The organism is Kitasatospora fiedleri, from assembly GCF_948472415.1.
GTDB lineage: Bacteria > Actinomycetota > Actinomycetes > Streptomycetales > Streptomycetaceae > Kitasatospora > Kitasatospora fiedleri.
The window spans coordinates 4890727-5004013 of the sequence record NZ_OX419519.1; the positions used below are offsets into that span (position 1 = coordinate 4890727).

At 72.8% G+C, this 113287-nt stretch carries 98 protein-coding genes, 1 tRNA gene, 2 pseudogenes and 1 riboswitch (2 of these 102 running past the window's edge); of the genes and pseudogenes, 55 read left to right on the forward strand and 46 right to left on the reverse strand.

Features of this window, described 5'->3' with window-relative positions:
- On the forward strand, window positions 1-701 hold the 3' portion of the coding sequence (locus QMQ26_RS22595; RefSeq protein ID WP_100836420.1) for a tetratricopeptide repeat protein. Its footprint begins 283 nt before the window's first position; 701 of the gene's 984 nt are visible here — the last part of the coding sequence; the start codon falls outside the window, past its left edge; it ends in the stop codon at window positions 699-701.
- A gap of 103 nt (window positions 702-804) precedes the next feature.
- Window positions 805-1443: a peptide deformylase gene (def, locus tag QMQ26_RS22600; protein ID WP_100836419.1), complete on the forward strand. Its 639-nt coding sequence runs from the start codon at window positions 805-807 to the stop codon at window positions 1441-1443.
- Window positions 1444-1514: 71 nt separating this feature from the next.
- On the opposite strand, the gene QMQ26_RS22605 is transcribed toward def, so the two are convergent.
- From QMQ26_RS22605 to QMQ26_RS22615, 3 genes are all read right to left on the reverse strand, one after another.
- Complete coding sequence (locus tag QMQ26_RS22605) at window positions 1515-2510, reverse strand: ribonucleotide-diphosphate reductase subunit beta (RefSeq protein WP_100838506.1); 996 nt, start codon at window positions 2508-2510, stop codon at window positions 1515-1517.
- A gap of 20 nt (window positions 2511-2530) precedes the next feature.
- Entirely contained in the window at window positions 2531-4945 is a 2415-nt protein-coding gene (locus QMQ26_RS22610) for a ribonucleoside-diphosphate reductase subunit alpha (protein WP_282202508.1), read from the reverse strand.
- A gap of 170 nt (window positions 4946-5115) precedes the next feature.
- Window positions 5116-5242: riboswitch (cobalamin riboswitch) on the reverse strand.
- Window positions 5243-5470: 228 nt separating this feature from the next.
- Complete coding sequence (locus QMQ26_RS22615; RefSeq protein WP_282202509.1) at window positions 5471-5965, reverse strand: GNAT family N-acetyltransferase; 495 nt, start codon at window positions 5963-5965, stop codon at window positions 5471-5473.
- 269 nt (window positions 5966-6234) lie between these two features.
- On the opposite strand from QMQ26_RS22615, the gene QMQ26_RS22620 reads away from it, so the two are divergent.
- The gene (locus tag QMQ26_RS22620) at window positions 6235-7221 is read left to right on the forward strand and encodes a helix-turn-helix domain-containing protein (RefSeq protein ID WP_282202510.1); all 987 of its coding nucleotides are present in this window, start codon (window positions 6235-6237) and stop codon (window positions 7219-7221) included.
- A gap of 624 nt (window positions 7222-7845) precedes the next feature.
- On the opposite strand, the gene QMQ26_RS22625 is transcribed toward QMQ26_RS22620, so the two are convergent.
- From QMQ26_RS22625 to QMQ26_RS22660, 8 genes are all read right to left on the reverse strand, one after another.
- Window positions 7846-8604, reverse strand: a complete 759-nt coding sequence (locus QMQ26_RS22625; RefSeq protein WP_282202511.1) for a histidine phosphatase family protein — start codon at window positions 8602-8604, stop codon at window positions 7846-7848.
- 166 nt (window positions 8605-8770) lie between these two features.
- Window positions 8771-10366, reverse strand: a complete 1596-nt coding sequence (mctP, locus tag QMQ26_RS22630; RefSeq protein WP_282206594.1) for a monocarboxylate uptake permease MctP — start codon at window positions 10364-10366, stop codon at window positions 8771-8773.
- Window positions 10367-10386: 20 nt separating this feature from the next.
- Window positions 10387-10692: a DUF3311 domain-containing protein gene (locus QMQ26_RS22635; protein WP_318552012.1), complete on the reverse strand. Its 306-nt coding sequence runs from the start codon at window positions 10690-10692 to the stop codon at window positions 10387-10389.
- 177 nt (window positions 10693-10869) lie between these two features.
- Entirely contained in the window at window positions 10870-11655 is a 786-nt protein-coding gene (locus QMQ26_RS22640) for a GntR family transcriptional regulator (RefSeq protein ID WP_100836414.1), read from the reverse strand.
- Window positions 11656-11896: 241 nt separating this feature from the next.
- Window positions 11897-13471: a glycoside hydrolase family 3 protein gene (locus QMQ26_RS22645; RefSeq protein ID WP_100836413.1), complete on the reverse strand. Its 1575-nt coding sequence runs from the start codon at window positions 13469-13471 to the stop codon at window positions 11897-11899.
- 62 nt (window positions 13472-13533) lie between these two features.
- A complete protein-coding gene (locus tag QMQ26_RS22650) occupies window positions 13534-14454 on the reverse strand; it encodes a carbohydrate ABC transporter permease (protein WP_100836412.1) in 921 nt (306 codons plus the stop codon).
- Complete coding sequence (locus QMQ26_RS22655) at window positions 14451-15440, reverse strand: carbohydrate ABC transporter permease (protein WP_282202512.1); 990 nt, start codon at window positions 15438-15440, stop codon at window positions 14451-14453. Before QMQ26_RS22655 ends, QMQ26_RS22650 begins: the two co-directional genes overlap by 4 nt.
- A 164-nt stretch (window positions 15441-15604) precedes the next feature.
- Window positions 15605-16900 (reverse strand): extracellular solute-binding protein, encoded by a 1296-nt coding sequence (locus QMQ26_RS22660; RefSeq protein ID WP_282202513.1) that lies wholly within the window; start codon window positions 16898-16900, stop codon window positions 15605-15607.
- 1296 nt (window positions 16901-18196) lie between these two features.
- Here QMQ26_RS22660 and QMQ26_RS22665 point away from each other — a divergent pair.
- From QMQ26_RS22665 to QMQ26_RS22675, 3 genes are all read left to right on the forward strand, one after another.
- Window positions 18197-19501 (forward strand): extracellular solute-binding protein, encoded by a 1305-nt coding sequence (locus QMQ26_RS22665; RefSeq protein WP_282202514.1) that lies wholly within the window; start codon window positions 18197-18199, stop codon window positions 19499-19501.
- Between the two features lie 234 nt (window positions 19502-19735).
- The gene (locus QMQ26_RS22670) at window positions 19736-20794 is read left to right on the forward strand and encodes an SIS domain-containing protein (RefSeq protein ID WP_100836409.1); all 1059 of its coding nucleotides are present in this window, start codon (window positions 19736-19738) and stop codon (window positions 20792-20794) included.
- 377 nt (window positions 20795-21171) lie between these two features.
- Entirely contained in the window at window positions 21172-22692 is a 1521-nt protein-coding gene (locus QMQ26_RS22675; RefSeq protein ID WP_100836408.1) for a sensor histidine kinase, read from the forward strand.
- 367 nt (window positions 22693-23059) lie between these two features.
- Here QMQ26_RS22675 and QMQ26_RS22680 read toward each other — a convergent pair whose 3' ends face one another.
- Both QMQ26_RS22680 and QMQ26_RS22685 read right to left on the reverse strand, forming a co-directional pair.
- Window positions 23060-23311, reverse strand: coding sequence for a WhiB family transcriptional regulator (locus QMQ26_RS22680; RefSeq protein WP_014138019.1), 252 nt, complete (start codon window positions 23309-23311; stop codon window positions 23060-23062).
- Window positions 23312-23654: 343 nt separating this feature from the next.
- Window positions 23655-24626 carry a diacylglycerol/lipid kinase family protein gene (locus QMQ26_RS22685; protein WP_100836407.1) on the reverse strand — a complete coding sequence of 324 codons (972 nt, stop codon included), beginning with the start codon at window positions 24624-24626 and terminating at the stop codon, window positions 23655-23657.
- Between the two features lie 51 nt (window positions 24627-24677).
- Here QMQ26_RS22685 and QMQ26_RS22690 point away from each other — a divergent pair, with 51 nt between their 5' ends.
- The gene (locus tag QMQ26_RS22690; RefSeq protein WP_282202515.1) at window positions 24678-25103 is read left to right on the forward strand and encodes a hypothetical protein; all 426 of its coding nucleotides are present in this window, start codon (window positions 24678-24680) and stop codon (window positions 25101-25103) included.
- Window positions 25104-25268: 165 nt separating this feature from the next.
- Here QMQ26_RS22690 and QMQ26_RS22695 read toward each other — a convergent pair whose 3' ends face one another.
- From QMQ26_RS22695 to sodN, 6 genes are all read right to left on the reverse strand, one after another.
- Window positions 25269-26159, reverse strand: a complete 891-nt coding sequence (locus QMQ26_RS22695) for an RNA polymerase sigma factor SigF (protein ID WP_282202516.1) — start codon at window positions 26157-26159, stop codon at window positions 25269-25271.
- A gap of 139 nt (window positions 26160-26298) precedes the next feature.
- Window positions 26299-26712 carry an ATP-binding protein gene (locus tag QMQ26_RS22700; protein ID WP_100836405.1) on the reverse strand — a complete coding sequence of 138 codons (414 nt, stop codon included), beginning with the start codon at window positions 26710-26712 and terminating at the stop codon, window positions 26299-26301.
- A 168-nt stretch (window positions 26713-26880) separates the two neighbouring features.
- Window positions 26881-27372 carry a GNAT family N-acetyltransferase gene (locus QMQ26_RS22705; RefSeq protein WP_100836404.1) on the reverse strand — a complete coding sequence of 164 codons (492 nt, stop codon included), beginning with the start codon at window positions 27370-27372 and terminating at the stop codon, window positions 26881-26883.
- A gap of 152 nt (window positions 27373-27524) precedes the next feature.
- Window positions 27525-28547, reverse strand: coding sequence for a DUF1648 domain-containing protein (locus QMQ26_RS22710; RefSeq protein ID WP_282202517.1), 1023 nt, complete (start codon window positions 28545-28547; stop codon window positions 27525-27527).
- Complete coding sequence (locus QMQ26_RS22715; protein WP_100836403.1) at window positions 28544-28891, reverse strand: GntR family transcriptional regulator; 348 nt, start codon at window positions 28889-28891, stop codon at window positions 28544-28546. Before QMQ26_RS22715 ends, QMQ26_RS22710 begins: the two co-directional genes overlap by 4 nt.
- Before the next feature lie 125 nt (window positions 28892-29016).
- On the reverse strand, window positions 29017-29412 hold the full coding sequence (gene sodN / locus QMQ26_RS22720) for a superoxide dismutase, Ni (protein WP_030457790.1): 396 nt from the start codon (window positions 29410-29412) through the stop codon (window positions 29017-29019).
- A gap of 104 nt (window positions 29413-29516) precedes the next feature.
- Here sodN and sodX point away from each other — a divergent pair, with 104 nt between their 5' ends.
- Entirely contained in the window at window positions 29517-29939 is a 423-nt protein-coding gene (sodX, locus tag QMQ26_RS22725; RefSeq protein WP_404813939.1) for a nickel-type superoxide dismutase maturation protease, read from the forward strand.
- Between the two features lie 7 nt (window positions 29940-29946).
- Here the strand turns inward: sodX and QMQ26_RS22730 are convergent, their stop codons facing one another.
- From QMQ26_RS22730 to QMQ26_RS22750, 5 genes are all read right to left on the reverse strand, one after another.
- Window positions 29947-30534, reverse strand: a complete 588-nt coding sequence (locus tag QMQ26_RS22730) for a CGNR zinc finger domain-containing protein (RefSeq protein ID WP_282202518.1) — start codon at window positions 30532-30534, stop codon at window positions 29947-29949.
- Window positions 30535-30655: 121 nt separating this feature from the next.
- Window positions 30656-31444: an amino acid ABC transporter ATP-binding protein gene (locus tag QMQ26_RS22735; protein ID WP_100836401.1), complete on the reverse strand. Its 789-nt coding sequence runs from the start codon at window positions 31442-31444 to the stop codon at window positions 30656-30658.
- Window positions 31441-32337 (reverse strand): amino acid ABC transporter permease, encoded by an 897-nt coding sequence (locus tag QMQ26_RS22740; protein ID WP_100836400.1) that lies wholly within the window; start codon window positions 32335-32337, stop codon window positions 31441-31443. Before QMQ26_RS22740 ends, QMQ26_RS22735 begins: the two co-directional genes overlap by 4 nt.
- Window positions 32338-32416: 79 nt before the next feature.
- Entirely contained in the window at window positions 32417-33319 is a 903-nt protein-coding gene (locus tag QMQ26_RS22745; RefSeq protein WP_282202519.1) for an ABC transporter substrate-binding protein, read from the reverse strand.
- A gap of 279 nt (window positions 33320-33598) precedes the next feature.
- Entirely contained in the window at window positions 33599-34564 is a 966-nt protein-coding gene (locus QMQ26_RS22750) for an ABC transporter substrate-binding protein (protein WP_282202520.1), read from the reverse strand.
- A gap of 557 nt (window positions 34565-35121) precedes the next feature.
- Between QMQ26_RS22750 and QMQ26_RS22755 the strand changes: the two genes are divergently transcribed.
- Both QMQ26_RS22755 and QMQ26_RS22760 read left to right on the forward strand, forming a co-directional pair.
- The gene (locus tag QMQ26_RS22755; RefSeq protein WP_282202521.1) at window positions 35122-36315 is read left to right on the forward strand and encodes an NAD(P)-dependent malic enzyme; all 1194 of its coding nucleotides are present in this window, start codon (window positions 35122-35124) and stop codon (window positions 36313-36315) included.
- A 156-nt stretch (window positions 36316-36471) separates the two neighbouring features.
- Window positions 36472-37434, forward strand: coding sequence for a zinc-binding dehydrogenase (locus QMQ26_RS22760; protein WP_100836396.1), 963 nt, complete (start codon window positions 36472-36474; stop codon window positions 37432-37434).
- Between the two features lie 70 nt (window positions 37435-37504).
- Here QMQ26_RS22760 and QMQ26_RS22765 read toward each other — a convergent pair whose 3' ends face one another.
- The 7 genes from QMQ26_RS22765 to QMQ26_RS22795 all read right to left on the reverse strand — a co-directional run bounded on the left by QMQ26_RS22765 (window position 37505) and on the right by QMQ26_RS22795 (window position 48016).
- The gene (locus tag QMQ26_RS22765) at window positions 37505-38527 is read right to left on the reverse strand and encodes a PadR family transcriptional regulator (RefSeq protein WP_100836395.1); all 1023 of its coding nucleotides are present in this window, start codon (window positions 38525-38527) and stop codon (window positions 37505-37507) included.
- Window positions 38527-39420, reverse strand: a complete 894-nt coding sequence (locus tag QMQ26_RS22770) for a DUF4097 family beta strand repeat-containing protein (protein WP_100836394.1) — start codon at window positions 39418-39420, stop codon at window positions 38527-38529. Before QMQ26_RS22770 ends, QMQ26_RS22765 begins: the two co-directional genes overlap by 1 nt.
- A gap of 229 nt (window positions 39421-39649) precedes the next feature.
- Window positions 39650-39832 (reverse strand): DUF6104 family protein, encoded by a 183-nt coding sequence (locus QMQ26_RS22775; protein WP_100836393.1) that lies wholly within the window; start codon window positions 39830-39832, stop codon window positions 39650-39652.
- A 63-nt stretch (window positions 39833-39895) separates the two neighbouring features.
- Window positions 39896-41740 carry a serine/threonine-protein kinase gene (locus QMQ26_RS22780; protein WP_282202522.1) on the reverse strand — a complete coding sequence of 615 codons (1845 nt, stop codon included), beginning with the start codon at window positions 41738-41740 and terminating at the stop codon, window positions 39896-39898.
- Between the two features lie 266 nt (window positions 41741-42006).
- The gene (locus QMQ26_RS22785; protein ID WP_282202523.1) at window positions 42007-45753 is read right to left on the reverse strand and encodes a multifunctional oxoglutarate decarboxylase/oxoglutarate dehydrogenase thiamine pyrophosphate-binding subunit/dihydrolipoyllysine-residue succinyltransferase subunit; all 3747 of its coding nucleotides are present in this window, start codon (window positions 45751-45753) and stop codon (window positions 42007-42009) included.
- Between the two features lie 301 nt (window positions 45754-46054).
- Window positions 46055-47203, reverse strand: coding sequence for a HAMP domain-containing sensor histidine kinase (locus QMQ26_RS22790; protein ID WP_100836390.1), 1149 nt, complete (start codon window positions 47201-47203; stop codon window positions 46055-46057).
- Window positions 47204-47281: 78 nt separating this feature from the next.
- Window positions 47282-48016 (reverse strand): response regulator transcription factor, encoded by a 735-nt coding sequence (locus tag QMQ26_RS22795; RefSeq protein ID WP_014138042.1) that lies wholly within the window; start codon window positions 48014-48016, stop codon window positions 47282-47284.
- 316 nt (window positions 48017-48332) lie between these two features.
- On the opposite strand from QMQ26_RS22795, the gene QMQ26_RS22800 reads away from it, so the two are divergent.
- The 3 genes from QMQ26_RS22800 (at window position 48333) to QMQ26_RS22810 (ending at window position 52207) form a co-directional block, all read left to right on the forward strand.
- A complete protein-coding gene (locus QMQ26_RS22800) occupies window positions 48333-49046 on the forward strand; it encodes a rhomboid-like protein (protein ID WP_282202524.1) in 714 nt (237 codons plus the stop codon).
- Window positions 49047-49195: 149 nt separating this feature from the next.
- The gene (gene lon, locus QMQ26_RS22805) at window positions 49196-51589 is read left to right on the forward strand and encodes an endopeptidase La (protein WP_282202525.1); all 2394 of its coding nucleotides are present in this window, start codon (window positions 49196-49198) and stop codon (window positions 51587-51589) included.
- A gap of 87 nt (window positions 51590-51676) precedes the next feature.
- Complete coding sequence (locus QMQ26_RS22810; protein WP_282202526.1) at window positions 51677-52207, forward strand: GtrA family protein; 531 nt, start codon at window positions 51677-51679, stop codon at window positions 52205-52207.
- Window positions 52208-52225: 18 nt separating this feature from the next.
- Here QMQ26_RS22810 and QMQ26_RS22815 read toward each other — a convergent pair whose 3' ends face one another.
- Window positions 52226-53269, reverse strand: a complete 1044-nt coding sequence (locus QMQ26_RS22815) for an ABC-2 transporter permease (RefSeq protein WP_100836386.1) — start codon at window positions 53267-53269, stop codon at window positions 52226-52228.
- A 118-nt stretch (window positions 53270-53387) separates the two neighbouring features.
- Here QMQ26_RS22815 and QMQ26_RS22820 point away from each other — a divergent pair, with 118 nt between their 5' ends.
- The gene (locus QMQ26_RS22820) at window positions 53388-53852 is read left to right on the forward strand and encodes a MarR family winged helix-turn-helix transcriptional regulator (RefSeq protein WP_100836385.1); all 465 of its coding nucleotides are present in this window, start codon (window positions 53388-53390) and stop codon (window positions 53850-53852) included.
- Window positions 53853-53960: 108 nt separating this feature from the next.
- The gene (locus QMQ26_RS22825; RefSeq protein ID WP_404813940.1) at window positions 53961-55541 is read left to right on the forward strand and encodes an MDR family MFS transporter; all 1581 of its coding nucleotides are present in this window, start codon (window positions 53961-53963) and stop codon (window positions 55539-55541) included.
- A gap of 177 nt (window positions 55542-55718) precedes the next feature.
- Here the strand turns inward: QMQ26_RS22825 and QMQ26_RS22830 are convergent, their stop codons facing one another.
- Together QMQ26_RS22830 and QMQ26_RS22835 are read right to left on the reverse strand one after the other, a co-directional pair.
- Window positions 55719-55946 (reverse strand): hypothetical protein, encoded by a 228-nt coding sequence (locus tag QMQ26_RS22830; protein WP_100836383.1) that lies wholly within the window; start codon window positions 55944-55946, stop codon window positions 55719-55721.
- A 14-nt stretch (window positions 55947-55960) separates the two neighbouring features.
- Window positions 55961-57127 carry an inorganic phosphate transporter gene (locus QMQ26_RS22835; RefSeq protein WP_282202527.1) on the reverse strand — a complete coding sequence of 389 codons (1167 nt, stop codon included), beginning with the start codon at window positions 57125-57127 and terminating at the stop codon, window positions 55961-55963.
- A gap of 289 nt (window positions 57128-57416) precedes the next feature.
- Here QMQ26_RS22835 and QMQ26_RS22840 point away from each other — a divergent pair, with 289 nt between their 5' ends.
- Window positions 57417-58922, forward strand: coding sequence for a C40 family peptidase (locus tag QMQ26_RS22840; RefSeq protein ID WP_282202528.1), 1506 nt, complete (start codon window positions 57417-57419; stop codon window positions 58920-58922).
- A 74-nt stretch (window positions 58923-58996) separates the two neighbouring features.
- On the opposite strand, the gene QMQ26_RS22845 is transcribed toward QMQ26_RS22840, so the two are convergent.
- The 3 genes and pseudogenes from QMQ26_RS22845 to QMQ26_RS22855 all read right to left on the reverse strand — a co-directional run bounded on the left by QMQ26_RS22845 (window position 58997) and on the right by QMQ26_RS22855 (window position 64300).
- Window positions 58997-61270, reverse strand: coding sequence for an FdhF/YdeP family oxidoreductase (locus QMQ26_RS22845; protein ID WP_282202529.1), 2274 nt, complete (start codon window positions 61268-61270; stop codon window positions 58997-58999).
- Between the two features lie 167 nt (window positions 61271-61437).
- Window positions 61438-63329: pseudogene (locus QMQ26_RS22850) on the reverse strand (FAD/NAD(P)-binding protein).
- Window positions 63326-64300: an amino acid ABC transporter permease gene (locus QMQ26_RS22855; RefSeq protein WP_100836379.1), complete on the reverse strand. Its 975-nt coding sequence runs from the start codon at window positions 64298-64300 to the stop codon at window positions 63326-63328. Before QMQ26_RS22855 ends, QMQ26_RS22850 begins: the two are co-directional and overlap by 4 nt.
- 582 nt (window positions 64301-64882) lie before the next feature.
- Between QMQ26_RS22855 and QMQ26_RS22860 the strand changes: the two genes are divergently transcribed.
- The 6 genes and pseudogenes from QMQ26_RS22860 (at window position 64883) to QMQ26_RS22885 (ending at window position 70220) form a co-directional block, all read left to right on the forward strand.
- Window positions 64883-66001 carry an LLM class flavin-dependent oxidoreductase gene (locus tag QMQ26_RS22860; RefSeq protein WP_282202530.1) on the forward strand — a complete coding sequence of 373 codons (1119 nt, stop codon included), beginning with the start codon at window positions 64883-64885 and terminating at the stop codon, window positions 65999-66001.
- Window positions 65998-66543, forward strand: a complete 546-nt coding sequence (locus QMQ26_RS22865) for a GNAT family N-acetyltransferase (RefSeq protein ID WP_282202531.1) — start codon at window positions 65998-66000, stop codon at window positions 66541-66543. The genes QMQ26_RS22860 and QMQ26_RS22865 overlap by 4 nt, the downstream gene beginning before the upstream one ends.
- Window positions 66540-67465, forward strand: a pseudogene (locus QMQ26_RS22870) (ABC transporter substrate-binding protein). The gene QMQ26_RS22865 and the pseudogene QMQ26_RS22870 overlap by 4 nt, the downstream one beginning before the upstream one ends.
- Before the next feature lie 14 nt (window positions 67466-67479).
- Window positions 67480-68427: an amino acid ABC transporter permease gene (locus QMQ26_RS22875; RefSeq protein ID WP_100836375.1), complete on the forward strand. Its 948-nt coding sequence runs from the start codon at window positions 67480-67482 to the stop codon at window positions 68425-68427.
- Window positions 68424-69200, forward strand: coding sequence for an amino acid ABC transporter ATP-binding protein (locus QMQ26_RS22880; RefSeq protein WP_100836374.1), 777 nt, complete (start codon window positions 68424-68426; stop codon window positions 69198-69200). The genes QMQ26_RS22875 and QMQ26_RS22880 overlap by 4 nt, the downstream gene beginning before the upstream one ends.
- A 30-nt stretch (window positions 69201-69230) precedes the next feature.
- Window positions 69231-70220 (forward strand): ABC transporter substrate-binding protein, encoded by a 990-nt coding sequence (locus tag QMQ26_RS22885; RefSeq protein WP_100836373.1) that lies wholly within the window; start codon window positions 69231-69233, stop codon window positions 70218-70220.
- Between the two features lie 31 nt (window positions 70221-70251).
- On the opposite strand, the gene QMQ26_RS22890 is transcribed toward QMQ26_RS22885, so the two are convergent.
- The 5 genes from QMQ26_RS22890 to QMQ26_RS22910 are packed head-to-tail and all read right to left on the reverse strand — an operon-like array spanning window position 70252 to window position 75413.
- Entirely contained in the window at window positions 70252-71112 is an 861-nt protein-coding gene (locus QMQ26_RS22890; RefSeq protein WP_282202532.1) for an STM4011 family radical SAM protein, read from the reverse strand.
- Window positions 71109-72482: an STM4012 family radical SAM protein gene (locus QMQ26_RS22895; protein WP_282202533.1), complete on the reverse strand. Its 1374-nt coding sequence runs from the start codon at window positions 72480-72482 to the stop codon at window positions 71109-71111. The genes QMQ26_RS22890 and QMQ26_RS22895 overlap by 4 nt, the downstream gene beginning before the upstream one ends.
- A complete protein-coding gene (locus QMQ26_RS22900; RefSeq protein ID WP_100838498.1) occupies window positions 72479-73300 on the reverse strand; it encodes an STM4013/SEN3800 family hydrolase in 822 nt (273 codons plus the stop codon). Before QMQ26_RS22900 ends, QMQ26_RS22895 begins: the two co-directional genes overlap by 4 nt.
- Before the next feature lie 8 nt (window positions 73301-73308).
- Complete coding sequence (locus QMQ26_RS22905) at window positions 73309-74448, reverse strand: STM4014 family protein (protein WP_282202534.1); 1140 nt, start codon at window positions 74446-74448, stop codon at window positions 73309-73311.
- Window positions 74449-74462: 14 nt separating this feature from the next.
- On the reverse strand, window positions 74463-75413 hold the full coding sequence (locus tag QMQ26_RS22910) for an STM4015 family protein (protein WP_282202535.1): 951 nt from the start codon (window positions 75411-75413) through the stop codon (window positions 74463-74465).
- A 215-nt stretch (window positions 75414-75628) separates the two neighbouring features.
- Between QMQ26_RS22910 and QMQ26_RS22915 the strand changes: the two genes are divergently transcribed.
- From QMQ26_RS22915 to QMQ26_RS22925, 3 genes are all read left to right on the forward strand, one after another.
- Window positions 75629-75955, forward strand: a complete 327-nt coding sequence (locus QMQ26_RS22915; RefSeq protein ID WP_282202536.1) for a hypothetical protein — start codon at window positions 75629-75631, stop codon at window positions 75953-75955.
- Between the two features lie 84 nt (window positions 75956-76039).
- Window positions 76040-77149 carry a DUF6745 domain-containing protein gene (locus tag QMQ26_RS22920; protein ID WP_282202537.1) on the forward strand — a complete coding sequence of 370 codons (1110 nt, stop codon included), beginning with the start codon at window positions 76040-76042 and terminating at the stop codon, window positions 77147-77149.
- Window positions 77150-77352: 203 nt separating this feature from the next.
- A complete protein-coding gene (locus QMQ26_RS22925; protein WP_282202538.1) occupies window positions 77353-78192 on the forward strand; it encodes a fumarylacetoacetate hydrolase family protein in 840 nt (279 codons plus the stop codon).
- A gap of 22 nt (window positions 78193-78214) precedes the next feature.
- Here QMQ26_RS22925 and QMQ26_RS22930 read toward each other — a convergent pair whose 3' ends face one another.
- Window positions 78215-78973 (reverse strand): TetR/AcrR family transcriptional regulator, encoded by a 759-nt coding sequence (locus QMQ26_RS22930; protein ID WP_100836365.1) that lies wholly within the window; start codon window positions 78971-78973, stop codon window positions 78215-78217.
- 107 nt (window positions 78974-79080) lie between these two features.
- Between QMQ26_RS22930 and QMQ26_RS22935 the strand changes: the two genes are divergently transcribed.
- From QMQ26_RS22935 to QMQ26_RS22955, 5 genes are all read left to right on the forward strand, one after another.
- A complete protein-coding gene (locus tag QMQ26_RS22935; protein ID WP_282202539.1) occupies window positions 79081-79761 on the forward strand; it encodes a rhomboid-like protein in 681 nt (226 codons plus the stop codon).
- A 56-nt stretch (window positions 79762-79817) separates the two neighbouring features.
- Window positions 79818-81530: a DUF885 domain-containing protein gene (locus QMQ26_RS22940; RefSeq protein WP_282202540.1), complete on the forward strand. Its 1713-nt coding sequence runs from the start codon at window positions 79818-79820 to the stop codon at window positions 81528-81530.
- Window positions 81531-81816: 286 nt separating this feature from the next.
- Window positions 81817-83229, forward strand: coding sequence for an MFS transporter (locus QMQ26_RS22945; RefSeq protein ID WP_404813941.1), 1413 nt, complete (start codon window positions 81817-81819; stop codon window positions 83227-83229).
- A 181-nt stretch (window positions 83230-83410) separates the two neighbouring features.
- Window positions 83411-84391 (forward strand): trypsin-like serine peptidase, encoded by a 981-nt coding sequence (locus QMQ26_RS22950; RefSeq protein ID WP_282202541.1) that lies wholly within the window; start codon window positions 83411-83413, stop codon window positions 84389-84391.
- A gap of 127 nt (window positions 84392-84518) precedes the next feature.
- On the forward strand, window positions 84519-85277 hold the full coding sequence (locus tag QMQ26_RS22955; RefSeq protein WP_282202542.1) for a hypothetical protein: 759 nt from the start codon (window positions 84519-84521) through the stop codon (window positions 85275-85277).
- A gap of 7 nt (window positions 85278-85284) precedes the next feature.
- On the opposite strand, the gene QMQ26_RS22960 is transcribed toward QMQ26_RS22955, so the two are convergent.
- The 3 genes from QMQ26_RS22960 to QMQ26_RS22970 all read right to left on the reverse strand — a co-directional run bounded on the left by QMQ26_RS22960 (window position 85285) and on the right by QMQ26_RS22970 (window position 86149).
- Entirely contained in the window at window positions 85285-85665 is a 381-nt protein-coding gene (locus tag QMQ26_RS22960) for a hypothetical protein (RefSeq protein ID WP_282202543.1), read from the reverse strand.
- Between the two features lie 67 nt (window positions 85666-85732).
- The gene (locus QMQ26_RS22965) at window positions 85733-85924 is read right to left on the reverse strand and encodes a hypothetical protein (RefSeq protein ID WP_282202544.1); all 192 of its coding nucleotides are present in this window, start codon (window positions 85922-85924) and stop codon (window positions 85733-85735) included.
- 153 nt (window positions 85925-86077) lie between these two features.
- Window positions 86078-86149 (reverse strand) — tRNA-Arg (locus QMQ26_RS22970).
- 180 nt (window positions 86150-86329) lie between these two features.
- On the opposite strand from QMQ26_RS22970, the gene QMQ26_RS22975 reads away from it, so the two are divergent.
- From QMQ26_RS22975 to QMQ26_RS23095, 25 genes are all read left to right on the forward strand, one after another.
- Entirely contained in the window at window positions 86330-86827 is a 498-nt protein-coding gene (locus tag QMQ26_RS22975; protein WP_100836360.1) for a response regulator, read from the forward strand.
- 117 nt (window positions 86828-86944) lie between these two features.
- The gene (gene argS, locus QMQ26_RS22980) at window positions 86945-88600 is read left to right on the forward strand and encodes an arginine--tRNA ligase (RefSeq protein WP_100836359.1); all 1656 of its coding nucleotides are present in this window, start codon (window positions 86945-86947) and stop codon (window positions 88598-88600) included.
- A gap of 97 nt (window positions 88601-88697) precedes the next feature.
- A complete protein-coding gene (lysA, locus tag QMQ26_RS22985; RefSeq protein WP_282202545.1) occupies window positions 88698-90089 on the forward strand; it encodes a diaminopimelate decarboxylase in 1392 nt (463 codons plus the stop codon).
- 133 nt (window positions 90090-90222) lie between these two features.
- Window positions 90223-91515: a homoserine dehydrogenase gene (locus QMQ26_RS22990; protein WP_282202546.1), complete on the forward strand. Its 1293-nt coding sequence runs from the start codon at window positions 90223-90225 to the stop codon at window positions 91513-91515.
- A gap of 10 nt (window positions 91516-91525) precedes the next feature.
- Complete coding sequence (gene thrC, locus QMQ26_RS22995) at window positions 91526-92623, forward strand: threonine synthase (protein ID WP_100836356.1); 1098 nt, start codon at window positions 91526-91528, stop codon at window positions 92621-92623.
- 280 nt (window positions 92624-92903) lie between these two features.
- Entirely contained in the window at window positions 92904-93845 is a 942-nt protein-coding gene (gene thrB / locus QMQ26_RS23000; protein WP_100836355.1) for a homoserine kinase, read from the forward strand.
- A 515-nt stretch (window positions 93846-94360) separates the two neighbouring features.
- Window positions 94361-96514 carry a transcription termination factor Rho gene (gene rho / locus QMQ26_RS23005; RefSeq protein ID WP_282202547.1) on the forward strand — a complete coding sequence of 718 codons (2154 nt, stop codon included), beginning with the start codon at window positions 94361-94363 and terminating at the stop codon, window positions 96512-96514.
- Window positions 96515-96656: 142 nt separating this feature from the next.
- On the forward strand, window positions 96657-97820 hold the full coding sequence (locus QMQ26_RS23010; protein ID WP_282202548.1) for an LCP family protein: 1164 nt from the start codon (window positions 96657-96659) through the stop codon (window positions 97818-97820).
- A 124-nt stretch (window positions 97821-97944) separates the two neighbouring features.
- Complete coding sequence (gene rpmE, locus QMQ26_RS23015) at window positions 97945-98169, forward strand: 50S ribosomal protein L31 (RefSeq protein WP_033214688.1); 225 nt, start codon at window positions 97945-97947, stop codon at window positions 98167-98169.
- 133 nt (window positions 98170-98302) lie between these two features.
- A complete protein-coding gene (prfA, locus tag QMQ26_RS23020; protein WP_282202549.1) occupies window positions 98303-99379 on the forward strand; it encodes a peptide chain release factor 1 in 1077 nt (358 codons plus the stop codon).
- 24 nt (window positions 99380-99403) lie between these two features.
- Window positions 99404-100270 (forward strand): peptide chain release factor N(5)-glutamine methyltransferase, encoded by an 867-nt coding sequence (prmC, locus tag QMQ26_RS23025; RefSeq protein ID WP_100836351.1) that lies wholly within the window; start codon window positions 99404-99406, stop codon window positions 100268-100270.
- A gap of 157 nt (window positions 100271-100427) precedes the next feature.
- Window positions 100428-101075, forward strand: coding sequence for an L-threonylcarbamoyladenylate synthase (locus tag QMQ26_RS23030; protein WP_100836350.1), 648 nt, complete (start codon window positions 100428-100430; stop codon window positions 101073-101075).
- 14 nt (window positions 101076-101089) lie between these two features.
- Complete coding sequence (locus tag QMQ26_RS23035; protein WP_100838495.1) at window positions 101090-101746, forward strand: arsenate reductase/protein-tyrosine-phosphatase family protein; 657 nt, start codon at window positions 101090-101092, stop codon at window positions 101744-101746.
- Window positions 101747-101911: 165 nt separating this feature from the next.
- Entirely contained in the window at window positions 101912-103174 is a 1263-nt protein-coding gene (locus QMQ26_RS23040) for a serine hydroxymethyltransferase (protein WP_282202550.1), read from the forward strand.
- 162 nt (window positions 103175-103336) lie between these two features.
- Window positions 103337-104695, forward strand: coding sequence for an MraY family glycosyltransferase (locus QMQ26_RS23045; protein ID WP_282202551.1), 1359 nt, complete (start codon window positions 103337-103339; stop codon window positions 104693-104695).
- 355 nt (window positions 104696-105050) lie between these two features.
- Window positions 105051-105404 carry a hypothetical protein gene (locus QMQ26_RS23050; RefSeq protein WP_282202552.1) on the forward strand — a complete coding sequence of 118 codons (354 nt, stop codon included), beginning with the start codon at window positions 105051-105053 and terminating at the stop codon, window positions 105402-105404.
- Window positions 105405-105683: 279 nt separating this feature from the next.
- The gene (gene atpB, locus QMQ26_RS23055; RefSeq protein ID WP_370447609.1) at window positions 105684-106496 is read left to right on the forward strand and encodes a F0F1 ATP synthase subunit A; all 813 of its coding nucleotides are present in this window, start codon (window positions 105684-105686) and stop codon (window positions 106494-106496) included.
- A gap of 80 nt (window positions 106497-106576) precedes the next feature.
- On the forward strand, window positions 106577-106804 hold the full coding sequence (gene atpE / locus QMQ26_RS23060; protein ID WP_100836345.1) for an ATP synthase F0 subunit C: 228 nt from the start codon (window positions 106577-106579) through the stop codon (window positions 106802-106804).
- Between the two features lie 41 nt (window positions 106805-106845).
- Window positions 106846-107403 (forward strand): F0F1 ATP synthase subunit B, encoded by a 558-nt coding sequence (locus tag QMQ26_RS23065; protein WP_100836344.1) that lies wholly within the window; start codon window positions 106846-106848, stop codon window positions 107401-107403.
- Window positions 107400-108215: a F0F1 ATP synthase subunit delta gene (locus QMQ26_RS23070; protein WP_100836343.1), complete on the forward strand. Its 816-nt coding sequence runs from the start codon at window positions 107400-107402 to the stop codon at window positions 108213-108215. Before QMQ26_RS23065 ends, QMQ26_RS23070 begins: the two co-directional genes overlap by 4 nt.
- Before the next feature lie 154 nt (window positions 108216-108369).
- Window positions 108370-109944: a F0F1 ATP synthase subunit alpha gene (atpA, locus tag QMQ26_RS23075; protein ID WP_282202553.1), complete on the forward strand. Its 1575-nt coding sequence runs from the start codon at window positions 108370-108372 to the stop codon at window positions 109942-109944.
- A 33-nt stretch (window positions 109945-109977) separates the two neighbouring features.
- Window positions 109978-110892, forward strand: a complete 915-nt coding sequence (locus QMQ26_RS23080; RefSeq protein ID WP_100836341.1) for a F0F1 ATP synthase subunit gamma — start codon at window positions 109978-109980, stop codon at window positions 110890-110892.
- 2 nt (window positions 110893-110894) lie between these two features.
- On the forward strand, window positions 110895-112349 hold the full coding sequence (gene atpD / locus QMQ26_RS23085) for a F0F1 ATP synthase subunit beta (RefSeq protein ID WP_111554259.1): 1455 nt from the start codon (window positions 110895-110897) through the stop codon (window positions 112347-112349).
- A gap of 216 nt (window positions 112350-112565) precedes the next feature.
- Window positions 112566-112949, forward strand: coding sequence for a F0F1 ATP synthase subunit epsilon (locus QMQ26_RS23090; RefSeq protein WP_282202554.1), 384 nt, complete (start codon window positions 112566-112568; stop codon window positions 112947-112949).
- 123 nt (window positions 112950-113072) lie between these two features.
- On the forward strand, window positions 113073-113287 hold the beginning of the coding sequence (locus QMQ26_RS23095; RefSeq protein WP_282202555.1) for a DUF2550 domain-containing protein. It continues 286 nt past the right edge of the window; 215 of the gene's 501 nt are visible here — the first part of the coding sequence; the start codon lies at window positions 113073-113075; its stop codon lies off the right edge, out of view.

Genomic DNA, 113287 nt, shown 5'->3' on the forward strand with positions numbered 1-113287 from the left:
CCACCGCCCTGCAGGACTGGCCGCTGGCCCGCCGGGCCTGGCAGGCGTACGGGCTGCGGCTGCCCGGCGGGCCCGCCCTGGACGGGCCGATCGAGCTGGACCTGGGCACCACCCCGGTGCGGCTGTCCCCGGACGGCGAGTCCGAGGTGGTGTGGGGCCGGCGGCTGGACCCGGCCCGGATCGAGGTGCTGTCCATCCCGCTGCCGTCCTCCGGCCGCCGCTGGGGCGAGGTGGTGCTGCACGACGGCGCCCCGCACGGCGAGCGGGTCGCCGACGGCGTCGCCTACCCGGTCTTCGACGAGATCGAGCTGTGGGCGCCGTCCCCGGTGCCGACCTGGGTGGTGCTGCTCCAGGCCGCCACCGCCGCCGACCGGGACGCGCTGGAGAAGACGGTGGCCGACGCCGGGTACGCCGCCGAGGACTGGACCTCCTCGGTGCGGCTGCTGTGCCGCACCTGCTCGGAGTCCCGGATGGCCATCGACGACGGCCACACCGCCCACCACGACCCGCACGACGACGGCGACCCGCTGCACCCCGGCCACCTCAGCCACCTCAGCCAGGGCGCGGCCGGCGGCCCCTGGCAGGTCGAGCGCGAGTGCGGGATCGCCGCGCCCGCCGGCCTGGTCCGCTCCCTGCTGGAGCGCTGGGCCGCCGCCTCCCCCGTCACCCGCGCCTACCGGGACCTCGAAGAGGTCTGCTGACCCCGCCGCGTCCCGAGGGGCCGGGAGGTGACCCCGCCCCGGACCGCGCCCCGTACCCTGGACCGGTACACCAGGCGGATGCGGACGAAAGCGGAACCGAGCGATGGCCGAGCACCACGACCACGAGCACGAGCACGGACACGACCACGCGCACGAGGACACCGAGCCCCAGCGGGTGGTGGGCGAGGAGCCCGACCTGACGAAGGGCACCGCCCGTCCGATCACCGTGGTCGGCAACCCGGTGCTGCACCGCGAGGTCAGGACCGTCACCGCCTTCGACGGCGAACTCTCCGCGCTGATCGACGACATGTTCCAGTCCATGTACGCGGCGGAGGGCGTCGGCCTGGCCGCCAACCAGATCGGCGTCGACCTGAAGGTCTTCGTCTACGACTGCCCCGACGACGAGGGCGTCCGGCACGTCGGCCACGTGGTCAACCCGGTCCTGGAGGAGCTGCCGGCCGGCCGCCGGGTGCTGGACGACGGCCAGGAGGGCTGCCTGTCCGTCCCCACCGCCTACCAGGAGCTGGCCCGCCCCGACCACGCGGCCGTCACCGGCCAGGACAAGGACGGCAACCCGGTCCGGGTCGAGGGCACCGGCTTCTTCGCCCGCTGCCTCCAGCACGAGACCGACCACCTGTACGGCTACCTGTACATCGACCGCCTCTCCAAGCGCGACCGCAAGGACGCGCTGCGGCAGATGGCCGAGGGCACCCCCAAGTACGCCACCGTCCCGAACGACTGACGCCGCGGCGGGCACGCGCGGAGGGCCGCACCCCGCCGGGGTGCGGCCCTCGTCGTCGGTGGCGGGGCGGCCTAGAAGTCGTCGTCGAAGGAGACCGAGCCCTCGACGGCCACCTGGTAGGCGGAGACCCGGCGTTCGAAGAAGTTGGTGAGCTCCTGGACGTTCTGGAGCTCCATGAAGCCGAACGGGTTGGTGGAGCCGTAGCGGATCGGCAGGCCGAGGCGGGCCAGGCGCTGGTCGGCGACGGCCTGGAGGTACTCGCGCATCGACTCGGTGTTCATGCCGGGCAGGCCCTCGCCGCACAGGTCGCGGGCGAACTGGAGCTCGGCCTCGACGGCCTCCTCCAGCATCTCGGTGACCTGCTGCGCCATCTTGTCGTCGAAGAGGTCGGGCTCCTCCTCGCGCACGGTGTCGACCACCGAGAACGCGAAGTCCATGTGCATCGACTCGTCGCGGAAGACCCAGTTGGTGCCGGTGGCCAGGCCGTGCAGCAGGCCGCGGCTGCGGAACCAGTACACGTAGGCGAACGCGCCGTAGAAGAACAGGCCCTCGACGCAGGCCGCGAAGCAGATCAGGTTGAGCAGGAAGGCCCGGCGGTCCTCCTTGCTCTGCAGCGAGTCGAGGTGGTCGACCGCGTTCATGTACGTGAAGCAGAACTGGGCCTTCTGCGCGATGGAGGGGATGTTCTCCACCGCGGCGAAGGCGGCGTTGCGGTCCTCCGGGTCGGGCAGGTAGGTGTCGAGCAGCGTCAGGTAGAACTGGACGTGCACGGCCTCCTCGAACAGCTGCCGCGACAGGTAGAGCCGGGCCTCGGGGGAGTTGATGTGCTTGTAGAGGCTCAGCACCACGTTGTTGGCGACGATCGAGTCGCCGGTGGCGAAGAACGCGACCAGCCGGCCGATCATGTGCCGCTCGCCCTCGGAGAGCTTGGCGAGGTCGGCGACGTCGGAGTGCAGGTCCACCTCCTCCACGGTCCAGGTGTTCTTGATCGCGTCCCGGTACCGGTCGTAGAACGACGGGTAGCGCATCGGACGCAGCGTCAGCTCGAAGCCCGGGTCGAGCAGCATCTTCTTCTGGTCTTCGGTGCTCACTGGCAGGCCTCGCAGGACTCGGGGTTCTCCAGCGAGCAGGCGATGGCGTCCTGCTCGGCCTGGGAGAGGGTGGGGGTCTGCACCGGCACGGGGGCGGCGGTGCGGGTGGCGCCGGACGCGGCCTGGGCGATCCGGGTCGCCGGGCGCGAGCGCAGGTAGTAGGTGGTCTTCAGACCGACCTTCCAGGCGTAGGAGTACATCGAGGAGAGCTTGCCGATGGTCGGCGCGGCCATGAACAGGTTCAGCGACTGGCTCTGGTCGATGTACGGCTGGCGGGCGGCGGCCAGGTCGATCAGCGCGCGCTGCGGCAGCTCCCACGCCGTGCGGTACAGCGAACGGACCTCCTGCGGCAGCCAGTTGAACTCCTGGATGGAGCCGTTGGCGTCGCGCAGCGCGTCCCGGGTCTGCTGGTCCCAGACGCCCAGCTCCTTGAGCTCGCGCACCAGGTACGGGTTGACCTGGAGGAACTCGCCGGACAGCGTCTCGCGCTTGAACAGGTTGGAGACCTGCGGCTCGATGCACTCGTACACGCCGGCGATGGACGCGATGGTCGCGGTCGGGGCGATCGCCAGCAGCAGCGAGTTGCGCAGGCCGACCTCGGCGATCCGGGCGCGCAGCGCCTCCCAGCGCTCGGTCCACCGCGGGTTCGCCGAGCCGAAGTGGTCGACGTGCAGCTGGCCGCGGGCGGCCCGGGTCTCGCCGTACGCCTCGTGGCGGCCGAACTTCTCGGCCAGGTCGGCGGAGCGCTCGTACGCGGTGAGCATGATGCGCTCGGAGATCAGGGTGGAGAGGGTCTTCGCCTCGGCGGAGTCGAAGTCGATCCGCAGCTGGAAGAAGACGTCCTGCAGGCCCATCACGCCCAGGCCGACCGGCCGCCAGCGGGAGTTGGAGGTGCCGGCCTCGGTGGTCGGGTAGAAGTTGATGTCGATCACGCGGTCGAGGAAGGTCACCGCGGTGCGGACGGTGGCGTCCAGCCGGTCCCAGTCCATCGCGTTCAGCAGGTCGGCGGCGGTGGCGCCGGGGGCGACGTGCGCGCCCAGGTTGACCGAGCCGAGGTTGCAGACCGCGGTCTCGGAGTCGTCGGTGACCTCCAGGATCTCGGTGCACAGGTTCGAGGAGTGCACCGTGCGGCCGGGCAGCGCGGTCTGGTTGGCGGCCCGGTTGGAGGCGTCCTTGAAGGTCATCCAGCCGTTGCCGGTCTGCGCCAGGGTGCGCATCATCCGGGCGTACAGGGTCTGCGCGGGGATGGTGCGCACGGCCTTGCCGGCCAGCTCGGCCTTGACGTACGCCTCGTCGAACTCGGCGCCCCACAGGTCGACCAGCTCCGGTACGTCGGCCGGGGAGAACAGCGACCAGTGGGCGTTGGCGTTGACCCGGCGCATGAACTCGTCCGGAATCCAGTGCGCCAGGTTCAGGTTGTGGGTGCGCCGGGCCTCCTCGCCGGTGTTGTCGCGGAGTTCCAGGAACTCCTCGATGTCGGCGTGCCAGGTCTCCAGGTACACGCAGGCCGCGCCCTTGCGCCGGCCGCCCTGGTTGACCGCCGCCACGGAGGAGTCCAGGGTGCGCAGGAACGGCACGATGCCGTTCGACTGGCCGTTGGTGCCGCGGATCAGCGAGCCGCGGGAGCGGATGCGCGAGTAGGACAGGCCGATGCCGCCGGCGTGCTTGGAGAGCCGGGCGATCTGCGCGTACCGGTTGTAGATCGAGTCCAGGTTGTCCAGCGGCGAGTCCAGCAGGTAGCAGGAGGACATCTGCGGGTGCCGGGTGCCGGAGTTGAACAGCGTCGGCGAGCTGGTCAGGTACTCCAGCCGGCTCATCAGGGTGTACAGCTCGGCGACCTCGCGCACCGACTCCTCGGTGGTGCCGACCGCCAGGCCCGCCGCCACCCGCAGCAGGAAGTGCTGCGGGGTCTCGACCACCTTGCGGGTGATCGGGTGGCGCAGCAGGTAGCGGGACTGCACGGTGCGCAGGCCGAAGTACTCGAAGCGGTCGTCGCCCGCCTCGTCGATCAGCGAGTCGAACAGGCCGGCGTGCTCGGCCACGAACGCGGCGGTGGCATCGCCGATCAGGCCCTCGGCGTGGCCCGCGGCCACCGAGGAGGAGAACGAGGTGACGCCCTGGGTGGCGGCCTCGTCGCGGATCTCCAGCGCCAGCAGGCGGGCGGCCAGCTTCGAGTACTGCGGGTCCTCGGCGATCATCGACGCGGCGGCCTCCACGGCCAGCCCGCGCAGCTCGGCGAAGTCCGAGCCGGCGTGGCGGCCGCGCAGCGCGGCGGCGGCGACGTGGCCGGGGTCCACCTGGGGGAGGTCGGTGCTGCGGTCGGTGAGCAGCCGGAGCAGCGCCGCACCGGGATCGGTGAAGGCGTCGGCGGATACCTGGGACGGCAGGGTGACTGAGGCGGCGACGGTCAAGGCGCACTCTCTCCTGTGGCGGCGGACGTGGCTCGGGTCGTCCGGCACCGCACGCGGCCAGGGGAGGGCGGCACGAAGGAACGAGAACGCGTTCCGGCGCGCGAAGACCACCCCCGGTCCGCCCGCGAGACCGGACGGAAAAGCTGTGCTGCATGGCGTCTGCGGGGATGCCGTGTCGCACACCGTCGGCAGGTCCTCGGACTGCGCGGGCGTCGCAGCAACCCGCTCACCGTTGCGGGGCAGTCCCGGATTCGCACCGGATTCCCCTGCGTCGACAGCGAGAGTGAGCATACATGTTGTGGTGGCTGGAACTGGAAGCACCAGATGTAGTAGCGCGTGTCGCGTCGGCGGTGCCGCGCGTAGACAACGAAACCGTCCGCGAACCGTCCGCCGGCCGCCCACGAACCGTCCGCCGACCGCCCACGAACCGTCCGCGAACCGCCCACTGACTGCCCGTGGGCCCGCTCGTGAACCCGCCCGCGGACGGCCTGCGGACGGCTTCGGGGCCCGGCTCGGGGCCCGCCCTCAGAACCGCGTCGTGTAGACCCACAGGTCCGTGCCGGGCGCCGCCGACCAGTCCCGCGCGGGGCTGCGGACGAAGCCCAGGGCGTCGTAGATCCGGTGCGCGGCGGTCATCGTCGGCCGGGTGGAGAACGCCATCCCGGCCAGTCGCAGTTCCCGGCTGCGCGCGATCGAGGCCCGCACCAGGGCCCGGCCGACGCCGCGCCCGCGGGCCGCCGCGCCGACCGCGAGCATCCGGATCTCGCCCTCGTCGGGGTGCGCGACGTCCGCCCACGCGGTGCCGCCGGGCGCGAAGGTCACGCAGCCGAGCACCGCCCCGCCGTCGTCGACGGCGACCAGGAGCTCGGCCTCCCGGTTGCGGCGGGCGGCGTCGCGGAGGAGTTCGGCGTACGGGGAGTCGGGGCGGGTGTGGCCGTCGCCGACGAAGGCTTCGACGCTGACCTCCCCGGCTCCGGCGAGGTCGCGGTCGAGGGCGCGGCGGACGGTCGGGGAGCGCATCCGGACAGTGTGCCGGACGGCCGCCGGCGCGGGTCGGCCAGGTCCGGGTCGAACGGGTAGCCGCCCGGCCGGTGCACGTCGTCGCGGCCGTGCCGGCCGTTGCGGTCCAGGTCGCGGCCGACCAGGACGCCGAGGAGTCCGAAACTGCCGAGGAGGCCCAGCAGGGCGAGTGCGGTGGTCATGCCTCCACTGTCCGCGCCCGGCCGGGGCCGGACGAGTGGCAGGAACGCACCATTGCCACGAAATCCTGCCACTGCCATGCTGGCCGGATGCGGAAGCTGGAGAACGTCGCCGTCGTGGTGCTGGAGGAGGTCCACCCCTTCGAACTGGGGGTGGCCTGCGAGGTGTTCGGCCTGGACCGGAGCGAGAGCGGCCTGCCGGTCTACGACTTCGCCCTGGTCGGCGACCGCCCCGGCCCGATGCGCACCCACTCCGGCTTCACCGTCGACGTCCCGCACGGCCCCGAGCGGATCGCCGGGGCCGACCTGGTGATCGCCACCGCCACCGGCATCCGCGCGCACTACCCCGAGGAGGTCTGCGCGGCGCTGCGGGCCGCCCACGACCGCGGCGCCCACCTGCTGTCGATCTGCTCCGGCAGCTTCCTGCTCGGCGCGGCCGGCCTGCTCGACGGCCGCCGCTGCACCACCCACTGGCGCTACGCCGACCTGATGGCCGAGCGCTTCCCGCTGACCACCGTCGAACCCGGCGTGCTGTACGTGGACGACCACCCGGTGATCACCTCGGCCGGCACCGCCGCGGGCATCGACGCCTGCCTGCACCTGGTCCGCAAGGTGCAGGGCGCCGAGGTGGCCCGGGCGATCGCCCGCCGGATGGTGGTCGCCCCGCACCGGGACGGCGGCCAGGCCCAGTTCATCAACCGGCCGGTGCCCGAGGGCGGCGGCGAGTCGCTGGCCGGGGTGCTGGAGTGGATGCGCCGCCACCTCGACCGGGAGACCGGCGTCGACCAGCTCGCCCGGCTCGCCCACATGTCGCCGCGCACCTTCGCCCGCCGCTTCCGGGAGGAGACCGGCACCACCCCGCACCGCTGGCTGACCGGCCAGCGGGTGCTGCTCGCGCAGCACCTGCTGGAGTCCACCGGCGAGAGCGTGGACGCCATCGCCACCCGCTGCGGCTTCGGCAACGCCGCCACCCTGCGACACCACTTCGGCCGCCGCCTCGACACCACCCCGCAGGCCTACCGCCGAGCCTTCGGCGGCCCGCGCCGCGCCGCCGGGCCGCAGTACCAGGACGCCTGACCGGGGCACGGCGGGGGAGCGGGGACGAGGGCTGGAACCAAGGGCTGGAACCAAGGGCTGGAACGAGGGCCGGAACGAGGGCTGGAACGAGGGCTGGAACGAAGGGCTGGAACGAGGGCCGGAACGAGGGCTGGAACGAAGGGCTGGAACGAAGGGCTGGAACGAAGGGCTGGAACGAGGGACCGGGCCGCGGACGCCGGGCTGCGGCAGCAGGGCGTCCGGGCCCGGGGTGCCCCTGCCGGGAGTCGCCCGTCCGGGACGAGCCGCAGGCGCTCGCGGCCCCGTGGCGGGGGCCAGGTCGGGGGTCGGGTTTCCGTGCCGCCGGGCTGCGGCAGCAGGGCGTCCGGGCCCGGGGTGCCCCTGCCGGGAGTCGCCCGTCCGGGACGAGCCGCAGGCGCTCGCGGCCCCGTGGCGGGGGCCAGGTCGGGGGTCGGGTTTCCGTGCCGCCGGGCTGCGGCAGCAGGGCGTCCGGGCCCGGGGTGCCCCTGCCGGGAGTCGCCCGTCCGGGACGAGCCGCAGGCGCTCGCGGCCCCGTGGCGGGGGCCGGGCCGGGGGTCGGGTTTCCGTGCCGCCGGGCTGCGGCAGCAGGGCGTCCGGGCCCGGGGTGCCGGCGTGGGGCTGCGGTCAGGTCGAGAGGTGGTCGGTGCGGTTCCAGCCGGTCGGGCGCAGCCGTCCCTCGTGGGACCGCCACGTGCTGGTCGAGCAGTTCGCCACCGGGGGCAGGGCCAGCAGCTCCCGCTCGGTCGGCCGGTCCAGGACGTGGCGCAGCATCAGGACCGTGCAGTCGTGCGCCACCACCAGCACCGGCCGGCCGGCCTCCTCCGCGCACAGGTCGCGCAGCAGGTCGCGGACCCGCAGGGCCACGTCCAGCCAGGACTCGCCGCCCGGCGGGCGGTAGTACAGCTCGCCCATCCGCCGCCGCCGGGCCGCCTCCGCGGGGTGGTCGCGTTCGATCGCGGCCTTGGTGAGCATCTCCAGCACGCCAAGCTCGCGGTCCCGCAGCCGCTCGTCGTGGCGCACCGCCAGCCCCACCTGGACGGCTCCCAGCCCGGACGCCTGGGCCAGCGCGATCCGGGCGGTCTCGGCGGTGCGCACGTACGGGGAGCACCACACCGAGCGCGGCCGGTCGGCGGGCGGCAGTTCGGCCCACCAGCGGCCCAGGTCGCGGGCCTGGTCCTGGCCGTGCAGGGAGAGCGGGATGTCGGCGTCCCGGCAGGTGATCGGGACGGCGAGCGCGCCGCTGGCGTCCGCGTGCCGGAACTCCACGTTGGCGGTGGACTCGCCGTGCCGGGTGGCGATCAGGAGCGAGGGCAGTCTCGGTCCGGGGTCCGGCTGCTGCGCCTCCGGACGGTGCCCGTTGCGTACCGTGGTGAGGTCGGTCATGGCGGTGGCTCCCCGTGGTCGGTGGCGCGGGCGAGTGGACCCGTCTCCCCCGGTCTCTCCAGGGAGCGGGCGGTCATAACAGATGGTCGCGCCGTCACCCCAGTGTCGATCGGGGCAACGGCGCGACCACAGGGCGCATGGCGCGGCTATGCGCGCCCCCGGTGCGTCAGTGCGCCACCGCGGGCTGTGGAGCACGCTCCACGGCCTCGTCGCCGGACTCCGCGGAATAGTCCGCCTTCGAGGTCTCGTCGGCCCCCTCCGGGGCCTTCAGGGCCCGCAGCACCAGCGTCAGGACCACGGCCACCGCCAGGTTCAGCACGAACGCGGTCAGACCGATGTAGCCGGTCTGCCCGATCCCCGGGATGTTCGAGCTGCTGCCGCCGAAGTGCTTGGTGGCCGGGGAGGAGATCCCCCAGGCCAGCCAGGTGCCGTACACCATGCCGACCGCCCAGCCCGCCAGCAGCGCCCAGCGGTGGAACCACCGGGTGAACAGGCCCGCCACCAGCGCCACCGCGGTCTGCAGGATCCACAGGCCGCCCAGCAGCTGGAAGTTGATCGCCACCTGCTTGTCCATCAGCAGCACGAACACCAGCGCGCCGACCTTCACCAGCAGCGAGGCGATCTTCGCCACCCGGGTCTCCTCGGCCGGCGTCGCGTCCGGCTTCAGGAACTCCTTGTAGACGTTCCGGGTGAACAGGTTCGCCGCCGCGATCGACATGATCGCCGCCGGCACCAGCGCGCCGATCCCGATCGCCGCGAACGCCACCCCGGTGAACCAGGACGGGAACATGTCCGCGAACAGCTGCGGCACCGCCAGCTGGCTGTTGTAGCCCTTCACACCCTTGCCCACCCCGGCCGCGATCGCCAGGAAGCCCAGCAGCGCCAGCAGGCCCAGCATCAGCGAGTACGCCGGCATGATCGCCATGTTCCGGCGCACCGTGTTGCGCGACTTCGAGGCCAGCACGCCGGTCACCGAGTGCGGGTACATGAACAGCGCCAGCGCCGAACCGAACGCCAGCGTCGCGTACGCCCACTGCCCCGACGGGCCGACCACCAGCGCCCCGCTCGGCTTCCCGTTCGCCCCGAGCGTGGCGAACTTGTGCTGCGCCGCGTCGAACACGTGCCCGTAGCCGCCCAGCCGCATCGGGATGTAGACCACCGCCACGATGATCACGATGTAGACCAGCGCGTCCTTGACGAACGCGATCAGCGCCGGCGCCCGCAGGCCCGAGGAGTACGTGTACGCGGCCAGCACGCCGAACGCGATGAACAGCGGCAGGTCCTTCAGGAACCAGTTGCCGCTGCCGCCCACGCCCAGCACGTCCAGTACCGCCTGGATGCCGACCAGCTGCAGCGCCACGTACGGCATGGTCGCCAGGATGCCGGTCAGCGCCACCGCCACCGACAGCCCGCGCGAGCCGTACCGGCCGCGCACGAAGTCCGCCGGCGTCACGTACCCGTGCACCCGCGACACCGACCACAGCCGGGGCAGGAACAGGAACACCAGAGGGTACGCGATGATCGTGTACGGCACCGCGAAGAAGCCCGCGGCGCCGGCCGCGTAGATCGCCGCCGGCACCGCGATGAACGTGTACGCGGTGTACAGGTCGCCGCCCAGCAGGAACCAGGTGATCCAGGTGCCGAAGCTCCGGCCGCCCAGCCCCCACTCGTGCAGGTGCGCGGCGTCCGCGGCGCGCCGCCAGCGGGAGGCCAGGAAGCCCATCACCGTCACCGCGGCGAAGAACAGCAGGAAGACCGTCATCGCGGTCCAGTCGACGTGCTTCACGACCGGCCCCCGTCCGACGGCTGGGCGGGCAGGACCGGGACGGCGGCGGGGACGGCCTTGCGGGCCGCCTCGTCCCGCCGGATCAGCAGGTACGCGGCGCCGGTGAACAGCGCCGACACCGGCACCCACAGCAGCTGGTACCAGTAGAAGAACGGCATTCCGCCGAGTTCGGGAGAGGTCTTGCTGTAGGACGGCACCCACAGCACCACCACGATCGGCACCAGCAGGCACAGGCCGGCCAGCACCCGGGCGGGGGAGACCACGGGCGGTGCGCCCGCGGCAGGGACTTGGGACGACGACACGAGCGGCTCCTGGCTGACGAGGAGTCACCTCAGTGGCACCGCAACGCACATGGCTGTGCGCCCGCCGAGCAGCACCCTCGGTGATCGAAAGGTCCCCGAGAGGCTAGGGCAGCGGAGCGACCCGTGTCACTACCCGGTCAACCCGGATCGCCCGTTCACACGCCCGTTCACACGGACTCACACCGGCCGGTTCAACCGCGTGATGAACTTGTACCGGTCGCCGCGGTAGATCGAGCGCACCCACTCGACCGGCGCGCCGTCCGCGTCGAAGGAGTGCCGGGACAGCTGCAGCATCGGCAGGCCCAGGTCGGAGCCGAGCAGGCCGGCCTCGCGCGGGTTGGCCAGGGTGGTCTCGATGGTCTCCTCGGCCTCCGCGACCGTCACCCCGTAGACCTCGCGCAGCGCGGTGTACAGCGAGTTGTGCTTGGCCAGGTTGCGCCGGAGCGCGGGGAAGCGCTTGGCGGACAGGTGCGCCACCTCGATGGCCATCGGGTCGCCGTTGGCCAGCCGCAGGCGCTCGATCCGCAGCACCCGGCCGCCGGGCTTGATGTCCAGCAGCGGGGCGAGCCGCTCGTCGGCGGAGATGTAGGCGACCTCGACCAGCCGGGAGGTCGGCTCCAGGCCCTGGGCGCGCATGTCCTCGGTGTACGAGGTGAGCTGGAGGGCCTGGGCGACCTTCGGCTTGGCGACGAAGGTGCCCTTGCCCTGGATGCGCTCCAGCCGGCCCTCGACGACCAGCTCCTGCAGGGCCTGCCGGACGGTGGTGCGCGAGGTGTCGAACTGGGCGGCCAGCGCGCGCTCCGGCGGGACCGGCGTCCCGGCCGGCTGGGTCTCGGTCAGCTGCAGCAGGTGCCGCTTGAGGCCGTAGTACTTGGGGACCCGGGCCGTGGCGGTGGCAGGGCCGGTCTGGGTCGGCACGGTGGAGCCCTCGGCGAGCGCCGCCGTGTCCCTGTCGCCACTCATGGCAGCTCTCACTCCTCGTTGGAGGCGGTCCCTTAACGGACCCCTAAGTCCTATGTAACAGCACATGTTTGCACGCACGGGAGAGCAAACGTGAGCCCTCGGCCGCATTCGCGGCCGGTGGCGGGCCCGTGGCGGCCCGGTGGCGGCCCCGCGGGCCTTCCGGGGGCTCCGGACGGCCCCGGTCAACGCGACGGGCCCGGAACGGGCGCCAGGCGCCCGCCCCGGGCCCGTCCCGAGTGTCTCAGCCGGCCTGGACGGCCGTCACCGCGAGCCCCGCCAGCGCCTCCGCCGCGGCGATCGCGCAGACCCGCGAGCCGCCGTAGGTGGCCAGCGTGGTCACCCCGCGCGGGGCGAACAGCTCGGCCACGCCGTGGGCGGTGCCGATCTCCACCACCACCGCGTCCGGCCGGTGCTCGACCAGGGCCAGCGCGGCCCGGCGCATCCAGCCGTGCCGGTGCACGTCGCGCACCACCAGCACCAGCGGGCGGCCGACCGCGGCGCCCAGCAGCGGGGCGGTGTCGATCTCGGCGTCGTCGGCGGCCACCGCGACGTGCAGCAGGCCGGAGCCCTCGGTCACCGTCGCGGGCGGGGAGACCCGGCTGGAGGTGGTGCCGGGCACCAGCTCGGCCAGCGGCCCGGCCACGCCCCACGGGGTCTCGTCGCCGGCCGCGATGTTCGCGCCGGGGGAGAACTCCACCACGTGCGGGACGCCGCCCAGCGGGCGCAGCCCGCCGGTGATCCGCAGCGCCCGGCGGGCGGCGGTCAGACCGACGCCGACCTCGGCCTGCTGGCCGACCAGCGAGGCCCGCAGCTCGGCCGACCAGCGGGCGACGGCCCGGTTGCGCTCGGCGGCCTCGTGCAGCCGTTCGGCGGACAGCCGGCCCTCGCGGACCGCCCAGACCAGGGCGTCGCGCAGGTAGACGAAGGCGTCCTCGTCCTGGAGGCCGCCGCCGACGCAGATGGTGTCGGCACCGGCCGCGACGGCCCGCACCGAGCCGGCCGCGACGCCGTGGGTGCCGGAGATGGCGCCCATCTCGATGCCGTCGGTGACGATCAGCCCGTCGAAGCCGAGCTCCTCGCGGAGCAGGCCGGTCAGGATGCGCTGCGACATGGTCGCGGGCAGCTGGGCGTCGTAGGCGTCGAACAGGATGTGCGCGGTCATGATGCTCTTCGCGCCGGCCGCGATGGCGGCGCGGAAGGGCAGCAGGTGCGCGGCGAACTGGTCGGCGGCCAGGTCGATCCGGGGCAGCCCGAGGTGCGAGTCGCCGGCGGTGTCGCCGTGGCCCGGGAAGTGCTTGGCGCAGGCCGCGACGCCGGCCGACTGCAGGCCGCGGACGTAGGCGGCGGTGTGCCGGGCGGCCAGCTCGCCGTCGCCGCCGAAGGACCGGACGCCGATCACCGGGTTGTCCGGGTTGGAGTTGACGTCCGCGTCGGGCGCGTAGTTGAGGTTCACGCCGACGCCGGCCAGGTCGAACCCGATGGAGCGGGCGACCCGCTCGGTGAGGTCGGTGTCGTCGACCTCACCGAGCGCCAGGTTGCCGGGGTAGGAGGAACCGCTGACCACTTCGAGGCGGGTGACGTCGCCGCCCTCCTCGTCGGTGGCGACCAGCAGCTCGCCGTTGAGGGCGTACAGCTCCGAGGTGAGCGCGGCGACCTGCTGCGGGGTGCGGATGTTGCGGCCGAACAGGGCGACGCCGCCGAGTTCGCCGTCGCCCAGTCTGCGGCGCAGCCACTCGGGCGCGGTCAGACCGGCGAAGCCGGGCTGCAGGACCGCTCCGGCGTCGCGGAGGAGATCGGCGCTTTCCGTACCGGGCATCGCCTTGGTTCCTTCCCTGGAGGTGGAGGTGTGACAGGTGCAGTGGGGTGGGGAAAGGGGGCTCAGCCCTTGACCGCACCGGCGGTGAGACCCGCCGACACCTTCTTCTGGAAGAACACGAACAGGATGATCACGGGCAGCGAGACCAGCAGACCGCCGGCCATCTGCGCGCCGTAGTCCGCGCCGCGGGTGGGAGTGGTCGAGTAGAACGTCAGCCAGGTCATCGAGGTGTTCATGCCGCTGGTGCCCAGCAGGGTCTTGGCGACGATGAACTCGTTCCAGGCCTGGATCCAGCTGTACACCGAGGTGGTGATCAGACCGGGCAGGGTGAGCGGCAGGATGACGCGGAAGAACGCGCCCCACTGGGTGCAGCCGTCGACCATCGCGGCCTCGTCCAGCTCCGCCGGGATGTTCACGATGAACGAGCGCAGCGTCCAGATCACGTACGGGACGGTGAAGACCAGGTAGGCGAGGATGACGCCGAACAGGCCGCCGGTCATGTTGAGGCTGTTCATCACCACGAACAGCGGGATGATGATCGCCAGCAGCGGCACCATCTGGACCACCAGCATGGTGACGATGAAGAAGTTGCGGCCGCGGAAGTTGAACCGGGCCACGCCGACCGCGGCCAGGAAGCCGACCGCGACGCCCAGCACGACCGCGCCCAGGGTCAGCACCAGGGTGTGCCCGAGGCTGGGCAGGAACTGGTCGTCGTCGAAGATCGTCCGGTAGCTGTCGAGCGAGAACGAGGAGGGCCAGAAGGTCGGGTCCTTGGAGATCAGGTCCTTGTTCGTCTTGAACGTGGTGATGATCATCCAGTAGATCGGGAAGGCCATCACGACCGCCACGAGCAGGGCGAGGGTGTTCCAGACCCAGGTCATGGCGCCGCTGCGGCCGACCTCGGTCTCCTTGACCTTCTTCCGCTTGACCGGCGGGAGCGGCTGCTGGGTCTTCGGAGCGGTGGTGGAGACGTCCGTGGTCATCGCTCGTTGGCTCCGATCTTGAGCATCTGGCGGATGTAGTACACGAGAACCGCCAGCATCATGACGATCATGGCGATCGAGATCACCGAGGCTTCGCTGTACCGGGAGGCGACGATGCCCTGCATGTACAGGTAGGTGCCGATGGTCCGGTAGCCGGGTTCGGGCGAGGTGTTGCGCAGCGCGAAGATCTGCGCGAAGACCTGGAAGTCCCAGATGAAGCTCAGCGCGGTGGAGATCATCAGGAACGGCCGGATGACCGGCAGGGTGACGTTGCGGAACGCCTGGAACGCGTTGGCGCCGTCCAGCTTGGCGGCCTCCATCAGCTCCTTGGGCACCTGGGTCAGCGCGGCGTACAGGCCCAGCACCAGGAAGGGCAGCGCGCCCCAGATGACCACCGCGGCGCCGACCACGTAGAGGCCGACGTGCGCGTCGGCGAACCAGTCGTAGTTCTTCCAGGTCTCGTCGCCGGTGACCAGGTAGGCGATGTAGTCGACGACGCCGCCCTGCGGGGAGAACAGCCAGCGGAACACCTGGCCGTTGACCAGCGCCGGGATCGACCAGACGAACATCATCACGGTGATGACGGTGACCCGGACCCAGTTGGAGACCCGGTTGAGCAGCAGCGCCAGTGCCATCGACAGCACCATGGAGAGGATGACCAGCTCCGCGGTGAAGTAGACCGAGCGGAGCACGACCTCCCAGAACTCGCTGTCGCCGAAGACCCGCGAGAAGCCGTCGAAGCCGATGTACTTCGCCCGCTCCGGGTGGACCAGCAGCGCGTACTTGTTGACGTTCTGGAAGGCCAGGTCGATCAGCCGGTACAGCGGGTACGCCAGAACGCCCGCCAGTACGACGACCGCGGGCAGCAGCAGGGTGTAGGGGATGTAATGGCCGGCCGCGAAGAACCCGCGCCGCTGCGGCTTCCCCGTCGGGGCAGGCCCCTGGTTCTCGGACCGGGTCACGGTCTCGTTGGTGGTCACACTCATCAGGGTCCTTCCCGGGCCCGCGGATCTGGTCGGTCCTGGCGCACGGGTGGGCAGCCCGCGGTATCGCGGACTGCCCACCCCCTATCCGGCGCTCAGTGCGGTGGTCCGTCCGGGGAGCACCGTTGGAACTCCCCGGGCCGACCTGCGGTTCAGCTGGAGCTGGATCAGCCGTTCAGGGTCTTCAGAAGGTCGTCGTTCGCCTTCTTCAGCTCGGTGGCCGGGTCGCCACCGGCGGCGATCGCACCGAAGGCGGTCTTCAGCGCGGTCTCGTTGGTGCCGGACCACAGCGGGGTGTTCGGGATGAACCAGGTCTCGCCCTGGGCCGCGTCACCGGTGGCCTTGTTCGCCGGGTCGGCCGCCTTGTAGGCGTCCACCAGGTTCTTGGCGTTCGGGATGGCGTGCTTGGCGAGCAGGGTCTGCTGCGCGGTGTTGGTGTAGATCTGCAGGAAGGTCGCGCCCAGGCCGGCGTTCTTGGCGTTGGTCGGGACGGCCAGGTCGGAGCCGCCCAGGAAGGCCGGGGTGGTGCTGCCGGCCGCGGCGCCCGGGAGGGCGAAGGTGCCGAGCTTGTCCTTCAGGGACGGGTCGCCGGTCTTCGGGTCGGCCACGGAGGAGACCTCCCAGCCGTTGCCGATGATGGCGGCGATGTTGCCCTTGGCCATCAGGGCGTCCTGGGTGGCCTCGTCGGAGGTGGTGCCACCGGTGGAGAAGTTCTTCTGCAGGTCGTTCCAGGTGGAGACGCCCTCAACGAACTTCGGGTCGGCCAGGGTGCTGGTCCACTTGTCGCCGTCCTTCTTGGCGATGACGTTCTTCACGCCGTAGGTGCCGGCGCCGAAGGAGACGGCGGTGTACCAGTTCTGACCCGGCAGGTACATCGCGGAGAAGCCCGGGGTGCTGGCGTTGGCGGCCTTGACCTTGGTCAGGGCGTCCTTCAGCTCGGCCAGGGTGGTCGGGGCCTGGGTGACACCGGCGGCCTCGAAGAGGTCCTTGCGGTAGATCACGACGCGGGCACCGGCGTAGTACGGGACGGCGTAGGTCTTGGAGCCGTCGGGCGACTGGCCGGAGGCGGCCAGCGAGTCCAGCCACTTGTCCGAGTTGTCGAACTTGCTCTTCACCGAGGTGAGGTCGACGAAGGACTCGGCGTCGATGTACTTGGCGGCCTGGGTGTTGCCGACCTCGATCGCGTCGGGGGCGTTGCCCGAGAGCAGGGCGGTGTCGAGCTTGGTGGTGTAGTTGGTCCAGGTCTGCCACTGGATGTCGACGTCGGCGCCGGTCTTCTGCTTGAACTCGGCCTTCGCCGCCTCGACGACCTCGTTCCAGCCCTTCTGGGCGTCGTCCATCAGCCAGACGGTGATCTTCTTGCCCTTGCCGTCCGTGCTCAGGACGTCACCGCTCGACTTGCTGTCGGACGAAGAAGACGACGAGCAGGCCGAGGCGACGAGCACGGTGGCGATAGCGGCCACGGCTGCGATCTTGCGGTTCAAACCATCCTCCAGAGGGATGAGCAAGGTAGGGCACCGGGCTGCTGGGCCGACTGGCCTGGAGCTGCGTTGTGCCGTATGGGGGAACGTCACCGGGTGACACGGATACGAACTGCCGGGGCCGGCGGGCCGATCCGTGAGGTGGAGTAGACCATTGGTTTAGACCAACGCCTGGAGGTTGGCATGGACCAATGGCGAGCGTCAAGGGCTCGAAGAGCCGCTGCACAAGCCGTTATCAACGCTTGACTCGCCTGTGTTGGACTGGACCAAGTCGGGGAGGAAACGGGACCTATCGGGACACCTCGACGGCCCGACCGGCGGGCGGGTGGTACGGGTGGCGCATATCTGTGAGGTCATGTCAAGACCGCCCCCGGGTACGGGCATCGGCGCGGCGCCCATGCGGCACCCGCGTGCCCCGCGGACCGTTCCCGCCCGTCCCGCCGTGCGTGCCGTCCGCGCGGCGCGCCCGCGCGCCCGTCCCCGCGCGGGCCCGGGCCCGCGCCCGCGAGGGGCGGTCCCGAAAGCGCCGGAGTTTCCCGGCCGAATGGCGCGGGGCGAATAGCGGAGCCGGTCGTCCCCGTTCTTTCCCGCCGCCGCGGCCGATAACGGGCCGGGAATCACCGCCGGGAGTTCCGTGGATTTCCCCGGGAAGCCGGCCCGCCCGCCACCGCGCCGACCCTCCGGGCGGCGGGTCCCCGGTGTTTTCGCCGGGCCGCCCGCGCCCCGCCCCGGCCGCGGGGGCCCGCCGCCGCGCCGCCCACCGCCGCGCCCGCGGGCGGACGCCGGGCCGCCGGGGTCGCGCCGCCGCAGGTCCGGCCTCCGGCGGCGGGCCGCCGGACGGCGCCGAGCCCGCGCCCCGGTGAAGTCGTGCGTATTCGACGGACGGTCCGCCGCCTCCCGCCGTCCCCCGCCGCCCCGCCTCCCGCCCGGAGGCCGCGCCACCTCCGTCCGCCCGTCGGCCGGACCGGGGCCCCGCCCGCGCGGCGGCCGGCGGGGCGGGGCCGGGGCGCCGGGCCGGATAAACCGGGGGAGCGGAATTCCCGGGATTCCGCTTGATCCATTCCTCTCACCCTGGGTCACCTTAAGTGAGCCTAAAGTCATGCCCGGGTCGGCCCCCGCCGGTCGTTGACGTGGCCGGGCCAAGGAAGACAACGGATTGACAACGAGCAGGGTGCGAAACCGCACCTGCGTTGACGCCCCAAAATGGTCTAGGCCAAGATCCGGAAGGCTGGTCTGTACCACTGCGCAGACCTCCCCGTACCCCATCCGGAGGATCGCGTGAAGCGTCAGGTACTGGCCATGCTCAGCACCGCTGCCCTGCTGGCCACCGCCGCGGGCTGCTCGTCCGGCGGCCCGTCGCCCGCGCAGACCGGCGTCGACGCGAAGAACGTGACCGGCACCGTGACCGTGTGGCTGATGAACGACGCCCAGAAGAGCTGGCCCGAGCTGGTGCAGCAGGTGAACGACGAGTTCGCCCAGAAGTACCCGAAGGTCCAGATCAAGCTGAGCTACCACGAGTGGCAGAACAAGGTCTCCGAGCTGGACGCCGCGATCGCCGCCGGCCAGGCCCCGGACGTGGTCGAGCTGGGCAACACCGAGACGCTGAAGTACATCGTCAACGGCTCGCTGATGTCCCTGGAGCGCGGCAGCTTCGACAACTCCGACAACTGGATCAAGGGCCTCTCCGACACCTGCACCTACCACCAGACGCTCTACTGCGTGCCCTACTACGCGGGCGCCCGGATCGGCCTCTACAACTCGAAGATGTTCCAGGACGCCACCGGCTCCGCCGACCTGCCGCAGAACGAGGACGACCTGCTCACCGCCCTCGACAAGGTGCAGGCCAAGTACAAGGGCAGCGCCGGCTACTCCTCGCTCTACCTGCCCGGCCCCTACTGGTACGCCGCGATGTCCTACGTCACCGCGTACGGCGGCTCGATCGCCAAGTTCGACTCGGCCGGCAACTGGCACGGCACCCTGCACGACGCCAAGTCCCAGCAGGGCCTCCAGCACTTCGTCGACCTGGTGAAGAAGTACAACAAGAGCGGCGACTACAAGGTCAACGAGGCCGACCAGGCCAAGGTGCTCGGCCACGAGAAGGCCGGGCTGATCTACGCCAACGGCTGGGAGCAGAGCGTCGCCACCGCGCCGATCACCGGCACCCCGGCGCTCCAGGACTCGCTCAGGATCGCCGCGATGCCCGGCCCGAACGGCAAGCCGCTGCCCTCCTTCATCGGCGGCTCCGACCTGGCGGTCACCGCCAAGTCGCAGAACGCCGAGGCCGCCGCGGACTGGGTGCGGATGTTCACCAGCAGCAAGTCCGAGCAGGTGCTGGCCGACAAGGACACCCTGCCGAACAACCTGGTCCAGCTCGCCCCGCTGAAGAACAAGCCGGCCACCTCCGCGGCCGCCAACGCCGTGCAGGACGCCTGGTTCACCCCGCTCGCCCCCGGCTGGGGCGCGATCGAGAAGCAGAACATCCTGGTCAACATGCTCAACGCGGTCTTCGCGGGCAAGAGCGTGGAGGAGGCCACCAAGGAGGCCGACGCCCAGATCGACCAGCTGATCAACAACCCGGGCTGACCGGGACGCCGGACCGCCGGACCGCCGGACCGCCCGACCGCCGGTCCGGCGTCCCGGTCCCCGGGACCGGGCCCCGGCGCACCGTCACGGAGTGTGCCGCGGGGCCCGGTCACACGTAGGATCGGCACAGAACAGTTCCACGCAGCGAGGGTGCGGACTCGCCGCCGTTCAGAGGTCCCCGTCGGGCGTCCCGCCCCACGGGGTAGAACCATCTCTCCACGGAGGCACACCCCGATGTCCGACCCGCAGACTGTTTCCGTACCCGGCAGGATCATGTCGGCGGAGATGGCCGAGCAGCCGGCCGTCCTGCAGCGCATCCTCGACGAGGGTGCGCCGGCGATCCGTGAGATCGCCGCGCAGATCGCCGCCCGCAACCCGCGCTTCGTCCTGCTGACCGCCCGCGGCACCTCCGACAACGCGGCGCTGTACGCCAAGTACCTGATCGAGGTCCTGCTCGGCAAGCCGGCCGGCCTCACCTCGATGTCCACCACCACCGCGTACGGCGCCAAGCCGGACCTCACCGACTGCCTGGTCATCACGGTCAGCCAGTCCGGCGGCTCGCCCGACCTGGTGGCCTCCACCAAGGCGGCCCGCGAGGCCGGCGCGATCACCCTGGCGGTCACCAACAACGCCGCCTCGCCGCTCGCCGAGGTCTCCGAGTTCCACATCGACGTGCTGGCCGGGCCGGAGAAGGCGCTGCCCGCCACCAAGACCTACACCGCCGAGCTGCTGGCGCTGTACCTGTTCGTCGAGGGCCTGCGCGGCGGCGACGGCTCCGCGGCGAAGGCGCTGCCGGAGCTGGCGGCCGGCATCCTGGCCCGCCAGGGCGAGGTCAAGGACCTGGCCGAGCGCTACCGCTTCGCCCAGCGCCTGGTCATCACCTCGCGCGGCTACGGCTACCCGACCGCCCGCGAGGCGGCGCTCAAGCTGATGGAGACCACCTACATCCCGGCCTCCCCGTTCTCCGGCGCCGACCTGCTGCACGGCCCGCTGGCCATGGTCGACAACGTCTCGCCGGTCATCGCCATCGTCCCGGACGGCAAGGGCGGGGAGGCCCTGCAGCCCGTCCTGGACCGCCTGCGCGGCCGTGGCGCGGACCTGGTCGTGATCGGCCAGCAGGCGCAGGTCGACGCCGCCAGCGCGGGCTTCGCGCTGCCGGCCGGCGTGCCCCAGGAGGTCCAGCCGATCCTGGAGATCCTGCCGCTCCAGCTGCTGGCCTACGAGGTCACCATCGCCCGCGGCCAGGACCCGGACGCCCCGCGCGCCCTGGCCAAGGTCACCGAGACCCACTGAGGCGGGACCCGCCGAGACACGGCGAAGCCGCCCCCGCGAGGTGCTGCGGGGGCGGCTTCGCCGTGTCCGGGGCCGGGGAGCGGGGCTCGTCCGGGGCCGGGAAACACTACGGGCCACGGCGCCGACACAGGACCCTCAACCTGTGCGGCACCGCAGCCCGGAGCTGTATGCCGGAGGCGGGGACCGTCCGAGAGTTGTGCGGGACCCTCGAACGACGCCTCCGACCGAGGAGGGGCCTCGCGCGGTCAGGGCAGTTGCGCGGAGGGCCTCTCCTTGGTGCGTGTTCATTGTGGACTAGACCAATTGTGGTTGTCCAGGGGGTCCCCGCAATTGGTCTGGACAACGTGCGGCAGGGCGGTCGGCGATACGCTCACGGTGTGCCCTCGCTGAACGAACTCGTCCGCCGCCACACCACCCTCACCGGTGCCGACGTGGAGTGGCTGCACCTCCTGGTCTCGGAGTGGCAGCTGCTCTCCGACCTGTCCTTCGCCGACCTGGTGCTGTGGATTCCCACCTGGGACGGCATCCGCTACGTCTCGGTGGCCCAGATGCGGCCCAACACCGGCCCCACCTCGTACCAGGACGACATGGTCGGCCACCTGGTGCCGCGCGGCCGCCGCCCGCTGCTGGACGCCGCCTACGACGAGGGGCGGATCGTCCGCGAGGGCGACCCGGAGTGGCGGGAGGAGGTGCCGGTGCGGGTGGAGTCCATCCCGGTGCGACGGGACGGCAAGGTGCTCGGCGTGATCGCCCGCAACACCAACCTGCTGACCGTCCGCACCCCCAGCCGACTGGAGCTCACCTACCTGCAGAGCGCCTCCGACCTGGCCCAGATGATCGCGGCCGGCACCTTCCCCTACCCGGGCGTCGAACAGGCCGACATGGACGCCGCGCCCCGGGTCGGCGACGGGCTGATCCGGCTCGACGTGGAGGGCGTGGTCACCTACGCCAGCCCCAACGCGCTCTCCGCCTACCACCGGCTCGGGCTGACCACCGACCTGGTGGGCAGTCACCTGGGCCGCAGCACCGCCGAACTGGTGCCGCCCAGCCGCGGCGCGGTGCACGAGGCGCTGGTGAAGATGGCCAGCGGCTGGGCCCCCCGGCAGACCGAGATCGAGGCCCAGGGCGGCGTGGTGACGCTGCGCACCATCCCGCTCAAGCCCAAGGGCACCCCCACCGGCTCCCTGGTGCTCTGCCGGGACGTCACCGAACTTCGCCGCCGCGACCGCGAGTTGATGACCAAGGACGCCACCATCCGGGAGATCCACCACCGGGTGAAGAACAACCTGCAGACCGTCGCCGCGCTGCTGCGGCTGCAGTCCCGCCGGATGGACTCGGCGGCCGGCCGGGCCGCCCTCGACGAGGCGGTCCGCCGGGTCGGCTCGATCGCCATCGTGCACGAGACGCTCTCGCAGGCGCTGGACGAGTCGGTGGCGTTCGACGAGATCGCCGACCGGGTGCTGGCGATGGTGATGGAACTCTCCCAGGACGGCCGGGTGGTGGCCCGCCGCAGCGGCTCCTTCGGCATCCTGTCCGCCGAGGTCGCCACCCCGTTGGCGATGATCCTCACCGAGCTGACCCAGAACGCCCTGGAGCACGCCTTCGGCCCCAGCGCCTCCGGCAACCTGGAGGTCAGCGCGCTGCGCGGCCGCGCCCCGGCCGGCGGCAAGGGCTGGTCGGACACCTGGAACAACGGCGTGAAGCCCGAGGAGTACCTGCTGATCACCGTGCAGGACGACGGCCGCGGCATGCCCGAGGGCTTCGACCCGCAGCAGGCCGGCAACCTCGGCCTGCAGATCGTCCGCACCCTGGCCACCGGCGAACTCGGCGGCAGCTTCGACATGGTGGCCGCGCCGGACGGCGGCACCAAGGTGGTGCTGGAGATCCCCGTCCCCTGACGGGGGCGGGGCGTCCCCCTCCCGGGGGCGGAGACAGAAACGAGGCCCTGCCGACCGGGGGGGTGGGTCGGCAGGGCCTCTCGACCCGGTCCGGCCGTCGGGGGGAGTCGGCCGGAACGGGGGCTTCTGGTGGTGGCGCGACGCCCGCCCCGTGCGTTGCACACGGTGAGCGCCACAGGCCAACGATATTGCTCTCCGTGAACAGTATCAAGTGCCTGGGCGGCTCGCGTCGTCGGCCCCGCGGATCGAGCGGGCCCGTTCGGGAAGGCTCGGCCGGCCAATCGCGGCCGAACCCTTGATCATGGGTTGATCCGTACTGCTGCCGACTGCTCCTGACGACGCGTCAGTCGGCGGGTGGTCGGGTGTATCAGGCGGTGCGGGCGCGGTTGCGGGCAGCGCGGCGCTTCATCGCGCGACGCTCGTCCTCGCTCATGCCGCCCCAGACGCCGGCGTCCTGGCCGGTTTCGAGCGCCCACTGCAGGCACTGCTCCATCACGGGACAACGGCGGCACACGGCCTTGGCTTCCTCGATCTGCAGCAGAGCAGGGCCGGTGTTCCCGATCGGGAAGAACAGCTCCGGGTCCTCTTCGCGGCAGACAGCGCGGTGGCGCCAGTCCATGGTCGTCCAACTCCTCCGGTCGACGGGCCGTGGCCCGCGACTCACTCGAATGGCTTGTGAATGTGAACGCTTTCACGAATCCCGCAACAGCAAAAGGGACCTAAGGCCCATCGGGCCCGGGCGGTCTGTGCTGAGGGGGGTTCGGCGATTCGAGGGGCTCTCCCGCGGTGTCCCGCTGCGGTGTGTCCCGATCGCCATGTAGAGGTTCGCAAACCTCGAAGCCGGATACAACCCCCTTCGGCAAGAAATTTTTGATTCTTCGGTGTCGCCTACCTCACAGGCAGTACTTCTATGGGGTGAAGGGGCTCGAACGTTCGAGAGCAAGGTGACGACCCCCTTCTGGTCACACAATCACACGCAGTGCCCGCCGTACGCCTGTGAAACTGACGCGACTCCTGTCTCCAAGGTGGTCCCCATCGACCTGAAACGGGGCCGGTTCCTCTGAAACCAAGGTGAAGTGCCGGACGTCGTGATAGGAGACGAGGTGCTTCCCGGAGGGGCCGGCCGGGCGTTCACCGCCCTCCGCCGAGGGCAGCGGACGGAGGATCTGACGGACCGTCCGAGCGGTCCGGAACGCCGTCATTCGAGTGATGCCGAAGATGTCCAGGTCGGTTTCGAATGAAGCCGAGGGAGACGGGAAGACGGGACGGGAACCCAGAAAGGTCCACGGTGAAGTGTTCGAGACTATGGCCATCACCATGCCCGGCACCGGGTCCCGGCCGTTGATCTCCAGGGAGATCGGCCCGGAACGCCGGTGTTCACGCTCGGTGACGTAGTGCCGGAGCGCCTCGACCACGTAGAGCGCGTGCGTGGATCTGCGCCCCGCCCGGCGCTGACGCTCCACCCGGCCGACCACGCCCGCGTCGAAGCCGAACCCCGCGGTGAAGGTGAACCAGCGGTCCGGCACCCCGTCGGTCAGCGCCTTGCCCAGGCCGATCGCCCGCTCCCGGCGCTCCGCCAGCGCGTCCAGCAGCGCGCCGGTCGCCTCCACCGGGTCGTTCGGCAGGCCCAGCGCGCGGGCGAACACGTTGGTCGAACCGCCCGGCACCACCGCCAGCCGCGGCACCCGCTCGCCCGGGCCGTGCGCCAGCAGGCCGTTCACCACCTCGTTGACCGTGCCGTCGCCGCCCAGGGCCACCACCAGGTCCACCGCGCCGTCCTCGACCGCCCGCTGCGCCAGGTCCCGGGCGTGGCCGCGGTACTGGGTCTGGGCGACGTCCAGCTTCAGGTCGCTGCGCAGGGCGTGGATCAGCACGTCCCGGGTCCGGCCACTGGTGGTGGTCGCCTTCGGGTTCACGACCAGGAGAGCGCGCATGGTGATCAGCCTACGACCCGCCCGACCCGGGACGACCGTTACCCTGGCCCGGTGACCGCTGAACCCGCCTCCGCCACCACCCCCGCCGCCCGGCCCGTCCCGCTGATCGTCGGCGCGGTGACCACCGCGCTGGAGGGCGCGGCCATGGCCGGCTGGGGCGTCTACAACCTGCTGTCCGGCTTCACCGGCGCGGACGCCGACTTCGGCCGCGCCGAGCTGGGCGGCGCCGTCCTGCTGCTGATGGGCCTGCTGCCGCTGCTGGCCGCCCGCGCGCTGCTGCGCGGGCAGCGCTGGGGCCGCAGCCCCGCGGTGCTCACCAACTCCATCTGCCTGCCGGTCGCGTACTACATGTGGCAGTCCGGCGGCGCGATGGCCGCCGTCGGCGCCGCGGTCGCCCTGCTCGGGCTGGCCGGCATCGTCGCCCTGCTCAACCCCCGGGTCACCGCCGTGCTCTACGGCACGCCCGGCGAGCGCTAGGCACACGCCCGGCGAGCGCTGGCCGCACGCCCCGGCCCGTCACGACCGGCAGGGCCCGTCCCCGGGTGGGGGCGGGCCCTGCGGCGTCGTACGGGGGCGTGCGGAGGCTCGGGCGGGCGCGCGGGGCCTCCGTCGGGCGCGCGGGCGCGGCGGGGCGCCCGCTGCCTACTCCTCGACCAGCAGCTTCTCGCGCAGCTGCGCCAGGGTGCGGGCCAGCAGCCGGGAGACGTGCATCTGGGAGATGCCGACCTCGGCCGCGATCTGCGACTGGGTCATGTTCCGGAAGAACCGCAGCACCAGGATCTTCTGCTCCCGGGGCGGGAGTTGGGCCAGCAGCGGCTTCAGCGACTCGCGGTACTCGACGCCCTCCAGCGCCTCGTCGGTGGCCCCCAGGGTGTCCGCGACGGCCGGCGACTCGTCGTCGCTGTCCGGCACGTCCAGCGAGAGCGTGGAGTACGCGTTGGCGGACTCCAGGCCCTCCAGCACGTCCTCCTCGGAGATGCCCAGGTGCTCGGCCAGCTCGTGCACCGTCGGCGACCGGCCGTGCCGCTGGGACAGCTCGCTGGTCGCCGTGGTCAGCGACAGCCGCAGCTCCTGGAGGCGGCGCGGCACCCGCACCGCCCAGCCCTTGTCGCGGAAGTGCCGCTTGATCTCGCCGACGATGGTGGGCGTCGCGTACGTGGAGAACTCCACCCCGCGCTCGTGGTCGAACCGGTCCACCGACTTGATCAGGCCGATGGTGGCGACCTGGGTCAGGTCGTCCAGCGGCTCGCCGCGGTTGCGGAAGCGGCGGGCCAGGTGCTCCACCAGCGGGATGTGCATCCGGACCAGCTGGTTGCGGATCTCCACCCGCTCCGCCGACCCCTCCGGCAGCTCGGACAGCCGGACGAACAGCGCCCGGGCCGCCTCGCGGTCCGGGGCGCCGCTGCGGTGCCCCTGCGCCGGGACGGTCGAGCGGACGGCCTCGGCGGCCGCCGCCGGACCACCGCCCGCCGCGGGCTCGACCGCGGGCACCGCCTCGGGCCGCTCGGGCTTCGGATCGGTCGGCTGGCTCATCCGGTGGGAGTCCTTCGGGAGGGCTTCTTCGTCAGGGGTGGCGGTGCGGGCGACGCTCGCCTGCGGCGGTACGACGGCAACTGTGCGGTCCAGATCACTCACGGCGATCACCCGTTCCGTTCCGAGAACACGTCACTACCTACGGCTGGCCCGGCGACCCGCCGCGCTTCTTGTGCAGGCTGATGGAGACCGTGTTGTCCGAGCCGACCGTCGAGTCGACCTCGCCGGCCAGCGCGGAGAGCACCGTCCAGGCGAAGGTGTCCCGCTCCGGGGCCCGGCCGTCGGTGGTCGGGGCGGACACGGTGACCCGCAGCGCGTCTCCCACCAGGCGGAACTCGCAGCTCAGGATCGAGCCGGGGACGGCCTGTTGGAGCAGGATGGCGCAGGCCTCGTCCACCGCGATCCGGAGATCCTCGATCTCGTCCAGGGTGAAGTCCAGCCGTGCCGCGAGGCCGGCCGTCGCCGTCCGCAGCACCGAGAGGTAGGCGCCCGCCGCGGGCAGCCGGACCTCAACGAAGTCCTTCACTCCGGGCTCGCCGTCGATCTGGGACACCCTCACCTCCTGGGTGACGCACGGTGCTTGCGGCCGGGGAGCTGCCAACACCACTGGCTCGGTTCAACTGCCTTGTGCCCCGAGACGTTACCGCGCCCGGGGGTGGTCTGTCGTGATCTCGCCGTACCGTCACGGGAACGGGGGACCACGGTTCGAACGGGCTCGCGCTCAGCGCGGGCCGGAGCCGAGCGCGGCGAGCGCGCCGTCGGTGAGCCGGAAGACCGTCCACTCGTCCATCGGCACCGCGCCGAGCGACTTGTAGAAACCGATCGAGGGCTCGTTCCAGTCCAGCACCGACCACTCCAGGCGCTGGTAGCCGCGCTCCACGCAGATCCGGGCCAGCTCGGTCAGCAGCGCCTTGCCGTGGCCGCCGCCACGCTTGTGCGGGCGGACGTACAGGTCTTCCAGGTAGATGCCGTGGGTGCCGCGCCAGGTCGAGAAGTTGCGGAACCAGAGGGCGAAGCCGACCGGCTCGCCCGCGTCCTCCGGGTCGTCGGACTCGGCGATCAGGCCGAACACCGCCGGGTGCTCGCCGAACAGCGCGTCGTGCAGTTGCTCCTCGGTGGCCTTCGCCTCGGGCAGCGCCCGCTCGTACTCGGCGAGCTCGCGGATCATGGCGTGGACGAAGGGGATGTCGGCGGGGGTCGCGGTGCGGATCATACGGTCGAGCGTACTCATCTCACCCCTCCCTCCGGAAAGGGCTTTATGCCCTGGACGGCACCGCCGGAAACGGTGCCCGGACGGTGCCGCCGCGGCGGAGGGGCAGGGAGAGGGCCAAGCGGAGGGGCAGGGGAGAGGGACGGGGCGGGGGCTCAGGCGGACTGCCGGGCGCGCAGCGCGTTCAGCAGGGCGGCGCCGCGCTCGGCGTCGTCGACGCTGACCGCGAAGTCGTGGCCGGTGGCCCGGACCCGGACCACCAGGCACTCGCCGGCCCGCAGCATCACCGTGGTGCCGCGGCCGCTCAGCCGGTAGCCCCAGCCGCCGACCTGCGCCGCGCCCCGGCGCTCGACCCGGGCCGACTCCAGCTCGGCCAGCGGCCAGCGGCGGGTGGGCAGGCCGAGCGGGCCCAGCGCCACCTCCAGGCCGGCCGTCGAGACCCGCACCCGCACCGAGGAGCAGGCCCCGACGGTCAGCGCGGTCAGGGCGAGCACCCCGAACACCGTCCAGCCCGGCCGCGCCGCGAGCAGGCCGGTCCCGGCGCCCAGCAGGACCGCCGCCGCGGCCAGGCCGCAGAGCGCCGCCAGCGCCCGCAGCCACGGGTTGGCGGTCCGGGAGAGCCACACCAGGCGCTCGCCGTCCGGGAGTTCGAGCACCGGCCCGGCCGGGGCCGGGGGCACCCGCCGGGCGGACAGCCGGTGGCGGCCCAGCAACCACGCCGCCGCGCCGGTCAGCAGCGCCGCCGCCAGGGTGCCGAGGAACCAGCCGAGCGGCAGCCCGGCCCCGTGCCAGTCGGCGCGGTCGAGGTTGGCCCGGACCAGGGTGGCCTGCACGCCCGGGAACAGCACGCCGCCCGCCGCCAGGCAGACCAGCAGCCAGAGCCGGGCGAGCGGGTCGCCCCGGTGCCGGTCCAGCAGGGACAGGCCCAGCAGGCCCAGCGCGCCCAGCACCGCCCAGATCAGCGCCGGGACCAGGCAGGCCGCCCAGAACGGCAGCGAGCCGTCCGCGGTGCTGCTCCTCCAGTGGGTGGCCATCCGCTCCGGCAGCCGCCCGGCCGCGCCCAGCGGGAGGACGGCGGTCAGCACCGCGGTGCCCGCCGTCCAGACCGCCGGCCGGACCGCAGGCCGGACCGCGGGCCACCGCAGGCCGTCCCGGTGTGCGCTCCGCTGCTCGCTCACGGTATCCCCCTGATCATCTCGACGAGTTCGGCCCTGCTGTACCCAGCCCGGGCGGCCTCCGCGACCAGCGCGCGGGCCTGCTCCAGCAGCCCGGAGCGCTGCTCCGCGCCGCTCGCGACGGTCACGCCCCGGCCCCGGCGGAACTCCAGCAGGCCGTCGTCGCGCAGGTCGCGCAGGGCGCGCAGCACGGTGTTGACGTTCAGGTCGAGCGCCTGCGCGAGGTCGCGCGCGGAGGGCAGCCGGTCGCCCGGGCGGCACTCGCCCTCGGCCACGGCACGGCGGACGGCGGCGGCGACCTGCTCGTGCAGGGGCCGGGTGTCCTTGGTGTCCAGTCTCAGCAGCATGGTGCTAATGAAGATAGCACCATTGGCTCGAATCGGGGCCCGCCGGGCCCTCTCGGTCCCGGAAACGCGAAGCACCCGGCCGCCCCTGGTGGGGCGGCCGGGTGCCGGCGAGGGCTGACCCGGGGTCAGGCCTTCTTGGTCTCCCAGAAGATCGCGTCGATCTCGGCGATCAGGTCCAGCAGGGCCTGGCCGGTGGCCGGGTCGGTGGACGCCTTGGCGGCCGAGGCGGCCTTGCCGGCACGGTTGAACAGGTCGTGCAGGCCCGGGTAGGCCTCGAAGTGCGGGGCCTTGAAGTAGTCGGTGTGCAGCACCGAGAGGTGGTGCTTGACCAGCTCGGCGCGCTCCTCCTTGATGACGATGGCGCGAGCCCGGAACTCGGCGTCCTCGTTGGCCTGGTACTTCTCCTGAGTGGCCTTCACCGACTCGGCCTCGATGCGGGCCTGGGCCGGGTCGTACACGCCGCACGGCAGGTCGCAGTGGGCGTGGGCGGTGACTCGCGGAGCAAACAGACGAGAGAACATGGGGGTCCTTCCTTAGATCGTCTTCCCGCGCCCGACATTACCCTCACGGCAGGCCGAAATCGCGGTCGCCCCGGGGGCCTAGGGCAAAAGAAGGAGTGCGAATCGTGCGATATGGGACACCGTTCGGCCTCGTCGACGTCGCCGGCCCGTCGATGCGCCGGCTGCTCTCCGACGGCGACCGGGTGCTGGTGCGCTACGGCGCGCCGCTGCGGCCCGGGGCGATCGCGCTGTTCCGGCACCCGCTCCAGCACGACCTGCTGGTGGTCAAGCGGGCGGCGGAGCGCCGTCCGGGCGGGTGGTGGATGCTCTCCGACAACCCGCTGGTGCGCACCGACAGCCGCGAATACGGCGCGGTGCCGGACGAGTTGGTGCTCGGCCGGGTGCTGCTGCGGCTGGCCCCGCGGCCGGCCTGGCTGGCGCCGGGGCGGCGGCTGGAGCGGGCGCTGCGTGGGCGGGCGCTGCGCGGGCGGGTGCCGCGGCTGGCGGAACGGCTGGGCGTCGGCGTCCCGTTCGAGGACCGGCTCTGACGGCGGCTCAGCCCTGGGCGGCCGGCGCGCGCTGGGCCTCCTGGCGCTTGCGGGCCCGGTAGGCGGCCACGTTGGCCCGGGTGGCGCACCGGTCGGAGCAGTAGCGGCGGGAGCGGTTGGTCGAGGTGTCCAGGTAGGCGTTGCGGCAGGGCGTGGCCTGGCAGATGCCGAGCCGGTCGACGCCCAGGCCGGTGAGGTGGATGGCCAGGCCCATGCAGGCGACGGCGGCGTAGTTGGCGGCGGCGGTGGGCGCGTTGTCGGCCAGGTGCAGGTGCCAGTGGGGGCGGCCGGTGTCGTCCAGGTCGTCGTGGCCGGAGACCAGCGGGCTGACGGGGTACTCCACCATCAGGCTGTTCAGCAGGTCGACCGCCCGGACGTCCTCGCCGTCCGCGGCGGCCTCGAACACCCCGCGCAGCCGGGTGCGCACGGCGCGCAGCCGGGGCAGGTCGGACTCGTCGGCCAGCGCGGCGGCCCGGGACGGCGCGCCGAACAGGGCCCGGACGGCGTCCACCGAGGTGAGGTCGTCGGTGCCGCGGCCGGGTTCCTCGCTGTTGACCAGCCGGACGGCGAAGTCGGCGTAGGAGGCGAGCTCCACGGGGGTCCTTCCGGTGCAGGTGTAACGGGCATGCTGCCTTCAGGGTATTACACCCCCGGACGCGGCGAGGTCCCGCTCCGGAACTACGGAGCGGGACCTCGCCGGGTGTGTCCGCCGTGTCTCAGAGAACCCTCGACAGGAAGGCCTTCGTGCGGTCGTGCTGCGGGTTCGTGAGCACGTCGCGGGGGTGGCCGGACTCCACGACCACGCCGCCGTCCATGAAGACCAGAGCGTCACCGACCTCGCGGGCGAACGCCATCTCGTGCGTGACCACGATCATGGTCATTCCGTCCTGTGCGAGCTGCCGCATGACGTCCAGCACGTCGCCCACCAACTCCGGGTCGAGCGCGGAGGTCGGCTCGTCGAAGAGCATGAGCTTGGGTTCCATCGCGAGGGCGCGGGCGATGGCGACGCGCTGCTGCTGGCCGCCCGAGAGCTGCGCGGGGTAGTTGTCGGCCTTGTCGGCCAGTCCGACCCGGGCCAGCAGTTCGCGGGCCTGCTCCTTCGCCGCCGCCTTCCCCGCGCCCTTGACCTGGACGGGGGCCTCGATGATGTTCTCCAGCACCGTCATGTGCGGGAAGAGGTTGAAGCGCTGGAAGACCATGCCGATGTCGCGGCGCTGGAGCGCGACCTCGCTGTCCTTCAGCTCGTAGAGCCGGCCGCCCTTCTCGCGGTACCCGACCAGGTGGCCGTCGACCGACAGCCGGCCGGCGTTGATCTTCTCCAGGTGGTTGATGCACCGGAGGAACGTCGACTTGCCGGAGCCGGACGGGCCGACGAGGCAGAACACCTCACCGGTGCGGACCTCCAGGTCGATGCCCTTGAGGACTTCGAGCGCGCCGTAGGACTTGCGGACCCCTTCGGCCTTGACCAGGACCTGGCCGGAAGCGGGCTTCTGGAAATCGGTCATCGCGCACGCCCAAGGGAGAGCAGGTTCGTCTTGATCTTCTGCAGCGGAGTCGGTGGCAGCGTCCGGGTGGAGCCCTTCGCGTAGTAGCGCTCCAGGTAGTACTGGCCGACGCTGAAGACCGTGGTGAGCACCAGGTACCAGAAGCAGGTGACGAAGAGCAGCTCCATGACCGCCAGGTTGTTCGTGTAGACGTCCTTGGCCTTGGTCATGAGCTCGCCGTAGGTGACCACGTACGCGAGCGACGAGGTCTTCAGCATGTTGATGAACTCGTTGCCCGTGGGAGGAACGATGACGCGCATGGCCTGGGGGAGGACGACGCGCCGCATGGTCTTGGCCCGGGAGAGGCCGAGCGCGTGCGCCGCTTCGGTCTGGCCCTCGTCCACGGACTGGATGCCGGCCCGGACGATCTCGGCCATGTACGCGCCCTCGTTGATGCCGAGGCCGAGGAGCGCGGCGACGAAGGGCGTGACCAGGGTGTTCGTCGAGACGCCGAACACGGTCGGGAAGACCAGCGCGAGGTTCCACCAGATCAGCAGCTGGACCAGGACCGGGGTGCCGCGGAAGAGCCAGATGTACCCCCACGCCACCGACGAGGTGACGGGGTTCTGCGACAGCCGCATCACTGCGGCGACCACGCCGAGCAGCAGGCCCAGGGCCATCGCGCAGACACTGATCAGCAGGGTGTGCCACGCCCCCGAGACCGATGCCGAGGTGAAGAGGTTGTCGCCGGTGATGGACCACTGGATGTCGGCCCCGGCGAACGCCGCGATCAGCGCGGCCAGGAGGAGGAGCACGACGACGGCCGACACCCACCGGCCGTAGTGACGCACCGGGATCGCCTTGATCGTGTGCTCGGCAGGGATCTCGTCGGCATCGGTTGTGACAGACGTCATGGGAAAGAGCCTCTCGGGCGGACGGCGGTTTGCGGGGGCCCGCCGGGTGGGCACCGTCGGGTGCCCACCCGGGCGCGGGTCAGGAACCGCCGTTGACGGTCACGGAACTGACCGCACCGAGCTTCACGTTGTACTTGTCGAGGATCTTGGCGTACTCGCCGTTGGCGATGAGGGCTTCCAGGCCGGCCTTGATCGCGTCGCGGAGCTGGGTGTTGTCCTTGGCCACGCCTATGCCGTAGAGGCCCGGGTCGATCTGCTCGCCGACGACCTCGAAGTCCTTGCCGCCGCCCGACGTCTGCGCGTTGTAGGCGGCCACCGGGTAGTCGTTGAGGTCGGCGACGGCGGCACCGGACTTCAGCTTGAGCAGGGCCTCGCCGTCGTGCTCGTACCCCTGGATGGTGATCGCGCTCTTGCCCGCCGCGGTGCACTTGTCGGACTGGGCCTTCGCGGCGTCCTCGTTGACGGTCGCCTTCTGCAGGGCGACCGTCTGGCCGCACAGGTCGTCGAGCGAGTGGATGCCCTTCGGGTTGCCCTTCTGGGTCAGGATCGAGGTGCCGGCCCGGAAGTAGTCGACGAACTCGACGCCCTTGCCCTGACGCTCCTGGTTGTCCGTCATCGCGGACATGATCAGGTCGATCCGCTTGGTGCTGAGGGAGGTGATCAGGGTGTCGAACCCGGCGTCCTGGATCTGGAACTTGACGCCCAGCTGCTTGCCGAGCGCGTCCGCCAGGTCGGGGTCGATGCCGACGGTCTTCTCGCCCTGCTTGTACTCCACGGGGGCGTAGGCGACCTCCGAGCCGACCTTGATGACACCGGCCTTCTGGATCTCGGCGGGAAGCTTGCCGTAGAGAGGTGCCGAGGTGCCGGCGCCGCCGGCGGAACCGCTTCCGCCGCTCCCGCACGCGGTGAGGAGCAGGGAGCCGGCCGCGAGGACGGCGGCCGCGGTGAGCGGCCGGAGGCGCGGGTTACGGGCAGCGGGCATGGGGGGATCTCCTCTTGGGGACCGGACGGGGTGCCGCGCTGCGGGTGGGACGGCGCGGTACGGCGTGGGACGGTGCTCGTCACCCTCCGCCGAGGTGACAGGTGGTTCCGATGTGGGGGGAATCCTGCCACTGTGGGCGGGAAATAAGTGCCTGCGGCAGGTCAAAATCGGATAACAGGACTGCCGACTGTCCGGTATCCGGATATTTCTCCCGTTCATGTCACCCGGTGCATAGTCATGCACCGGGTGACCGAGCGGTCGGGCGGCCGGCCCGGCGGTCTAGAAGCTGCCGTTCACCACGGCGCTCTGCACCGCGCCCTCGGACAGGCCCCACTTCGCCAGCACCTTGTCGTACACCCCGTTCCGGATCAGCTGGTTCAGCGCCTCCGCCACGGCGTCCCGCAGCGCGGTGTCCTCCTTGGCGAACGCGATCCCGTACGGCGCCATCTGCAGCTGCTCGCCCGCCACCTGGAACTGCGCGCCGGCCCGCCCGTTCTTCACCGCGTGCGCCGCCACCGGGGAGTCGTTCAGGTCCGCGGTCGCCCGGCCCTGGGCCACCAGCGCCAGGGCCTGGTCGTCCGTCTCGGTCTCGGTCACCGTCAGCTTCTTGCCGGTCTTCTCGCAGGCCCCGGCCTGGCGCTCCATCATCACCGACTGGACGGTCTCGCGCTGCAGCGCGACCGTCCGCCCGCACAGGTCGTCCAGCGAGGAGACCTTCTGCGGGTTGCCCTTGGCCACCACGATCGAGGTGCCGGTGACGAAGTAGTCCACGAAGTCCAGGCCGTCGTTGATCTTGCGGGCCTGGTCGTCGGTGCCGTCCCGGCGCTGGGTGTTGTCGGTCATGCCCGACATCACCAGGTCGTACTCGTGGGCCTGCAGCCCCAGCCGCAGCCGGTCGAACGGCACGTCGCTGAACTGCACCTGCACGCCCAGCACGTCCCCCAGCGCGTGGGCCAGGTCCACGTCCAGGCCGTCCGGCCTGTTGCCGTCCGCCTTGAAGCCGATCGGCGCGTACGTCAGGTCCGCGCCGATCCGCAGCACCCCCGCGGAGCGGACCGGGGCGGGCAGCCGGCCGTGCAGGTCGGACGGCGCGGCGGTGGCGCCCGACGAGGAGCCGGAGCCGCAGCCGGTCAGCAGCAGTGAACCGGTCACCGCGGCGGCGGTGAGGGCGCCGGCCCGGTGCGCGGTGGTGGTCCGGCTTCCGGCGCCGGTGCCGGATCTGACGGGGCGAGTGGCCGTCGACATCTTGGTCCTCCTGTGGGAGAGGGAGCGGGCCCCCGCCGCCGCGCGCTGGTGTGCGCGACCGGGTGCGACGGGGCAGGACGCGGCCCGACGTGCGCGGGAACGTCCGGACAACGGTGGTCGAACACCGGATACTGCCATCCCGACCTGATGGAGCAGGTAGCGGGTGTGTCAGAATCTGGTATCGGGTGACCCCCGACGCAGAACTCAGACCGCCGGTTCGCCACAGGGCCGGGGTGCCCAGGAACGGAAGCCGTCACCGGCTCCGTATCCGAAGGCGCCAGCTCCCCTCCGTGTCTGCGTTCACTCCTGCGAGTGCCCTGCGGACCCCTCGCTTCGGGGGCCACGCGGACAAGAAGGACCCGGCACAGGTGCGGTACCGGGCCCGGACCACAAGCGCAGAACACCTAACACCCTCACCCCGAGGGCGCCGCCGACGGCAGCGCCCCGACCCGGACACGGGTACGCCACAGGCGGCGTACCCGGATTCGCGCATTGCCGCGCGGCCGGGCCGAAGTCCGTCGGACGCGCGCCTTCGCTGATATGACGAAGAGGTCATTGTGGCAGCGGAGATCATCACCGACACCCAGAGCACTGACGACCCGGTCGACGCCGTCTTCGCGCTCCACCGCGGCGGCAAGATGGAGATCCGGGCGACCGTCCCGGTCCGCGACGCGGAGGACCTGTCGCTCGCCTACACCCCGGGCGTGGCCCGGGTCTGCACCGCCATCGCCCAACAGCCCGCCCTGGTCAACGACTACACCTGGAAGTCCAACACCGTCGCCGTCGTCACCGACGGCACCGCGGTGCTCGGCCTCGGCGACATCGGCCCCGCGGCCTCGCTGCCCGTGATGGAGGGCAAGGCCATCCTGTTCAAGCAGTTCGGCGGCGTCGACGCGGTGCCGATCGCGCTGGACTGCACCGGCGTCGACGAGATCGTCGAGACCGTGGTCCGGCTCGCGCCGTCCTTCGGCGGCGTCAACCTGGAGGACATCTCCGCCCCGCGCTGCTTCGAGATCGAGCGGCGGCTCCAGGAGCGGCTGGACATCCCGGTCTTCCACGACGACCAGCACGGCACCGCGATCGTCACCACCGCCGCGCTGTGGAACGCCGCCAAGGTGACCGGCCGTCAGGTCGGCGACCTGCGCGCGGTCATCTCCGGCGCGGGCGCGGCCGGCATCGCGATCGCCAAGATGCTGCTCGCCGCCGGCATCGGCGACGTCGCGGTCTGCGACCGCCGGGGCGTGGTCCACCAGGGCCGCGAGGACCTCACCGACGTCAAGGCCGAGATCGCGGCGCTCACCAACCGCACCGGCCGCACGGGCAGCCTGGCCGACGCGCTGGCGGGCGCGGACGTGTTCATCGGCGTCTCCGGCGGCACCGTCCCCGAGGACGTCGTCGCCACCATGGCGCCCGGCTGCTTCGTCTTCGCGATGGCCAACCCCACCCCGGAGATCCACCCCGAGGTGGCCCACCGGTACGCGGCGGTGGTCGCCACCGGGCGCTCCGACTTCCCGAACCAGATCAACAACGTGCTGGCCTTCCCGGGCATCTTCGCCGGCGCGCTCTCGGTCCGGGCCAGCCGGATCTCCGAGGGCATGAAGCTCGCCGCGGCGCAGGCCCTGGCGGGCGTCGTCGCCGACGAGCTGACGCCGCAGAAGGTCATCCCGTCGCCCTTCGACGAGCGGGTCGCCCCCGCGGTCACCCGCGCGGTCGCCGAGGCGGCGCGGGCGGAGGGGCTCGCCCGGCTCTGACCGCGGATCGCACGGCACCGGGGCCCGCCCGAGGACTCGTCCGGGGGCGGGCCCCGGTGCCGTGCGCGGACAACGGCCGCCCCGGAAAAGCAATATGGGGACGTTCACAGTGAGTCGTGGTTAACGCGCGGGGCGCCGCCCGGCTAGGGTCCGGGCATGTTCGCTGCCTACGCCGCCCGCATCAGTCCCGACGACCCGCTGAGCGCACTGGAACTGGGCGAGGTGCCCGAACCGGAGGCCCGCCCCGGCTGGAGCGTGGTGACGGTCCGGGCCGCCACGCTGAACCACCACGACCTGTGGTCGCTGCGCGGGGTGGGCCTGCCCGCCGAGCGGCTGCCGATGGTGCTGGGGTGCGACGCGGCGGGCGTCGACGAGGACGGCAACGAGGTGGTGATCCACTCGGTGGTCGGCCAGAGCGGCCACGGGGTGGGCCCGCACGAGCCGCGCTCGATCCTGACCGAGCGCTACCAGGGCACCTTCGCCCAGCGCGTCGCGGTGCCGACCTGGAACCTGCTGCCCAAGCCGGCGGAACTCAGCTTCGAACAGGCGGCCTGCCTGCCGACCGCCTGGCTGACCGCCTACCGGATGCTGTTCACCAACGCGGGCGTGAAGCCCGGCGACACGGTGCTGGTGCAGGGCGCCGGCGGCGGGGTGTCCACGGCGCTGGTGGTGCTGGCCAAGGCGGCCGGGCTGCGGGTGTGGGTCACCGGACGGGACGAGGCCAAGCGGGCCCGGGCGGTGGAGCTCGGCGCGGACGCGGCGTTCGAGAGCGGCGCCCGGCTGCCGGAGCGGGTGGACGCGGTGATGGAGACGGTCGGCGCGGCGACCTGGTCGCACTCGGTGAAGTCGCTGCGCCCGGGCGGCACCGTCGTGATCTCCGGGGCGACCAGCGGACCGAACCCGAAGGCCGCCGAACTGAACCGGATCTTCTTCCTGGAACTGAAGGTGGTCGGCTCGACCATGGGCACCAAGGAGGAACTGGCCGGCCTGCTGGCGCTGTGCGCCCACACCGGGGTGCGGCCGGTGATCGACTCGGTGCTGCCGCTGGCCGGGGCCCGGGAGGCGTTCGCCCGGCTGGAGCGCGGGGACGTGTTCGGCAAGCTGGTGCTCACCCCCTGACCCGGGGACGGACGCGGCGGAGCGCCCCCCGACCCGTCCTCGGGGGGCGCTCCGGGTCTCCGGTGCGGGACTAACGCCCGTACAGGGCGCGGGCGGCGGCGGCCAGCGCCTGCTGGGCGCGGGCCAGCCGGGCGGCGTCGACGCCCCGGTCGCGGGCGGTGTCCCGGACGTGGTCGCGGAACCGGTCGAGCAGGCGCTCCAGCTCGCGGGCCGGGTCGCCGTCCGGGTCGGTGCGGGCCCAGTCGGGCAGCTCGGCGGCGGCAGCGGTGCCGGCGGCGTCGGCCGGGCCGGTCGCGTCCGCCGGGGCGTCCTTGTCCAGGTCGATCCGGACGGACGGCTCCTCGGGGCTGCCCCAGCGCGCGGCGTCCGCCAACGAGCCGAGGCCGCGGGTGAGTTCGGCCAGGCCCTCGGCCAGGCCGGCCGACCAGTCGCCGCCCGCGGCGGTGCGGGCGGCCCGGACCTGCTCCTCGATCCGGCGCTTGAGCCGCAGCGCCTCCTGCTGGGCGGCGGTGCGGGCGGCCCTGGACTGCTCGCGCAGCCGCCGGGACTCGGCCTCGGCGGCCTTGGCCTGCTGCCGGGCGGCCTTCTCCTGCTCCTTGGCCCGCCGGGCCTGCTCCTTGGTCTCGGCCTTGAGCCGGGCGAACTCCTCCTTGGCCCGCTGCCAGGACTCCTGGTCGCGCCAGGGGGTGCCGGTCGAGGAGGCGCCGGGTTCGGCGGCGGCCTGGTTCCACAGCTCGGCGCGCAGGTCCTTGGCGTTGTCCCGGACGTCCTGCCGGATGGCTCCGGCGAGCTGGCCGACCGAGTCGTGGATCTCGGCCTCCAGGTCGGTCAACTCGGCCGCGCGGGAGGCGAGCTCGGCCCGGCCCTGGTCGGTGAGCCGGTAGACCTTGCGGCCGCCCTCGGTGGTGTGGCTGACCAGGCCCTCCGCCTCCAGCTTGGCCAGCCGGGGGTAGACGGTGCCCGCGGAGGGCGCGTACAGGCCGTGGAAGCGCTCCTCCAGCAGGCGGATCACCTCGTAGCCGTGCCGGGGGCTCTCGTCGAGCAGCTTCAACAGGTAGAGGCGCAGCCGCCCGTGGCCGAACACCGGTGTCATCAGGACTCCTTGGTCAGGTCGAGCGGGGCCGCCGACAGTTCCTTGGCCGGGTGCTCCTCCTCGGCCTCGGGGCGGCGCTGGACGGTGACCGCGCCGGTGACGGTGGTCACCGCGAGGCGGCCGCGGCCGGTGCCGAGCTGGCCGGAGAGCTTCTTGGAGCCCCAGCCGCCGCCGACGCTCAGCTCGGCGAAGGCGCTGGAGAGCGTCCCGCTGGTGGTGCCGGCCTCGACCTTGGCGTCGGCGAGGGCGGGCAGCCGGACGCCGACCGCGCCGGAGACGGTGTTCACGCCGATGTCGGTGGGGGTGGCGGCGTCCAGGTCCAGGGTGACGGCGCCGGAGACCGAGTGGGCGCGGATCTTCGTCGCGGAGCCGGCCACCAGGGTGACCGCGCCGGAGACCGTGTTGACCTTCAGCTGGCCGGACAGGCCCTCGGCGTCCACGTCCCCCGAGACGGTGTTGGCGCTGACCAGGCCGGTCAGCCCGGCCAGCGTGGTGGCGCCGCTGGCGCCGTGCACGCCGACCTCGCCCGCGATGCCGGAGATGGTGGCGTCGGCGGAGACGGTGCCGACCCGGACCACGGCGGCGGCCGGGACCGCGACCGTCAGGTCGGCGCTGCGCTTGCGGCGCAGCCCGGAGAAGAAGGACTTGACCGTCTGCACCGACTTCACGGCCTCGCCGAACTCGCCCCAGCTGAGGTCCTTGTAGGTGACGGTGAGCACGCCGTCCTCCAGGACGACCTGGAGCGGCTCACCCTCCAGCCGGGCCACCTCCAGCCGGGCGGGCCCCTCGGTGGGGACCACGTTCACGGTGCCGTCGACGACCCGCACGTGCAGGGTGTGCACGCTCTCGTCGAAGGCGATCTGCTGAGTGCTGTCTACCGTCCACTGCGTCATGTCCGACTCCCCGTCCTCCCATACGCGATGTATCGCGTCGTCCTGTTATTCACGATATATCGCGTGGCGCGGAAGTCAAGGCGCTCCGGCCCCCACCCCGACCCGGAGCGCACCCCGAGCCGACCCCGAGCCGGACTCCGGGGCGGCCCCGTCCCGGGCTCCGGGAACGCGAACGGCCCGGGGGGCGAACTCGCCTCCCGGGCCGTGCTGCTGACGTCCCGTCAGCCGTTCACTCCTCGTCGTCCTCGTCGTCCAGCCGGGCCAGCCAGGTGGCCAGCCGCTCCACCGGCACCTCGAAGTCCGGGTTCAGGTCCACGAACTCCCGCAGGCGCTCGGCCAGCCACTCGAAGGTGACCTCCTCCTCGCCTCGCCGGCTCTCCAACTCCTCGATGCCGCGGTCGGTGAAGTACACGGTGGTTCGCTCCGGGGGTGGGTGGTTCCAGGTCCGTCGGAACCCAGGATAGTGGCGCGCCGATCAGCCGTTGTACCGGTAGTAGCTGAGCGCGAGGGAGACCGCGCCGTCGTTGGTGACGTTGGTGATCTTCATGATCGCCACGCTCCAGCTCTGCCGGTTGCGCACGCAGATCATCCGGCCCGGCGGCAGGTCCCCGTACGGGAACGCGGCGCTGGGGTTCTTGTCGATGGCGTCCGAGCACTCCTGCGGGGTGAGCGAGTCCGCCTTGCTGAGGTAGCGGTCGAAGTCGTCCGGCACGGACAGCTTGTCGTAGCCCGGCCGCACCAGGTCGTCGTTGACCGAGGTCGGCACCACCTTGCCGTTGACCAGGTCGAAGCCGTAGTCGCTGCTGGGCGCGGACAGCTCGCGGTCGGTGTAGACCGCGGTGAACCCGGCGGGCGCCCCGCTCGGGCGGGCCGACCCGGAGGGCGAGGACTTCGGGCTGCCGGAGGCGGACGGCGACGCCGACACCTGGTCCCGGCTCACGCTGTCGCCCCCGGCACCGCCGCCGGTGGGGCTCGGACCGACCGTGACGGTCTCGGTGGCGACCGGGGTGCCCCCGGTGTCGCCGCCCAGCTGCTTCATCAGCACCAGCCCGCCCGCCGTCCCGGCCAGCAGGGTCACCAGCGCGACGATCAGCAGGGTCTTCCAGGACACCCCGCGGTGACGCTCCGCCGGTCCGGCCGGGGCCGGACCGGCGGCGAGCGGGACGGCCGGGCCGGGCGGCGGGGTGTGCTGCTCGGCCGGCCGCACCGTCGGGTCGGCCGGGGCCACCGGGCCGGTGACCGCCTCGGAGACCGGGGTGGGCGGCCCGAACACGCCCGCCGGCGGCGCCACCGGGGCGTGCTGCTGCCGCACCGGCGGCGCGAGCGGCTGCGGGGGAGTGGCCGGCAGGGTCGGCGGCGCGGCCGGCAGCGGGGTCGGCGGGGTCCGCGGCAGGTCGGAGCGCCGGGTGATCTCGGTGTTCACCTGCCCCGGCAGCCAGTCCTCGCCGAACCGCAGCTGCCCGCCCACCACCGGGTGCTCGCGGGCCGCCAGGATGATCTCGGCGGGCGTCGGCCGGTCCGCCGGGTCCTTCGCCAGGCAGCGCCCGATCAGCTCGCGCAGCGGTGCGGGCACGCCGTTCAGCTCCGGCTGCTCGTGCACCACCCGGTACAGCACCGCGGTGTCCGGGCCGTCGCCGAACGGCGGCGCGCCGCCCGCCACGTACGCGGCCAGCGCGCCCAGCGCGAACACGTCGGTGGCCGCGGTGACCGGCCGGCCCTGGGCCTGCTCCGGCGACATGAACGCCGGCGAGCCGATCCGGTAGCCGGTGCCGGTCAGCGCCGTCGCGTCGGCGGCCCGGGCGATGCCGAAGTCGATCACCCGCGGCCCGTCCGCGGCCACCAGCACGTTGGCCGGCTTGAGGTCCCGGTGCACCACCCGCACGCTGTGGATCGCCTGCAGCGCCTCCGCGATGCCGCCCACCAGCAGCAGCACCGTCCGCACCGGCAGCGCCCCGTGCTCGCGCACCACCTGCTGGAGCGACGGACCCGGCACGTACGAGGTGACCAGCCAGGGCGCGCCCGACTCCAGGCCGCCGGAGTCGATCACCTGCGCCGTGTACAGCCCGTGGATGCGCTGGGCGCTGCTCACCTCCTGCGCGAAGCGGCGGCGGAACTCCCCGTCCTCGGCGAACTCCGGCCGCACCACCTTGAGCGCCACCGGGCGGCCGCCCGGCGTGTACGACAGGTAGACCCGGCCCATGCCGCCGGCGCCGAGCCGGGCGAACAGCCGGTAGCCGCCGACCTCGCGGGGGTCGTCCGGCAGCAGCGGCTGGAAGACCGGTGGGAGCGGAGCGGCGTGCTGCGGAGTGTCGGCTGCCATGAGGCGGGTCCCCCTCGGATGAGCGTGTCGAAAGACGGCCGTCCGGCGCGCGGCGCCCGGAACGGCGAACCACAACCTATCGACCCGTCAGAACCCGTGCAGCCCACCGGCTCCCGCAGCGCGTCACGGTCCGGAAACGGAACCGGAAGCGGAAGCGGAAGCAGAACCGGAAGCGGAAGCGGAAACGCCCCCGCCCCCGGAGAACCGGGGACGGGGGCGATCCGTTCCGTGCCGTACGGCGTCGTGCCGTGCCGCGCCTCAGCGCGTCAGAGCGAGAACACCTCTTCGATCAGCGCCTGCTGCTCGGCGGCGTGCCGCTTGGCGGAGCCGACCGCGGGGGCCGAGGAGGCCGTGCGGGCGACCCGGCGCAGCCGGGCGTTGCCACCGGAGCGGCCGACCACGACCTGCAGGTGGTCGACCAGGTTCATCGCGATGAACGGCCAGGCACCCTGGTTGGCCGGCTCCTCCTGCGCCCAGACGAACTGGACGTCCTCGCCGTAGCGGCTCAGCTCCTCCTGGAGCTCGGCCACCGGCAGCGGGTACAGGCGCTCGACCCGGACGATCGCGGTGTCGGTGGTGCCGCGCGCGGTCCGGGCCGCCTCCAGGTCGTAGTAGAACTTGCCGGAGGTGATGACCACCTTGCGGACCTGCGCCGGGTCGACCGTGCTGTCCCCGATCACCGGGCGGAACGAGCCGCTCAGGAACTCGGAGGTGGCGGACGCCGCGGCCTTCAGGCGCAGCATCGACTTCGGGGTGAAGACGATGAGCGGCTTGTGGTGCGGGTTGTGCGCCTGCCAGCGCAGCAGGTGGAAGTAGTTCGACGGCAGGGTCGGCATGGCGACCGTCATGTTGTCCTGCGCGCACAGCTGGAGGAAGCGCTCCGGGCGGGCGGACGAGTGGTCCGGGCCCTGGCCCTCCATGCCGTGCGGCAGCAGCAGGGTGACGCCGGAGTGCTGGCCCCACTTCTGCTCGGCCGACGCGATGTACTCGTCGACCATGGTCTGCGCGCCGTTGACGAAGTCGCCGAACTGCGCCTCCCACATGACCAGCGCGTTCGGGCGGGTCAGCGAGTAGCCGTACTCGAAGCCCATCGCCGCGTACTCGCTGAGCAGCGAGTCGTAGACGGTGAACCGGGCCTGGTCCTCGGTCAGGTACATCAGCGGGGTGTAGTCCTCGCCGGTGTTCCGGTCGATCAGCACCGCGTGGCGCTGGCCGAAGGTGCCGCGGCGGGAGTCCTGGCCGGCCAGCCGGACCGGGTGGCCCTCCATCAGCAGCGAGCCGATGGCGAGCGCCTCGCCGGTGGCCCAGTCGATGGTGTTGTCCTCGACCGAGGCGGCGCGGCGCTGCAGCTGCGGCAGCAGGCGCGGGTGCACGGTCAGCCAGTCCGGCAGGTTGACCTGCGAGGCGGCGATCCGCTTGACCATCTCGGCGGAGATGCCGGTCTGGATGGAGACCGGGAAGTCCGCGACCGGGCGGCCGGCCTCGGCCTGGGCCGGGGCGGCGACGGCCTCGCGGACCTCGGCGAACACCTTCTCCAGCTGGCCCTGGAAGTCCTGGAGCGCCTGCTCGGCCTCTTCCATGGTGATGTCGCCGCGACCGATCAGCGCCTCGGTGTAGAGCTTGCGCACCGAGCGCTTCTTGTCGATCAGGTCGTACATCAGCGGCTGGGTGAACGACGGGTTGTCGGCCTCGTTGTGACCGCGGCGGCGGTAGCAGATGAGGTCGATCACGACGTCCTTGTGGAACTGCTGGCGGAACTCGAAGGCCAGCCGCGCGACGCGGACCACGGCCTCCGGGTCGTCGCCGTTCACGTGGAAGATCGGCGCCTCGATCATCCGGGCCACGTCGGTGCAGTACATCGAGGAGCGCGAGGAGGCCGGGGCGGCGGTGAAGCCGACCTGGTTGTTGACCACGATGTGCACGGTGCCGCCGGTGCGGTAGCCGCGCAGCTGCGACATGTTCAGGGTCTCCGCGACCACGCCCTGGCCCGCGAAGGCCGCGTCGCCGTGGATCTGGATCGGCAGCACCGGGAAGGTGGTGCCGCCGAAGTCCAGGATGTCCTGCTTGGCGCGGGCGATGCCCTCGACGACCGGGTCGACGGTCTCCAGGTGCGAGGGGTTGGCGGCCAGCGACACCTTGATGGTCTCGCCGTCCAGGCCGGTGAAGGTGCCCTCGGAGCCCAGGTGGTACTTCACGTCGCCGGAGCCGTGCATCGACTTCGGGTCGAGGTTGCCCTCGAACTCGCCGAAGATCTTGCCGAACGGCTTGCCGACGATGTTCGCCAGCACGTTCAGCCGGCCGCGGTGGGCCATGCCGATGACGGCCTCGTCGAGGCGGTGCTCGGCGGCGGCGTCGATGGTGGCGTCCAGCAGCGGGATGAGCGACTCGCCGCCCTCCAGCGAGAAGCGCTTCTGCCCGACGTACTTGGTCTGCAGGAAGGTCTCGAACGCCTCGGCCGAGTTCAGCCGGCGCAGGATGCGCAGCTGCTCCTCGCGCTCCGGCTTGGTGTACGGCTTCTCCAGGCGCTCCTGCAGCCAGGTGCGCTGCGCCGGGTCCTGGATGTGCATGTACTCGATGCCGACGGTGCGGCAGTAGGTGTTGCGCAGCAGGCCGAGGATGTCGCGGAGCTTCATCATCTTCTGGCCGCCGAAGCCGCCGACCGCGAACTCGCGCTCCAGGTCCCACAGGGTGAGGCCGTGCGAGACGACGTCCAGGTCGGGGTGCTTGCGCTGCATGTACTCCAGCGGGTCGGTGTCGGCCATCAGGTGGCCGCGGACCCGGTAGGAGTGGATCAGCTCGATGACCCGGGCGGTCTTGTTGACCTCGTCGTCGTGGGTGGTGGCCACGTCGGTGGCCCAGCGCACCGGCTCGTACGGGATGCGCAGGGACTCGAACACCTCGTCGTAGAAGTTGTTCGCGCCCAGCAGCAGCTGGTGGATCGAGCGCAGGAACTCGCCCGAGGCCGCGCCCTGGATGACCCGGTGGTCGTAGGTCGAGGTCAGGGTCATGGTCTTGGAGATGCCCAGGCGGGCCAGCGTCTCCTGGGAGGAGCCCTGGAACTCGGCCGGGTACTCCATGGCGCCGACGCCGACGATGGTGCCCTGGTTCTGCATCAGGCGCGGCACCGAGTGCACGGTGCCGATGCCGCCGGGGTTGGTCAGCGAGATCGTGACGCCGGTGAAGTCGTCCATGGTCAGCTTGTTGGCGCGGGCCCGGCGGACGATGTCCTCGTAGGCCTGCCAGAAGCCGAAGAAGTCGAGCGTCTCGGCCTTCTTGATGGCCGCGACGACCAGCTGGCGGTCGCCGTTCGGCTTGACCAGGTCGATGGCGAGGCCCAGGTTCACGTGCTCGGGCTTCACCAGGTAGGACTTGCCGTCCTCCACCTTGTAGCTGTGGTTCATGCCGGGGTTGGCCTTCACGGCCTGGACCAGCGCGTAGCCGATCAGGTGGGTGAAGGACACCTTGCCGCCGCGGGCCCGCTGCAGGTGGTTGTTGATGACGATGCGGTTGTCGATCAGCAGCTTCGCCGGCACGGCGCGCACCGAGGTGGCGGTCGGAACCTCCAGCGAGGCGTCCATGTTGGACGCCACGGCCTTGGCCGGGCCGCGCAGCTGGACCAGCTCGGGACCCTCCGCGGCGGCCTTCGCGGGCGCGGCGGCGGCCGGGGCGGCCGCCTTCGGCGCGGGCGGCGCGGCGGGGGCGGCCGGGAGCGGCGCGGGAGCGGCCACCGGCTGCGCGGGCGCCGGCGCGACGGGCGCGGGGGCGGCGGGCGCGGCCGGAGCTGCGGCAACGGGAGCGGCAACGGGGGTCGGCTGGGCGCCGACCGGAGTTGCGGCCTGGGTCACTGGAGTCACCTCGGTACCGGGCTTGTAGTCGGCGAAAAAGTCCCACCAGGCACGGTCGACCGAGGCCGGGTCCTGGAGGTACTGCTGGTAGATCTCGTCGACGAGCCACTCATTGGGGCCGAAGCCAGTGGAGCTTGCCGAGCTGGGGGTTTCTTGGTGTGGCGACACGGGGCAACCGCCCTCTTCCGCTTCCTTTTGGGATGGTGGACAGCGGGGATTAAGGCTACGCCTCCGACCAGTGATCGCGCAGTCCCCGGTGGTCAGGCGTCGCCCAGATCACATCGCCGGGCTGGTTTTTGGCTGAATCCGAGCGTTAGAGATGCCGGAAATCAGGGAACTCGGCCCCTGATCGGTCGTGGTCATACCGGCGGAAAATCGGACGAACCAGTGGTCTGGACCATTTTACGGCTCGGGCCGGGGACCGGCACCGAGCAGCCCGGCCCCGGTTTGTACCGATTGCGCCACAGTCTCAGGCCGGGACCGGCGCCTCACCCGGGAGGGTGACCTCGATCCGGCAGCCCGCGGCCGCCTCCGCCACCCGAATCCGGCCGCCGTGCAGGTCCACCGCCCAGCGCGCGATCGCCAGTCCCAGGCCCGTCCCGCCGTCGCTGCCCGGCCCCAGCGCGGTCGGCGAACCGCTGCGGCCGAACCGCTCGAAGACCCGCTCGCGGTCCGCCGCCGGGATGCCCGGGCCCTGGTCCTCGACCTCCAGCAGCAGCCCGCCGCCCTCCGCCGCCCGGGCCCGCACCGTCACGGTGCCGCCGGCCGGCGAGTGCTTGCAGGCGTTGTCCACCAGGTTGGCCACCACCTGGTGCAGCCGCTCCGCGTCCGCCACCGCCGCCAGGTCGGCCGGCTGCACGTCCAGCGCCAGCCGGACGTCCTCGCGCCGGGCGTACGCGCCGCCCGCCGTCGCGCCGTCCACCGTCACCCCGCGCAGCACCCCGTCCAGGAACGGGCCGACCCGGAACGGGCGGGAGTCCAGCGGGACCACGCCGTCGTCCAGCTTCGACAGGTCCAGCAGGTGGGTGACCAGCCGGCCCAGCCGCTCGGTCTGCTCCAGCGCGGTGCCCAGGTTCTTCGGGTCCGGCTTCACCACGCCGTCCACCACGTTCTCCAGCAGGCCGCGCAGCGCCGCGATCGGCGTGCGCAGCTCGTGCGAGACGTTGGCGATCAGCTCGCGGCGGTGCCGGTCGGCGGCCTCCAGGTCGCCCGCCATCCGGTTGAAGGTGTCGGCCAGCTCGCCGATCTCGTCCCGCGAGGACACCTCGACCCGGGCGCTGTAGTCGCCCTCCGCCATCGACCGCGCCGCCGCCGTCATGTCGCGCAGCGGCGCCGTCAGGCCGTTCGCCAGGAACTGCATGAACAGCAGCGAGGCGATCAGCGAGAAGATCATGATCAGCCGGATCTGGGTCTCCGAGCGGATCGCCACCACCACCATCCCGGTGGCCAGCACCACCGAGACGACCACCAGCATGGCCAGCTTGCCCTTGATCGACCGGACCGGGTCGAACGGGCGGATGTCGGCCCACACCCGGTGCGCGGCGCGCGCCGCGAGCGAGGGCCGGGGCCGGGGGGAAGCCGGTTCGGCTTCCCCGTTGCGTTGCTGCGGAAAGGTCATGGTGTCCCTGCGACTCGTGCTCGGGGCGGGGCGGGGGCAGCCGCGCGGGCCCGCGGGCCCGGGACCGGCGGGGCCCGGTCAGGACAGCGGGGCCTCCAGCGCGTACCCCACGCCGTGCACCGTGCGGATCCAGCTCGCGCCGATCTTCCGGCGCAGCGCCTTCACGTGGCTGTCCACCGTGCGGGTGCCGGACGCGTCGGTCCAGTCCCACACCTCGGCCAGCAGCTGCTCGCGGGTCAGCACCGCGCGCGGCTGCGCCGCCAGGCAGGCCAGCAGGTCGAACTCGGTCGGCGTCAGGTGCACGTCGCCCGAGCCCAGCCGGACCCGGCGCTGCACGTGGTCGATCTCCAGCTCGCCGAACCGCAGCGACCCCAGCGCGGGGGTGCGGGCCGCCTGCTGGGCGCGCTCCACCCGGCGCAGCAGCACGTTCACCCGGGCCGCCAGCTCGCGCATCGAGAACGGCTTGGTCATGTAGTCGTCCGCGCCGACGCCCAGGCCCACCAGCAGGTCCGTCTCGTCGTCCCGCGCGGTCAGCATCAGCACCGGCACCGGGCGCTGCGCCTGAATCCGGCGGCACACCTCCAGGCCGTCGAAGCCCGGCAGCATGATGTCGAGCACCACCAGGTCCGGCTGCCAGGTGTGGAACCCGTCCACCGCGCCCGGCCCGTCGTGGGCCACCGCCACCTTGAAGCCCTCTGCTCCCAGCCGGGCCGCGATCGATTCGGCGATGGTGGGCTCGTCCTCCACGACGAGCACCCGTCGCTGGGTGCCCACCGGCCCACTGCTGATCGTCTCTTGCTGGATCTCTGTCACGGTCACGCCACCGCCCCCAGGGCTCGCGGGCCGGCCGTCCGGGGGGACGGCGGGCTCCGCTCGTAGTCGTCTTGTTCCGTCGTCGTCTTGCTTCCGCCGTGCCGTTCCGCGCGGGAGCGCCCGTCCGCGGTCGCGGCCGGTTTGGCAGGTCCCCGCTCGGACGGGCACGGGCCGATACCTTACCCGGAGCACTTGCGAGCCGTAACGGTACGTGTGCGAGCGGCAGGTGCCGGGGCGGAGGTCTTCACAGAAGTTCCTCAGACGGCTCTCACCCGGCACCCGTATCGTGGGCCGGACAAGGCGTTCTGGAGGCACCATGACCAGCGCGGAACTGCGTCGACGACTGATCCGCCCCGGGCTGCGGGCCGTGCCCACCCCGCGGGCCAACCCGTTCGCACTCGGTTACCTCGCGCTGCTGCTCGGCACCACCCTGTACGCGCGCCTGGGCGACCCGGAGACCGTGCACCGGCTCCAGTCCCTCTCCTCCACCGACGCGCACAACCTGCTCGTCCACCCCGCCCTCTCCCTGGTCGGCAGCGGCCTGTGGGTCGCCGGACCGGTCTGGATGCCGTACTTCTGGGCCTTCGCCCTCACCGTCGCACCCTTGGAACGACGCGTCGGCGGCCTTCGTGCCCTCGGCGTCTTCGGCGCCGGCCACGTCGCCGCGACGCTGCTCTCGCAGGCCGTCGTGGTCGCCGCGGTGGCGACCGGCCGGGCCGAGAAGGAGCTGCTCGACGCGATGGACATCGGCGTCTCGTACGGCGTCCTCGCCTCGCTGGGCGCGCTCGCCGGGCTGCTCGGCCCGGTGGGGCGGCGGACCGCGCTGGGCGCGGGCGTCGCGCTGGTCGGCCACCAGCTGGTGACCGACCCCGACCTGGTCACCTCGGTCGGCCACCCGGCGGCCCTGGCGGTGGGCGTCTCGCTCTGGCCGCTGCTGCGCGGCCGCGGGCCCCGGCCGCCGTGGCGGGTGCGGCGGGCGCCGGCCTGGCAGGTCCGGCCCCGCCCGGAGACCGCGTCCGCCGAGGGCTGACCGCCCGGCCCCCGCGCCGAACCCCGCGCCCCGACCGGGGTGCGGGGTTCTCGCGCTGCGTTCACTGACGGTGAACAACGGGTGGGGAACAATCGCGGTGCACCGAACCTTAGTCAGGTCAGCTCAACTTCACTGACTGGGGAGAGATCATGGCATCGACGTCCGTTCCACTCACCCTGCCCGTGCTGCCGCTCGACGACGAGGTAGTGCTTCCCGGCATGGTGGTTCCGTTGGAGCTCTCGAATCCCGAGGTGCGGGCCGCCGTGGAGGCGGCGCGCGCCGGGAGCGCCGGGGGCAAGCCGCAGGTGCTGCTGGTGCCGCGGCTGGACGGGTCGTACGCGGCGGTGGGCGCGCTGGCGACGGTCGAGCAGGTCGGGCGGCTGGCGGACGGCGACCCGGCGGCGCTGGTGCGGGCCGTGCGCCGGGTGCGGATCGGCGCCGGGACGACCGGGCCCGGGGCCGCGCTCTGGGTGGAGACCACGCCGTTCAAGGAGTCGGACCAGGGGCTGCCGGTGGCGGGGCGGGCGGCCGAGCTGGTCAAGGAGTACAAGGCGCTGTCGACGCAGTGGCTGCGCCGCCGCGGCGCCTGGCAGATCGTCGACCGGGTGGCCGCGATCGAGGACGTCGGCGAGCTGGCCGACCACATCGGCTACGCGCCGTTCGCGACCGCCGAGCAGAAGCTCAAGGTGCTGCTGGAGGCGGACCGCCCGGCCCGGCTGGAGTACGCGCTGAGCCTGCTGCGCGAGCACCTCGCGGAGGAGGAGGTCAACGACACCATCCGCAAGGACGTCGAGGAGGGCGTGGCCAAGCAGCAGAAGGAGTTCCTGCTGCGGCGCCAGCTGGAGGCGGTCCGCAAGGAGCTGGCCGAGCTGAACGGCGAGGCGGACTCCGAGGAGGACGACTACCGGGCCCGGGTCGAGGCCGCCGCGCTGCCCGAGAAGGTCCGGGAGGCCGCGCTCAAGGAGGTCGACAAGCTGGAGCGGTCCAGCGACCAGTCGCCCGAGGGCTCCTGGATCCGCACCTGGCTGGACACCGTGCTCGAACTGCCGTGGAACGAGCGCTCCGAGGACGCGTACGACATCGCCGGGGCCCGCGCCGTGCTGGACGCGGACCACACCGGCCTGGCGGACGTGAAGGACCGGATCGTCGAGTACCTGGCCGTCCGCAAGCGCCGGGCGGACCAGGGCCTGGGCCAGATCGGCGGACGCCGGGGAGGGGCGGTGCTGGCGCTGGTCGGGCCGCCCGGGGTCGGCAAGACCTCGCTGGGCGAGTCGGTGGCGAAGGCGATGGGGCGGTCCTTCGTCCGGGTCGCGCTCGGCGGCGTGCGCGACGAGGCGGAGATCCGCGGCCACCGCCGGACGTACGTGGGCTCGATCCCCGGCCGGATCGTCCGGGCGGTCAAGGAGGCCGGGACGATGAACCCGGTGGTGCTGCTGGACGAGATCGACAAGGTCGGCTCGGACTACCGGGGCGACCCGGCGGCGGCCCTGCTGGAGGTCCTGGACCCGGCGCAGAACCACACCTTCCGGGACCACTACCTGGAGGTCGAGCTCGACCTCTCCGACGTGGTGTTCCTGGCCACCGCGAACGTGCTGGAGGCCATCCCCGAGCCGCTGCTGGACCGGATGGACCTGGTCCGCCTCGACGGCTACACCGAGGACGAGAAGGTCGCCATCGCCCGCGACCACCTGCTGCCGCGCCAGCTGGCCAAGGCGGGCCTGGGCGAGGCCGAGCTGACGGTCGACGAGCGGGCGCTGCGCAGGCTGGCCGCCGAGTACACCCGGGAGGCGGGCGTCCGGAACCTGGAGCGGGCGATCGCGCGCATCCTGCGCAAGGTCGCCGCACAGGTCGAGCTGGGCGAGCGCGAGCTGCCCGCCGCGGTCGGCCCGGACGACCTGCGGGCCCTGCTGGGCCGGCCGCACCACGTGCCGGAGTCGGCCCAGGAGCCGGCCGAGCGCCGCACCGCGGTGCCGGGCGTGGCCACCGGGCTGGCGGTCACCGGGGCCGGCGGCGACGTCCTCTACATCGAGGCCTCGCTGGCGGACGCCGAGACCGGCTCGACCGGGCTGACCCTGACCGGCCAGCTGGGCGACGTGATGAAGGAGTCCGCGCACATCGCGCTCTCCTACCTGCGCTCACGCGGCGCCGAGCTGGAACTGCCGGTGACCGGGCTGCGCGAGCGGGGCATCCACCTGCACGTGCCGGCCGGCGCGGTGCCGAAGGACGGCCCGAGCGCGGGCATCACCATGACCACGGCGCTGGCCTCGCTGCTGTCCGGCCGCAAGGTGCGCACCGACGTGGCGATGACCGGCGAGGTGTCGCTGACCGGCCGGGTGCTGCCGATCGGCGGCGTCAAGCAGAAGCTGCTGGCCGCGGACCGCTCCGGGATCACCACGGTGATCATCCCGAAGCGCAACGAGGCGGACCTGGACGACGTCCCCGCCGAGGTGCTGGAGCGCCTGACGGTGCACCCGGTGTCCGACGTCCGCGAGGTGCTGCGGCTCGCCCTGGAGCCGGCCGAGGTGCTGGTGGCGGCGGCCTGACGCCTCGTCCGGCACCACCGGGGGCCCGCGGACCCGTCCGCGGCACCCCTGGTGGTCTCCGGGCGGCGCCGATGGGAGACTGCCCGCATGCCGTCCCCTACGCAGCGCGTGCTGGCCGCCGTCCCGGAGCGCTACCGGCCGTTCCTGGTCAAGCACCGCACGCTGGTGAAGTTCCTGGTGGTCGGAGGGACCTGCTTCCTCCTCACCATGCTGATCAACTTCGGCCTGAAGACCACCGTGCTGGAGAACAAGCCGGTGCTGGCGCTGACCGTCGCGACCGTGGTCACCACGGTGATCTCGTACGTGCTGAACCGGCAGTGGTCGTTCCGCGCGGTCGGGCGCAAGCGGGAGGCGGCCGGGTTCTTCGTGGTGAGCGCGCTGGCGGTGGGGGTGAACGACCTCCCGCTGGTGGCGTCCCGGTACGTGTTCGACCTCCGGACGCCGGACGTGAGCCACTTCGCGCAGGAGGTCGCCGACTTCTTCAGCGGGATGATCGTCGGCACCCTGCTGGCGATGGCGTTCCGGTTCTGGGCGATGAACCGCTTCGTCTTCACCGAGCTGGCCGAACGGGAGCCGGACGACCGGCAGCGGCCGGGGCGGGAGCCCGAACGGGTCTGACCCCCGCCCCGGCCGGGCTCACCCCTCGGCCGGGATGGGGCGGCCGAACCGGGGCGGCCGGGCCACCGCCAGGAAGGTCACCGCGACGCCGCCCACCGCCCAGGCCGCCAGCACCAGGAACGGCACGGTGAGGTGGGTGGAGTCCAGGTAGGCGATCGAGCGGGCCGCGGAGGTGCCGGCCCCGTTCGGGATCCACTCGCCGATCGCCCGCCAGAACGCGGGCAGCAGCGGCGGCGGGAAGACGCCGCCCGCGCTGGGGTTGCCCAGCACCACGAAGAGCAGCACCGCCAGGCCGATGCCGACCACGTCGAACAGGCACTCCAGGGCCATCGTGACGGCGCCGACCGAGAACACCACCAGGGTGCCCAGCCCGGTGAGCGCGGCGATCGAGCCGGGCAGCGCGTGCAGGATCGGACCGATGATCAGCGCGCCGCCGAGGCCCGCCGCGACCGAGTACAGCGCCAGCGTGCCCAGCCGCAGCAGCGCCCGGCCGGTGTTGGCCGGGCGGGAGCCGGCGCTGATCCCGAGGATCGAGGCGACCAGGTAGCCGCCCACGCACCAGCCGACCACCAGGTAGAAGGCGGACAGGCCCTCGGCGTCGCCCCCGGCCAGCGGGATGGTGTCGTCGACCACGACGGTCCGGCCCTGGGCGGCGGCCAGCTTGGTGACCACGCCCTCCGCGGCGGTGGCGGCGGCCGGGCCGCGGGCGTCGGCGACCAGCAGCGTGTCCTCGGTGCCGGTCGGGTCGAACACCCAGGCCGCGTAGACCTTCTGGTCCTTGATCCGCTCCCGCGCGGTGTCGCCGTCCGGCAACGCGGAGGCGCGCACCGCGCTGTCCGGGACGGACTCCAGCGCGCCGACCAGCTTGGGCGCGACCTCGGGCGGGGCGACCACCGCGATGGACAGCTCGTGCGGCGTCGGGTGGTGCAGCGCGCCCACGTACGAGGTGATGAAGCCGAGCTGGAGCAGCAGGACGGCGACCACCAGGAAGAACGCGCGGGGGGTGACCGCGTCCCGGAGGTCGCCGAGGAATCCCTTGCGCGGCTCTGCCGTGTGGGCCATGACGGGGCGTCTCCCTCTATATAGCGGGTCGAATGCGGCAAAAAAGTCAAAACGGATACTTCATATCATGAAACAGTTGCGTGCCGGGGGAGGCGCGAGCTGCGCGATACTGAGCGCCATGAGTGACCCCCTGGACCGGCGGAACCCCGCCGAACTGGCGTTCCTCGCGGTCGAGCGCGAGGTGGCGACGCTGTTCCGGCGCAGCCGGGCGCGGGCCGCGGAGACCTCCCGCCTGGTGCACCCCGAGCTGGAGGCCGGGGCGTACGTGCTGCTCGGGTTCATCCGGGAGTCCGGGCGGGCCCGGGTGACCGACGTCGGGCTGCACTTCGGGGTGGGCAAGGCCACCGTGAGCCGGCAGATCCGGGCGATCGAGGAGCTGGGCCTGCTCCGCCGGGAGACCGACCCGCTGGACCGGCGGGCTTCGCTGGTCTCGCTGACCGAGGAGGGCGAGCGGCGGTTCGCGGCGGCCCGGGAGGTGCGGATGGCGCGGTTCCGGGCCTCGCTGTCCGGGTGGGAGCTGGGCGAGCTGGAGCAGTTCGCCCGGCTGCTGGAGCGGTTCAACGAGCTGACCGAGGGGGTCTGAGGGCGGCCGGTCGGGAGGGTTTCTTTACTTGGGCTTGAAGAAAGTTGCCTCAGTCAACTATCGGCGTATAGTTGCTTGAGGCAACGAATTTTTAGTCGAAGGAAGCGCATGTCGACGACCCTCAAAGCACCGCCGCAGGTCCAGATGTCCCACCGCCAAGTCCTCGAAGCCCTCTCGGGCCTGCTGCTCGGCCTGTTCGTGGCCGTGCTCTCCTCCACGGTCGTCTCCAACGCGCTCCCGCGAATCCTCACCGACCTGCACGGCGGCGAGTCCGCGTACACCTGGGTGGTCACCGCCGCCCTGCTGTCGATCACCGCCGCCACCCCGCTCTGGGGCAAGCTCTCCGACCTGGTCAGCAAGAAGCTGCTGGTCCAGATCGCCATGGTGATCTACGTGTTCTCCTCGGCGCTGGCCGGCCTGTCGCAGAGCATCGGCATGCTGATCTTCTGCCGGGTGCTCCAGGGCATCGGCGCCGGCGGCGTGATCGCGCTCGGCCAGATCTGCCTGGCCGCGATGGTCCCGCCGCGCGAACGCGGCCGCTACAGCGGCTACTTCGGCGCCGTCTTCGCGCTCGCCACCATCGGCGGCCCGCTGATCGGCGGCGTCATCGTGGACACCTCCTGGCTCGGCTGGCGCTGGTGCTTCTACGTCGGCGTCCCGTTCGCCCTGGTCGCCATCCTGGTGCTGCAGCGCACCCTCAAGCTGCCCGAGGCCGCGGCCCGCAAGCCGAAGATCGACTACCTGGGCGCGACGCTGATCACCGCCGCCGTCAGCCTGCTGATGATCTGGATCTCGCTGGCCGGCAAGAACTACGACTGGGTCTCCTGGCAGACCTTCGTGATGGTGTTCGGCGGCCTGGCGCTGGCCGGCCTGTTCGTCGCGGTCGAGAAGCGCGCCGCCGAGCCGCTGATCCCGCTCGACCTGTTCCGCCACCGCACCGTCGCCCTCGCCGCGCTGGCCAGCGCCTTCGTCGGCGTCGGGATGTACGGCACCACCACCTTCCTCGGCCAGTACTTCCAGCTCGCCAAGGAGAAGTCGCCCACCCAGGCCGGCCTGCTCACCCTGCCGATGATCCTCGGCCTCGCGGTCTCCTCCACCGTGGCCGGCCGGCTGATCACCAAGTACGGCAAGTGGAAGGGCTTCCTGGTCGCCGGCACCGTGCTGCTCGCCACCGGCCTCGGCCTGATGGGCACCGCCCGGGCCGACACCTCGTACGCGCTGCTCGCCCTCTACATGCTGCTGGCCGGCATCGGCCTCGGCCTGACCAGCCAGAACCTGGTGCTCGCGGTGCAGAACACGGTGCCGCGCAACGAGCTCGGCGCGGCCAGCTCGGTGGTCACCTTCTTCCGCACCATGGGCGGCGCGATGGGCGTCTCCGCGCTCGGCGCGCTGCTCGGCAACAAGGTCGCCAGTTACGCGGCGGAGAACTTCGCCAAGGCCGGCATCCCGGCCGCCGGGGCGGGCGGCGACGGCATCCCGGACCTCAAGAAGCTGCCCGCGCAGATCGTCCCGCTGATCACCGACGCGTACGGGCACGGCGTCGGCACGGTGTTCCTGATCGCCGCGCCGTTCGCGGTGGTCGGCTTCCTGCTGGTGCTGTTCATCCGCGAGGTGCCGCTGCGCACCTCCAACGAGGAGCGGGCCGCCGCCCCCGCCGAGGCCAAGGCCGCGGAGCTGGTCGCGGACTGACCGGCGGTCCGCCGGACCGACGACACCCGAGAGACGACATGCGAGAAGGGCCCCCGCCGTACGGCGGGGGCCCTTCGCCGTGCGGTGCGCACGGGCGGGTGCGGTGGTGCGGGCGGTGCGGTGGTGCGGTGCGTACGGCCGGGTGCGGCGTGTACGGGCGCGGGTGCGGGTGCGGCGCTACTTGGCGGCGATCAGCGAGATGCCGTACAGCACCACGGCCGCGCAGGCCGCGAAGCAGACGCCCGCGGCGGCCAGCGCCGCCGTCCCCCGGCCGGTGCCCGCCGCGACGGCGGCCTCCCGGCGGGAGAGGGCGAGGTTGCCGAGCGCGAACACGGCGACCACGGCGACGGTCACGAGCAGGCTGACGCCCGCGGTCTCGGCCAGTGCGGCCCACTTGATGCTCATGGCGGGGGTTCCTCTCAGGCCGCGAGGGTGGTCGGGGCGGTGGGGGCGGAGGCGGGCACCTCGGTGACGGGGGCGACGTCCGCGCCGTGCACGTTGCCGGCGTGCACCGGCTGGCGGCGCGAGAGCAGCCACATCGAACCGGCGCCCAGCACCAGGACCAGGCCGACCACGGCCACGCCCCAGTCACCGCGGCCGGCCACCAGCGCGGCCAGGCCGGAGACCGCGGCGGCGGCCGGCAGGGTCAGGCCCCAGGTGTAGAACATCCGGCGCACCATGCCCCAGCGCAGCCGGCCGGACGGGCCGCCCAGGCCCGCGCCCATGATGCCGCCGGAGCAGACCTGGGTGGTGGACAGGCCGTAGCCCATGTGCGAGGAGGTCAGGATCACCGTCGCGGCGGCGGTCTCCGAGGCGAAGCCCTGCGGCGGCCGGATGTCGGCCAGGCCGGAGCCCATCGAGCGGATGATCCGCCAGCCGCCCATGTAGGTGCCCAGCGCGATGGCCGTGCCCGCGCTGGCGATCACCCAGGTCGGCGGGCCGTCGCCCTTGTGCAGGGCACCGGCCGAGACCAGGGTCAGCGTGATGATGCCCATGGTCTTCTGCGCGTCGTTGGTGCCGTGCGCGAGCGAGATCAGCGAGGAGGAGAGGACCTGCCCGCGGCGGAAGCCCTTCTCGGTGCCCGCCTTCGGCGCGCCCCGGGTGATCAGGTAGGCCAGCTTGGTGGCGCCCCAGGAGGCCAGGCCCGCGACCAGCGGGGAGGCGACCGCCGGGATCAGGATCTTGGAGAGCACGGTGGAGAAGTTCACCCCGTGCAGGCCGACCCCGACCACGGTGGCGCCGATCAGGCCGCCGTACAGGGCGTGCGAGGAGGACGAGGGCAGGCCCTTGAGCCAGGTCAGCAGGTTCCACAGGATCGCGCCGACCAGGGCGGCGAAGATGATCGAGGGCTGCAGTCCGGCCTTCTCGTTGACGAGGCCGCCCGAGATGGTGGTGGCGACCTTCACCGAGAGGAAGGCGCCGGCGAAGTTCAGCACCGCCGCGATCGTGACGGCGACCTTGGGCCGGAGCGCGCCGGTCGCGATGGAGGTGGCCATCGCGTTGGCGGTGTCGTGGAAGCCGTTGGTGAAGTCGAAGGCGAGCGCCGTGATGATCACAACGGCCACCAGGAACGTGATGTGTTCCATACCCAAACAATCGTCGAAGTGGTCGGACTGACGTTGCTGTCCTCGGCGAAGGTAAGGAGCCTCGGTGAACGGGAGGTTAACTGGGCGCGGAGTCCTGGTTCCCCCGGTGGCCCGGGAGTTGCCGGGGCGTTGGGTTCCGGTGGAGGCCGCGACCCCGCGGTGAGACCGTTCTCACACCCCGCGCCGGATGAGAATTCACCCGGCGGTCCGGAAAGCACCTGCCCCGAACACCCCTCCACGTGGCAGGATCGGTCCGATCGCCGACGGACAATCTGGGGAGGGCCGGCCGATGGGGGCTGGGCAGCGGACCGAATCGACCGGCCTGAGGCCGTGGGTGCGCGCCGCGCTGCGCTGCGGAGCGGTGCTCGCCGCCGCCGCGCTCACCCTGCCGTTCTTCGCCTCGGCGGCGTACGCCGTGCCCGGGCCGGGCGCCCCCGCGGTCTCCGCCGGGTCCGACCCGCTGGCCGAGGCCAAGCGCACCCTCGGGCCGATGCTCGACGAACTGCACGCCCTCTACCAGCAGGCCGAGACCGCCACCGAGCAGTACAACGGCACGGTCGCCAAGCTCGCCGAGCAGCAGGCCACCGTCGAGGACCTGAACAACCGGGCCGCCCGGCAGCAGGACGCCGTCGACGCCGGCAGCGACCTCGCCTCCCAGCTCGCCGCCGCGCAGTACCGCAACAGCCAGATATCCGGGTACGCCGAGCTGCTGATGGCCGAGAACCCGTACGAGGCCGTGGTGATCGCCGAGCTGCTGAACTCCGCCGGGCACTCGCAGAAGGAGTTCCTGGACCGGCTCAAGGCGGACCGGGACACCCTGACCGCGCTGCGCACCGCCGCCGAGCAGGCCGTCGCCCAGTCGCAGGCGCTGGCCGCCGAGCAGGGGAAGGCGAAGGACGACGTCGCCCGGAAGCTGGCCGAGGTCGAGCAGCTGGTCGGCTCGCTCACCGGCGCCCAGCGCGACGAGCTGGCCGAGCTGGAGAAGCAGCAGGCCAACGAGGCGCAGCTGGCCTTCCTGGCCTCCGGGGCGCTCGGCAAGGGCGAGCGGACGCCCTCGGCGACGGGCCGCAAGGCGGTCGCCTGGGCGCTCCAGCAGCTCGGCAAGGACTACGTGTGGGGCGGCGCCGGGCCGGACGTGTTCGACTGCTCCGGCCTCACCTCGCAGGCCTGGCTGCACGCCGGGCTGCCCATCCCGCGCACCAGCCAGGAGCAGTGGGCGCAGCTCAAGCACGTCCCGCTGAACCAGATCCGCCCCGGCGACCTGATCGTCTACTTCGCCGGCGCCACCCACATCGGGATGTACATCGGCGGCGGGCTGATCGTGCAGGCCCCGCACACCGGGGACGTGGTGAAGGTCTCGCAGATCGGCGCGATGCCGATCCTGGGCGCGGTCCGCCCGGACGGGAACGACGCGGCGGACGACGCGGGCGGCGCCTGGAAGGTGCCGGACGTGCCGCTGGGCGCGGTGAAGATCCAGCCCGCCAAGCCCTCGACGCTGCCGACGCCGCCCGCGCCGACGACCACGCCCACCGCGCCGGGCGGCACGCCCAGCGCGCCCGCCACGCCGTCCGACCCGGCCACGCCCGGCGGTTCGGGGACGCCGAGCGGCTCCGGCACGCCGAGCGGTTCCGGCACCCCCAGTGGTTCCGGCACGCCGAGCGGCTCGGGCACCCCGGGCGGGACGGCCGGGCCGAGCGGGACGGGCACGCCCAGCGGCCTCACGGCGCCCGCCGGGTCGGGGTCGCCGAGCGGGGCGGACGCGGTGTCGCCGTCCGGGAGCCGGTCGGCGGGCTGAGATCCGGGGCGGCGGGGCCCGCCGGCCGGTCCGGCGGGCCCGCTGCTCAGCTGCCCGGCTGCCCGGCTGCTCGGTTACTCGGCTTCGAGGCGGACCACGACCGACTTCGAGGTCGGGGTGTTGCTGATGTCGGCCGTGGAGTCCAGCGGGACCAGGACGTTGGTCTCGGGGTAGTACGCGGCGGCGCCGCCGCGGGCGACGGGGTAGTGCACCACCCGGAAGTGCGGGGCGCGGCGTTCGACGCCGTCGGTCCACTCGCCGACCAGGTCGACGTACTGCCCGTCGGCCAGGCCGAGTTCGGCGGCGTCGGCGGGGTTGACCAGGACCACCCGGCGCCCGCCGGTGATGCCCCGGTAGCGGTCGTCCAGGCCGTAGACGGTGGTGTTGTACTGGTCGTGCGAGCGCAGGGTCTGGAGCAGCAGCCGGCCCGGCGGGACCTCGGGGGCGGTCAGCGGGTTGACGGTGAAGTTGGCCTTCCCGGTGGCGGTGGGGAAGGTGCGGGTGTCGCGCGGGGCGTGCGGGAGGGCGAAGCCGCCGGGGCGGCGGACCCGGGTGTTGTAGTCGTCGAAGCCGGGGACGACGCGGGCGATCCGCTCGCGGACGCGGTCGTAGTCGAGGGCGAACTCCTCCCAGGGGGTGGGGTCCTGGGGGCCGAGGGCGGCGCGGGCCAGCCGGGCCACGATGGCGACCTCGGAGAGCAGGCCGGGCGCGGGCGGGCGCAGGCCGCCGCGGGAGGCGTGCACCATGCCCATGGAGTCCTCGACGCTGACGAACTGCTGCCCGGCGGCGGTGAGGTCGCGGTCGGTGCGGCCCAGGGTGGGCAGGATCAGGGCGCGGGCGCCGGTGACCAGGTGCGAGCGGTTGAGCTTGGTGGAGACGTGCACGGTCAGCCGGCAGCGGCGCATCGCGGCCTCGGTGGTGTCGGTGTCCGGGCCGGCCGAGACGAAGTTGCCGCCCATCGCGAAGAACACCTTGACCCGGCCGTCGCGCATGGCCCGGATGGTGTCGACGGTGTCGAAGCCGTGGTGGCGCGGCGGCTCGAAGCCGAACTCCTTGCCCAGGGCGTCCAGGAAGGCGGCGGAGGGGCGTTCGAAGATGCCCATGGTGCGGTCGCCCTGCACGTTGCTGTGCCCCCGGACCGGGCAGACGCCGGCGCCGGGGCGGCCCACGTTGCCGCGCAGCAGCAGGAAGTTGACCACCTCGCGGATGGTCGGCACGGAGTGCTTGTGCTGGGTGAGGCCCATCGCCCAGCAGACGATGACCTTCTTCGCGCCGAGCACCAGGCGGTGCAGCTCCTCGACCTGCTCCCAGGGCAGCCCGGTGGCGCGCAGCGTGGCGTCCCGGTCGAGCTCGGCCGCCTCGGCGGCGAACTCCGGGTAGCCGGCGCAGTGTTCGGCGACGAACGCCTCGTCGACCGCGCCCGGGGTGGTGAGCAGCAGGTGGTTGAGGGCGCGGAACAGGGCGAGGTCGCCGCCGAGCCGGATCTGCAGGAACAGGTCGGTGAGCCTGGTGCCGCCGCCGACCAGGCCGCGCGGGGTCTGCGGGTTCTTGAAGCGCTCCAGCCCGGCCTCGGGCAGCGGGTTGACGCTGACGATCTTCGCGCCGGCCCGCTTGGCGCGCTCCAGGGCGGAGAGCATCCGGGGGTGGTTGGTGCCCGGGTTCTGGCCCGCGACGATGATCAGGTCGGCCTGGTAGAGGTCCTTGAGCGAGACGCTGCCCTTGCCGACGCCGAGCGTCTCGGTGAGCGCCGAACCCGAGGACTCGTGGCACATGTTGGAGCAGTCGGGCAGGTTGTTGGTGCCGAGCCGGCGGGCGAACAGCTGGTACGCGAAGGCGGCCTCGTTGGAGGTGCGGCCGGAGGTGTAGAAGGCGGCCTCGTCCGGGGAGCCGAGCGCGGTCAGCTCCTCGGCGATCAGGGCGAAGGCGTCGTCCCAGTCGATCGGGGTGTAGTGGTCGGCGCCCGCGTCCAGCAGCATCGGGGTGGTGAGCCGGCCCTGCTGGCCGAGCCAGTAGCCGGAGCGCCCGGCGAGTTCGGCGACCGGGTGCTCGGCGAAGAAGGCCGGGGTGATCCGGCGTTCGGTGGCCTCCTCGGCGACGGCCTTGGCGCCGTTCTCGCAGAACTCGGCCAGGTGCGGCTTGTCCGGCTCGGGCCAGGCGCAGCCGGGGCAGTCGAAGCCGCCCGGCTGGTTGACCCGGCGCAGGGTGGCGAGCACCCGCCCCGGCGACATCTGGTCGGCGGCCATCCGCAGGGTGTGCCCGATCGCGGGCAGCCCGGCGGCGGCGTGGGCCGGCGGGGAGGTCTGCGGCGCGTCCTGGGCGGGGTCGCGGTGCGGGGGCTGCTTGGCCATGGCGGGCTCTCCGGAGGGCTCGGGGTGCTTCCGAGCGTATCCGGTGCGGGTGTTCGGCGGTGGCGGGTGCTCGACGGCTGCGGGTGTTCGGCGGTGGCGGGTGCTCGACGGCTGCGGGTGTGGGACGGCGGGTGCTCGACGGCGGCGGGTGTCCGACGGCGCGGGCCTCAGTCCTCCTTCTGGAGTTCGGTGAGCAGGCGGCGGGCGACGGCGTCGTTCTGCCGGAAGGACGGGGCGTCGGTGCGCGGGCGGGCGAAGGCGGCCGGGGCGCGGGTGGTGGTGGGGGCGCCGAGGGCGGTGCGGCGCGGGTGCGGGCCGCCGAGGGCGGGGTCGAGCAGCCGGGACTCGGGGTCGGTGCGGACCAGGCCGGAGCGGTAGGTGTGGCCGTCGGGGTCGGCCAGCCGCTCCTCGTCGATCCGGCCCTCGTGCAGGAGCCGGCGCAGCAGCGGGTCGTTGCTGCGGTCGAGGGCGTGCCGGGGGAGGAAGGCGTCGACCAGGGCGGTGCCGTGGACCCGGTGGCCGGGCAGGGCGGGGGAGGAGGCGCGGAAGGTGCCGTGCTGCTCGTCGAGGTCGACCCGCAGGTCGGGGCCGAGGAAGTGCAGCAGCCCGGCGTCGGAGAGGGCGAGCAGCTGCTCCAGGCGGAAGCCGGGCGGGCCGGAGGCGTAGAAGGAGAAGAAGCCGGTCCACCAGCCGTCGAGTTCGGCGGCGGTGGAGCGGGCGGTGAGCGGGTGGGCGGGCAGCAGGTGGACGAGCTGGCCGTACAGCGAGAGCAGGGCGTAGAAGGCGCCGAGGTCGGCGCTGTGCCGCTGGTCGGCGCGGCGGGCCAGGTCGGCGCGCAGGTGGGCACGCAGGTGCTGCTGGAGTTCGGCGGGGCTGCCGACGCGCAGGCCGGCCAGCGGGCGGTCGAGCCGTTCCAGGTCGAGGCGGTCGGCCGGGTCGGGGACGGCGGCGGCGACCAGGGCGGCGCGTTCGGGGCTGTCCCAGGGGTGGCGGTCGTAGTCGGCCAGGAACTCGGCCCAGGGCAGGGCGGTGCGCTCGGGGTGGCCGTGGAAGAGCTCGTGGTAGTAGCCGAAGCCGATCTCCTTGGCCATGGCGGGCCACAGGTCGCGCTTGAACTCGACCGGCCCGTCCGGGAGTTCGAGGTCGGGGCCGAAGTAGCGGGGGAGCGGCGGGATCGGGCCGCGGAGCCGGTAGCCGGTCTTGGCGTGGTACGGGACGCCGCGCCGGGAGCCCGCGTACAGCACGGGTTCGCGGCCGGAGGGGTGGTAGCGCAGGCCGCCGCCCGGGCGCGGGTGAAGCGGCCGCCGCGGCCCTCGGTGAGCAGCGCGACCAGGTCGACGAAGGCCAGGCCGAGGCCGCGGACCACCACCCGCTCGCCGGGGGCGAGGCCGGAGAGGTCGGCGTCGGCGGTGAACGCGGGCGGCAGGTAGGTGCGGCCGTGCCGGTCGGCGAAGGCGCGGGCCTCGGCGGTGTCGGAGCCGGGCGCGGAGTCGAGGTGGCCGAGCGCGAGCACCACCCGGTCGGCGAGCAGCACGGTGTCGGAGAGGTGGACGCGCTGCGGGCCGTCCGGGTCGCCGGTGATCCGCAGCGCGGTGTCCTGGTGGACGAAGAGCCGTACGTTCTCCGGGAGTTCGGCGGCGGCGCGGCGCAGCGTCCAGTCCAGGTAGGCGGACTGGGCGCGCCGGGTCGGGAAGTCGGTGGGCAGCAGGGCGCGCAGTTCGTCGGCGATGTCGGGGTCGGCCTCCGGCAGGTAGGGCGGGTGGGCGGCCGGGTCGGTGGCCCACTCGGCGAGCGAGGGGCCGGGGCGGACCGGTCCGTCCATGGTGGTGCGCTCGTCGGTGAACATGGTGACGTCCTCCGCCATCGAGTTCATCCGCAGCAGCGGGGACTGCGCGTTGCGCCAGATCCGGCCCCCGCCGGGCGGGTGCGGGTCGACCAGGTGGACGTCCAACCGCACGCCGGGGCCCAGCAGTTCGGGCGCGTTGGCGGCTATCCGCTCCAGCAGGCCGGTGCCCCGCGGACCGGCTCCCACGACGACCAGCACGGGCACCGCGCTCACCGCCCGACCGCGCGGCGGAAGGCGGCCCGGGCCCGCTGCCACGGGGTCGGCGGCAGCCCGGCCCGGGTGGCGCCGCGGGCGAAGTGCCGCTCCAGGTAGTACTGGCCGACGGACAGCACGCTGGTCACCGCGATGTACCAGAGGGTGGCCACCATCAGCAGCGGGATCACCTGGTAGGTCTGGTTGTAGACCAACTGGGTGGAGAACAGCAGGTCGTGGACGGCCAGCACGCTGATGATCGAGGTGCCCTTGAGGGTGCCGATCAGCATGTTCCCGGCGGGCGGCAGGATCGCCCGCATCGCCTGCGGCAGCACGATCCGCCGCAGCACCCGGCCGCGGCCCAGGCCCAGCGAGGCGGCCGCCTCCAGCTGGCCCTGGTCGACCGACAGGACGCCGGAGCGGACCACCTCGGCGGCGAACGCGGCCTCGTGCAGGGTCAGTCCGATCAGGGCGGTGAGCACCGGGCCGAGCAGGTCGACGGTCTTCACCGCGAACAGCTCGCCGCCGAACGGCAGGCTCAGCGACAGCTTCGGGTACAGCGCCCCGATGTTGAACCAGAGCAGCAGCTGGACCAGCAGCGGGGTGGCCCGGAAGATCCAGACGAAGCCCCAACTCAGCGCCTGGAGTACCGGATTGCCCGACAGCCGGGCCACCGCCAGCGCGGTGCCCAGGGCGAAGCCGAGGGCGGTCACCGCGCCGGTCAGCCAGAGCGTCAGCAGCAGGCCGCGCAGGATCGACGGCGCGGTCAGGTAGCTGCCGACCACCGACCACTCGAAGGCCGCGTTGCCGGCCAGCGAGCGCAGCAGCAGGGCGGCGGCCAGCAGCGCCAGCCCGCCGCTCAGGTACCGCCCGGGGCGGCGGCGGGGCACGATCGGCAGCTCGGCGGGGACGGTCCCGGTGGGGGGCTGGTCGGTCGGGTCCGGCGGCGCGGCGGACCGGGCGCGGGCGGACGGGACGGCGGGCGAGGCCATGAGGGCTCCATCGGGCGGCGGGGCAGGCGGTATCCGCATGCCGTCACTCACGCGCGCCGCGTCCCTCAACGCGGCTGGGCCTGGCGGCAGTTCGACCGGGCCCGGGCAGTACTCGCTCCACTTCGATCGTACGGGTGTGCGTCCGGAGGCTGTCAAGGACGCGGGTGTGACGCCGGTGTTTCGTCCCGCGCGGAAAGGTTGACGGACCCTCGGCGGCACTGCTCAACTGTTCGACATGAGAGCCGGACAGCCCGCCCTGGTGACGCGCGGCCACATCGACTTCGGTCGGGTGTGGTCCGCGGCGTGTCGCGGCTGACCCGGCAGCGGGCCGCCTGACCGGCCCTCCTCCCCTCCGGGAGTCCTCCCTCGGTCGCCCAGTACCGGTCCGGGAAGCCGTCCGTCCGGACGGACCAACAGGCGCACGCTGCCGCCTCCTCCGCGTTCCCGCTCGCTCCTGAGCCGGCGCCCCGTCACGCGCCGCACGCCCCGTCCGTCCACCCGCCGCCCGCGTCCGCCCCCGCCCGCCAGGGCGTCCCCCGGCCTGCCCGGACGCGGCTCCCACCCGACCGGAAGAGCCCTGCCATGCCCGTCGAGTTCCTCGGAATCGCCGCCACCGGCGACGGTTCGGAGACCACCGCCCGCACCACCCACGCCTTCGACCGCGACTACACGCTGCGCCTGGCCCGCGCCCACGAGGACCACGGCTGGGACCGGGTGCTGTTCGCCTACGGCGCCGGCTCGCCCGAGCCCGCCGCCGCCGCCGCGTACCTCGCCGCCAAACTCGACCGGCTGCAGATCCTGCTGGCGCACCGCCCGAACGTCTCCTACCCGACCTTCGCGGCCAAGACCTTCGCCACCCTGGACCGGATCAGCGACGGCCGGCTCACCGTGCACTTCATCACCGGCGGCAGCGACCACGAGCAGCAGCGCGAGGGCGACTTCCTGCCCAAGGACCGCCGCTACGACCGCACCCGCGAGTACATCGGCATCGTCAAGAAGGCCTGGACCAGCCGCGAACCCTTCGACCACGCGGGCGAGTTCTACCGTTTCAACGACTTCGTCTCGGACGTCTTCCCGGTCCAGCAGCCCCGGCCGGACGTCTCCTTCGGCGGCTCCTCGCCCGCCGCGTTCGCCGCCGGCGGCGCCGAGGCCGACATCTACGCGCTGTGGGGCGAACCGCTGGCCCGCACCGCCGAGCAGATCGAGCTGGTCAAGGCCGCCGCCGCGGCCGCCGGGCGCACCGACACCCCGCGCATCCAGGTCGCCTTCCGGCCGATCATCGCGCCCACCGAGGAACTCGCCTGGGAGAAGGCGCACCGCACGGTCGCCGCGATCAAGGCCCGCCGGGAGGGCAACGACCTGGTCCGCCGCCGCCTGGCCAACGGCGCCCGGCCGGAGAACTCCGGCTCCCAGCGGCTGCTGGAGATCGCCGAGGCGGGCGAGCGCTACGACCGCGCGCTGTGGACCCCGACCGCCGCCGCCACCGGCGGCGCGGGCAACTCCAACGCCCTGGTCGGCACGCCCGAGACGGTCGCCCAGGCGCTGCTCGACTACTACGACCTCGGCGTGGACATCCTCTCCGCCCGCGGCTACGACCACGTCGACGACGCGATCGACTTCGGCCGGTACGTCATCCCGATCGTCCGCGAGGAGGTCGCCAAGCGCGACGCCGCCAAGGCCGCCGGGGCCGCGGCGGCATGAGCGAGCTGACCGTGGCGCGGGCCGTGCTCGGCGACCCGCTCACCGCCCCCCTGATCCGCGAACTCACCCACGAGTACGTCACCCGCTACGGCCCCGAGGGCCGGCAGGAGATGGAGCGGCACGGCGCCGCGGAGTTCACCCCGCCGGACGGCCTGCTGCTCCTGCTGCTGCGCGACGGCGAACCGGTGGCCGGCGGCGCCTACCGCCGGCACGCGGACGAGGGCACCGCCGAACTGAAGCGGATGTGGACCTCCGCCGCGCACCGCCGCCAGGGCCTGGGCCGCCGGGTCCTGGCCGAACTGGAGGCCGCCGCCGGGCAGGCCGGCTACCGGCGGATCTTCCTCACCACCGGCCCGCGCCAGCCGGAGGCCGAGGCGCTCTACCTGGCGACCGGCTACACCCCGCTGTTCGACCTCCGGGCGCCGCGCCCGGAGCTGAAGCCGCTGCCGTTCGAGAAGCACCTGCAACTCCCGCACGCACGAACCACGTTCGCGCAAGACCTGGCCGCCGCCGCGGCGGCCGGAAAGGCACCCTCCAGATGAAGCGCCACCTCCCCGCCACCGCACTGGCCGCCGTCGCCGTCCTGGCGCTGGCGGGCTGCGGCTCCGACCCGGCGGCCCCCGCGAAGGCCGCACCGGTCGGCGTCCAGCCGAACCAGGACGCGCTGGCGGGGGTGACGAAGAACGAGGCCATCGCCGCGCTGCTGCCCCCGAGGTCCGCGCCTCGGGCACCGTCAAGCTCGGCGGCACGGTCGCCGCCCCGCCCGCGGCGTACTACCCGGAGGGCCAGCACGAGCCCGCCGGGGTGGACGTCGACCTGGTCAACGGCGTCGCCAAGGTGCTCGGGATCACCGTGCAGCGCGAGGACGCCGCGTTCGAGAGCATCCTGCCCGCGCTCGGCAGCGGCAAGTACGACGTCGGCACCGGCAACTTCGGCGTCACCGAGGCCCGGCTGAAGACCACCGACTTCGTCACCTACATCGACGACGGCCAGGGCTTCGCGGTGCGCTCCGACAACACCGCGCTGACCAGCGTCACCGACCTGGTCCAGCTCTGCGGCCTGACCGTCGGCACCGGCGCGGGCACCACCTTCGAGGCCACCCTGAACGCCAAGAAGGACGTCTGCGCCCAGGCCGGCAAGAAGCCGTACGAGGTCAAGTCGTTCTCCGACAACGGCGCCGTGATCACCGGCCTCCAGCAGGGCCGGCTGGACGTGGTGATGTCCACCATCAACGGCCTGCGCTACCAGGCCGCCCAGCCCGGCTCCAAGACCCGCTTCCTCGGCGAGTACCACCGGCTCGACGTCGGCTTCGCGTTCAAGAAGGGTTCGCCGCTCACCCCGGCCTTCCAGGCCGCCGTCAACGAGCTGATCAAGGACGGCTCCTACCAGAAGATCCTCGCCAAGTGGGGCACCACCGACTCGGCGATCACCGAGTCGAAGATCAACCCGCCCGAGCACTCCTGACCGCGGAGCCCCCGATGACCGCCGTGACTTCCGAAACCCCCCTCGCCGACCGACAACCCGTGGACGACACCGCCGAGTTGCCGATCGTTCCGCACCGCAGGCCGTGGCGGCTGGTGGCCGGTCTGGCCGCGCTGGTGCTGGCCGCCCAGTTCCTGCACGGACTGGCCGTCAACCCCGGCTGGGACTGGCCGACCTTCCGCGCCTTCGTGTTCTCCGACAGCATCCTGCGCGCGGTCGGCGTCACCCTCCAACTCACTCTCTACGGCACGGTCCTGGGCTTCGCGCTGGGCGCGGTGATCGCCGCGCTGCGGCTGTCCGGCAGCCCGATCCTGCGCACCATCGCCTGGACGTACGTGTGGGCGTTCCGCTCGATCCCGCTGATCGTGCAGCTGGTGTTCTGGTTCAACCTGGCCTACCTGTACAAGCGGATCGGCATCGGCATCCCGTTCGGCCCGAGCTTCGTCTCCTTCGGCACCATGGACCTGCTCGGCGCGCTCGGCGCGGCCGTCCTCGGCCTGGCCCTGCACCAGGCCGCGTACGCCGCCGAGATCATCCGCGGCGGCGTGCTCGCGGTGGACGCCGGACAGCTGGAGGCCGCCGCCGCGCTCGGCATCCCGAGGTTCCGGCAGGCCTGGCGGATCGTGCTGCCGCAGGCCATGCGCGGCATCCTGCCGAACGCCGCCAACGAGGTCATCTCGCTGTTCAAGGGCACCTCGATCGTCTACGTGATGGCGATCGGCGAGCTCTTCTACCAGGTGCAGGTGATCTACGGCCGCACCGGCCGGGTGGTGCCGCTGCTGCTGGTCGCCACCGTCTGGTACGTGCTGCTGACCACCGCGCTCTCGCTCGTCCAGTACTGGGTCGAGCGCTACTTCGCCCGCGGCAGCGGACGCGCCGCGCCGCCCACCCCCTGGCAGCGGCTGCGGGCCGCCGCCACCGAGATCAAGGAGAAGCGGGCATGAGCGGCGACGGCGCCACGGCCATGGTCGAAGTACGCGGCGTGCACAAGCGGTTCGGACGGCTGGAGGTGCTGCGCGGCATCGACCTCGACGTCCGCCCCGGCACCGTCACGGTGGTGCTCGGCCCGTCCGGCTCCGGCAAGTCCACCCTGCTGCGGGCGGTCAACCACCTGGAGAAGCTCGACCGGGGCCACGTCCGGGTGGACGGCGAGCTGATCGGCTACCGGCGGGTCGGCGACAAGCTGCGCGAACTGCCCGAGCGCGAGGTGCTCAAGCAGCGCACCAAGCTCGGCTTCGTGTTCCAGAACTTCAACCTGTTCCCGCACCTGACCGTGCTGGAGAACCTGGTCGAGGCCCCGGTCGGCGCGCTCGGCGTCCCCAAGGCCGAGGCCCGGGCCCGGGCCCGCGACCTGCTGGAGCGGGTCGGCCTCGCCGACAAGGCCGACGAGTACCCGCGCCGGCTCTCCGGCGGCCAGCAGCAGCGCGTCGCCATCGCCCGGGCGCTCGCCCTGGAGCCCAAGGTGCTGCTGTTCGACGAGCCGACCTCCGCGCTCGACCCCGAGCTGGTCGGCGAGGTCCTCGACGTGATCAAGGACCTGGCCCGCACCGGCACCACCATGATCGTGGTCACCCACGAGATCGGCTTCGCCCGCGAGGTCGCCGACACCGTGGTGTTCATGGACGGCGGCGTGGTGGTCGAGCAGGGCCCGCCCGCCCGGGTGCTGGACGACCCGCAGCACGAGCGGACCCGCGCCTTCCTCGCCAAGGTCCTCTGAACCACCTTACGAAACAAAGGAGTTGCTCCCATGTCCGTGACCCGCCGCACCTTCGTCCCGGCCGCCGCCGCCCTCGCCGCCGCCCTGCTGCTCTCCTCCTGCGGCTCCTCCGACAACGCCTCCGCGGACCTCGGCGCCAAGAAGGAGGGCACCGCGCCCAACGGGGTGAAGGTCAACCTGACGCCCGACCAGAACCGGGTCACCACGCCGAAGGTCGACGCGATCGCCGCCCTCGTCCCGGACGAGATCCGCCGAAGAGGCACCCTGGAGGTCGCGGCCAACGTCAGCACCGTCCCGCCGCTGGGCTTCTACGCCACCGACGACAAGACGGTGATCGGCACCGAACCCGACATCGCCTACCTGATCGGCGACGTGCTCGGCCTCAAGGTCGACATCAACCCGGTCTCCTGGGAGAACGTCTTCGTCGGCCTGGACAGCGGCAAGTACGACGCGGGCATCACCAACGTCACCGTCACCGAGGCCCGCAAGGAGAAGTACGACTTCGCCACCTACCGCCTCGACATCCTCGGCTTCGAGGCCAAGAAGGGCGGCAGCTGGAAGGTCAAGGGCCCGGCCGACGTGGCCGGCCACACCATCGGCGTCGCCTCCGGCACCAACCAGGAGAAGCTGCTGCTCGACTGGAGCGCCCAGGACGTCAAGAACGGCCTCAAGCCGGTGGACGTGAAGTACTACCAGAACGCCTCCGACTACTACCTCGCCCTCGGCTCCGGCCGGATCGACGCCTGGCTCGGCCCCAACCCGGCCAGCGCCTTCCACGCCGCGCAGACCGGCGAGACCGAGGTCATCGGCACCTACTCCGGCGCCGGCGAGACCGTCCTCGGCAAGATCGCCGCCACCACCAAGAAGGACAACGGCCTGGTCAAGGCGTTCAACGAGGCCCTCAACGAGGTCATCAAGAACGGCACCTACACCGAGGTCCTCAAGCGCTGGGGCCTGGAGAACGAGGCCGTCCCGACCTCCGAGATCAACCCGCCCGGCCTGCCCAAGACCGACAGCTGACGCCTCCCCGGCACCCCCCGGAGCGCATCCCTCACCACCCGTGCGGGATGCGCTCCAGCACGCCGCCCGCGAACACGTCGTACAGCGGCAGCGACTCCAGGTGCACGTAGCCGATGTGGCAGTCACAGCTCCCCAACGGGCAGGCGCGCGGCCGTAGTTGGTCCCGATACGAGTCGTCGTACAGGTTGCCCAGCGGCGGCCGGACGAAGTGGCAGCGGCGCACCGTGCCGTCCCCGTCCACCGACACCACGCTCTCCCCGGTCCGGCACGGCAGCCCCGCGCTGCGGTGCGGGTGGCGGCTGTAGTCGAACAGCGGGTCCAGCTCCGCCCACCCGGCCGCCTCGGCGTCGGTGTACGTCAGCCCGTCGGCCGCGTTCACCCACAGGTAGACGCCCGCCGGCAGCGCCGCGCGCAGCCGCCGGGCCGCCGCCAGGTGCTCCGGCTGCCCGACCACGCCGACGCTGAACCGCACGCCCAGCGCGGTGAGTTCGGCGCACTTGGCGAGGAAGCGCTGCTCGCTCACCTGCCCCGGGTGGTACGTCACCCAGAGCGCCAGCTTCGCCCGGTCCGCCTCGGCCAGCCAGCCCGTCCGGCAGCTCGCGTTGGTCTGGATCGCCACCCGCTCCAGGTGCGGCAGCCGGCTCAGCTCCACCATCGCCCGCCGGTACCAGCTGCGCACCAGCCCCTCGCCCCACGGCGTGAACAGCACCGACAGCCGGCCGTGCCGGTACGCCGCCGCCCAGGCCGTGAACCGCTCCAGCGCCGCCCGGTCGGCGCGCAGCAGCTCCGGGGTGTCCCGCCGCTTGGCGAACGGGCAGTACGGGCAGTCGTAGTCGCAGGAGGACAGCGGGCCCCGGTACAGGATCGTCAACTCGCTCGTACGGTCGGTCACTTCGCCTCGTACTCCGCCATGTTGGCCCGCACCCCGGCGGAGAACAGCCGCGGCCCCACCGCGTCCGACCAGGCCAGGCCCTCCGGGCTCAGCAGCAGCCGCGCCGGGTCGTCCGCCGCCAGCCAGCCGCGGGCGGCGAACTCGGCCAGCTCGGCCGGGAAGTCCAGCTCCGGGGTGCTGCCGAAGCGCTCCCGGTAGGCCGCCAGGTCGACGCCCTCGCCCTGGAGCAGCGACTGCACCAGGTGGCGGCGGCGGGTCTCCTCGTCAGTCATCACCCAGCCCAGCTCGGCCCGGGAGAAGTCCGGCGCGGCCACGTAGTCGTCGATGATCCGGCGCACCTCGCGGGCGTCCACCGCGTAGTCGAAGGAGTAGTGCAACCGCGAGGTGTACGAGCGGGCCCCGCAGCCCAGGCCCACCATGCCGTCGGTCTGGCAGGCGTACTCGCCCGCGCTCGCGCTCGCCGCGCCGGTCCGGCGGAACATCCGCATCGACACCTGCTGGTACCCCTCGGCCAGCAGGTGGTCGCGGCCCGCCCGGTACAGCGCCAGCCGCTGGGCGTCCCAGGCGGGGTTCGCCGCCGTCCCCGCGTGCCGGCCCAGGCCGGTCAGCGGGCGGACGTACAGCGGGTACAGGTACAGCTCCTCCGGCCGCCAGGCCAGCGCCGCGTCCAGGGAGGCGATCCAGCTGGCCGGCGTCTGGCCGTCGATGCCGTAGATCAGGTCGATGTTCAGCACCGGGAACCCGGCGTCCCGCACCCGGCCCAGCGCCGCCTCCACCGCGGCCCGCTTCTGCGGGCGCACTGCGGCCCGCGCCTCCCCGTCCAGGAAGGACTGCACGCCCAGGCTCAGCCGGGTCGTCCCGCGCTCGGCCAGCACCCGCAGCCGGTCGGCCGTCGCGGTGTCCGGCGACGCCTCCACCGACAGCGGGACCGCCCGCAGGTCCGCGCCCGTCCCCGACTCGGCGATGTCGCAGAGCCGTTCCAGCTCGGCCGCGGTCAGGTAGGTCGGCGTCCCGCCGCCGAAGGCCGCCAGCGCGAACCGGGCCTCCGGCGCCAGCGCCTCCCGCACCTGCCGGGCCTGCCGCTCCAGCGCGTCCAGGTACGCGGTGGTCAGCCCCTCCGGGCTGCCGATCCGGGTGAACAGGTTGCAGAACCCGCACCGCACCTCGCAGAACGGCACGTGCAGGTAGAGCGAGAGCGCGTCCTGCTTCTCGCCCCGCCACAGCTCCGCGAGCCGCGGGCGCTCCGGCAGCGGGCGGTAGGCCGTCTTGTGCGGGTACGCGTAGACGTAACTCTGGTACGGGGACTCGGTGTCGACGGTGGTGGCGGCGACGGTGGTGGCGGCGACGGTGGTGGCGGCGACGGTGCTCATCGGGGCTCCTGCGGGGTGGCCGGGAGGGTGAAGTGCGCGTAGGGGACGGTCCAGACCACCTCGTGGCCGATCCGGTGGCCGGTGTACCCGTCCTCGCCGTACGCGGTGCCGTGGTCCGAGCAGACGATCGCGAAGCACGGGCGGCGGGCGGTCATCGCCGCGAACAGCCGCCCGACGTGCGCGTCCACGTACTCCAGCGCGGCGGCGTGGGTGGCCCGGCTGTCCCCGTCCGCGCGGGTCGCCCCCGGCAGGTGGAACCAGTTCGGCTGGTGCAGCGCCGAGACGTTGACGAACAGGAACAGCGGCTGCCCGGGCGGCTGTTCGGCCGCCACCCGCTCGGCCACGGCCACCTGCGACTCGAAGGAGGTCGGCGACGGGACGCCCAGCTCCGGCGCCCAGTGGCTCTCCTGGAACAGGCCCGGCAGGACGGAGCCGAGCGGGCCCTGCTTGTTGAAGAACCCCACCCCGCCGACGCAGACCGTCCGGTACCCGGCCCGCGCCAGCCCCGTCGGCAGGTCGGGCGCGTCGAACACCCAGGTGCGCGGCTCGGTGCTCTCCGAACCCGCGAACCGCGCCGCGAACAGCCGCGGGTGCGGCCCGTCCGGCGAGGCGGGCGTCGGCAGGAACCCGGCCAGGATCGCCTGGTGCGCGGCGTACGTGAAACTCCCCGGCGAGTGCCGGCGCTCCCAGCCGGTGGGCGGGAGCACCTTCGCCAGGTGGGGCAGCCGGCCGGCCGCGAGCAGCTCCGCGGCGACGTCGAAGCGCAGCGTGTCGAGGGTGACCAGCAGCAGGTCGTGCGAGCCGACCACCTCGTTCATGTCGGGGATCACCGCGCCTCCAGGATGCGGGGCAGGACGGCGGGCTCCCCTTCGCCCGCCGGAGGGCCGAACGCGTACGCCGGGGAGGCGAGTTGGGCCGCGTAGGCGTCGAGACCCGGGGCCGGCCCGTCGGGCAGGCCGGGGAGGTTCGGGAGCAGGTCGCCGAAGGCGTTGACCTCGCCGACCAGGGCGCGCCGCCAGCGGGCGTGCGGCAGGAGGTCGACGCCGACCATCGGGGCGCGGGGGAAGCAGCGCGCGGCGGCCTCCGCGGTGGCGAGCAGCCCGGGCCAGCGCTCCCCGGCGGCGGCCCGGACCGCCGCCGGCTCGCCGCGGGCGCCGCCGAGGTGCAGGTTGGTCATCGGGTGCCGGCTGGTGCGGACCACCACGTGGGTGGCCCGGCCGCCGACCACCAGCACCCGCAGGTCCGCCGCCCGGCCGCCCTGCGCGGACTTCGGGACCCAGCGCTCGACGTGCAGCCCCTCGGGGGCGAGCCGGTCGACCAGCTCGGCGACCTCCGCCGCGGAGCGGTAGCGGCGCACCGCGAGCGAGTTGTGCAGCCCGTCCGGGGCGAGCTCCACCGAGGTGGTCGCCTGGACCCGGCCGTGCGGGCCGAACTCCAGGGCCACCACCCCGGAGGCGGACGAGCCGTGCACCGGCTTGAGGAACACCCGGCGCATCCCGGCGTCCGCCAGCCGCTCCCGCAACTCCCGCCAGGAGCCCGGGAGTCCGCCCGGCAGCGCGGGCGGCACCGGCACCCCGGCGGCGGCCAGCCGGGCGTGCGCGCGCCGCTTGTCGAACATGACGGCGATCTCCTCCGGATCGCCGAGCAGCCGCACCCCGGGCCGCTCGGCCAGGGCGCGCAGCGCCGCGGTGACGCCCGCGTACCAGGCGGGGCCGCCCTCGACCCGGGTCGGGGCGTAGCCCGCGCCGAGGACGGGGCCGCGCAGCAGCCGGTCGGCCTCCGGGTCCTCCCCGGGCGAGTCGATCCGGACCACCGCGCCGGGCGGCAGCTCGTACCGGCCGCGCAGCACGGCGGACCAGGGCAGCACGGCGGGCTCCGGCCGGCCGGCGGCGCGGGCCGCGGCGGCGAACAGGGTGGTCCGGCGGTGTCCGGGGGAGCCCAGGACGACCAGCTGGTGCGAGGTCACGTGCGCCCTCCCGCCTACTCGGAGATGGCGACGTAGCGCCAGTTGTCGCCCGGGTCCTCGGCGCCGGAGAGGTCGATCCCGACGCCGGGCAGGGCGTCCCGCAGGCGCTGCTGCATGCCCTCGGTGAGGTAGTGGTGGTGCAGGTCCAGGGTCTTCAGGTGGGTGAGCGGCTGGCCCTCCAGCAGCGCCGCCGCGCCCTCGTCGGTGAACGCGCCCATGGACAGCGACAGGCCGGTCAGCCGGGGCACCACGGGGGCCCGGGCGACCAGCGCGGCGATCTGGTCCTGGAACACCGAGTCCTGGAGGCCCAGGTGCGTCAGCGCGGGCAGCTTGGTGCCGGACAGGAACGGGGCGAGGTCGTCCAGCGTCCAGTCGCCGCCGTAGTTGTCCACGCCGAGCCACAGCTCCAGCCGCTCCAGCGCCGGGAAGTCGCAGGCGCCGACCGCGCGGACGACGCTCGCGGGCAGGCCGCCGGACTCGAAGCGCAGCGCCTTCAGCGCCGCGTGCTCCACCGGCCGGAGGCCGAGCCGCTCGTTGTCCTCGTAGTCCTCGCTCGCGCCGCGCACCACGAGTTCCTCCAGGAGCGGGAACGCCGCGAACACCGGGGTGATGTCGCACATCTGGATCCAGGAGATCTCGCACTCCTCGAAGGTGATGTCGCCCAGGAACAGGCCGCGCAGCGCGGGCAGCCGGTCGGCGGCGGCGAGGATCTGCGGCAGCGCCTTGGAGAGCGGCTCCGGCTCCTCCGGGAACCAGCGGCCGAGCACCAGCGCGGTGACCCGCTCCGGCTCGACGGTCTCCAGGAACTTCTGCCAGAGCTCGTCGAAGCCCTGCTCGTCGTCCCAGTCCAGGGCGATCCGCCAGGCGGTGGCGTCCGCCGCCGGTAGCTTCCCCTCCGCCGCGGCCGCCCGGAAGTCGGTCACCGGGAGGCCGTGGAACTCCTCGGCGTGCTCGTTGATGGTCATGCGCTGCTCCTCGTCGCTGGTCGCTGCTCGTCGTCCGTGGGCTCGGCCGCCGTGCCGGTGGTGCTCGTGCGCGTGATGGCCGAGACCTGTCTACCAGCCGCCCGTGACGTTCACCCGCACGAAGGACCCGGCGGGAGCGGGGTTGTCGGTGGCGCGGCCTAGTTTTCGGGGCGTGGCGTTCGGCAGCGGGCCGGACCCGACCACCGGGAGGCCCCGTGTACCGCCAGGGAGACGTACTGATCGTGCCGGTCGCGCAGAGCGCCGTGCCGGCCGCCGTCGCGCACATTGCCCGGCAGCCGAGGGACGCCCGCGGGCGGTTGGTGCTGGCCCTCGGCGAGGTCACCGGGCACGCCCACGCGGTGGTCGGCCCGGGCGAACTCGTCCGCGAGGGCGGCCCGTTCGGCTTCTCCTGGCTGCACCTGCCGGAGGGCGGCCGGGTGGTCCACGAGGAGCACGCCGCGATCGCCCTGCCCGGCGGCTGGTTCCGGGTGGTCCGCCAGCGCGAGTACACGCCGAACGCGGTCCGGGTGGTCGCCGACTGATCCCCCCGGGCCCCCGCCCGCGCGCGTACCCGCCACCGCACCCGACCCGCCAACCGCACCGCACCGCACGAGGACAGGAAACTGATGAGCAGCCAGCTGACGGGCCGACCGGCCGACCTCTCGGTGACCCACTGGCGGGCCGTCGCCGCCGCGACCGGCCCCGCCGACCGGGCCACCGTCGAGCAGGCCGTCCGGGACGCCTACCGGGCCGCCGGCCTCGCCGCGCCCGCCGAGTTCCGCTGGTGCCCCTCGCCGCGCGCCGCCGTCGCCGAACTCCTGGCCCGCCGCGAGGAGTTCGGGGCGAGCGTGCGCGAGCAGGTGCGCACCGCCGCCTGGGAGCGGGCCCGCACCGCCGCCCTCACCGCGCTCGGCCCCGGCGGCTGGGGCGAGCTGTGGGCCACCACCGGAGCCGAACTCGCCACCACCACCGCGCTGCCCGCCGAACGCGTCCGCGCCGCGCTGCTCGACCACTTCGCCCCCGAGCCCGAGCCGATCGACGACTGGACCGAGGCCCGCAAGCCCGAGAACCGGGCGGCCCGGCAGGCCGCCGCCGAACAGCGCGGCCGCATCCGCCTGCTCCTGCTGGACGCGGTGGCCGGCCAGCACGACGCCGCCTGGCTCGCCGCCTTCGACACCGCCGGCACCGGCGACCCGGCGCTGGCCGCGCTGGCCGGCATCGCCCGCCAGACCGGCTGGTGGTGGCCGTACGAGCGCACCGTGCTGCTCAGCGAGCGCCCCGTCGCCCTGCACCGCGACGAGGCCGGCCGGCTCGACCGCGCCGACGGCCCCGCCCTCGCCTACGCCGACGGCTTCGCGCTGCACGCCTGGCGCGGCATGCCTGTCCCCGCCGACTTTCTCGACCGGCTGGCCGGCCTCACCCCCGAGCGCATCCGCGCCGAGGACAACGCCGAACTGCGCCGCGTCATGCTGGAGCACTTCGGCTACGACCGCTACCTGGCCGAGTCCGGCGCCGAACCGCTGCACCGGGACGAGACCGGCACCCTGTGGCGGATCCAGCTCCCGAACGACGAGCCGGTGGTGATGGTCGAGGTGCTCAACTCCACCCCCGAGCCGGACGGCACCCACCGCACCTACTACCTGCGCGTCCCGCCCGCCACCCGCACCGCGCGGGCCGGCGTCGCCTGGACGTTCGGCGTCGAGGAGGCCGAGTACCGCCCGCAGCGCGAGACCTGACCGACCGCCGGGCCGCCGCCGAAACTGCGAGCGGGCCGCTGTCAAGGGTGCGGGCCACCGAGCCGGTCCCCGTCCGGGCCCTCCGATCGGGAGGAATTCGCCGAACCGGAACCACTGTTCCGCAGGTGAGCGCCGCTGGTATACCTCGATGTCCCGGGGCGGGGGACCACCCGCCCCCGAGACGAATCAGGTGGTGACAGGCAGTGAAGCTCCTCCGTGTGGGCCCTGCGGGCGCGGAACGACCGGTCGTCCTCGCCCCCGACGGCACCGCCCGCGACCTCCGCCCCCTCACCCCCGACCTCGACGGCGCGTTCCTCGCCCGGTTCGACCCGGCGGCGCTCGACCCCGCCGACCTCCCCGTCACCGACCTCACCGGCGAACGGACCGGCCCGCCGGTCGCCCGCCCCGGCAAGATCGTCGGCATCGGCCTCAACTACCGCGACCACGCGGCCGAGGCCGGCGCCGCGGTACCGGCCGAGCCGGTGGTCTTCCTCAAGCCCGTCAACACCCTGGTCGGCCCGCACGACCAGGTGCTCGTCCCGCGCGGCAGCCGGAAGACCGACTACGAGGTCGAACTCGCCGTCGTCATCGGCCGCACCGGCCGCTACCTCGACTCCGCGGCGGACGCCGCCGCGATCGTCGCCGGCTACGCCGCCGCCAACGACGTCACCGAGCGCGCCTTCCAGCTCGACCGCGGCGGCCAGTGGGACAAGGGCAAGTCCGCCGAGACCTTCACCCCGCTGGGCCCCTGGCTGGTCACGCCCGACGAACTCGGCGACCCCCAGGCGCTCGGCCTGCGGCTCTGGGTCAACGGCGAACTCCGCCAGGACGGCAGCACCGCCGACATGATCTTCCCGGTCCACGAGACCGTCCGCTACCTCACCCACTTCATGCGCCTCGACCCCGGCGACGTCGTCCTCACCGGCACCCCCGCCGGCGTCGCCCTCGGCCGCCCCGGCACCCCCTTCCTGCGCCCCGGCGACCGGCTCGCCCTCGAAGTCACCGGCCTGGGCCGCCAGGAGACCACCCTCGGCCGGGCGTAGGGGCCCCGCCGGGGCCCTACGCCTACAGCCCCAGGTCGCGCAGGCGCGCGATGAGCACGCCCGCCGGGCTGTCCGCCGTCTCCAGCTCCAGCCAGCCGTGCAGCACCTCCGCAGTCTGGTCGTCGCGGATCGCGGTGGCCGCGGCCATCACCACGAACTGGTCGACCAGCCAGGCGCAGAGCGAGTCGGCCGGGATCTGCCGGCCCTCGTCGAGCCAGCTGATCGCCGAGGCCTCGACCACCGAGATCCAGGAGCGCACCAGCAGGGTGAGCCGGGGCCCGGCCTCCCGGACGCCGAGGTGGCGCAGGGTGCGCCGCAGCGCCGCGCGGCGGACGTCGTCGACGATCGCCGAGGTGCGCGCGGTCTCCACGACCGAGCCGCCGCGCAGCAGCGCGCCGTAGCCGGCGGCGTGCTGGTCGACGAAGTCGAAGTAGCGGTGCAGGACGGCGCCGAGCTGCCGGGTGGGGGTGCCGTCGGCGGTCTCGACGGTGAAGCGGGTGGTGAGTTCGGCGGCGGCGCTGCGCAGCGCCGCCTCGTACAGCTGCTGCTTGCCGCCGGCGAAGTACCGGTAGACGAGCGGCCGGGAGGCGCCCGCGGCCTCGGCGACGTCGTCGAGGGAGACCTCCTCGGGCGGGCGGGCGGCGAAGAGTTCGAGGGCGACGGCGATGAGCTGGTCGCGCCGTTGCTGGACGGGCAGTCGCCGGTAGGCGGCGCGGCGGGGCCGCTCCGCGGCGGGGGAGTCGTCGACGGGCTCCTCGACGGGGGAGGGGGTCGCTGCCATGCGTGCCAGGGTAGACCTCGGGCGGGCCGGCGGACCCCCTCCGCACGGCCGCGACCGGCGGGTTCCCGCCGGGCGGGGCGCGGGGCGCGGCCGCAGACTGTGACCAGGTGTCGGTGGAGCGCGACGAGGAGCGGCCGGTGCGGTGGGTGCGGGCGGCGGGGCGGTGGGTCCGGAAGTCCCCGGGGACGTACGTGTGGCTGCTGCTGCTCGCGTTCACCAGTTTCGTGGTGGCCCGGATGGACCCGGCGACGCTGGACTACTTCCTGCAGAAACGCTCCACCAACCTGCACCAGCTCTCCTCGCACCCGGTGCACGCCCTGCTGGCCAGCCTGATCTGGACCGAGCAGGCGAACTTCCTGTTCTACTTCGTGGTCTTCCACGTCTTCCACGTGCCGGCCGAGCGCTGGCTCGGCACCCGCCGCTGGCTGACCGTCGCGCTGACCGCGCACGTGCTGGCGACCTTCGTCAGCGAGGGCGCGGTCGCCTGGGGCGTGCGCCACCACGTGCTGCCGGCGAACCTGTCGACCACGGTGGACGTCGGCGTGTCGTACGCGCTGGCCGGGGTGGAGGGCGTGCTGACGTACGCGCTGGCCGGGGCGTGGCGCTGGGTGTACGGGTGCGGGCTGGTCGCCTTCTACCTGGTGCCGCTGCTGGTCTCGCACACGTTCACCGACCTGGGGCACTTCTGCTCGGTGCTGATCGGCCTCGCCTTCCGCCCGATCACCCGGGGCCGGCCGACCTGGGACCCGCGGCGCGGCGTCCGCCGCCCGGACCCCGTCCGGGGGTGACGACGCCGATACCTGACAGGGGTTGAATTCGCCTGCGGCTACGACAGGATGGCCGGATGGCTCATGAACTGAACACCCCTCACCCGAGCGGCCCCACCCCGCGCCGACTCGCCGACTCCTACGTCCACGCGCTCGCCGAGGCCGACCCGCTGACCGCGGTGTACCTCGGCCTCAACCCGGAGGACGACCGGCTGACCGACCTGTCCTCCGAGGGCATCGAGGCGACCGCCGAACTCGCCCGCCGCACCCTGGCCGCCCTGGACGCGCTGGAGGCGTCCGGCCCGGTCGAGGACGAGGCCGAACGCCGCTGCGCCCGGCTGCTGCGCGAGCGGCTGACCGCCGAACTGGCCGTCCACGACGCGGGCGAGGGCTACCGCAGCGTCCGCAACCTGGGCTCGCCGGTGCACAACACCCGCGAGGTGTTCACCCTGCTGCCCACCGACACCGACGAGGACTGGCAGCGGCTGGGCCGCCGGCTGGCCCGCTTCCCGCTGGCGATGGCCCAGTACCGGCAGAGCCTGGAGGAGGGCGTCCGGCGCGGCCTGCTGTCGGCGCCGCGCCAGGTCGAGACGGTGGTCGGCCAGCTCGGCGAGTGGATCGGGGGCGAGCTGCCCGGCGGCTGGTTCGGCGAACTGGTCTCCACCGCCCCCGCCCACCTGCGCGAGCCGCTGACCGCCACCGCCGTCGAGGCCACCGCCTCGCTCGCCGACCTGCGCGACTGGATGCGCGACGTGTACGGCCCGGCCGCCCAGGGCACCCCCGACGCGGTCGGCCGGGAGCGCTACACCCGCTGGGTGCGGTACTGGACGGGCGCCGAGCTCGACCTGGACGAGGCGTACCGCTGGGCCTGGGAGCAGTTCCACGACCTGGACGCCCAGATGCGGGTCGAGGCGGAGAAGGTCCGCCCCGGACAGACTCCGATGCGGGCCATGAAGTGGCTGGAGACCGAGGGCCCGGCGATCCGCGGCGAACAGCAGGTGCAGGAGTACCTCCAGGACCTGATGGACCGGGCGATCGAGGACCTCCAGGGCGTCCACTTCGACCTGGCCGAGCCGCTGCTGAAGGTGGAGGCGCGGATCGCCCCGCCCGGCAGCGCCGCGGCCCCCTACTACACCCAGCCCTCGCTGGACTTCTCCCGCCCCGGCCGGACCTGGCTGCCCACCCTGGGCCGGGAGGCGTTCCCGGAGTGGGACCTGATCTCCACCTGGTACCACGAGGGCGTCCCGGGCCACCACCTACAGCTCGCGCAGTGGACGTACGTCGCGGACCGGCTCTCCACCTACCAGGTCACCCTGGGCGGGGTCAGCGCCAACATGGAGGGCTGGGCGCTGTACGCCGAGCGCCTGATGGACGAACTCGGCTACCTGACCGACCCGGGCCACCGCCTGGGCTACCTGAACGCCCAGATGATGCGGGCGCTGCGGGTGATCGTCGACATCGGCATGCACGCCGAGCTGGACTTCCCCGCCGACTCGCCGTTCGCCCCGGGCGAGCCGATGCGGCCCGAGCGGGCCCGGGAGTTCTTCGGCGCGTACTGCGGCCTGTCCGCGGACTTCCTGGACAGCGAGCTGGTGCGCTACCTCGGCCTGCCCGGCCAGGCGATCGGCTACAAGCTCGGCGAGCGGGCCTGGCTGCGCGGCCGGGCCGCGGCCCGGGCCGCCGCCGAGGCGCGCGGCGCGGAGTTCGACCTCAAGGGCTGGCACATGGCGGCGCTGTCCCAGGGCTCGCTCGGCCTGGACGACCTGGTCACCGAGCTGGGCGCGCTGTAGCGCCGACGCACGCACGCACGGACGGGAGCCGTGTCCCGGGTGGCCGATGCGGCCGGGCACCCGGGACGCCGTCCCCCTCCCGGGCCGTCCCAAATCTTGACAAGCACGACAATTCGCCTTGCCGCCGTCCCGTCGCGGGGTTTCCCTGGGAAGAGCGCCGTACGCGCCCAGCCCCACTCCCGATCGGCGGAAGGCGGCCCACGGTGACCCCCCAGAACGCCCCTGAAACCCCGCGGCGGACCCGCGCCGCTGGTGGGCCCTGGCGGTCATCGCCATCGCCCAGCTGATGATCGTCCTCGACGCGACGATCGTGAACATCGCCCTCCCGTCCGCGCAGCACGACCTGGACATCTCCAACGGCAACCGGCAGTGGGTGATCACCGCCTACACGCTGGCCTTCGGCGGACTGCTGCTGCTCGGCGGCCGGATCGGCGACCTCTTCGGCCGCAAACGCACCTTCATCATCGGACTGCTCGGCTTCGCCGCGGCCTCCTGCCTCGGCGGCTTCGCCACCAGCGGCGGCATGCTGTTCATCGCCCGCGCCCTCCAGGGCGCCTTCGGCGCGCTGCTCGCCCCGTCCGCCCTGGCCCTGCTGTCGATCACCTTCCGCGACCCGCGCGAGCGGGCCACCGCGTTCGGCGTGTTCGGCGCGCTCGCGGGCGGCGGCGCGGCGATCGGCCTGATCACCGGCGGCCTGCTCACCGAGTACCTCGACTGGCGCTGGTGCCTGTACGTGAACGGCCCGATCGCCCTGATCACCGCGCTCGCCGCCTTTCGGCTGCTGCACCGCGACCACATCGACCGCTCCCACCGGGTCCGGCTCGACCTGCCGGGCGCCGTGTTCGGCTGCGGCGGACTGCTGCTGATCGTCTACGGCACCTCCGAGGCGGTCAGCCGCGGCTGGAGCGACTGGCTGGTGCTCACCGCGCTCTGCGTCGGTGCCGCCCTGCTGGTGGTCTTCGCCCAGGTCGAGCGCCGCACCCCGCACGCGCTGCTGCCGACGCACCTGGTCCGGGACCGCAACCGGTCCGGCGGCGCGCTCTCGGTCGGCCTCGCGGTGATCGCCATGTACGGCCTGTTCCTGTTCCTGACCTACTACCTCCAGGTCATCAAGGGGTACTCGCCGATCCGGGCCGGCGTCTCCTTCCTCCCGATGACCGCCGCGATCGTGGTCAGCTCCGCCGGACTCGGCTCCCGGCTGATGACCCGGGTCCCCACCCGCGCGCTGATGGTCCCCGGACTGCTGCTCGGCGCCGGCGGCATGGCCTGGCTCACCCAGCTCCAGGTCGACAGCCCCTACACCACCCTGGTGCTGCCCGCCGAAGTGCTGCTCGGCTTCGGGCTCGGCCTGGTCTTCATGCCCGCCATCAGCCTGGCCACCCTCGGTGTCGCCCCGGAGGAGACCGGCGCGGCCTCCGCCATCATCAACAGCGCCCAGCAGGTCGGCGGTTCGATCGGCACCGCGCTGCTCAACACCATCGCCGCCAGCGCCACCGCCACCTACCTGGCCGCCCGCAACCCCACCGACCCGCTGGTCCAGGCCCAGGGCGCGGTGCACGGCTACGCCGTCGCCACCACCGTCGCGATGGGCATCCTGCTGCTCGCCGCGGTGGTCGCCTTCCTGATGATCAACCACCGCCCCGCCCCCGGCGAGGCCGAGGGCAAGGGCGCCGCGGCCGAGGCCCGCGCCGTGGTCTGACCCTCCCGCACGGACGCACCGACGGGCGGCGGGCTCTCCCGGACGAGCGGCGGGAGGGCCGGAAATCTCACCGGGCTCCCAGGCGGCACTGACGGCTTTCCCAGCTCCGCGGCGGATATTGGAGGCCGGAGCGGGCACACGCGCACCGCCATGACCAGTACCGGCCGGAACGGGGCACCCGATGGGACGACACACCAGGCAGGACGGACGGCGCCCGCTGCGGTCGGCCGCCCTCACCTCGGTCCTCGCCGCCGGCGTCGTCGGCGCGATGGCCACCGCCGGGCTCTTCACCGTCCACCTGCGCCACCCCGGACGGCCCAGCACCGACACCGTGGCGATGACCGCCCCGGCGCCCGCCGCCACCGCCGCCACCGCCGCGTCCACGCCGACGCCGCCGCTGACCCCCGCGGCCACGCCCGCCGCGGCGTCCGACCCCGCGGCCGGCGGCCCCGACACCGTGCAGCAGGCCGCCCCCGTCGCCGCCCCCACCCTGCTCGCCCCGCCCGCCGCGCCGCCGGACACCGCCCCCGGCACCACCGCGACCGCCCCCGACGACGCCGAGTCCCGCCGGGTCGGTGCCCTGTTCTCCGGCCCGACCGGCCCCGGACACCACTTCTGCACCGCCAGCGTCATCGACAGCCCCGGCCGCGACCTGATCCTCACCGCCGCGCACTGCCTCTCCTCCGCGAACGGCGTCACCTTCGTCCCCGGCTACCGCGACGGCCGTGCCCCGTACGGCAGTTGGCAGGTCACCGAGGTGTACACCGCGGACGGCTGGCGCAACGGCGGCGACCCGGACGAGGACTTCGCGATCCTCGCCGTCGCCCCCCGGGACGGCCGCCTGATCGAGGACGTCCTCGGCGGCAACCCGCTCGGCACCGACGCCTCCTGGACCGCCCAGGTCCGCCTCTACGGCTACCCGGCCGGTGCCGAACTCCCCCGGCTGTGCACCAACACCACCAGCCGGCAGGACACCTACCAGCGCCGCATCGACTGCCCCTCCTTCCCCGGCGGCACCAGCGGCGGCCCCTTCGTCGACACCGCCACCGGCCGGGTCATCGGCGTCATCGGCGGCTACCAGCAGGGCGGCGACACCGACGACACCTCCTACAGCGCCGCCTTCGACCACACCGTCGCCGAACTCCTCGCCGAGGCGAGCTGACCGGCCGGGCCGAACCGGGGGCCGAACCGGCCGAACCGGGCCCGCCGCCCGGCCGCGCCGCCCTGTCCGCCGCCCGCCCGGGAGGCGACAATGGGGCGTCGACGCACAGGCACGGGGGGGAGGCGCGGTGTTCCGGCGCTGGTGGTTTCTCAAGGTCGCGGCGGCCGTCCCGGTGAGCCCCGCCGCACCGCCGACCCGGCGGGAGGAACGGGCCCGCCGGGCGCTGCTGCTGGGGGAGTGGGAGGCGCTGCGGGAACGCCTGCGGGAGACCGCCGCCGAGCGGGTGACCGCCGCCGGGGCCGTCTTCCGGGCCGCCGAACTGGAGCTGGGCGGCGAGGAGTCGGCCGCCCGGCTGGCCTACCAGTGGGCGCTGGAGGCGTACGAGGCCGCGGGGCGGCTGCTCGACCAGGCCGGGGACGCGGACACCGACCTGCCGGACCTGGCCGCCGCGATCGTGCTGGCCGAGCAGGCCGTCGAACGGCTCGGCGCCGCGCACCTGCTGCACGCCGGGCAGCGCCCCGCCCCGCTCCTGGTGCGCTGCTACTGGAACCCGCTGCACGGCCCCGCCGAGACCCCGCCCGCGCCGGGCCGGGGCAGCAAGGCGCGGCGGCGCCCGCACCTGTCGCCCCGGGAGGCCGCCGCCGAGCGCCGCCCCGCCTGCCGCTCCTGCCGGGCCGCGATCCTCGCGGGCCAGACCCCGGACGTGCTGCCCGCGCTGCTGCCCGCGAAGGCCGCGCCGGGGGGCCGCCGGGGGCCGGTGCTGGTGCCCTACTTCGCCGTCCCCCGCCAGTGGTCGCCGTGGTCGACCACGGCCTGCGGCGCGTACGACCCCGGCACCCCGGCACTGGTGCTGCGCGGCGGGCACCGCCGGCCCGGGCCGCGCTGACGCCCCGTCAGGCCGCCGTCGCCGCGGCGAACCCGCCGCGGGAGCCGCCGTCGAGCAGGGCGGGCCAGTCGAGCGGGCCGGTGAGCGCGGCCTGGTCGGGCAGCGAGACGACGAGCGCGCCGCCGGCCCGCTCGACCTCGGCGCACCAGTGGGCGACGCCGTCGGTGCCGGAGGAGCCGCCCAGGGTGGGGAAGAGGCAGCCCGCGTCGCCGGGGCCGTCCAGCACGCACATGGTCAGGCTGGCGAACACCGACCAGCCGTCCAGCCCGGGCACCGCGCCGTCCGCGACCCGCAGCACCGGCAGCGCGCCGTGCACCGGGGCGCCGCCCAGCAGCAGGATCGGCGCGGACGCCCCGGACACGAGTCGGACCTGCTCAGCGGAGATCATCACCCCGGTACCCTGCCACACCCCGGCGGCCGGCCCCGCGCCGGAACCCCTTCGGCAGGGCGGGAGTTCAGCGCCGCGCGCGCTCCTCGGCGGCCGGCCGCTCGACCGCGCCGTCCACGGCGAAGGCGTACGCGTGCATCCGGCCCGACGTCCGGTCGCGCCGCAGGTCACCGGTCGGCCGCCGTCCGGCCCGACTCGCCCCGGACGGCCGGCACAGCCGTTCGTCCGGCAGGTTCGGGACGGGCTCCGTCCTGGTCACTGCGCCGCCCCCTCGGTCTCCGGCCGTGCGCTCGCGCGGCCGCGGTGACGGGGAGCCCAGCGGCCCGCCGTCCGGGGGCACCGGGGCAGTCCGGGAACAGCGGAAAGGCCCAAGTCCGTTGGACTTGAGCCTTGTTCGACACTTCCTGCGAAGTGCCCCCGGTAGGATTCGAACCTACGCACCCGCCTCCGGAGGGCGGTGCTCTATCCCCTGAGCTACGGGGGCCTTGGGCTGACCTCGCGGTGCTGCCCGGCCTGACGGGGAAAACACTACCAGGGAAACTCCGTGCTCCGTGCACGGGTTTCCCCGGCCCGGTCGGGTGCCGCCCGGACGCCCCGTCAGCGGTGACCGGCAAGTGGCCGAAAGGCCGGACGCGAAGGGCGGGGCGCGGCTACCCTCGGTGAGGTGGCGGCGACGTCGGGGCGGGTCCTCGTGGTGGACGACAGCGAGGTGATCCGCCAGTTGATCAGGGTCAACCTGGAGCTGGAGGGCTTCGAGGTGGTGACCGCCGCCGACGGTGCCGAGTGCCTGGAGGTGGTCGGCCGGGTCGCGCCGGACGTGGTCACGCTGGACGTGGTGATGCCCCGGCTGGACGGTCTGCGCACCGCGGCCCGGCTGCGCGCGGCGCGGGAGACGGCGCACCTGCCGATAGCGATCGTGAGCGCCTGCACGCCGGCCGACCTGGAGCGCGGCGAGTCGGTCGGGGTGGACGGCTACCTGGCCAAGCCCTTCGACCCGGTGGAGCTGGTCGCGCTGGTGCGGCGGCTGCGGGCGGCGGCCGGCCGGCGGCGGTTCGCCTACGACTTCGGGGGCCAGGCGCAGGCGCTCGCGCAAACCTGCCGCGATTCCGCCCTGAGCGAACAGGCGCAGGAACTCGTCCGGCCGGAGGAGCCCCACCCGTGAGATGTGCCCGCCAGCGGTGACGTCCGACGAGACGAAGCACGCCCGGCGGCGCGGCGCGGCCCGCCGCGGGCAAACCGAGTGGCGGCCGGGTCCCCCCTCTCGCCTACGCTTGGCACCGTGACACCCGCAGAACTCTCCCAGGCAGTCCAGGCCGCCGTCAGCGCCGCCGCCCAGGCCGGCGAGCTGACCGTCGACGTGCCCGCGCACGTCACGGTCGAGCGGCCCAAGAACAGGGACCACGGCGACTACGCCACCAACGTGGCCCTCCAGCTCGCGAAGCCGGCCGGCAAGCCGCCGCGAGCCGTCGCGGAGGTCCTGGCCGGGCGGCTGCGAGAGATCGCCGGCGTCGCGAAGGTCGACATCGCCGGCCCCGGCTTCCTGAACATCACGCTGGACGCCGCCACCCAGGGCGAGCTGGCGCGCACCATCGTCGAGGCCGGCGAGGCGTACGGCCGCAACGAGGCGCTCAAGGGCCTGCGGATCAACCTGGAGTTCGTCTCGGCGAACCCGACCGGCCCGATCCACATCGGCGGCGTCCGCTGGGCCGCCGTCGGCGACTCGCTGGCCCGGGTGCTCAAGGCCACCGGCGCCGAGGTGTCCACCGAGTACTACCTGAACGACGCCGGCGTGCAGATCACCAAGTTCGCCACGTCGCTGAAGGCCGCCGCCAACGGGCAGCCCGCCCCCGAGGACGGCTACGTCGGCGAGTACATCTCCGACATCGCCAAGGCCGTCACCGACGGCGTCCCCGGCATCCTCGACCTGCCCGAGGACGAGCAGCTCCGGGTGTTCCGCACCGAGGGCCTCACGCTGATGGTCGCCGAGATCCAGCGCTCGATGGCCGAGTTCGGCGTGCACTTCGACACCTGGTTCTCCGAGCAGACGCTGCACGACTCCGGCGCGGTCGGCAAGGCCATCGAGCGGCTGCGCGAGCAGGGCCACGTCTTCGACCGGGACGGCGCGATCTGGCTGCGCACCACCGACTTCGGCGACGACAAGGACCGCGTCCTGGTCAAGGCCGACGGCGAGACCACCTACTTCGCCGCCGACGCCGCCTACTACCTGAGCAAGCGGGACCGCGGCGCGGAGGTCTCGGTCTACATGCTCGGCGCGGACCACCACGGCTACGTCAACCGCCTCAAGGCCATCGCGGCCTGCGCGGGCGACGACATGGACCGCAACATCGAGGTGATGATCGGCCAGTTCGTGAAGATGCTGCGCGACGGCAAGGAGGTCCGGCTCTCCAAGCGCGCGGGCAACATCATCACGATCGACGACGTGATCGACTGGATCGGCGTGGACGCGGCCCGCTACATGCTGGTCCGGCAGTCCACCGACTCCACCATCACCATCGACATCGACCTGGTGACCAGCACCTCCCGGGAGAACCCGGTCTACTACGTGCAGTACGCGCACGCCCGGATGTGCTCGGTGCAGCGCAACGCGGCGGAGAAGGGCATCACCCGCAGCGCGGACTTCACCCCGGAGCTGCTGAGCAGCGAGTGGGAGAACGCCCTGCTCGGCCAGCTCGGCGAGTTCCCGCGGGTGCTGGCCAAGGCCGGCGAGCTGCGCGAGCCGCACCACGTGGCCACGTACCTGGAGGAGCTGGCCCGGGCCTACCACCGGTTCTACGACAACTGCCAGATCCTGCCGAAGGGCGACGAGGAGGTCACCGACCTCACGCACGCCCGCCTCTGGCTGGCCGACGCCACCCGGACGACGCTGGCCAACGGCCTCCACCTGCTCGGCGTCTCGGCGCCCGAGCGGATGTAAGCACCACACCCCCGAACGCGCAGCACAGCGGGGGGCGGCGACCGGTCGACGGCGACCGGTCGCCGCCCCTCGCCATAGGTCGAGGAAGTCGCCAAAGATGAGTCGCTCCGCCCACCCCGCAGGCCCCCGGCACGGCGACGTGCTGCCCGAGGGCCACTACCAGGCCCCGCCGGCCGACCTCAACGCGCTCGACCCCAAGGTCTGGTCGCGCACCGTGGCCCGCGACGCCGAGGGCGTCGCCACCGTCGGCGGCGTCGACGTGCGCACCCTGGCGGCCGAGTTCGGCACCCCCGCGTACGTGATGGACGAGGCCGACTTCCGGGCCCGGGCCCGGGCCTGGCGGGACGCCTTCGGCGCGGACGCCGACGTGTACTACGCGGGCAAGGCGTTCCTCTCCAAGGCCGTGGTGCGCTGGCTGCACGAGGAGGGCCTGAACGTCGACGTCTGCTCGGCGGGCGAGCTGCACGTGGCGCTGGCGGCCGGCATGCCGGGGGAGCGGATCGCGCTGCACGGCAACAACAAGTCGGTGCCGGAGCTGGAGCAGGCGGTGAAGGCCGGGGTCGGCCACATCGTGGTGGACTCCTTCCAGGAGATCGAGCGGCTGGCGGGGATCGCCGACGCCCAGGGCGTCCGGCAGCCGGTGCTGATCCGGATCACCGTCGGCGTCGAGGCGCACACCCACGAGTTCATCGCCACCGCGCACGAGGACCAGAAGTTCGGCCTGTCGCTCTCCGGCGGCCTGGCCGCCGAGGCGGTCCGCCGGGTGCTGGCGCAGCCGTCGCTGGAACTGCGCGGCATCCACTCGCACATCGGCTCGCAGATCTTCGACTTCGCCGGGTTCGAGGTGGCCGCCCGCCGGGTGGTCGGCCTGCTCGCCGAGGTCCGCGACGAGCACGGCGTCGAGCTGCCGGAGATCGACCTCGGCGGCGGCCTGGGCATCGCCTACACCCCCGAGGACGACCCGCGCGAGCCCGCCGAGATCGCCGCCTCGCTCAGCGAGATCGTCCGGCGCGAGTGCGCCGCCGCCGAGCTGGCCGTCCCCCGGATCTCGGTCGAGCCCGGCCGGGCGATCGTCGGCCCGACCGCGTTCACGCTGTACGAGGTCGGCACCGTCAAGGAGTTGGAGGGCCTGCGCACCTACGTCAGCGTGGACGGCGGCATGTCCGACAACATCCGCACCGCGCTGTACGACGCCGCGTACTCGGTGGCGCTGGTCTCCCGCACCAGCGAGGCCGAGCCGATGCCGGTCCGGGTGGTCGGCAAGCACTGCGAGTCCGGCGACATCGTGGTCAAGGACGCCTTCCTGCCCGCCGACCTGGCCCCCGGCGACCTGATCGCGGTGCCCGCGACCGGCGCCTACTGCCGCTCGATGGCGAGCAACTACAACCACGCCCTCAAGCCCCCGGTGCTGGCCGTCGCGGACGGAGCGGCCCGGGTGATCGTGCGCCGCGAGACGGAGGAGGATCTCCTGCGGCTCGATATCGGCTGACGAAATTTTCGTCTCAGAACGTGGACCAGCCGTAGATCCGTGCGGAAAGTCCCGGAGACTGGTGGGAAACAGGCAAGCCCCCGGGGGCGACGGAACACCCCGACGGGGACCGAAGAATGCAGAGCGGAGTCGGATGATGCGTACGCGCCCGCTGAAGGTGGCGTTGCTGGGCTGTGGTGTGGTGGGCTCCGAGGTGGCGCGCATCATGACGACGACGGCCGACGACCTCGCCGCGCGCATCGGCGCCCCGGTCGAGCTCGCCGGCATCGCGGTCCGCCGGGCCGGGCGCCCCCGCCCCGGGGTGCCCGAGCACCTGCTCACCACCGACGCCGAGGCCCTGGTCGGCCGCGACGACATCGACGTGGTGGTCGAGGTGGTGGGCGGCATCGAGCCGTCCAAGTCGCTGATCCTGAAAGCCTTCGCGGGCGGCGCCTCGGTGGTCTCCGCCAACAAGGCGCTGCTCGCCAAGGACGGCGCCGAACTGCACGAGGCCGCCGCCGCGGCCGGCGTCGACCTCTACTACGAGGCCGCCGTCGCCGGCGCGATCCCGCTGCTGCGCCCGCTGCGCGAGTCGCTGGCCGGCGACAAGGTGAACCGGGTGCTGGGCATCGTCAACGGCACCACCAACTTCATCCTCGACAAGATGGACTCCACCGGCGCCGGGTACTCCGAGGCGCTGGAGGAGGCCACCGCGCTGGGCTACGCCGAGGCCGACCCGACCGCCGACGTGGAGGGCTTCGACGCCGCCGCCAAGGCCGCCATCCTGGCCGGGATCGCCTTCCACACCAAGGTCACCGCCGCGGACGTCTACCGCGAGGGCATCACCGAGGTCACCGCCGCCGACATCGCCTCCGCCAAGCAGATGGGCTGCGTGGTCAAGCTGCTGGCGATCTGCGAGCGGGCCGCCGACGGCGCCTCGGTCACCGCCCGGGTGCACCCGGCGATGATCCCGCTCAGCCACCCGCTGGCCTCCGTCCGCGAGGCGTACAACGCGGTCTTCGTGGAGGCCGAGGCGGCCGGCCGGCTGATGTTCTACGGCCCCGGCGCCGGCGGCTCGCCGACCGCCTCCGCGGTCCTCGGCGACCTGGTCGCGGTCTGCCGCAACAAGGTGAACGGCACCACCGGCCCCGGCGACTCGGTGTACGCCGCGCTGCCCGCCAAGCCGATGGACCAGGTGGTCACCCGCTACCACGTCAGCCTGGACGTGGACGACCGCGCGGGCGTGCTCGCCCAGGTCGCCTCGGTCTTCGCCGAGCACGGCGTCTCCATCGACACCGTGCGCCAGCAGGGCCGCGACGGCGACGCCGCGCTCGTCGTGGTCACCCACCGCGCCACCGACGCCGCCCTGTCGGCGACGGTCGACAAGCTCCGCGCACTGGACAGCGTGCGCGACGTGGCCAGCATCATGCGGGTCGAAGGGGAATAGGAAAGCCGCCATGAACGCCATTGCCGAAAGCACCGTCCGAGGCAGCCACACCCACCAGTGGCGCGGCCTCATCGAGGAGTACCGCGACCGCCTCCCGGTCTCCGACTCCACCCCGGTGGTGACCCTGCTGGAGGGCGGCACGCCGCTCGTCCCCGCCCAGGTGCTCTCCGAGCGCACCGGCTGCGACGTCTACCTCAAGGTCGAGGGCGCCAACCCGACCGGCTCCTTCAAGGACCGCGGGATGACCATGGCCATCTCCAAGGCCAAGGAGGAGGGCGCCCAGGCCGTCATCTGCGCGTCCACCGGCAACACCTCGGCCTCCGCCGCCGCCTACGCGGTGCGGGCCGGCATGGTCTCCGCCGTGCTCGTCCCGCAGGGCAAGATCGCCCTCGGCAAGATGGGCCAGGCACTGGTGCACGGCGCCAAGATCCTCCAGGTCGACGGCAACTTCGACGACTGCCTGACGCTGGCCCGCGAACTCTCCGAGAAGTACCCGGTCGCCCTGGTCAACTCGGTGAACCCGGTGCGCATCGAGGGCCAGAAGACCGCCGCCTTCGAGATCGTCGACATGCTCGGCGACGCCCCCGACATCCACGTCCTCCCGGTCGGCAACGCGGGCAACATCACCGCCTACTGGAAGGGCTACCGCGAGTACGCGGCGGACGGCCTGGCCGCCCGCACCCCCCGGATGTGGGGCTTCCAGGCGTCCGGCTCGGCCCCGATCGTGGACGGCGCCCCGGTGCTCAAGCCGCAGACCATCGCCACCGCGATCCGGATCGGCAACCCGGCCTCCTGGGACTACGCGCTGGCCGCCCGGGACGACTCCGGCGGCCTCATCGACAAGGTGACGGACCGTCAGATCCTGTCCGCCTACCGCCTGTTGGCCGCGCAGGAGGGCGTCTTCGTGGAGCCCGCCTCCGCCGCCTCGGTGGCCGGCCTGCTCGCCAAGGCCGAGGCCGGCCTGGTCGACCCCGGCCAGCGGATCGTCTGCACCGTCACCGGCAACGGCCTCAAGGACCCGGACTGGGCGGTGGCCGGCGCGCCGCAGCCGCAGGTCGTCCCGATCGACCCGGAGACGGCCGCCCGCCGCCTCGGCCTGCTCGACTGACCCACCCCTGACCGAGCGTCAACCCGGCGAGCGGACCGCCCCCGAGGGCGGCCGCTCGCCGCCGCTTTCCGGTCAACCCACCGGCGCTTTCGCGCTGCTTGCGGCAACACGGAAGATCCGGGCCGGGCGGGGTGTACCGCTCCGGAACCTCTCTTCGATACGCTTGACCCCGGCGGGCCGCGCCATGCTGCGCGCCCCTTTCGAGACCCCGCCGCCACGTACCACCGCAGGCCCCGTCGTCCGGGCCTCTCCCCCCACCGTTCAGGAGTGTGTCCACCGCATGGCCGGTCCCGCGTTCCGCGCCGCCGCCGTCCGGGTCCGCGTCCCCGCGACCAGCGCCAACCTCGGCCCCGGCTTCGACGCCTTCGGCCTCGCCCTGGGGCTCTACGACGACGTGGTGGTCCGGGTCTCCGACTCCGGCCTGACCGTGGACATCGCCGGCGAGGGCGCCGAGAACCTCGCCCGCGACGAGCGCCACCTGGTGGTCCGCGCGATGCGGGCCGCCTTCGACCGGCTCGGCGGCCAGCCCCGCGGCCTCGAAGTGGTCTGCGCCAACCGCATACCGCACGGCCGCGGCCTGGGCTCCTCGTCCGCCGCGATCTGCGCCGGCATCGTCGCCGCCCGCGCCGTCACCATCGGCGGCGCCTCCGCGCTCGGCGACGACGCGCTGCTCGCCCTCGCCTCCGAACTGGAGGGCCACCCGGACAACGTCGCGGCCTGCCTGCGCGGCAACTTCACCGTCGCCTGGACCGAGGACGACGGCGCCCGCACCATCACCCTGGACCCGTCCGACCGGGTCGTGCCGGTCGTGTTCATCCCGTCCACCGAGGTGCTCACCGAGACCGCCCGCGGCCTGCTCCCCAAGACCGTGCCGCTGTCCGACGCCGCGGTCAACGCGGGCCGCGCGGCCCTGCTGGTCGAGGCGCTCACCCGCCGCCCGGAACTGCTGCTCACCGCCACCGAGGACCGCCTGCACCAGGACTACCGGGCCTCCGCGATGCCGGACAGCGCGGCCCTGGTCGCCGCCCTGCGCACCGAGGGCGTCCCCGCCGTCATCTCGGGTGCCGGACCGACCGTGCTCGCCCTCACCGACGAGGCCCACGTCGGCAAGGTGATGGAGTTCGCCGCCGGCGACCGCGGGCACGGCACGGGTGCGCAGTTCGCGGCGCACCGGCTGGAGCTGGACCGCACCGGGGCGACCGTCCTGCCGCTCGACATGTGAGACGGACACGATTGACAAGCAAAGGGCTGGGGAATGTGTCAGGGGGTAGGTAGTGTTAACCTCATTGCTGCACCAGATGCCCTCCGGGCGCCGGTGCGACGCATCCCGATCCCGTTCCCCCGTCCGCACGGGGGCCGGAAGCTCGGGAGCACGATTCTCCGGGAGCTCGCCACACCGCGTACGCAGCCTGCCTGCGCAAGTGGGGCCCATCCCGAAGCCGTGACGGCACCGGACTCCCCCCTCCAGCCTCCGCACTGAGGCCAGGCCGGGCGGGGCCCGCGCCGCCGCCGCGCGACGGGGGCCCGGGCATCGAACAAGGCGCAGCGAGGTCGGCACCAGAAACCCGGCCGTCCGCGCCGCTTCGCACCACAGTGCACCGCACTCCGCAGCTCCCCGGGAGGACCAGCCTCCCGCGGGAATCCAGCCCCTGACCAGCGCGAAGAGACGCCGGCCAGGACAGCACAACCGGTCGCCGTGCCAGACAGGCCGACGTCCGCTCCAGGGAAGGACCCTTAGTGAGCGACACCACCGATCTGATGGGCGCGCGCCCGGACGCCGAGGCGTCGGACGCAGCCGCCCCCGCGGCTCCGGCGCGCCGTCGTCGTACCGCCGCCGCCGGCCTGGACGGCCTGGTGCTGGCCGAGCTCCAGAAGCTCGCCTCGTCCCTCGGGATCAGCGGTACCGGACGGCTGCGCAAGAGCCAGCTGATCGAGGCGATCAAGGAGAAGAGCGGCGGGGACCCGCTGCTCGCGGGCGCCTCCGGCACCGCCGCTCCGGCCGCCAAGAAGACCGCCAAGACCGCCGCCCCGGCCGCCGAGACCGAGGCCGCCCCGGCCGCCCCGGCCGAGGAGCAGGGTGAACCGGCGGCTGCGCCGCGGGCGGCCCGCCGCACCCGCGCCGCCGCCACCACCGAACCGCAGGCGCAGATCGAGATCCCGGTGCAGGCCGCCGCCGAGACCGCGGCCGCCACCGCCCGGGCCGAGCGCCCGCGCCGCCGGGCCACCGCCGCGGCCGGCGCCCCGACCGCCGAGCCCGGCGCCGCCACCGTCACCGAGCAGGCCCCCGCCGAGGCCAAGGCCGAGGCGCAGCGCCCGGCCGCCGCCGACGGCGAGGCCCGCGCCGAGCGCCGCGAGCGCCGGGACCGCCGCGAGCGCGGCGACCGTCCCGAGCGGGCCGACCGTCCCGAGCGCGGCGACCGCCCCGAGCGGGCCGAGGTCTCCGCGGCCGACAACGACAACGAGGTGCGCGAGTCCCGCCGGGACCGCCGCAACCGCCGCGAGCGCGACCGCGCCGACCGCCAGCAGGGCGGCGGCCAGCAGCAGGACGGCGGCCAGGGCCGCCAGCAGGGCGGCAGCCAGCAGCAGCAGGGCGGCGGCGCCCAGCAGCAGGGTGGCGGCCAGCAGCAGGGCGGCTACGACGACGACGAGTTCGGCGACGGGCGCCGCGGCCGCCGCGGCCGCTACCGCGACCGCCGGGGCCGCCGCCGCGACGGCTTCGAGGGCGCGGCCGGCCCCGAGGTCCCGCTGAGCGACGACGACGTCCTGATCCCGGTCGCCGGCATCCTGGACATCCTCGACAACTACGCCTTCGTCCGGACCTCGGGCTACCTGCCCGGCCAGAACGACGTCTACGTCTCGCTGGCCCAGGTCCGCAAGCACGGCCTGCGCAAGGGCGACGCCATCACCGGCGCGGTCCGCCAGCCCAAGGACGGCGAGCGCCGCGAGAAGTTCAACGCCCTGGTGCGGCTGGACTCCGTCAACGGCATGGACCCGGACAGCGGCCGCGGCCGCCCCGAGTTCGGCAAGCTGACCCCGCTCTACCCGCAGGAGCGGCTGCGCCTGGAGACCGACCCGGGCGTGCTGACCACCCGGATCATCGACCTGGTGTCGCCGATCGGCAAGGGCCAGCGCGGTCTGATCGTGGCCCCGCCGAAGACCGGCAAGACCATGATCATGCAGGCGATCGCCAACGCGATCACCCACAACAACCCCGAGTGCCACCTGATGGTCGTCCTGGTGGACGAGCGTCCGGAGGAGGTCACCGACATGCAGCGGTCGGTGAAGGGCGAGGTCATCTCCTCGACCTTCGACCGCCCGGCCGAGGACCACACCACCGTCGCCGAGCTCGCCATCGAGCGCGCCAAGCGCCTGGTGGAGCTGGGCCACGACGTGGTGATCCTGCTGGACTCCATCACCCGCCTGGGCCGCGCCTACAACCTGGCCGCGCCCGCCTCCGGCCGCATCCTGTCCGGCGGTGTCGACTCGACCGCGCTGTACCCGCCGAAGAAGTTCTTCGGCGCCGCGCGCAACATCGAGAACGGCGGCTCGCTGACCATCCTGGCCACCGCGCTGGTCGACACCGGCTCGCGGATGGACGAGGTGATCTTCGAGGAGTTCAAGGGCACCGGCAACATGGAGCTCAAGCTCGACCGGAAGCTCTCGGACAAGCGCATCTTCCCCTCCGTCGACGTGGACGCCTCCGGCACCCGCAAGGAGGAGATCCTGCTCGGCCACGAGGAGCTGGCCATCACCTGGAAGCTCCGCCGGGTGCTGCACGCGCTGGACTCGCAGCAGGCGATCGAGCTGCTGCTGGACAAGATGAAGCAGACCAAGTCGAACGCCGAGTTCCTGATGCAGATCGCCAAGAACACCCCCGGTTCGGGCGACTGACACCGGTAGCACCACCCGGGCCCCGCGCCGCCGCCAGGCGGTGCGGGGCCCGCTGCTTTCCCGGGCCCGGCCCGGAAACCGATCACCGTACCCGTCCGTCACTTATGCTCGATAGGTCGCACTGAGGGCGAAATGAGGCGGTATGGCCGAGCACACCAAGCACCGCACCCCGCGCCGCCGCGGGCTGCGGATCGCGCTGTTCGCGCTGGCCGGCCTCGTCCTGGTCGGGGCCGGACTGGGCGGGATCGCCTACTGGAAGCTGAACCGGAACATCAACGCCGTCGACATCTCCGGGCAGCTGGGCACCGCCCGGCCGCCCGCCTCCACCGGCGGGGCGTTCAACGTGCTGGTGCTGGGCTCCGACTCGCGCTCCGGCACCAACGGGAGCCTGGCGGGCGGCGACACCGGCGACACCGCCCGCTCGGACACCGCGATGGTGGTGCACGTCAACCAGGCGCACACCGCCGCCTCGGTGGTCTCGATACCCCGTGACACCCTGGTGCCCCGCCCGGCCTGCACCGGCGACGACGGCAAGCAGGTCGCCGCGGCCCGCAGCGCGATGTTCAACTCCGCGTACGAGGTCGGCGGCCCGGCCTGCGCGGTGAAGACCGCCGAACAGCTCACCGGGATGCGGATGGACCACTTCGTCGAGGTGGACTTCACCGGCTTCGCCGCGCTGATCGACGCGATCGGCGGGGTGGACGTCACCACCACGGTGCCGATCGACGACAAGGACAGCGGCCTGCGCCTGGACGCCGGCACCCACCACCTGGGCGGGCAGCAGGCCCTGGCCTTCGTCCGGACCAGGCACGGCGTCGGCGACGGCAGCGACCTGGGCCGGATCGAGCTCCAGAAGGAGATGGTCCGGGCGATGCTCGGGCAGGTCGGCGCGCTCGGCCTGGGCTCCAACCCGGTGGCGATGTGGAAGCTCGGCGACAAGCTGACCAGCTCGCTGACCACCGACTCCGACCTGGCCTCGGTCAACTCGCTGGTCGGCCTGGCGCAGACCGTCAAGAAGATCGGGCCGGACCAGCTCACCATGGTCACCCTGCCGGTGGCGTACTCGGTCAGCGACCCCAACCGGGTGGTCCCGAGCAACCCGGCCGCCCAGCAGCTGTGGGCGGCGCTGCGGGCCGACCGGGCGGTGCCGCCGCAGGTGCTCCAGCAGCAGCCGGCCAACCCGGCGCAGGCCGACCCGTCCGCCCCGGCGAGCGCCGGGGCGGGAGCCTCCGCCGGCGCCTCCGCCGGTGCCTCGGCCGGGGCCTCCGCGGACGCCCTCGCCGATGCCTTCGAGGGGGCGGAATAGCGGGCTCCGCCTCCCGGTTTGGGAAGAAGCGGGCAGTGCTGGCACACTGGTCCGTCGGTCCCGGTTCACGAGCGGCTGCCCAGTCCGCCGACCCGGTGCCCTCCCGATCAGCTAGGAGAATCCCTTGAAGTCCAACGTTCACCCGGAGTACGTGCTCACCAAGGTGACCTGCACCTGCGGCAACGAGTTCACCACTCGTTCGACCGAGACCAGCGGCGAGATCCGCGCCGAGGTCTGCTCGAACTGCCACCCGTTCTACACCGGCAAGCAGAAGATTCTGGACACCGGTGGCCGCGTGGCCCGCTTCGAGGCGCGCTTCGGCAAGAAGCTCTCCGGCGGCAAGGCCTAGCGCTTCCACGGCGCCGGTCTCGGACGTCCCCGTGCTCGTGCACGGGGGCTTCCGGACCGGCGCCGTTCGCGTCTCTCCCCTCTCTCCCCTCGTCACCCCCGCTGCGGCACACTCACGGAAGTAGGACAGACCGATGTTCGAGGCAGTCGAAGAGCTCCTCGTCGAGCACGCCGACCTCGAGAAGAGGCTGGCCGACCCGTCGGTGCACGCCGACCAGGCGAACGCCCGCAAGCTGGCCAAGCGGTACGCCGAGCTGACCCCGATCACCCGGACGTACCTGGCCTGGAAGCAGGCCGGCGAGGACATCGCCGCCGCGCGCGAGCTCGCCGTGGAGGACCCGGACTTCATCGCCGAGGCGAAGAGCTCCGAGGCCCGCCAGGAGGAGCTGACCGAGGAGCTGCGGCTGCTGCTGGTGCCGCGCGACCCCAACGACGACAAGGACGTCATCCTGGAGGTCAAGGCGGGCGAGGGCGGCGAGGAGTCCGCGCTGTTCGCCGGCGACCTGCTCCGGATGTACCTGCGCTACGCCGAGCGGCTGGGCTGGAAGACCGAGATCATCGACGCCAACGAGTCCGACCTCGGCGGCTACAAGGACGTCTCGGTGGCGGTCAAGACCAAGGGCAACCCGGAGCCGGGCTACGGCGTCTGGGCGCAGCTGAAGTACGAGGGCGGCGTGCACCGGGTGCAGCGGGTGCCCGCGACCGAGTCGCAGGGCCGGATCCACACCTCCGCCGCGGGCGTGCTGGTCACCCCGGAGGCCGAGGAGGTCGAGGTGGAGATCCACGCCAACGACCTGCGGATCGACGTCTACCGCTCCTCCGGCCCCGGCGGGCAGTCGGTGAACACCACCGACTCCGCGGTCCGGATCACCCACCTGCCGACCGGTATCGTGGCGTCCTGCCAGAACGAGAAGAGCCAGCTGCAGAACAAGGAGCAGGCGATGCGCATCCTGCGGTCGCGGCTGCTGGCCGCCGCGCAGGAGGAGGCCGAGCGGGAGGCGTCCGACGCCCGCCGCAGCCAGGTGCGCACCGTGGACCGCTCCGAGCGAATCCGGACGTACAACTTCCCGGAGAACCGCATCTCCGACCACCGCACCGGGTTCAAGTCGTACAACCTGGACCAGGTGCTGGACGGCGACCTCAACGCGGTGATCCAGTCCTGCGTGGACGCCGACGCCGCGGCCAAGCTGGCCGCCGCGCAGGAGAACTGAGCCGAGGCTAAGGGGCCCGAGGGTATGAACCTGCTGCTCGCCGAGGTGGCCCAGGCCACCCAGCGCCTGGCCGCGGCCGGCGTGCCCTCGCCGCGCTTCGACGCGGAGGAGCTCGCGGCGCACACCCACGGCGTGAAGCGCAGCCAGCTGCACACCGTGCCGGACGGGGACTTCGACGCCCGGTACTGGGAGGCGGTCTCCCGCCGCGAGCAGCGCGAGCCGCTCCAGCACATCACCGGGCGGGCGTTCTTCCGCTACCTCGAACTGGAGGTCGGCCCCGGGGTGTTCGTCCCCCGGCCGGAGACCGAGTCGGTGGTCGAGTGGGCGATAGACGCGGTCCGCGCGATGGACGTGGCCGAGCCGCTGGTGGTCGACCTGTGCACCGGCTCCGGGGCGATCGCGCTGGCCCTGGCCCAGGAACTGCCCCGCTCCACCGTGCATGCCTTCGAACTCGACGAGGGCGCCCTCGCCTACACCCGCCGCAACGTTGAGGCCAGCCCCGACCGCGGCCGGGTCCACCTGCACCAGGGCGACGCCACCCTGGCCTTCGCCGACGACCGCGGCTGGGACGGCCGGTTCGACCTGGTGATCAGCAACCCGCCGTACATCCCGCTCACCGAGTGGGAGTACGTGGCCCCCGAGGCCCGCGACCACGACCCGCAGCTGTCGCTGTTCTCCGGCGAGGACGGCCTGGACACCATCCGCGGCATCGAACGCGTCGCCGCCCGGCTGCTGCGGCCCGGCGGCGCGGTGGTGATCGAGCACGCGGACACCCAGGGCGGGCAGGTCCCGTGGATCTTCCGCGAGGAGGGCGGCTGGACGGACGCCGCCGACCACCGGGACCTCAACAACCGGCCGCGCTTCACAACAGCCCGGAGGGCGTCGTTGTGAACATCAGGCACAGCACAACAGCCCGGAGGGCGTCGTTGTGAACATCAGGCACAGCACAACAGCCCGGAGGGCGTCGTTGTGAACATCAGGCACAGCACCACAGCGCGTCGCGCTTCGCTGTAAGTACCACTGACACCACCGGAAGGGGATTGCTCCGATGAGCCGCCGATACGACTGCTCCGACGCCCAGGACCGCGCGAGCGGGCTGCGTGAGGCCGCCACGGCGATCCGCCGCGGTGAGCTGGTGGTGGTGCCGACCGACACGGTGTACGGGATCGCCGCGGACGCCTTCTCGCCGGAGGCGGTCGCCGCCCTGCTGGACGCCAAGGGCCGGGGCCGGAACATGCCCTCGCCGGTGCTGGTCGGCTCGCCGACCACGCTGCACGGGCTGGTCACCGACTTCTCCGAGCAGGCCTGGGAACTGGTGGACGCGTTCTGGCCCGGCGGCCTGACCCTGGTGGCCCGGCACCAGCCCTCGCTGCGCTGGGACCTGGGCGAGACCCGGGGCACCGTCGCGGTCCGGATGCCGCTGCACCCGGTCGCGCTGGAGCTGCTGAACGCCACCGGCCCGCTCGCGGTCTCCTCCGGCAACAAGACCGGCGGCCCGTCCCCGTCCACCTGCGACGAGGCCGAGGCGCAGCTCGGCGACGCGGTGTCGATCTATCTGGACGGCGGGACGGCGGACTACGGCACGCCCTCGACCATCGTCGACGTCACCGGCAAGGTACCGGTGGTGCTGCGGGCGGGCGCGATCGGCGTCGAGCAGCTGAGGGAGGTCGTTCCGGACGTGGAGGCCGGCAGTTGACCGCCGCCGCCCCCCTGTACGGAGCGCGGAGCGCCCGGGCACCCTTCGCGGAGCCCGGGCCGCTCCCGCTGGACACCTTCCGCATCCTGTTCGTCTGCACCGGGAACGTCTGCCGCTCGCCGATCGCCGAGCGGCTCGCCCGGCTGGAGCTGGACTCCCGGCTCGGGGTGCGGGTCGGCCGCCGGATCGTGGTGGAGAGCGCCGGCACCTGGGGCCACGAGGGCGCCCCGATGGAGGCGCACGCGGCGACGGTGCTCGGCGAGTACGGCGCGGACAGCGCGGACTTCGCCGGGCGGGAGCTGCTGGACGAGCACGTGATCGACGCCGACCTGGTGCTGACCGCGACCCTGGACCACCGGGCGCAGGTCATCTCGATGGGCCACGCGGCGGGACTGCGCACCTTCACCATCAAGGAGTTCACCCGTCTGGTGCAAAGGGTCGACCCGCGCACCCTGCCGGACCCCCGGGACGGCGCGCGGCTGACCGAGCGCGCCCGCGCGCTGGTCCGCTCGGCCGCCGCCCTGCGCGGCTGGCTGCTGGCCTCCGCACCCGAGTTCGACGAGCTGAGGGACCCGTACGGGGCACCGATCGGGATGTTCCGCAACTGCGGCGAGGAGATATTCGACGCGCTGGACCCGGTGGTGACCGCCCTGACGGGCGTGGCCCGCTGAGTTGAGCGCCCTCCACTAAAGTTTCCGTGGGGGATTTGTGAAGACTGCGTGCGCAGGCGATGGCGGCAACCGGAAAGGCGCAAGCCCGCGCGTTCGGGCGGGCCGGGCGGTGGGGGCCGACCTACGCTGGGAGGACCTGCCCGCACCGCAGCCTGGAGCCGCACCATGACGGTCGCCGACGCCCCATCCGTCCACTGGGAGGCCGCGGAGGCCCTGCGCAGCGCCGACCCGCTGATCGCCGACCTGCTCACCGCCGAGGCCGAGCGCCGGGCGGACTCGCTGCAACTGCTCGCCGGGGAGAACCTGGCCACCCCCGCCGTCCTGGCCGCGCTGTCCGGCCCGCTGGCCGACAAGTACGCCGAGGGCTACCCGGGCCGCCGGCACCACACCGGCTGCGCGCCCGCCGACACCGTGGAGCTGCTGGCGATCGACCGGGCCCGCGAACTGTTCGCCGCCCCGCACGCCAACGTCCAGCCCCGCTCCGGGACTTCGGCCATGCTGGCGGCCTACGCCGCGCTGCTGCGGCCGGGCGACGCGGTGCTCGCCATGTCGTTGGAGCACGGCGGCCACCTCAGCGCCGGCTCGCGGGCCAACTTCTCCGGCCGCTGGTTCCGCTTCCACGGCTACGGGGTGCGCGAGCAGGACGGCCGGATCGACCTCGACCAGGTCCGCGCCCTGGCCCGCGAGCACCGCCCGAAGGCGATCGTGGCCGGCGGCATCTCCTACCCGCGGCACGTCGACTGGGCCGCCTTCCGGGAGATCGCCGACGAGGTGGACGCCTACCTCATCGCCGCCGCCGGACAGACCGCCGGCCTGGTCGCGGCCGGCGCCGCCCCCTCCCCGGTGCCCTACGCGGACGTCACCGTCGCCACCACCCACAAGCTGCTGCGCGGCCCGCGCGGCGGGCTGCTGCTGTGCACCGCCGACCTGGCGGACCGGATCGACCGCGCGGTCTTCCCGTTCACCCAGGGCGGGGCGGCGATGCACGAGGTGGCCGCCAAGGCGGTCGCGCTGGCCCAGGCCGCCACCCCCGCCCACACCGGCTACGTCCGGCGGGCGGTCTCCGGCGCCCGGGCGCTGGCCGCCGCGCTGGCCGCGGCCGGGGCCCGGCCGCTCACCGGCGGCACCGACACCCACCTGGTGACCGCCTCGGTCCGGGCCCTCGGCCTGACCGGCGTGGAGGTCGAACGCCGCTGCGCCGCGGCCGGGTTGCTGCTCGGCCGGTGCGCCGTCCCGTACGACCCGGCGCCGCCGACCGAGACCTCCGGCATCCGGCTGGGCACCGGCACCTGCGCGGCCCAGGGGATGGGCGAGGAGGAACTCGGCGAGGTCGGCGCCCTGCTCGGCCGGGTGCTCGCCGGGGACGGCCCGGAGCCGGTGCGCGGCCGGGTGCGGGAGCTGGCCCGGGCCTTCGCCGGGCGGGGCTGAGCCGCCCGGCGGAGGGTTCGGGGCCGTCGGGGAGAACCGCGATGCGGGGCCCGGGCGTCGGAGTCAATAAGGTGTGCTCCGTGGCGACGCACCTCGAATCCCGAACCAGCGCGGGAGTACCCTGCGTACTCGTCCGTCCGAGCGCGACCCTGGAGGCCGGTGGTGCGTGAGTATCTGCTGGTCATGTTCGTCTCGGCGGCGGTGACCTACCTGCTGGTCAGCCCGGTCCGCAAGTTCGCGATCGCGGCCGGCGCGATGCCCGCCGTCCGGGCGCGCGACGTGCACCGCGAGCCCACGCCGCGGCTCGGCGGCATCGCGATGTTCGGCGGCCTGCTGGCCGGCCTGCTGGCGGCCTCCCAACTGACCAACCTCGGGCGGCTGTTCGTGCAGAGCGCGGACATCAAGGCGCTGCTCTCCGGGGCCGGGATCATGTTCGTGCTGGGCGTCCTGGACGACAAGTGGGGCGTGGACGCGCTGGTGAAGCTCGGCGGGCAGATGATCGCCGCCGGCGTGATGGTCTGGCAGGGCATCACGGTGATCGCCATCCCGGTGCCCGGCTACGGCTCGGTCCCGGTCACCCCGACCCAGGGCATGCTGATCTCGGTCGTGCTGGTGGTCGTGATGGTCAACGCGGTCAACTTCATCGACGGCCTGGACGGCCTGGCCGCCGGCATGGTCTGCATCGCCGCGATGGCCTTCTTCCTGTACTCGTACCGGCTCTGGCTCGGCTACGGGATCAACGACGCCGCGCCCGCCGCGCTGTTCACCGCGGTGCTGATCGGCATGTGCCTGGGCTTCCTGCCGCACAACCTGCACCCGGCGCGGATCTTCATGGGCGACTCCGGCTCGATGATGCTCGGCCTGATGCTGGCCGTCGCGGCGATCTCGATCACCGGCCGGGTCGACCCCGACCTGATCACCGAGCAGGTCGGTTCGCAGACCACCGCCGTGCACGCCCTGGTGCCGATCTACATCCCGCTGCTGCTGCCGCTGACCGTGATCGCGCTGCCGCTGGCCGACCTGCTGCTGGCCGTGGTGCGCCGCACCTGGGCGGGCAAGTCGCCGTTCGCGGCGGACAAGCAGCACCTGCACCACCGGCTGCTGGAGGTCGGGCACTCGCACAGCCGGGCCGTGCTGATCATGTACTTCTGGGCCGCGCTGATCGCCTTCGGCACCGTCGCGGTGTCGATCACCCACACCGGCCGCGCGGTGGTGCTCACCATGGCGGGCCTGTGCCTGGTCGGCCTCGCGGTGCTGCTGATGCCGCGGTTCAAGCCGCGCGCGCCCAAGGCCGTCCAGTCCTTCGTGCCGCCCCGCTACCGGGACGGCGAGCCGGGCCGGGCACCGGCGGCGGAGTCGGTCGGGTCGGCGGAGCGCGCGCAGAGCGCCGAGAACGCGGAGAACGCGGAGAGTGCGGAGCCGGCCGCGATGGCCGAGCTGTCGGCCGAGGACAAGGCCCTGCTGGGACGGCTCGGGACGGGCGCCACGGCGACCGGGCAGCGCGGCGAGCGGCACTCCTGACGGAGGGTCACCTCCCGTTGGGCCGTCCGGCGGCACCCGTTCGGAGGCACTTGTCCGCCCTTGGTGTGACAGGTACCACACCTTCATGGTAAAGCTCTCATCAAATAGTTTGTGATACCGTTCACGAGTACCGAGAACACGCCGAAAGACCTGACAGGTGGAGGACTTCCGTCCCTGGTCGGTCTCCCTCGACGGACGCGCCGTCCAGGCGGCTGTCCGCGGCGCGTTCCGCGCACCCCCCGTGTTCTCTGCCCCCCGTTTCCGACATGCCGCCGGAGTTGCCGACATGCCGTCCCACGACGCCCGGATCCTCCGTGGCGCCGCAATCCCCACTGCGGTCGCCGGAGTGGTCGCCATGGCGATCGCCTTCGCCGTCGCCCAGGGGAAGGGGCTGCTCGGTGCCCTGCTCGCGACGGTGGTCGTGATCCTGTTCTTCGGTGCCGGCCAGATCGCGCTCGACCGGCTGGGCCGGAACAACCCGCAGATGCTGATGCCGGTCGCGATGCTGGTCTACACCACTCAGATCCTGGTGGTCGGCGTCCTGCTCGCGGTGGCCAAGCACCTCACCTTCTTCGACCACAAGGTCTTCGGCCTCTCGCTGCTCGGCCTGGTGATCGTCTGGATGGGCTTCCAGGTGCGGGGCTGGCTGAAGGCCAAGACCTTCTACGTGGAACCCGACGGCAAGCCGAAATCCGGGCGTCAATCGTGAGCGGGGCATACCGTCCCCCTCACGAGGGGGGCGGTGTTTATGCCCTCCTGACGGGCTGCTATCGTCCGTCCCGACGGCGGAGTACGGGAAGCGGCCAGGTCCCTCCGAGAATCGGACGGATCGCCCCCCGGCTCCACGAAGCTTTCGAAGATCCCGCGGTGGGGATATGCGCCGCGCCGGGTCAGCGAGACATCCAACTAGTCCCAGTGCCGCACCGTGGCCGACGGCCACGCCGACACACCGAGGTTGCCGTAACCATGCGTCAGAACGAAGGAGTCTGTGGTGGGTGCTGACGTCCAGCTCGCCTCCGAGGCCGGTTGCCACCTTTTCTCCGGCTGCGGCTTCCCCGCCCCCGGCCTGAACGAGTTCGAGTTCAAGCCGATCTTCTCGGTCGGGAGCGTCGACTTCACCAAGCCGATGCTGCTGTCGATCATCTGTGCGCTGCTGGTGGTCGGCTTCTTCTGGGCCGCGTTCGCCAAGCCGAAGCTGCTCCCGGGCAAGCTCCAGCTGGTCGGCGAGATCGGGTACGACTTCGTCAAGCGGAGCATCGTGCTGGAGACGATCGGCAAGAAGGGCGAGAAGTACGTCCCGATGCTGGTCTCGATGTTCTTCTTCGTGTGGATCATGAACATCATGTCCATCGTCCCGTTCGCCCAGTTCCCGGTGATGTCGCGGATCGCGTTCCCGGTCGGGCTCGCGGCGATCGTGTGGATCACCTACATGACGCTGACCTTCAAGAAGCACGGCTTCGTCGGCGGCATGAAGAACCTCTGCTGGCCGTCGGGCATCCCGGGCTGGGTCATGTTCATCCTGGTGCCGATCGAGTTCTTCTCGAACATCTTCGTGCGCCCCTTCACCCTCGCGGTCCGAGCCTTCGCCAACATGTTCGCCGGTCACCTGCTGATCGTCGTCTTCTCGGTGGCCTCGTGGTACCTGCTGAGCCCCAGCATCGGCGCCCTGTACGGCTCGGTGTCCTTCGTGGTGGCCGCGGCCCTGACCGCCTTCGAGCTGCTGGTGCAGTTCCTGCAGGCGTACATCTTCGTGATGCTCGCCAGCAGCTACATCGCCGGTGCCCTGGAAGAGGCGCACTGAGCCCCGCGGCCCCGGCCGCGCCCCGAACTCCCGGTGGCCAACACCCACCGGTATCCCATCCCCGCAAAGGATTAGCTGAGATGTCCGCTCTCGCTGAGGTTTCCGGTTCCGTCGCTTCCATCGGCTACGGCCTCGCCGCGATCGGCCCCGGCATCGGTGTCGGTCTGATCTTCGGTAACGGCGTGCAGGCGATGGCCCGTCAGCCCGAGGCTGCCGGCCTGATCCGCTCGAACATGTTCATCGGCTTCGCGCTGACCGAGGCCCTCGCCCTGATCGGCATCGTCATGCCGTTCGTCTACGGCGCCTGAGCCGGACGTTCCGGTAGCCAATTCCGACGAAAGGTTCTGATATGGCCCCCGAGGTTCTCCTCGCGGCAGAAGAGAAGATGAACCCTCTTCTCCCCGCGTGGCCCGAGGTCATCATCGGCCTGCTCTGCTTCTTCATCGTCTTCGGCATCCTCGGCAAGAAGCTCCTCCCCAGCATCGAGAAGGTGCTGGGAGAGCGCCGCGACGCCATCGAAGGCGGCATGAAGCGCGCGGAGACCGCTCAGGCCGAGGCCCAGGCCCTGCTGGAGCAGTACCGCGCCGAGCTCGCCGAGGCGCGCCACGAGGCCGCGCGGATCACCGAGCACGCCCGTGAGCAGGGCGCCGCCCTGATCAACGAGATGCGCGAGGAGGGCCAGCGCCAGCGCGAGGCCATCGTCGCCGCCGGCCACGCCCAGATCGAGGCCGACAAGAAGCAGGCCACCGCGGTCCTGCGCCAGGACGTCGGCTCGCTGGCCTCCCAGCTGGCCTCCCGCATCGTCGGCGAGTCCCTGGAGGACCACGCCCGCCAGAGCGGGGTCATCGACCGCTTCCTGGACGAGCTGGAGTCCAAGGCCACCGCTGCCCAGGGTGCGTCCAAGTGATCGGCGCGAGCCGTGAGGCACTCGCCGCCGGCCGCGAGAACCTGGAGAGCCTGACCGACAACACTTCGGTGGACGCGGCCGAGCTCGCCGGGGAACTCACCGCCGTCACCGCGCTGCTGGACCGCGAGGTCTCGCTGCGCCGGGTGCTGACCGATCCGTCCCGGTCCGGTCAGGACAAGGCCCAGCTGGCCGCCGCGCTGCTGAACGGCCAGGTCTCCGGCGAGAGCGTCGACCTGGTCTCCGGCCTGGTCCGCTCGCGCTGGTCCGGCCCGCGCGACCTGGTCGACGCGGTCGAGCAGCTCGCCGCGTACGCCGAGGTCATCGCCGCCGACCGGGCGGGCGCGCTGGACGACGTCGAGGACGAGCTGTTCCGGTTCGGCCGGGTGGTGGCGGGCTCGCACGAGCTGCGCGCCGCGCTGACCGAGCCGAAGGCCGACGCCGCCGCCAAGGCCGCGCTGGTGCGCAAGCTCCTCGGCGGCCGCGCCAACGCGGGCACCGTCCGCCTGGTCACCAGCCTGGTCACCGCCCCCCGGGGCCGTAGCCTGGAAGGTGGCCTGGAGACCTACTCCAAGCTCGCCGCCTCCCGGCGGGGCCGCGTGGTGGCCCTGGTCACCACCGCGATCCCGCTGTCCGACCGCCAGAAGGACCGCCTCGCCGCCGCGCTGGCCGGTCTCTACGGGCGGCAGGTCCACCTGAACATCGACGTGGACCCCTCGGTCCAGGGCGGTGTCCGGGTGCAGATCGGCGACGAGATCATCGACGGCACCGTGTCGAGCCGCCTCGAAGGCGCTCGCCAGGGCCTCGAAGGCTGAGCACCAGCACTATCCGACCCTCGGTCGGGCGTCGGTCCACACCAGGTGGGCCGGCAAAACGTACGGCCGGTTCACCCGACCCGGCCGAGAGTCGAGCACTTGCGGCCCTCAATGGCGGGCCGAGGATCGCAAACTAGGAGAGCAGGGAAGCCTGATGGCGGAGCTTACGATCCGTCCGGAGGAGATCCGGGACGCGCTGGCCGACTTTGTCCAGTCGTACCAGCCGGACGCGGCCTCGCGTGAAGAGGTCGGCACGGTCACCGAGGCCATGGACGGTATCGCCAAGGTCGAGGGCCTGCCCTCGGTCATGGCCAACGAGCTGCTGAAGTTCGAGGACGGCACCCTCGGCCTCGCGCTGAACCTCGACACCCGCGAGATCGGTGTCGTCGTCCTCGGTGAGTTCTCGGGCATCGAGGAGGGCCAGACGGTGCAGCGCACCGGCGAGGTCCTCTCCGTCCCGGTCGGCGACAACTACCTCGGCCGCGTCGTGGACCCGCTGGGCAACCCGATCGACGGCCTGGGCGAGATCACCGCCACCGGCCGCCGCGCCCTGGAGCTGCAGGCCCCCGGCGTCATGGCCCGCAAGTCGGTCAAGCAGCCGCTGCAGACCGGCATCAAGGCGATCGACGCGATGACCCCGATCGGCCGCGGCCAGCGCCAGCTGATCATCGGTGACCGCCAGACCGGCAAGACCGCCGTCGCCGTCGACACGATCATCAACCAGCGCGACAACTGGCGCTCGGGCGACCCGGAGAAGCAGGTCCGCTGCATCTACGTCGCCGTGGGCCAGAAGGGCTCCACCATCGCGTCCGTCCGCGGCGCCCTGGAGGAGGCCGGCGCGCTGGAGTACACCACCATCGTGGCCGCTCCCGCCTCCGACCCGGCCGGCTTCAAGTACCTCGCCCCGTACACCGGTTCGGCCATCGGCCAGGAGTGGATGTACGACGGCAAGCACGTCCTCATCGTCTTCGACGACCTGTCGAAGCAGGCCGAGGCCTACCGCTCCGTCTCCCTGCTGCTGCGCCGCCCGCCGGGCCGCGAGGCGTACCCGGGCGACGTCTTCTACCTGCACTCCCGCCTGCTGGAGCGCTGCGCCAAGCTGAACGACGCCCTCGGCGGCGGCTCGATGACCGGTCTGCCGATCATCGAGACCAAGGCCAACGACGTCTCGGCGTACATCCCGACCAACGTCATCTCGATCACCGACGGCCAGTGCTTCCTGGAGTCCGACCTGTTCAACGCCGGCATCCGCCCGGCCGTGAACGTCGGCATCTCGGTCTCCCGCGTCGGTGGCTCCGCCCAGATCAAGGCCATGAAGTCGGTCGCCGGCCGCCTGCGCCTGGACCTCGCCCAGTACCGCGAGCTGGAGGCGTTCGCCGCCTTCGGTTCCGACCTGGACGCGGCCTCCAAGGCCCAGCTGGAGCGCGGTGCGCGCATGGTCGAGCTGCTGAAGCAGGGCCAGTACCAGCCGTTCCCGGTCGAGGAGCAGGTCGTCTCCATCTGGGCCGGCACCACCGGCAAGCTGGACGACGTCCCGGTGGCGGAGATCCGCCGCTTCGAGCGCGAGTTCCTGGACAACCTGCGCCTGGAGCACAAGGGCATCCTGACCGGCATCGCCGAGACCCAGAAGCTGGAGGACGGCACGATCGACGCGCTGACCGCCGCGATCACGTCCTTCAAGCAGGGCTTCACCACGGCTGACGGCAAGCTGCTCTCCGAGCAGGCCTGAGTCCGGTAGCGAGGGAAAGGACGTAACGACCCAATGGGAGCACAGCTTCGGGTCTACAAGCGCCGCATCCGCTCCGTCACCGCGACGAAGAAGATCACCAAGGCGATGGAGATGATCTCCGCGTCGCGCATCGTCAAGGCGCAGCGCGCGGTGGCCGCCTCCACTCCGTACGCCGACGAGCTCACCCGCGCGGTGACCGCGGTGGCCACCCGGTCCACCGCGAAGCACCCGCTGACCACCGAGAACCCGAACGCCTCGCGCGCCGCCGTCCTGCTGATCACGGCGGACCGCGGCCTGGCGGGCGGCTACTCGACCAACGCCATCAAGCAGTCGCTGGCGCTCGCCGCCCGCCTCCGCGAAGAGGGCAAGGACGTGGTCACGTACATCGTCGGCCGCAAGGGCGTGGGCTACTACGGCTTCCGCAACCTGGCGGTGGCGAACTCCTGGACCGGCTTCTCCGACAAGCCGACCTACGGAGACGCCAAGACGGTCGCGGCGGACCTGATCGAGGCCTTCACCGCGGAGACCGGCGGCGTGGACGAGCTGCACCTGGTGTCGACCGAGTTCGTGTCGATGCTGACGCAGAACGCCATCGACCGGCGCCTGCTGCCGCTGCGGCTCGACGAGGTCGAGCTCAGCGACGCGACGCCGGCCAAGGACCAGATCTTCCCGCTCTACGACTTCGAACCGTCGGCGGAGGGCGTCCTCGACGCGCTGCTGCCGCGGTACGTCGAGAGCCGGATCTACAACGCGCTGCTGCAGTCGGCCGCTTCCGAGCACGCCGCCCGCCGCCGCGCGATGAAGAGCGCGACGGACAACGCCGGCGAGCTCATCAAGTCGCTCACGCGGCTTGCCAACTCGGCCCGACAGGCCGAGATCACCCAGGAAATCAGCGAGATCGTCGGCGGTGCCAACGCCCTCGCCGACGCTAGCCGCGGGAGCGAATGAGTATGACCACCACTGTTGAGCCGACGGGCGCCGGACTGGCCACGGGCCGCGTCGCCCGGGTCATCGGCCCGGTCGTCGACGTGGAGTTCCCCGTCGACGCGATTCCCGACATGTTCAACGCCCTGCACGTCGAGGTGGACAACCCCGACGGCACGGGCCGCAAGACCCTGACCCTCGAGGTCGCCCAGCACCTCGGCGACGGCCTGGTCCGCGGCATCTCGATGCAGCCGACCGACGGCCTGGTCCGCGGCTCGCAGGTCACCGACACCGGTTCGGCGATCTCCGTCCCGGTCGGCCAGATCACCAAGGGCAAGGTGTTCAACGCCCTCGGTGAGGTGCTGAACGTCGACAAGGCCGAGTTCGACGCCCAGGTCGAGGTCAAGTGGCCGATCCACCGCAAGGCCCCGAACTTCTCCGAGCTCGAGTCCAAGACCGAGATGTTCGAGACCGGCATCAAGGTCATCGACCTGCTCACCCCGTACGTCACCGGTGGCAAGATCGGCCTGTTCGGTGGCGCCGGCGTCGGCAAGACCGTGCTCATCCAGGAGATGATCTACCGCGTCGCCGAGAACTTCGGTGGTGTGTCGGTGTTCGCCGGTGTCGGCGAGCGCACCCGTGAGGGCAACGACCTCATCGACGAGATGGTCGACTCGGGCGTCCTGGACAAGACCGCGCTGGTCTTCGGCCAGATGGACGAGCCGCCGGGCACCCGCCTGCGGGTCGCGCTCTCCGCGCTGACCATGGCGGAGTACTTCCGCGACGTCGAGAAGCAGGACGTGCTCCTCTTCATCGACAACATCTTCCGGTTCACCCAGGCCGGTTCCGAGGTGTCGACCCTGCTCGGCCGCATGCCCTCCGCGGTGGGCTACCAGCCGAACCTGGCCGACGAGATGGGCCTCCTCCAGGAGCGCATCACCTCGACCCGCGGTCACTCGATCACCTCGATGCAGGCGATCTACGTCCCCGCGGACGACCTGACCGACCCGGCGCCGGCCACCACCTTCGCCCACCTGGACGCGACCACCGTGCTGTCGCGCCCGATCTCGGAGAAGGGCATCTACCCGGCCGTCGACCCGCTGGACTCCACGTCCCGCATCCTCGACCCGCGGTACATCACGCAGCTCCACTACGACACGGCCGTCCGCATCAAGGGGATCCTGCAGAAGTACAAGGACCTCCAGGACATCATCGCGATCCTCGGCATCGACGAGCTGTCCGAGGAGGACAAGATCACGGTGCAGCGGGCCCGCCGCATCGAGCGCTTCCTCTCGCAGAACACCTACGTGGCGAAGCAGTTCACCGGTGTGGACGGTTCGACCGTGCCGCTGTCGGAGACCATCGAGGCCTTCAACGCGATCGCGGACGGCAAGTACGACCACGTTCCGGAGCAGGCGTTCTTCATGTGCGGTGGCATCGACGACCTCGAGCGCAACGCCGCCGAGCTGCTGAAGAAGTAACCGCAGGCCGGTTGCACGGCAGACCGAACCGTTGAGGGGTGGTCCCCGGCTCTCGTCGGGGGCCACCCCTCACCGCTGGATCTGCTGTGATCCCGGTCATTTACGGGCCCCTGGTTTCGTTCCGGGGGCGCGTGACCGTTATTCTTACCGAAACTGCCGAGATCGCCGCCCGTTCGCCCGGGCGTCCGATGGCCGGCAAGAGCCAAGGAGCCCACGTTGGCTGAGCTGCACGTCGAGCTGGTCGCAGCCGACCGCAAGGTGTGGTCCGGTGCGGCCACCATCGTCGTCGCCCGTACGGCCTCCGGTGACACCGGCATCATGCCCGGCCACACCCCGGTGCTGAGCGTGCTGGAGACCGGCCCGGTCACCATCCGCACCGCCGACCAGGGCACTGTCGTGGCCGCGGTGCACGGCGGCTTCCTCTCGTTCGCCGACAACAAGCTGTCGATCCTCGCCGAGATCGCCGAGCTGGCCGACGAGATCGACGTCGCCCGGGCCGAGCGGGCGCTGGAGAACGCCAAGACCGAGGCCGACTCGCACGCCGAGCGCCGCGCCGAAGTCCGCCTGCTCGCCGCCGGCGGGTTGAAGGCGCACCACTGAGCCTGGTCTCAGCGACGGTCCCGGGGACGCCTGGAGCGTGACCCCGGGACTGTCGTATCAGTTGGTAGGAATGAGCGGCCGTGGGTCGGCCGCCACGGGGAAGCAGCGAGGAGGTAGGTGAGCATGGTCCTCGCCCTTGTGGTGTGCGCGGTGGTGGTGGTCCTGGCCATCGCCGGGCTGGTCGGCTTCGCGGTGCGCCGCCGCCTCATCCAGCGGGTGGGCGGCACCTTCGACTGCTCCTACCGGTTGAAAATGCCGGCCGACGCCTCCACGCAGCCGGATCTCGACGAGAACGGCCAACCCACCTCCGCCCCGGTCCCGCAGACCGACGGCAAGGG

What these genes read in the sequence shown, in the direction of transcription:
- QMQ26_RS23010 (WP_282202548.1), top strand. Translation starts at nt 96,657, where the DNA reads ATGGCCGAGCACACCAAGCACCGCACCCCGCGCCGCCGCGGGCTGCGG.
- lon (WP_282202525.1), top strand. Translation starts at nt 49,196, where the DNA reads ATGGCATCGACGTCCGTTCCACTCACCCTGCCCGTGCTGCCGCTCGAC.
- QMQ26_RS22860 (WP_282202530.1), top strand. Translation starts at nt 64,883, where the DNA reads ATGCCCGTCGAGTTCCTCGGAATCGCCGCCACCGGCGACGGTTCGGAG.
- QMQ26_RS22705 (WP_100836404.1), bottom strand. Translation starts at nt 27,372, where the DNA reads ATGATCCGCACCGCGACCCCCGCCGACATCCCCTTCGTCCACGCCATG.
- QMQ26_RS23050 (WP_282202552.1), top strand. Translation starts at nt 105,051, where the DNA reads ATGGCGATCGCCTTCGCCGTCGCCCAGGGGAAGGGGCTGCTCGGTGCC.
- def (WP_100836419.1), top strand. Translation starts at nt 805, where the DNA reads ATGGCCGAGCACCACGACCACGAGCACGAGCACGGACACGACCACGCG.
- QMQ26_RS22950 (WP_282202541.1), top strand. Translation starts at nt 83,411, where the DNA reads ATGGGACGACACACCAGGCAGGACGGACGGCGCCCGCTGCGGTCGGCC.
- sodN (WP_030457790.1), bottom strand. Translation starts at nt 29,412, where the DNA reads ATGTTCTCTCGTCTGTTTGCTCCGCGAGTCACCGCCCACGCCCACTGC.
- QMQ26_RS22770 (WP_100836394.1), bottom strand. Translation starts at nt 39,420, where the DNA reads ATGACGCAGTGGACGGTAGACAGCACTCAGCAGATCGCCTTCGACGAG.
- QMQ26_RS22930 (WP_100836365.1), bottom strand. Translation starts at nt 78,973, where the DNA reads ATGGCAGCGACCCCCTCCCCCGTCGAGGAGCCCGTCGACGACTCCCCC.
- QMQ26_RS22945 (WP_404813941.1), top strand. Translation starts at nt 81,817, where the DNA reads ATGATCGTCCTCGACGCGACGATCGTGAACATCGCCCTCCCGTCCGCG.
- mctP (WP_282206594.1), bottom strand. Translation starts at nt 10,366, where the DNA reads ATGACGGTCTTCCTGCTGTTCTTCGCCGCGGTGACGGTGATGGGCTTC.
- prmC (WP_100836351.1), top strand. Translation starts at nt 99,404, where the DNA reads ATGAACCTGCTGCTCGCCGAGGTGGCCCAGGCCACCCAGCGCCTGGCC.
- QMQ26_RS22760 (WP_100836396.1), top strand. Translation starts at nt 36,472, where the DNA reads ATGTTCGCTGCCTACGCCGCCCGCATCAGTCCCGACGACCCGCTGAGC.
- thrB (WP_100836355.1), top strand. Translation starts at nt 92,904, where the DNA reads ATGGCCGGTCCCGCGTTCCGCGCCGCCGCCGTCCGGGTCCGCGTCCCC.
- QMQ26_RS22625 (WP_282202511.1), bottom strand. Translation starts at nt 8,604, where the DNA reads ATGACCGACCTCACCACGGTACGCAACGGGCACCGTCCGGAGGCGCAG.
- QMQ26_RS22685 (WP_100836407.1), bottom strand. Translation starts at nt 24,626, where the DNA reads ATGCGCGCTCTCCTGGTCGTGAACCCGAAGGCGACCACCACCAGTGGC.
- QMQ26_RS22615 (WP_282202509.1), bottom strand. Translation starts at nt 5,965, where the DNA reads ATGCGCTCCCCGACCGTCCGCCGCGCCCTCGACCGCGACCTCGCCGGA.
- QMQ26_RS22835 (WP_282202527.1), bottom strand. Translation starts at nt 57,127, where the DNA reads ATGGAACACATCACGTTCCTGGTGGCCGTTGTGATCATCACGGCGCTC.
- prfA (WP_282202549.1), top strand. Translation starts at nt 98,303, where the DNA reads ATGTTCGAGGCAGTCGAAGAGCTCCTCGTCGAGCACGCCGACCTCGAG.
- QMQ26_RS22830 (WP_100836383.1), bottom strand. Translation starts at nt 55,946, where the DNA reads ATGAGCATCAAGTGGGCCGCACTGGCCGAGACCGCGGGCGTCAGCCTG.
- QMQ26_RS22815 (WP_100836386.1), bottom strand. Translation starts at nt 53,269, where the DNA reads ATGGCCCACACGGCAGAGCCGCGCAAGGGATTCCTCGGCGACCTCCGG.
- QMQ26_RS22960 (WP_282202543.1), bottom strand. Translation starts at nt 85,665, where the DNA reads ATGATCTCCGCTGAGCAGGTCCGACTCGTGTCCGGGGCGTCCGCGCCG.
- QMQ26_RS22845 (WP_282202529.1), bottom strand. Translation starts at nt 61,270, where the DNA reads ATGGCCAAGCAGCCCCCGCACCGCGACCCCGCCCAGGACGCGCCGCAG.
- QMQ26_RS22605 (WP_100838506.1), bottom strand. Translation starts at nt 2,510, where the DNA reads ATGCTGCTCGACCCGGGCTTCGAGCTGACGCTGCGTCCGATGCGCTAC.
- QMQ26_RS22650 (WP_100836412.1), bottom strand. Translation starts at nt 14,454, where the DNA reads ATGACCACGGACGTCTCCACCACCGCTCCGAAGACCCAGCAGCCGCTC.
- QMQ26_RS22680 (WP_014138019.1), bottom strand. Translation starts at nt 23,311, where the DNA reads ATGGACTGGCGCCACCGCGCTGTCTGCCGCGAAGAGGACCCGGAGCTG.
- QMQ26_RS22715 (WP_100836403.1), bottom strand. Translation starts at nt 28,891, where the DNA reads ATGCTGCTGAGACTGGACACCAAGGACACCCGGCCCCTGCACGAGCAG.
- QMQ26_RS22670 (WP_100836409.1), top strand. Translation starts at nt 19,736, where the DNA reads ATGTCCGACCCGCAGACTGTTTCCGTACCCGGCAGGATCATGTCGGCG.
- QMQ26_RS22920 (WP_282202537.1), top strand. Translation starts at nt 76,040, where the DNA reads ATGAGCAGCCAGCTGACGGGCCGACCGGCCGACCTCTCGGTGACCCAC.
- QMQ26_RS23080 (WP_100836341.1), top strand. Translation starts at nt 109,978, where the DNA reads ATGGGAGCACAGCTTCGGGTCTACAAGCGCCGCATCCGCTCCGTCACC.
- QMQ26_RS22895 (WP_282202533.1), bottom strand. Translation starts at nt 72,482, where the DNA reads ATGAGCACCGTCGCCGCCACCACCGTCGCCGCCACCACCGTCGCCGCC.
- QMQ26_RS22740 (WP_100836400.1), bottom strand. Translation starts at nt 32,337, where the DNA reads ATGACGTCTGTCACAACCGATGCCGACGAGATCCCTGCCGAGCACACG.
- QMQ26_RS23030 (WP_100836350.1), top strand. Translation starts at nt 100,428, where the DNA reads ATGAGCCGCCGATACGACTGCTCCGACGCCCAGGACCGCGCGAGCGGG.
- QMQ26_RS22640 (WP_100836414.1), bottom strand. Translation starts at nt 11,655, where the DNA reads ATGAGTGGCGACAGGGACACGGCGGCGCTCGCCGAGGGCTCCACCGTG.
- QMQ26_RS22990 (WP_282202546.1), top strand. Translation starts at nt 90,223, where the DNA reads ATGATGCGTACGCGCCCGCTGAAGGTGGCGTTGCTGGGCTGTGGTGTG.
- QMQ26_RS22810 (WP_282202526.1), top strand. Translation starts at nt 51,677, where the DNA reads ATGCCGTCCCCTACGCAGCGCGTGCTGGCCGCCGTCCCGGAGCGCTAC.
- QMQ26_RS22695 (WP_282202516.1), bottom strand. Translation starts at nt 26,159, where the DNA reads ATGAGCCAGCCGACCGATCCGAAGCCCGAGCGGCCCGAGGCGGTGCCC.
- QMQ26_RS22865 (WP_282202531.1), top strand. Translation starts at nt 65,998, where the DNA reads ATGAGCGAGCTGACCGTGGCGCGGGCCGTGCTCGGCGACCCGCTCACC.
- QMQ26_RS22900 (WP_100838498.1), bottom strand. Translation starts at nt 73,300, where the DNA reads ATGAACGAGGTGGTCGGCTCGCACGACCTGCTGCTGGTCACCCTCGAC.
- QMQ26_RS22800 (WP_282202524.1), top strand. Translation starts at nt 48,333, where the DNA reads ATGACCAGCGCGGAACTGCGTCGACGACTGATCCGCCCCGGGCTGCGG.
- QMQ26_RS23040 (WP_282202550.1), top strand. Translation starts at nt 101,912, where the DNA reads ATGACGGTCGCCGACGCCCCATCCGTCCACTGGGAGGCCGCGGAGGCC.
- lysA (WP_282202545.1), top strand. Translation starts at nt 88,698, where the DNA reads ATGAGTCGCTCCGCCCACCCCGCAGGCCCCCGGCACGGCGACGTGCTG.
- thrC (WP_100836356.1), top strand. Translation starts at nt 91,526, where the DNA reads ATGAACGCCATTGCCGAAAGCACCGTCCGAGGCAGCCACACCCACCAG.
- QMQ26_RS22855 (WP_100836379.1), bottom strand. Translation starts at nt 64,300, where the DNA reads ATGGCCTCGCCCGCCGTCCCGTCCGCCCGCGCCCGGTCCGCCGCGCCG.
- atpD (WP_111554259.1), top strand. Translation starts at nt 110,895, where the DNA reads ATGACCACCACTGTTGAGCCGACGGGCGCCGGACTGGCCACGGGCCGC.
- QMQ26_RS22875 (WP_100836375.1), top strand. Translation starts at nt 67,480, where the DNA reads ATGACCGCCGTGACTTCCGAAACCCCCCTCGCCGACCGACAACCCGTG.
- QMQ26_RS22825 (WP_404813940.1), top strand. Translation starts at nt 53,961, where the DNA reads ATGTCGACGACCCTCAAAGCACCGCCGCAGGTCCAGATGTCCCACCGC.
- QMQ26_RS22765 (WP_100836395.1), bottom strand. Translation starts at nt 38,527, where the DNA reads ATGACACCGGTGTTCGGCCACGGGCGGCTGCGCCTCTACCTGTTGAAG.
- QMQ26_RS22840 (WP_282202528.1), top strand. Translation starts at nt 57,417, where the DNA reads ATGGGGGCTGGGCAGCGGACCGAATCGACCGGCCTGAGGCCGTGGGTG.
- QMQ26_RS22745 (WP_282202519.1), bottom strand. Translation starts at nt 33,319, where the DNA reads ATGCCCGCTGCCCGTAACCCGCGCCTCCGGCCGCTCACCGCGGCCGCC.
- QMQ26_RS22735 (WP_100836401.1), bottom strand. Translation starts at nt 31,444, where the DNA reads ATGACCGATTTCCAGAAGCCCGCTTCCGGCCAGGTCCTGGTCAAGGCC.
- QMQ26_RS22940 (WP_282202540.1), top strand. Translation starts at nt 79,818, where the DNA reads ATGGCTCATGAACTGAACACCCCTCACCCGAGCGGCCCCACCCCGCGC.
- QMQ26_RS22780 (WP_282202522.1), bottom strand. Translation starts at nt 41,740, where the DNA reads ATGGCAGCCGACACTCCGCAGCACGCCGCTCCGCTCCCACCGGTCTTC.
- QMQ26_RS22620 (WP_282202510.1), top strand. Translation starts at nt 6,235, where the DNA reads ATGCGGAAGCTGGAGAACGTCGCCGTCGTGGTGCTGGAGGAGGTCCAC.
- QMQ26_RS22820 (WP_100836385.1), top strand. Translation starts at nt 53,388, where the DNA reads ATGAGTGACCCCCTGGACCGGCGGAACCCCGCCGAACTGGCGTTCCTC.
- QMQ26_RS22750 (WP_282202520.1), bottom strand. Translation starts at nt 34,564, where the DNA reads ATGTCGACGGCCACTCGCCCCGTCAGATCCGGCACCGGCGCCGGAAGC.
- QMQ26_RS22880 (WP_100836374.1), top strand. Translation starts at nt 68,424, where the DNA reads ATGAGCGGCGACGGCGCCACGGCCATGGTCGAAGTACGCGGCGTGCAC.
- atpE (WP_100836345.1), top strand. Translation starts at nt 106,577, where the DNA reads ATGTCCGCTCTCGCTGAGGTTTCCGGTTCCGTCGCTTCCATCGGCTAC.
- atpA (WP_282202553.1), top strand. Translation starts at nt 108,370, where the DNA reads ATGGCGGAGCTTACGATCCGTCCGGAGGAGATCCGGGACGCGCTGGCC.
- QMQ26_RS22885 (WP_100836373.1), top strand. Translation starts at nt 69,231, where the DNA reads ATGTCCGTGACCCGCCGCACCTTCGTCCCGGCCGCCGCCGCCCTCGCC.
- QMQ26_RS22655 (WP_282202512.1), bottom strand. Translation starts at nt 15,440, where the DNA reads ATGAGTGTGACCACCAACGAGACCGTGACCCGGTCCGAGAACCAGGGG.
- QMQ26_RS22790 (WP_100836390.1), bottom strand. Translation starts at nt 47,203, where the DNA reads ATGACCTTTCCGCAGCAACGCAACGGGGAAGCCGAACCGGCTTCCCCC.
- QMQ26_RS23065 (WP_100836344.1), top strand. Translation starts at nt 106,846, where the DNA reads ATGGCCCCCGAGGTTCTCCTCGCGGCAGAAGAGAAGATGAACCCTCTT.
- QMQ26_RS22645 (WP_100836413.1), bottom strand. Translation starts at nt 13,471, where the DNA reads ATGCCCGGTACGGAAAGCGCCGATCTCCTCCGCGACGCCGGAGCGGTC.
- QMQ26_RS22910 (WP_282202535.1), bottom strand. Translation starts at nt 75,413, where the DNA reads ATGACCATCAACGAGCACGCCGAGGAGTTCCACGGCCTCCCGGTGACC.